Annotated in this window: 98 protein-coding genes and 7 pseudogenes (2 of these 105 running past the window's edge); 44 read left to right on the top strand and 61 right to left on the bottom strand. The window is 64.6% G+C overall.

The window, feature by feature from the left end; all coding sequences use genetic code 11:
• The 4 genes from RD110_RS22525 to RD110_RS22510 all read left to right on the top strand — a co-directional run.
• Positions 1-2,202, top strand: the 3' portion of a protein-coding gene (locus RD110_RS22525; protein WP_076202146.1) for an FAD-dependent oxidoreductase. The gene continues 132 nt to the left of window position 1, outside the view; the window shows 2,202 of its 2,334 coding nt (coding positions 133-2,334); its start codon lies off the left edge, out of view; it ends in the stop codon at positions 2,200-2,202.
• Positions 2,203-2,312: 110 nt separating this feature from the next.
• Positions 2,313-2,846, top strand: coding sequence for a phasin family protein (locus RD110_RS22520; RefSeq protein ID WP_157900302.1), 534 nt, complete (start codon positions 2,313-2,315; stop codon positions 2,844-2,846).
• A gap of 101 nt (positions 2,847-2,947) precedes the next feature.
• On the top strand, positions 2,948-3,376 hold the full coding sequence (locus RD110_RS22515) for a hypothetical protein (protein WP_076202142.1): 429 nt from the start codon (positions 2,948-2,950) through the stop codon (positions 3,374-3,376).
• Positions 3,377-3,484: 108 nt separating this feature from the next.
• Positions 3,485-3,748, top strand: coding sequence for a hypothetical protein (locus RD110_RS22510; protein WP_076205484.1), 264 nt, complete (start codon positions 3,485-3,487; stop codon positions 3,746-3,748).
• Positions 3,749-3,807: 59 nt separating this feature from the next.
• On the opposite strand, the gene RD110_RS22505 is transcribed toward RD110_RS22510, so the two are convergent.
• The 3 genes from RD110_RS22505 to RD110_RS22495 all read right to left on the bottom strand — a co-directional run bounded on the left by RD110_RS22505 (position 3,808) and on the right by RD110_RS22495 (position 7,217).
• The gene (locus tag RD110_RS22505; protein ID WP_076202141.1) at positions 3,808-4,470 is read right to left on the bottom strand and encodes a phosphoribosyltransferase; all 663 of its coding nucleotides are present in this window, start codon (positions 4,468-4,470) and stop codon (positions 3,808-3,810) included.
• A gap of 120 nt (positions 4,471-4,590) precedes the next feature.
• Complete coding sequence (locus RD110_RS22500) at positions 4,591-6,510, bottom strand: acyltransferase family protein (protein WP_157900301.1); 1,920 nt, start codon at positions 6,508-6,510, stop codon at positions 4,591-4,593.
• Positions 6,511-6,527: 17 nt separating this feature from the next.
• Positions 6,528-7,217: a PEP-CTERM sorting domain-containing protein gene (locus tag RD110_RS22495; RefSeq protein ID WP_076202139.1), complete on the bottom strand. Its 690-nt coding sequence runs from the start codon at positions 7,215-7,217 to the stop codon at positions 6,528-6,530.
• Between the two features lie 196 nt (positions 7,218-7,413).
• On the opposite strand from RD110_RS22495, the gene RD110_RS22490 reads away from it, so the two are divergent.
• From RD110_RS22490 to RD110_RS28695, 3 genes and pseudogenes are all read left to right on the top strand, one after another.
• Positions 7,414-7,875 (top strand): GAF domain-containing protein, encoded by a 462-nt coding sequence (locus RD110_RS22490; protein ID WP_076202138.1) that lies wholly within the window; start codon positions 7,414-7,416, stop codon positions 7,873-7,875.
• Positions 7,876-8,035: 160 nt separating this feature from the next.
• A complete protein-coding gene (locus tag RD110_RS22485; RefSeq protein WP_157900300.1) occupies positions 8,036-9,013 on the top strand; it encodes a Bug family tripartite tricarboxylate transporter substrate binding protein in 978 nt (325 codons plus the stop codon).
• Between the two features lie 89 nt (positions 9,014-9,102).
• A pseudogene (locus RD110_RS28695) lies at positions 9,103-10,041 on the top strand (NAD/NADP octopine/nopaline dehydrogenase family protein); the annotation flags it as partial.
• A gap of 68 nt (positions 10,042-10,109) precedes the next feature.
• Here RD110_RS28695 and RD110_RS22475 read toward each other — a convergent pair.
• Together RD110_RS22475 and RD110_RS22470 are read right to left on the bottom strand one after the other, a co-directional pair.
• Positions 10,110-11,126, bottom strand: coding sequence for a LysR family transcriptional regulator (locus RD110_RS22475; protein WP_076202134.1), 1,017 nt, complete (start codon positions 11,124-11,126; stop codon positions 10,110-10,112).
• An 81-nt stretch (positions 11,127-11,207) separates the two neighbouring features.
• Positions 11,208-12,824 (bottom strand): FAD-binding oxidoreductase, encoded by a 1,617-nt coding sequence (locus tag RD110_RS22470; protein ID WP_076202133.1) that lies wholly within the window; start codon positions 12,822-12,824, stop codon positions 11,208-11,210.
• Between the two features lie 270 nt (positions 12,825-13,094).
• Between RD110_RS22470 and RD110_RS22465 the strand changes: the two genes are divergently transcribed.
• The 3 genes from RD110_RS22465 (at position 13,095) to RD110_RS22455 (ending at position 18,156) form a co-directional block, all read left to right on the top strand.
• Positions 13,095-14,741, top strand: a complete 1,647-nt coding sequence (locus RD110_RS22465; protein ID WP_076202131.1) for a GGDEF domain-containing protein — start codon at positions 13,095-13,097, stop codon at positions 14,739-14,741.
• A gap of 321 nt (positions 14,742-15,062) precedes the next feature.
• Complete coding sequence (locus RD110_RS22460) at positions 15,063-16,922, top strand: putative bifunctional diguanylate cyclase/phosphodiesterase (RefSeq protein WP_076202129.1); 1,860 nt, start codon at positions 15,063-15,065, stop codon at positions 16,920-16,922.
• Positions 16,915-18,156: an HD-GYP domain-containing protein gene (locus RD110_RS22455; protein WP_076202127.1), complete on the top strand. Its 1,242-nt coding sequence runs from the start codon at positions 16,915-16,917 to the stop codon at positions 18,154-18,156. Before RD110_RS22460 ends, RD110_RS22455 begins: the two co-directional genes overlap by 8 nt.
• Positions 18,157-18,220: 64 nt before the next feature.
• Here the strand turns inward: RD110_RS22455 and RD110_RS22450 are convergent, their stop codons facing one another.
• Genes RD110_RS22450 through RD110_RS22425 form a run of 6 tightly spaced genes read right to left on the bottom strand, consistent with a single transcriptional unit; the run spans position 18,221 to position 24,416 of the window.
• Positions 18,221-18,982: an SDR family oxidoreductase gene (locus RD110_RS22450; protein WP_076202126.1), complete on the bottom strand. Its 762-nt coding sequence runs from the start codon at positions 18,980-18,982 to the stop codon at positions 18,221-18,223.
• A gap of 11 nt (positions 18,983-18,993) precedes the next feature.
• Positions 18,994-19,932, bottom strand: coding sequence for a dihydrodipicolinate synthase family protein (locus RD110_RS22445; protein ID WP_076202124.1), 939 nt, complete (start codon positions 19,930-19,932; stop codon positions 18,994-18,996).
• Between the two features lie 35 nt (positions 19,933-19,967).
• Entirely contained in the window at positions 19,968-21,002 is a 1,035-nt protein-coding gene (locus RD110_RS22440; protein ID WP_076202123.1) for a TRAP transporter substrate-binding protein, read from the bottom strand.
• A gap of 56 nt (positions 21,003-21,058) precedes the next feature.
• Positions 21,059-22,336, bottom strand: coding sequence for a TRAP transporter large permease (locus RD110_RS22435; protein WP_076202121.1), 1,278 nt, complete (start codon positions 22,334-22,336; stop codon positions 21,059-21,061).
• Positions 22,333-22,935, bottom strand: coding sequence for a TRAP transporter small permease (locus RD110_RS22430; protein WP_204249998.1), 603 nt, complete (start codon positions 22,933-22,935; stop codon positions 22,333-22,335). The genes RD110_RS22435 and RD110_RS22430 overlap by 4 nt, the downstream gene beginning before the upstream one ends.
• A gap of 2 nt (positions 22,936-22,937) precedes the next feature.
• A complete protein-coding gene (locus RD110_RS22425; RefSeq protein WP_083686463.1) occupies positions 22,938-24,416 on the bottom strand; it encodes an FAD-binding oxidoreductase in 1,479 nt (492 codons plus the stop codon).
• Positions 24,417-24,648: 232 nt separating this feature from the next.
• Between RD110_RS22425 and RD110_RS22420 the strand changes: the two genes are divergently transcribed.
• The gene (locus RD110_RS22420) at positions 24,649-25,368 is read left to right on the top strand and encodes a GntR family transcriptional regulator (RefSeq protein WP_076202118.1); all 720 of its coding nucleotides are present in this window, start codon (positions 24,649-24,651) and stop codon (positions 25,366-25,368) included.
• 43 nt (positions 25,369-25,411) lie between these two features.
• Here the strand turns inward: RD110_RS22420 and RD110_RS22415 are convergent, their stop codons facing one another.
• The 3 genes from RD110_RS22415 to RD110_RS22405 are packed head-to-tail and all read right to left on the bottom strand — an operon-like array spanning position 25,412 to position 31,025.
• Positions 25,412-28,465, bottom strand: coding sequence for an efflux RND transporter permease subunit (locus tag RD110_RS22415; protein WP_076202116.1), 3,054 nt, complete (start codon positions 28,463-28,465; stop codon positions 25,412-25,414).
• Positions 28,462-29,580 carry an efflux RND transporter periplasmic adaptor subunit gene (locus tag RD110_RS22410; RefSeq protein ID WP_076202115.1) on the bottom strand — a complete coding sequence of 373 codons (1,119 nt, stop codon included), beginning with the start codon at positions 29,578-29,580 and terminating at the stop codon, positions 28,462-28,464. The genes RD110_RS22415 and RD110_RS22410 overlap by 4 nt, the downstream gene beginning before the upstream one ends.
• Positions 29,577-31,025 (bottom strand): efflux transporter outer membrane subunit, encoded by a 1,449-nt coding sequence (locus tag RD110_RS22405; protein WP_076202113.1) that lies wholly within the window; start codon positions 31,023-31,025, stop codon positions 29,577-29,579. The genes RD110_RS22410 and RD110_RS22405 overlap by 4 nt, the downstream gene beginning before the upstream one ends.
• A 126-nt stretch (positions 31,026-31,151) precedes the next feature.
• Here RD110_RS22405 and RD110_RS22400 point away from each other — a divergent pair, with 126 nt between their 5' ends.
• Both RD110_RS22400 and RD110_RS22395 read left to right on the top strand, forming a co-directional pair.
• The gene (locus tag RD110_RS22400; RefSeq protein WP_076202112.1) at positions 31,152-31,847 is read left to right on the top strand and encodes a response regulator transcription factor; all 696 of its coding nucleotides are present in this window, start codon (positions 31,152-31,154) and stop codon (positions 31,845-31,847) included.
• Positions 31,848-31,854: 7 nt separating this feature from the next.
• Positions 31,855-32,931 (top strand): HAMP domain-containing sensor histidine kinase, encoded by a 1,077-nt coding sequence (locus tag RD110_RS22395; protein ID WP_204249997.1) that lies wholly within the window; start codon positions 31,855-31,857, stop codon positions 32,929-32,931.
• A 38-nt stretch (positions 32,932-32,969) separates the two neighbouring features.
• Here RD110_RS22395 and RD110_RS22390 read toward each other — a convergent pair whose 3' ends face one another.
• Genes RD110_RS22390 through RD110_RS22355 form a run of 8 tightly spaced genes read right to left on the bottom strand, consistent with a single transcriptional unit; the run spans position 32,970 to position 38,952 of the window.
• A complete protein-coding gene (locus tag RD110_RS22390) occupies positions 32,970-33,833 on the bottom strand; it encodes a MurR/RpiR family transcriptional regulator (protein WP_076202110.1) in 864 nt (287 codons plus the stop codon).
• Between the two features lie 39 nt (positions 33,834-33,872).
• Positions 33,873-34,562, bottom strand: coding sequence for a DUF1989 domain-containing protein (locus RD110_RS22385; protein ID WP_076202109.1), 690 nt, complete (start codon positions 34,560-34,562; stop codon positions 33,873-33,875).
• A gap of 37 nt (positions 34,563-34,599) precedes the next feature.
• On the bottom strand, positions 34,600-35,403 hold the full coding sequence (locus tag RD110_RS22380; RefSeq protein ID WP_076202107.1) for an amino acid ABC transporter ATP-binding protein: 804 nt from the start codon (positions 35,401-35,403) through the stop codon (positions 34,600-34,602).
• 10 nt (positions 35,404-35,413) lie between these two features.
• Positions 35,414-36,076: an amino acid ABC transporter permease gene (locus RD110_RS22375; RefSeq protein ID WP_076202106.1), complete on the bottom strand. Its 663-nt coding sequence runs from the start codon at positions 36,074-36,076 to the stop codon at positions 35,414-35,416.
• A complete protein-coding gene (locus tag RD110_RS22370) occupies positions 36,076-36,774 on the bottom strand; it encodes an amino acid ABC transporter permease (protein ID WP_076202104.1) in 699 nt (232 codons plus the stop codon). Before RD110_RS22370 ends, RD110_RS22375 begins: the two co-directional genes overlap by 1 nt.
• A gap of 20 nt (positions 36,775-36,794) precedes the next feature.
• Positions 36,795-37,430, bottom strand: coding sequence for an urea carboxylase-associated family protein (locus tag RD110_RS22365; protein WP_076202103.1), 636 nt, complete (start codon positions 37,428-37,430; stop codon positions 36,795-36,797).
• An 11-nt stretch (positions 37,431-37,441) separates the two neighbouring features.
• Positions 37,442-38,107, bottom strand: a complete 666-nt coding sequence (locus RD110_RS22360; RefSeq protein ID WP_239467099.1) for a DUF1989 domain-containing protein — start codon at positions 38,105-38,107, stop codon at positions 37,442-37,444.
• Complete coding sequence (locus RD110_RS22355; RefSeq protein ID WP_076202101.1) at positions 38,104-38,952, bottom strand: transporter substrate-binding domain-containing protein; 849 nt, start codon at positions 38,950-38,952, stop codon at positions 38,104-38,106. Before RD110_RS22355 ends, RD110_RS22360 begins: the two co-directional genes overlap by 4 nt.
• Before the next feature lie 248 nt (positions 38,953-39,200).
• On the opposite strand from RD110_RS22355, the gene RD110_RS22350 reads away from it, so the two are divergent.
• From RD110_RS22350 to RD110_RS22325, 6 genes are all read left to right on the top strand, one after another.
• Complete coding sequence (locus RD110_RS22350; protein WP_076202099.1) at positions 39,201-40,034, top strand: VOC family protein; 834 nt, start codon at positions 39,201-39,203, stop codon at positions 40,032-40,034.
• Between the two features lie 7 nt (positions 40,035-40,041).
• Positions 40,042-40,824 carry an IclR family transcriptional regulator gene (locus RD110_RS22345; protein ID WP_076202097.1) on the top strand — a complete coding sequence of 261 codons (783 nt, stop codon included), beginning with the start codon at positions 40,042-40,044 and terminating at the stop codon, positions 40,822-40,824.
• Positions 40,821-42,470 carry a bifunctional 3-(3-hydroxy-phenyl)propionate/3-hydroxycinnamic acid hydroxylase gene (locus tag RD110_RS22340; protein WP_076202096.1) on the top strand — a complete coding sequence of 550 codons (1,650 nt, stop codon included), beginning with the start codon at positions 40,821-40,823 and terminating at the stop codon, positions 42,468-42,470. The genes RD110_RS22345 and RD110_RS22340 overlap by 4 nt, the downstream gene beginning before the upstream one ends.
• A 62-nt stretch (positions 42,471-42,532) precedes the next feature.
• Positions 42,533-43,522 carry a Bug family tripartite tricarboxylate transporter substrate binding protein gene (locus RD110_RS22335; RefSeq protein WP_076202094.1) on the top strand — a complete coding sequence of 330 codons (990 nt, stop codon included), beginning with the start codon at positions 42,533-42,535 and terminating at the stop codon, positions 43,520-43,522.
• Positions 43,523-43,555: 33 nt separating this feature from the next.
• Complete coding sequence (locus RD110_RS22330; protein ID WP_076202093.1) at positions 43,556-44,389, top strand: fumarylacetoacetate hydrolase family protein; 834 nt, start codon at positions 43,556-43,558, stop codon at positions 44,387-44,389.
• Between the two features lie 7 nt (positions 44,390-44,396).
• Positions 44,397-44,786, top strand: coding sequence for a nuclear transport factor 2 family protein (locus tag RD110_RS22325; protein WP_076202091.1), 390 nt, complete (start codon positions 44,397-44,399; stop codon positions 44,784-44,786).
• 46 nt (positions 44,787-44,832) lie between these two features.
• Here RD110_RS22325 and RD110_RS22320 read toward each other — a convergent pair whose 3' ends face one another.
• From RD110_RS22320 to RD110_RS22280, 10 genes are all read right to left on the bottom strand, one after another.
• Entirely contained in the window at positions 44,833-46,278 is a 1,446-nt protein-coding gene (locus tag RD110_RS22320) for a carotenoid oxygenase family protein (RefSeq protein WP_076202090.1), read from the bottom strand.
• 25 nt (positions 46,279-46,303) lie between these two features.
• Positions 46,304-47,746, bottom strand: coding sequence for an aldehyde dehydrogenase (locus tag RD110_RS22315; protein WP_076205469.1), 1,443 nt, complete (start codon positions 47,744-47,746; stop codon positions 46,304-46,306).
• A gap of 53 nt (positions 47,747-47,799) precedes the next feature.
• Positions 47,800-49,062: an MFS transporter gene (locus tag RD110_RS22310; RefSeq protein WP_076202088.1), complete on the bottom strand. Its 1,263-nt coding sequence runs from the start codon at positions 49,060-49,062 to the stop codon at positions 47,800-47,802.
• A gap of 26 nt (positions 49,063-49,088) precedes the next feature.
• The gene (locus RD110_RS22305) at positions 49,089-50,081 is read right to left on the bottom strand and encodes a SphA family protein (RefSeq protein WP_076202086.1); all 993 of its coding nucleotides are present in this window, start codon (positions 50,079-50,081) and stop codon (positions 49,089-49,091) included.
• 192 nt (positions 50,082-50,273) lie between these two features.
• The gene (locus RD110_RS22300; protein WP_076202085.1) at positions 50,274-51,254 is read right to left on the bottom strand and encodes a helix-turn-helix domain-containing protein; all 981 of its coding nucleotides are present in this window, start codon (positions 51,252-51,254) and stop codon (positions 50,274-50,276) included.
• Positions 51,255-51,465: 211 nt separating this feature from the next.
• Entirely contained in the window at positions 51,466-51,615 is a 150-nt protein-coding gene (locus RD110_RS28175) for a hypothetical protein (RefSeq protein WP_157900299.1), read from the bottom strand.
• Positions 51,616-51,744: 129 nt separating this feature from the next.
• The gene (locus tag RD110_RS28870) at positions 51,745-53,541 is read right to left on the bottom strand and encodes a methyl-accepting chemotaxis protein (protein WP_076202083.1); all 1,797 of its coding nucleotides are present in this window, start codon (positions 53,539-53,541) and stop codon (positions 51,745-51,747) included.
• A 253-nt stretch (positions 53,542-53,794) separates the two neighbouring features.
• Entirely contained in the window at positions 53,795-55,126 is a 1,332-nt protein-coding gene (locus RD110_RS22290) for a methyl-accepting chemotaxis protein (protein WP_076202082.1), read from the bottom strand.
• A 389-nt stretch (positions 55,127-55,515) separates the two neighbouring features.
• Positions 55,516-55,881 carry a response regulator gene (locus RD110_RS22285; RefSeq protein WP_076202080.1) on the bottom strand — a complete coding sequence of 122 codons (366 nt, stop codon included), beginning with the start codon at positions 55,879-55,881 and terminating at the stop codon, positions 55,516-55,518.
• A 170-nt stretch (positions 55,882-56,051) separates the two neighbouring features.
• A complete protein-coding gene (locus RD110_RS22280) occupies positions 56,052-56,855 on the bottom strand; it encodes an EAL domain-containing protein (RefSeq protein WP_076202078.1) in 804 nt (267 codons plus the stop codon).
• Positions 56,856-57,326: 471 nt separating this feature from the next.
• Here RD110_RS22280 and RD110_RS22275 point away from each other — a divergent pair, with 471 nt between their 5' ends.
• The 3 genes from RD110_RS22275 to RD110_RS22265 are packed head-to-tail and all read left to right on the top strand — an operon-like array spanning position 57,327 to position 59,692.
• Complete coding sequence (locus RD110_RS22275; protein ID WP_076202077.1) at positions 57,327-58,229, top strand: glutamate ABC transporter substrate-binding protein; 903 nt, start codon at positions 57,327-57,329, stop codon at positions 58,227-58,229.
• A 3-nt stretch (positions 58,230-58,232) separates the two neighbouring features.
• Positions 58,233-58,895, top strand: a complete 663-nt coding sequence (locus tag RD110_RS22270; protein ID WP_076202075.1) for an amino acid ABC transporter permease — start codon at positions 58,233-58,235, stop codon at positions 58,893-58,895.
• Entirely contained in the window at positions 58,892-59,692 is an 801-nt protein-coding gene (locus RD110_RS22265) for an amino acid ABC transporter permease (RefSeq protein ID WP_076202073.1), read from the top strand. Before RD110_RS22270 ends, RD110_RS22265 begins: the two co-directional genes overlap by 4 nt.
• A gap of 250 nt (positions 59,693-59,942) precedes the next feature.
• Here RD110_RS22265 and RD110_RS22260 read toward each other — a convergent pair whose 3' ends face one another.
• Positions 59,943-60,506 (bottom strand): DNA-3-methyladenine glycosylase, encoded by a 564-nt coding sequence (locus RD110_RS22260; protein ID WP_076202071.1) that lies wholly within the window; start codon positions 60,504-60,506, stop codon positions 59,943-59,945.
• Positions 60,507-60,805: 299 nt separating this feature from the next.
• Positions 60,806-61,201 (bottom strand): nuclear transport factor 2 family protein, encoded by a 396-nt coding sequence (locus tag RD110_RS22255; protein WP_076202069.1) that lies wholly within the window; start codon positions 61,199-61,201, stop codon positions 60,806-60,808.
• Between the two features lie 229 nt (positions 61,202-61,430).
• Here RD110_RS22255 and RD110_RS22250 point away from each other — a divergent pair, with 229 nt between their 5' ends.
• From RD110_RS22250 to RD110_RS28390, 7 genes and pseudogenes are all read left to right on the top strand, one after another.
• Complete coding sequence (locus RD110_RS22250) at positions 61,431-62,114, top strand: response regulator transcription factor (protein ID WP_083686460.1); 684 nt, start codon at positions 61,431-61,433, stop codon at positions 62,112-62,114.
• Between the two features lie 134 nt (positions 62,115-62,248).
• The gene (locus RD110_RS22245) at positions 62,249-63,619 is read left to right on the top strand and encodes an ice-binding family protein (protein ID WP_076202067.1); all 1,371 of its coding nucleotides are present in this window, start codon (positions 62,249-62,251) and stop codon (positions 63,617-63,619) included.
• Between the two features lie 54 nt (positions 63,620-63,673).
• Positions 63,674-64,336: an outer membrane beta-barrel protein gene (locus RD110_RS22240; protein ID WP_076202066.1), complete on the top strand. Its 663-nt coding sequence runs from the start codon at positions 63,674-63,676 to the stop codon at positions 64,334-64,336.
• 176 nt (positions 64,337-64,512) lie between these two features.
• Positions 64,513-68,643 (top strand): PAS domain-containing protein, encoded by a 4,131-nt coding sequence (locus RD110_RS22235; RefSeq protein WP_083686456.1) that lies wholly within the window; start codon positions 64,513-64,515, stop codon positions 68,641-68,643.
• The gene (locus tag RD110_RS22230) at positions 68,636-69,937 is read left to right on the top strand and encodes an EAL domain-containing response regulator (RefSeq protein ID WP_083686454.1); all 1,302 of its coding nucleotides are present in this window, start codon (positions 68,636-68,638) and stop codon (positions 69,935-69,937) included. The genes RD110_RS22235 and RD110_RS22230 overlap by 8 nt, the downstream gene beginning before the upstream one ends.
• A 425-nt stretch (positions 69,938-70,362) precedes the next feature.
• Positions 70,363-70,638, top strand: a pseudogene (locus tag RD110_RS22225) (LysR substrate-binding domain-containing protein); the annotation flags it as partial.
• 166 nt (positions 70,639-70,804) lie between these two features.
• A complete protein-coding gene (locus RD110_RS28390) occupies positions 70,805-71,170 on the top strand; it encodes a hypothetical protein (protein ID WP_076202062.1) in 366 nt (121 codons plus the stop codon).
• 89 nt (positions 71,171-71,259) lie between these two features.
• On the opposite strand, the gene RD110_RS22215 is transcribed toward RD110_RS28390, so the two are convergent.
• Positions 71,260-71,883 (bottom strand): TetR/AcrR family transcriptional regulator, encoded by a 624-nt coding sequence (locus RD110_RS22215; protein ID WP_076202061.1) that lies wholly within the window; start codon positions 71,881-71,883, stop codon positions 71,260-71,262.
• Between the two features lie 129 nt (positions 71,884-72,012).
• Between RD110_RS22215 and RD110_RS22210 the strand changes: the two genes are divergently transcribed.
• The 7 genes and pseudogenes from RD110_RS22210 to RD110_RS28375 all read left to right on the top strand — a co-directional run bounded on the left by RD110_RS22210 (position 72,013) and on the right by RD110_RS28375 (position 77,716).
• The gene (locus RD110_RS22210) at positions 72,013-73,095 is read left to right on the top strand and encodes an alkene reductase (RefSeq protein ID WP_076202059.1); all 1,083 of its coding nucleotides are present in this window, start codon (positions 72,013-72,015) and stop codon (positions 73,093-73,095) included.
• Between the two features lie 52 nt (positions 73,096-73,147).
• Complete coding sequence (locus RD110_RS22205; protein ID WP_076202057.1) at positions 73,148-73,936, top strand: SDR family NAD(P)-dependent oxidoreductase; 789 nt, start codon at positions 73,148-73,150, stop codon at positions 73,934-73,936.
• A gap of 28 nt (positions 73,937-73,964) precedes the next feature.
• Entirely contained in the window at positions 73,965-74,951 is a 987-nt protein-coding gene (gene acuI, locus RD110_RS22200; protein WP_076202056.1) for an acrylyl-CoA reductase (NADPH), read from the top strand.
• Between the two features lie 22 nt (positions 74,952-74,973).
• Positions 74,974-75,837, top strand: coding sequence for an alpha/beta fold hydrolase (locus tag RD110_RS22195; protein ID WP_076202054.1), 864 nt, complete (start codon positions 74,974-74,976; stop codon positions 75,835-75,837).
• Between the two features lie 77 nt (positions 75,838-75,914).
• Positions 75,915-76,916 (top strand): NADP-dependent oxidoreductase, encoded by a 1,002-nt coding sequence (locus RD110_RS22190; protein WP_076202052.1) that lies wholly within the window; start codon positions 75,915-75,917, stop codon positions 76,914-76,916.
• A 52-nt stretch (positions 76,917-76,968) separates the two neighbouring features.
• A complete protein-coding gene (locus RD110_RS28385) occupies positions 76,969-77,145 on the top strand; it encodes an SDR family NAD(P)-dependent oxidoreductase (protein ID WP_275425855.1) in 177 nt (58 codons plus the stop codon).
• Positions 77,142-77,716 (top strand): annotated as a pseudogene (locus RD110_RS28375) (SDR family NAD(P)-dependent oxidoreductase). The gene RD110_RS28385 and the pseudogene RD110_RS28375 overlap by 4 nt, the downstream one beginning before the upstream one ends.
• Here RD110_RS28375 and RD110_RS22180 read toward each other — a convergent pair.
• From RD110_RS22180 to RD110_RS22160, 5 genes are all read right to left on the bottom strand, one after another.
• Positions 77,606-78,619: a Bug family tripartite tricarboxylate transporter substrate binding protein gene (locus RD110_RS22180; RefSeq protein WP_076205461.1), complete on the bottom strand. Its 1,014-nt coding sequence runs from the start codon at positions 78,617-78,619 to the stop codon at positions 77,606-77,608. The pseudogene RD110_RS28375 and the gene RD110_RS22180 overlap by 111 nt on opposite strands.
• Positions 78,616-80,049: a sensor histidine kinase gene (locus tag RD110_RS22175; RefSeq protein WP_076202051.1), complete on the bottom strand. Its 1,434-nt coding sequence runs from the start codon at positions 80,047-80,049 to the stop codon at positions 78,616-78,618. The genes RD110_RS22180 and RD110_RS22175 overlap by 4 nt, the downstream gene beginning before the upstream one ends.
• Positions 80,030-80,695, bottom strand: coding sequence for a response regulator (locus RD110_RS22170; protein ID WP_076202049.1), 666 nt, complete (start codon positions 80,693-80,695; stop codon positions 80,030-80,032). The genes RD110_RS22175 and RD110_RS22170 overlap by 20 nt, the downstream gene beginning before the upstream one ends.
• 38 nt (positions 80,696-80,733) lie before the next feature.
• Positions 80,734-81,726: a Bug family tripartite tricarboxylate transporter substrate binding protein gene (locus RD110_RS22165; RefSeq protein ID WP_076202047.1), complete on the bottom strand. Its 993-nt coding sequence runs from the start codon at positions 81,724-81,726 to the stop codon at positions 80,734-80,736.
• 93 nt (positions 81,727-81,819) lie between these two features.
• Positions 81,820-82,203, bottom strand: a complete 384-nt coding sequence (locus RD110_RS22160; protein ID WP_076202045.1) for a hypothetical protein — start codon at positions 82,201-82,203, stop codon at positions 81,820-81,822.
• A gap of 226 nt (positions 82,204-82,429) precedes the next feature.
• On the opposite strand from RD110_RS22160, the gene RD110_RS22155 reads away from it, so the two are divergent.
• The gene (locus tag RD110_RS22155; RefSeq protein WP_083686452.1) at positions 82,430-83,515 is read left to right on the top strand and encodes an MBL fold metallo-hydrolase; all 1,086 of its coding nucleotides are present in this window, start codon (positions 82,430-82,432) and stop codon (positions 83,513-83,515) included.
• 588 nt (positions 83,516-84,103) lie between these two features.
• On the opposite strand, the pseudogene RD110_RS22150 reads toward RD110_RS22155, so the two are convergent.
• Positions 84,104-84,442, bottom strand: a pseudogene (locus RD110_RS22150) (IS3 family transposase); the annotation flags it as partial.
• Positions 84,443-84,604: 162 nt separating this feature from the next.
• On the opposite strand from RD110_RS22150, the gene RD110_RS22145 reads away from it, so the two are divergent.
• Complete coding sequence (locus RD110_RS22145; protein WP_076202044.1) at positions 84,605-86,710, top strand: TonB-dependent siderophore receptor; 2,106 nt, start codon at positions 84,605-84,607, stop codon at positions 86,708-86,710.
• Positions 86,711-86,790: 80 nt separating this feature from the next.
• On the opposite strand, the gene RD110_RS22140 is transcribed toward RD110_RS22145, so the two are convergent.
• From RD110_RS22140 to RD110_RS22115, 6 genes are all read right to left on the bottom strand, one after another.
• Complete coding sequence (locus tag RD110_RS22140) at positions 86,791-87,606, bottom strand: ABC transporter ATP-binding protein (protein WP_076202042.1); 816 nt, start codon at positions 87,604-87,606, stop codon at positions 86,791-86,793.
• A 3-nt stretch (positions 87,607-87,609) separates the two neighbouring features.
• Positions 87,610-88,638 (bottom strand): FecCD family ABC transporter permease, encoded by a 1,029-nt coding sequence (locus RD110_RS22135; RefSeq protein ID WP_076202040.1) that lies wholly within the window; start codon positions 88,636-88,638, stop codon positions 87,610-87,612.
• Positions 88,635-89,663, bottom strand: a complete 1,029-nt coding sequence (locus RD110_RS22130) for a FecCD family ABC transporter permease (protein ID WP_076202039.1) — start codon at positions 89,661-89,663, stop codon at positions 88,635-88,637. Before RD110_RS22130 ends, RD110_RS22135 begins: the two co-directional genes overlap by 4 nt.
• On the bottom strand, positions 89,660-90,646 hold the full coding sequence (locus tag RD110_RS22125; RefSeq protein ID WP_157900297.1) for an iron-siderophore ABC transporter substrate-binding protein: 987 nt from the start codon (positions 90,644-90,646) through the stop codon (positions 89,660-89,662). The genes RD110_RS22130 and RD110_RS22125 overlap by 4 nt, the downstream gene beginning before the upstream one ends.
• A gap of 99 nt (positions 90,647-90,745) precedes the next feature.
• Positions 90,746-91,993, bottom strand: a complete 1,248-nt coding sequence (locus tag RD110_RS22120) for an MFS transporter (protein ID WP_076205453.1) — start codon at positions 91,991-91,993, stop codon at positions 90,746-90,748.
• Between the two features lie 132 nt (positions 91,994-92,125).
• Positions 92,126-92,614, bottom strand: coding sequence for an EAL domain-containing protein (locus RD110_RS22115; protein ID WP_076202037.1), 489 nt, complete (start codon positions 92,612-92,614; stop codon positions 92,126-92,128).
• Positions 92,615-92,630: 16 nt separating this feature from the next.
• On the opposite strand from RD110_RS22115, the pseudogene RD110_RS28680 reads away from it, so the two are divergent.
• Positions 92,631-93,253, top strand: a pseudogene (locus RD110_RS28680) (IS3 family transposase); the annotation flags it as partial.
• 179 nt (positions 93,254-93,432) lie between these two features.
• Here RD110_RS28680 and RD110_RS22105 read toward each other — a convergent pair.
• A complete protein-coding gene (locus RD110_RS22105) occupies positions 93,433-94,119 on the bottom strand; it encodes a DUF1349 domain-containing protein (protein ID WP_083686448.1) in 687 nt (228 codons plus the stop codon).
• Positions 94,120-94,495: 376 nt separating this feature from the next.
• A pseudogene (locus tag RD110_RS22100) lies at positions 94,496-95,079 on the bottom strand (IS3 family transposase); the annotation flags it as partial.
• Between the two features lie 323 nt (positions 95,080-95,402).
• Between RD110_RS22100 and RD110_RS22095 the strand changes: the two are divergent.
• Positions 95,403-96,251, top strand: a pseudogene (locus RD110_RS22095) (IS701 family transposase); the annotation flags it as partial.
• A 27-nt stretch (positions 96,252-96,278) separates the two neighbouring features.
• Here the strand turns inward: RD110_RS22095 and RD110_RS22090 are convergent.
• The 7 genes from RD110_RS22090 to RD110_RS22060 all read right to left on the bottom strand — a co-directional run bounded on the left by RD110_RS22090 (position 96,279) and on the right by RD110_RS22060 (position 106,447).
• Entirely contained in the window at positions 96,279-98,516 is a 2,238-nt protein-coding gene (locus RD110_RS22090) for a TonB-dependent receptor (RefSeq protein ID WP_083686447.1), read from the bottom strand.
• A 182-nt stretch (positions 98,517-98,698) separates the two neighbouring features.
• Positions 98,699-99,682, bottom strand: a complete 984-nt coding sequence (locus RD110_RS22085; RefSeq protein WP_083686705.1) for an MBL fold metallo-hydrolase — start codon at positions 99,680-99,682, stop codon at positions 98,699-98,701.
• Positions 99,683-99,821: 139 nt separating this feature from the next.
• On the bottom strand, positions 99,822-102,980 hold the full coding sequence (locus tag RD110_RS22080; protein ID WP_162277373.1) for a sensor histidine kinase: 3,159 nt from the start codon (positions 102,978-102,980) through the stop codon (positions 99,822-99,824).
• Between the two features lie 94 nt (positions 102,981-103,074).
• Positions 103,075-103,476: a nuclear transport factor 2 family protein gene (locus tag RD110_RS22075; RefSeq protein WP_076202032.1), complete on the bottom strand. Its 402-nt coding sequence runs from the start codon at positions 103,474-103,476 to the stop codon at positions 103,075-103,077.
• A 151-nt stretch (positions 103,477-103,627) separates the two neighbouring features.
• Positions 103,628-104,851 carry an MFS transporter gene (locus RD110_RS22070; protein ID WP_083686444.1) on the bottom strand — a complete coding sequence of 408 codons (1,224 nt, stop codon included), beginning with the start codon at positions 104,849-104,851 and terminating at the stop codon, positions 103,628-103,630.
• Positions 104,852-104,863: 12 nt separating this feature from the next.
• On the bottom strand, positions 104,864-105,607 hold the full coding sequence (locus tag RD110_RS22065) for an SDR family oxidoreductase (protein WP_076202031.1): 744 nt from the start codon (positions 105,605-105,607) through the stop codon (positions 104,864-104,866).
• A 27-nt stretch (positions 105,608-105,634) separates the two neighbouring features.
• On the bottom strand, positions 105,635-106,447 hold the full coding sequence (locus RD110_RS22060) for an alpha/beta fold hydrolase (protein ID WP_076202029.1): 813 nt from the start codon (positions 106,445-106,447) through the stop codon (positions 105,635-105,637).
• A 264-nt stretch (positions 106,448-106,711) separates the two neighbouring features.
• Here RD110_RS22060 and RD110_RS22055 point away from each other — a divergent pair, with 264 nt between their 5' ends.
• On the top strand, positions 106,712-107,305 hold the full coding sequence (locus RD110_RS22055; protein ID WP_239467096.1) for a response regulator transcription factor: 594 nt from the start codon (positions 106,712-106,714) through the stop codon (positions 107,303-107,305).
• 121 nt (positions 107,306-107,426) lie between these two features.
• On the top strand, positions 107,427-108,101 hold the full coding sequence (locus RD110_RS22050) for a response regulator transcription factor (RefSeq protein WP_076202028.1): 675 nt from the start codon (positions 107,427-107,429) through the stop codon (positions 108,099-108,101).
• Here RD110_RS22050 and RD110_RS22045 read toward each other — a convergent pair.
• Positions 108,098-108,751 (bottom strand): response regulator, encoded by a 654-nt coding sequence (locus tag RD110_RS22045; RefSeq protein ID WP_239467095.1) that lies wholly within the window; start codon positions 108,749-108,751, stop codon positions 108,098-108,100. The two genes, RD110_RS22050 and RD110_RS22045, sit on opposite strands and share 4 nt — an antisense overlap.
• Positions 108,752-108,921: 170 nt before the next feature.
• On the opposite strand from RD110_RS22045, the gene RD110_RS22040 reads away from it, so the two are divergent.
• Entirely contained in the window at positions 108,922-109,857 is a 936-nt protein-coding gene (locus tag RD110_RS22040) for a helix-turn-helix domain-containing protein (protein ID WP_157900293.1), read from the top strand.
• On the opposite strand, the gene RD110_RS22035 is transcribed toward RD110_RS22040, so the two are convergent.
• Both RD110_RS22035 and RD110_RS22030 read right to left on the bottom strand, forming a co-directional pair.
• On the bottom strand, positions 109,844-110,740 hold the full coding sequence (locus RD110_RS22035) for an EthD domain-containing protein (protein WP_076202024.1): 897 nt from the start codon (positions 110,738-110,740) through the stop codon (positions 109,844-109,846). The genes RD110_RS22040 and RD110_RS22035 overlap by 14 nt on opposite strands.
• Before the next feature lie 24 nt (positions 110,741-110,764).
• On the bottom strand, positions 110,765-111,184 hold the full coding sequence (locus RD110_RS22030; RefSeq protein WP_076202023.1) for a nuclear transport factor 2 family protein: 420 nt from the start codon (positions 111,182-111,184) through the stop codon (positions 110,765-110,767).
• A 338-nt stretch (positions 111,185-111,522) separates the two neighbouring features.
• Here RD110_RS22030 and RD110_RS28160 point away from each other — a divergent pair, with 338 nt between their 5' ends.
• Complete coding sequence (locus tag RD110_RS28160; protein ID WP_157900292.1) at positions 111,523-112,011, top strand: hypothetical protein; 489 nt, start codon at positions 111,523-111,525, stop codon at positions 112,009-112,011.
• 163 nt (positions 112,012-112,174) lie between these two features.
• On the opposite strand, the gene RD110_RS22020 is transcribed toward RD110_RS28160, so the two are convergent.
• Together RD110_RS22020 and RD110_RS22015 are read right to left on the bottom strand one after the other, a co-directional pair.
• Positions 112,175-113,284 carry an alkene reductase gene (locus tag RD110_RS22020; RefSeq protein ID WP_076202020.1) on the bottom strand — a complete coding sequence of 370 codons (1,110 nt, stop codon included), beginning with the start codon at positions 113,282-113,284 and terminating at the stop codon, positions 112,175-112,177.
• A gap of 240 nt (positions 113,285-113,524) precedes the next feature.
• Positions 113,525-114,506: the 3' portion of a Gfo/Idh/MocA family protein gene (locus tag RD110_RS22015; RefSeq protein WP_239467094.1), read on the bottom strand. It continues 53 nt past the right edge of the window; only the last 982 of its 1,035 coding nucleotides appear in the window; the start codon falls outside the window, past its right edge; it ends in the stop codon at positions 113,525-113,527.

Here is a 114,506-nt window from a genome sequence, read left to right as displayed (position 1 = left end):
GGCACCATCGCCATGGTGTGCGCCGAGCCGATCGCGCCCTACCACCGCCCCGCGCTGTCGAAGCGGTTGCTGCTGTCGGCCGAGGCGAGGCCACCGCAGCCGGTGCTGCGTCCGGAGGTCTACGAGCGGCTCGAGGTCGAGTTGCTGCTCGGCACGCGCGCGGTCCATGTCGATGCTGCGGCCAGGCAGGTTCGGCTCGACCGGGGGCCGCCGCTGCGTTACGGTCGTTTGCTCGTGGCCACGGGCGCTCATGCCGTGCGGCTGGCGGTGCCGGGCGCGGACCTGCCAGGCGTGTATTGCCTGCGTCATGCCGGAGATGCCGCCGCCATCCACGCCGCGGCCGCGCGAGCGCGGCGCGTGGTCGTCATCGGCGCCAGCTTCATCGGCATGGAGGTGTCCGCGACGCTGTGCCAGAAGGGGCTGGACGTGACCATGCTGGCGCCGCGACGAGGCCGCTTCGATGTTCTGCGGGCGCCGGGACTAGTGCGTTACTTTGCATCGCTCTATGAGCGGCACGGCGTGCGGCTGGCGATCGGCGAGGCCACCGCCCTGAGCGGGCGCACGCGCGTGGAAGGGGTGGTGCTGGGTGACGGACGGGTGCTGGGCTGCGACCTCGTGATCGTCGGCATCGGCGTGCGGCCCGATGTCGCTTTCCTGGCGGGCAGCGGCATTCCCTGCGAGGATGGCGTGCTGGTGGACGATCGCCTGCAAAGCGGGACGCAGGGCGTCTTCGCCGCGGGCGACGTGGCCAACTTCTTCGACCCGGTGTTCCAAAAGCGGCGCCGCATCGAGCATTGGGACAACGCCGTCAGGCAGGGCCGGCTGGCCGCCAAGAACATGCTGGGCCGCAACCTGCCCTATGACGAGGTCTCCACCTTCTATTGTGAAGTCTTCGACCGTGGATTTCAGTTCCTGGGCGCGGCCGAAGGCGCGACCGAACGCATCGAGATGGGCGCACTGGACAGTGGCGCATGGGCCACGCTGTTCCTGCGGGACCATATTCCGCGGGCGCTGGTCACTACTGGCCGGCCTGCGGCCGAGACCCGTGCCGCACGCGGGCTGATCCGCTATCGGACGCACATCGGCCGGTCCCGTGAAGGTGCGCATTCGGGGTCGTTCTCATTGCTGCGTGTGCCCAGCCAGACGGTGCTGATCCTGCAGGGTGGCGGCGCGCTGGGGGCCTTCGAATGCGGTGTCGTGAAGGCGCTGGAGGAAGCGCAGCTACGGGCCAACGTCGTGGCCGGGGTCTCCATCGGTGCCTTCAACGGCGCCATCATGGCTTCCCACCCGAAGGGTGCGGCCCGTGCGCTGGAGGCCTTCTGGTCGGAGGTGGCGATGAGCACCCCGAGCGTTTCCCACGAGCCGATGCGCCGTTGGCTGGCCAGCCTGCAGGCCATGTGGTGGGGTGTTCCCGCGCTGTTCCGGCCGCGTTGGCTGTCGGCGGCATGGGACGGGCAGCCGGCCATGGCGTGGACGTCGTTCTATGACTTCTCGCCCGCACGCAGCCTGCTCGAGAAATACGTGGACTTCGGGGGTCTGCGTACCAGTCCGGTGCGGCTGCTGGTGAACGCGGTCGAGGTCGAAACGGCCGAGCTGCGGCTGTTCGACAGCTATGTGGACGATATCGGCGTGGACCACATCCTCGCCAGCGGCAGCCTGCCGCCGGGCCTGCCCTGGACCCGCATCGGCGAGCGCCACTACTGGGACGGCGGCATCGTCAGCAACTCGCCGCTGGAACAGGTTGTCGAGCGCTGTGGCGTGGCCGGCAAGCGGGTGGTGGTGGTCGATCTCTTCAGCAGTCAGCGCGAGCTGCCCAAGACGATGGCCGACGTGTGGAGCCGGCGCGACGAAATCATCTATGCGGAGCGTATCCGCCGCACTGGTTCCGAGGATGCCGTGCTCGGTGAATTCCGCAAGCTGGTAGAGGAGTGCCTGTCGCAGATGGAGCCGATGGCCGCCGATCAATTGCGCCAGCGGCCGCGGTACGTCGACTTGATGGGTGACGACCCGCATGTGGACATCACCCGCATCGTGCGCGAGGCATCGCCCGACGAGACGGCATCGCGTGATTTCGATTTTTCGAGCACGACGTTGCGCCTGCACCGATTGGAGGGCTACCGGGCCGGGCTGCTCGCCCTGCAACGTGCCGACCTGGCCAGGAATTTGGCATCGCCACTTTCCTGGAGGCCGGGCTTGACTTAGCGCAACGCAGTCGCCGGTTCACTGCCTAGACTTTGTGAAGGCTGACCCGACACGAGCGATCCAGTGAAGCGTGACGCACGACCGCTGCCACCAGAACCCAAGGAGTTCCCATGGAAAACAACGCACATGCTCAGCGAACCGCACGGCGAATGGCGCGATCCGACGAGGCCGAGATCGAGGACGTCGAGGATGTGACGGCCGCCGAATCCGCGGATCTCCAGACGCATCACCTGATGCTTTACTTCCTGGAGCAGATGCGGCGCGTGCAGTCCGACCTCTGCCGGCAATGGGTTGAGGAGGTGGCCGAGGCGGAACGCGGGCTGGTCCTCAGCCGCCATCCGAAGGATTGGCTGGACATCCAGCGCGAGCTGGTGACGAAGGGCATCGTGCAGACCTTGAGTGGGCAGGCAGAGATGGCGAATGCCTGGGCGGAAATGCAGTCCGCCATTGCGAAGGCCATTCGTGCGAACGGCAAAAGTGCGTCGAAATTGTGTGCGATGCCCTTTTTCGACGGCGGTGCCAGGCGCGTTACCACGCCTGCCATGGCCCCCTGGCTGGACCGCTCGCTGACCACGTGGCAGGCGGTGGCCAAGGCCTGGGTGGCCGCGGTCATGCCGGCAACGGAGCCTCGCGGGCGCAAGTAGGGAGGGGCTGCACGTCACTGGCTTGTTGCTTCGATGGATGCGATGGGCCGATCCTGCGGCGGCGCGAATGACGGAACAAAAGAAAGAACAGGTGAGTTCGAATGGAAGACAGCATCCAGATCCACATGTCGAGTACGCGAGCACCGGTTGGCATCGAAACGGTGGCAAGGGAAGAGGCGGCCAAGCTGCTGAGTGCGGTCCGGTGCGCCATGACCTGCCGGGTTTTCATCGGGCCGGAGAAAGGACAACCCTCCACGCCGCAGCACGACCGGCAGGTTCGTCTGGTCGTGCGGCTGCCTGGTCGTGAACTGCAGGTGCGCGCCGCCGAGTCACCCGATGCACGCACCTCGGTGCGGCAGGTCTTCAGCCGGGCCCGGCGGCAACTGGAAGACAGCATGCGGCCCGTGCGGAGCCTGAACGAAGGCCCAGACGCGGGCGTGCGCGAACATCCGATGTCCTGGCCGGGCCAGGCGCCGGCCCGAGCCGCCCTGCGTTCGGCTGTTGTGCCAATCCATGAAAACAACGTTTGAGAGATGGCAGCCATGGCATTCGACGAGGATTCAGTGGCCATGTTCCAGCGGTGGGCTGGCCGCATGAGGCGAAGCGCCCGGGATGCTGAAACATCGCGGTGTTGTTGCATGGATGCTGCGCAAACTTCCGGCACGTCTGATTTCCTGGCTTTCCCGCCTCAGGTGCGTGCACGCCTCATCCGAGTCGGTGCCCTGTCGCGCAATGCCGCCGACCAGGAGGTTTTGCGAGGGTTGACCGTCGAGGAGTCCGAATTCCTGGCAGGCTGGCACGACACGGGCCTGCGAGGACGCCGAGACGATGAATTCCGTCGCTTCTATGCGCTTTGGCGCAAGCACGAGGAAGCGCGGCTTCAGGAGGCATCGCCGACCTAGGCCACGGGAAGGTGCGGCCGTCGCTGCGGTTGCCGATCGGTCGGCGCGAAAATCGTCCATCAGGCGCCACGCGCATCCTTGCGCGCGGCAGCGGCCGTATTCCTCGCGTTGAGCAAAGCCGCCACCTGGGCATCTTCCACCTGCGGGAATGCGCGGTAGAACTGACCCACAGCACGGAGATTAGCCGACGCCTGGAGGCAGACCGTTTCGTCCGCGAGGACCCGAACCTGCGCAAGAGCGTGTGGGGAGACCACGGGGACCGCGCATACCAGCCGGGCGGGCTTGCGTTCTCGCACGGTATGCAGGGCCGCGATCATCGTGGCGCCCGTGGCCAGGCCGTCGTCCACCACGATCACGGTTCGGCCGGTGGCTTCCACGGGCGGGCGCCCCGGCGTGTAAAGCGCGCGGCGACGGCGTATTTCGCGCAACTGCCCCCGCGTCTCTGCCTCGAGGTAGCCAGGCTGGGCGCCAGCGGCTTGCGCATGCGGCGCAATGTACGTCCAACCGGCCTCATCGACCGCGCCCACGGCGAATTCGGGTGCATCTGGCGCTCGAAGCTTGCGAACCATGATGACGTCCAGTTCGCCGTGCAGGCGGCGCGCCAGCACCGCGCCCATGAACACCGCTCCCCGGGGAATGGCGAGGATCAAAGGTTGTCGATCTCCGTAGTGTTGAAGCGCCTCGGCCAAGCGCTCGGCGGCGTCAAGTCGGTCGGCAAACATGGCATGGGGTCCTTCCGAGTGAGTCCTGGGTGCGGGCAGGCGATGCTGCGAAAACTGGCCTTCCATTGTTCGTCGCACGGCGTGTGCCTGGATTGAGATGGCGCAAGGCGGTGGCCTGCGTCAGCGTAAGGCGGTGAACGCATCGCGCAAGATGGGATATGAAAGCCGGGCGGCTTCCGCCGAAGGATGAGACCAACCGTCCCGGTACAGGACTTCGCCCGATTTCCCTTCGTAGTTGCAAGTCGCGGAAGGGCAGAACACGTCCAGAAGATCCACGATGACAATTTGAGATCCCAGCGATTTCAATGCAATATCCAGTGGCCTTCTTCGTTGAAGGGTGTCTTCCTTCCCATAGAAGTTGCACGGTCTCCCAAAAGGAGAGAACCACTGAGCCAGGGCGATCGCCGGCTCGCACTGCGCCTCTCTGGCGAATGGGTTGCCGTGCAACACAGCGAGCTTCACTCTGCGCCTGCCCAGTTGCTGAGCCATTCCAGACAGTTCACTGCGGTACCTGCCAATCAGATCGCGGGATTCCAGGCTGGCCTTGCTTGGGGAAAAATCATGCAGGTCGCTCATCAGAAATACCCAGTCGCCGCTCTTGAGGGATGAGGCAAGCTCGGGGTAGATCTTGTCCCAGTAGTAGGTGTTGACCGCGCTCCATTCGCTCTTGTTGGGCATGTTGGGCGTGGCTGAGGCACCCCATGAGGAGGTCAGGGTGATGGTGAATCTGTCATTGCGTGCCAGTTCCTCGAGCCCATGGAGAAAGGCGGCAGAGAACGAATTACCAAAAACAATGATGCGTCTGGGGTTCGGAGAAGCGCCGAACGAACACGCCTGCGGATCGATCGTCTTGCCGACGTCCCGGTTGCTCTGCAGGACACATTTTTCTCCCGCCCAGGCAAGGCCGTCGATGGCGGTGTACGGTCTAGCCAGGCTTTCTGCGCCGCGCTCGGCAAGGGCGGGGCGAATGCCGAGATAGAGGCCGTCTGCGATCGGTTTGAGTCCTGCATGCAGAAGGACGGCCGTGATGGAAAGCGCTCCGAGCCCGTAGGACAAGGTTCGAAATTCGGTGGGTCCCCAGCGCGAAAGGCGAAACGGCTGCTCCACATGGCGAAAGCTCATCTCTGCGAACAGTATCACCGTGAGCAACACCGCCAGGGAAGCCAATGGTCCCGCGCCGATGGTCCATTTGCCGACGACCAGCAACGGCCAATGCCAAAGATAAAGGGAGTATGAGACCCTTCCCAGATGCACGGCGACCTTTCCCGAAAGAGCGTCGTACACGTAATGGTCCCGTCGCTCTTGATGAATCATCGCCGCTGTGAAAAGTACCGCCATCGGTATGGACACGGAAAACCATGTGGCGGGTAGCAAACATGTCGAGAACAGACCGGCCATCGCCACAGCGGGCGCGTTGCGGAACCGCCTGCCAGGCCTGGATCGGCTGCGCCGCGTGCCGAGTGCGAGCATTGCGCCGCTGGCCAACTCCCAGAATCTGGTCGGCATGAGGTAGTAGGCGGCCATGGGTTTTAGCTGCGAGTAGACCAGGAATGAGACCACGGAGAGCGTGCATGTGGCAGCCAGGAAGTACGTCAGCAGCCTCGGGCGATGGCCCAGTTTGACAAGGCCAATCCATAGGATCACCGGGAAAACGAAATAGAACTGTTCCTCAACACCCAGCGACCAGGTGTGCGTGAAGGGATTGAGTTGGGTGGCGCCCGAAAAGTAATCGTTGGCCTGGGCCCACAGAAAGATGTTAGATGCGCCGAACAGCGCGGTCCAGCCCGTATTGATGGATCTGTGTGCGTCTGGATTGAAGAGGCTGATCGCCACGCTCGACAGCACCACCATCAGGCACAGTGCGGGAAACAGCCGCTTGATGCGATGCGCGTAGAAGCCGAGACAAAACTCGGCAAAGCGGAGGTGTTGTTTGGACGCCAGATTCAGCGTGATCACGTAGCCGGAGATCACGAAGAAAACATCTACCCCGATGAATCCACTCGGCATCCAATCGGCGTGGAAGTGATTCAGGATCACCATGGACACCGCCAAGGCCCTCAGCCCATCGATGTATGCCTTGTGAATGGGCTCGCGCGGTGCTGCGGATTCCTGAGTTGGAGAACATGCACCACCGACCTGCGGGGGGGGATGGGGCACTTGACGACGCGCCGACGCCGGCTGATCAGGCCGACGAAGGCCAACGCCGAGAGGGTCAACAAGGCGCTGCTTGGCTCAGGGACTGAAGCGCGTGCGGTGATGCCGAGCACGGCGGGCGGAAGTCCGAGAGCGTTGCCCTTGTCAACGATGGCGAAGAGTTCGCCCGGCAGGATATCCCCGCCGGAAAAGTCGAAATTCCATGTGTAGATCCCGGCATTCTGCGAGGGGACCACGTTGTCGGAGACTTGACTGAAGATGTCGCTCGATGGCTGGGAGGGGCCGAATACCTGCCCACCGTTGCATGCGTTGAGATCGGTCTGTACGCAGGTGATGGTCACATGGAAGTCGTCCAGCGTGAAGCCGGTGGCGTTCCTGAAACTGAAGAGCGGAGTTCCTGGCGACACCGATGGCACACCGAGTTCGATCGTCGTTCCCAAGGCGAAGGGATCGAGAGTGGCGATGTCGATGTGGCGTGGGGCGCTGAGCGGCGCGTCGATCTGATCGAGCGAAAAGCTCGTCCAAGACGCATGGGCTAAATGGCTCGACGTCAAAAGGAGCGCGAACAGCAGTTGCGCAAATCTGGTCATCATTTCTTTTCTCCTGGTAGATGTGGGCTTGGAAGCTGCGTGGCGCAGGACCGACTGAATTAGCAACCACGTCGGAGATACGGCACTTGCGAAATCGCAAGGATTCGAACGATGTGGGCCACAGGCTGTTGGGGCGGCACTCACCTACAATGGCCCATCTTGGACGAGGGTTGCCAGGCGCACAGGGATAGGCAATCGCATGGATCACCAATTTTTCGAACTCGAGCGGTTCAAGGACACGCTCAAGACCGGCGGCTTGAAGGCAGGCCTGGCGGCGCTGAACGACCGCGTGGCGCACCGTTACACCGCCGCGTTCCGCTTTACCGGGCAATCCATGCGGGCGGTGGAGTTCCACGACAAGGCGGCCGAACCCAAACCGGACGTGTTCGATGAAGTGCCCATCGGCGACAGCTTCTGCCAGTTTGTCATGCGCAACGGGCAGTTTCGAACCGGAAACAGCGCGTTGGACCACCGGCTGAACGGCCACGCCTACCAGGGCGTACTGCTGTCCTACCACGGCGTCCCGTTGCTGGACAATGCCGGCGAGCTCTTCGGCACTTTGTGCCATTTCGACTTCTCGGCGGAGGGGATGACCGACGACGAATTCCTTTTCTTCCAGAAGGCGGCCCGGCTGCTGCCCCCGCACCTGGTCAGGGATTGAGCCACCGCCCTCCGCACTGCGCGCAGCCTGCGGTGCCGAAGCGTGGAAGGGACGTCGCTCGACGTCTACCGGCGGTTAACAGGGCTTGAAAATTGTTCGCTATCCACCGCGGAAGCTGCGTCCTAGACTGACCGGGCTTGATGTTTCTCAGGAGTCCGGATTGAAAATTGCCCATGCATTGCTGCTCATGGCGAGCGTCGCCTGCGGTGTCGTCGCGTCCCCTGTGGTGGCGCAGCCTTCTCCCTACCCGAGCAGGCCGATCAAATTGATGGTCGCCTGGGCACCCGGTGGCGCCACGGACATCCTCGCCCGCCAGATCGGCGCGGAGATGGCGAAGCATCTGGGGCAGTCTGTCGTGGTGGACAACCGCCCCGGCGCGGTAGGCACCATCGGACAGGCCGAGGTCGCCAAGGCGGCGCCGGATGGCTACACCCTGATCCTGGCCACCAACAGCACCTACGCCATCGCGCCCCATCTGATCAAGAAGCTGCCGTATAGCCAGGATGCGCTGGCGCCCGTCTCGTTGCTGGCCGCGAGCCCGCTGATCCTGACCGTCAAGCCCGCCTCCACGGCCCGCGGGCTCGCGGACCTGCTCGACATGTCCCGTGCGAATCCGGGAAAACTCAACTTCTCCACCGGTGGAAGCGGGTCGACGAGCCACCTGGCGAGCGAGCTTTTCATGGACCTCACCAAGACCTCCATGACCCATATTCCCTACAAAGGCGGTGGCCCCGCCACGATGGCGATTGCCATGGGCGAAGTCGACGTTGGCTTCGTGGATATCGGCGTCGCCCTGCCCCTGATCGCGGGCGGCCGCCTGAAACCCCTGGCCGTGACCGGCTCGGCCCGTTCGCCCATGTTGCCGGACGTGCCCACCGTCGGGGAATCCGGCATTCCGCAGTTCGATGCGACCACCAAATTCGGCCTGTTCGCCCCGGCGGGAACGGCCAAGGAGGTGGTGGACAGGCTGTACGAGTCCGTGCGCGTGGTGCTGGCCGGGCAGGAGTTGCGTGACAAGTTGCGGCGCCAGGGCGTGGAAGTGGTCGCCAGCACGCCGGAAGAGCTCCGCAAGGACATGCTCGAAACCAGCGCGCGGTGGGGCCGCGTGATCACCGAACGCCGCATCGTCCTCGACTGACATGAAACAACCCCCACGCTCATCGCTTCGCGTATCGCTGGCCCCCGAGGGGGCGCGTCAGCGCCTTCGGGCGGCCGGGCGCCATTGACATGACCAATCCAACCACTGTGCCCGCCCGCGCTGCTGCGCCGGTCGACGTGGCCGTCATCGGGGCCGGCGCCATCGGCTGCGCAACGGCGGCGTATCTCATGGCCCGCGGACACCGCGTCCGTCTCTGGGCGCCTCGCGCATCGCACCTGGAGCCCCGCGAGGGCAAAGCCCAACTCTCCTGCGTCGGGGCCATGACCGGCAAATTCGAACTGAGCTTTCTCGCCGAACCCTCGGCGCTCGCCGACTTCGGTGTGGTCATCGTCTGTCTTCCCGGCAATGCCTACGCCGATGTCCTGGCCCCCTTGAACCGGCTCTGGCGCAATGGACAGACCCTGATCGTCAGCGGCTCGCTTTCCTTGTGTCCGTTGTGGATCCAGGAGTCTGCGCAGTCGCACGGGCAGTCCGTCCAGGTCGCGGGCTGGGGAACCACGGTGACCACGGCGCATTTCCTTTCTGCCGGGACGCTGCATGTCAACCCGCTGCGCGAGCGCATCGACCTCGCGGCCAAGGGAGCGGGCCATGCCGCCAGCGCGCTCGCGCTCTGCCAGAGGCTGCTGGGCGACCGGTTCGCACTGGCGGACAACCTGCTCGTGCCCACCCTGGCCAACATCAATCCCATCGCCCACGCCGCCGAAGTCATTCCGAACCTCACGCGCATGGACCTGGGCGAGGCCTGGCCGCTGTTCGGATGCTTCTCGCCGGTGGTGGGGCGTATCGCGGAGGCGCTGGACCGCGAGAGGCTGGCCGTGGCGCAGGCTTTTGCGTTCGAGCTGCCTTCGCTCAAGGAACACTACAGCCGTTCGTACCAGGTCCCGGTCGCTTCGCTGCACACGATGGCGGCGCTGATCCACGCCCGCGGCATGGGACCCCATGGGCCCACCCATCTGGACCACCGCTACGTGCTCGAAGATGGTCCGTTCGGCCTGGCTTTTCTGGAGGCACTCGCCGCTTTGGCGCAGGTCGAGACGCCGATGCTGTCGTCTTGCATCACGTTGCTGGCATTCGCCTACGGGCGGGATTTCCGGGACGAGAATTTCCTGATGTCCGCGCTCTCCTTGCGCACCACCGATGTTGCTTCGTTGCGCAGGCGCTGCGCCGACGCACAGAGCGCCGCCAGGTTCCCTTTGTAAGCCGCCTTGAGCCGGTAGACCAGGACGATGGGCACCGGCGGCGGTGGATCTTCCACTGCAATCTCGACGAGGCTTCCGCTTTGAAGCCGTTCCGCCACGACGCTGCTGGCGGCCAGCGTGATGCCCAGGCCCTGTTGCGCCAACTGCAGATGGGTGATGGCGTTCATCGCTTCCAGGTGCGGGATCACCTGCCGCAAGCCGTGCTGCGCGAAGACGTGGTCGAGCATCATGCGGGAGTTGGTCGGCCGCGGCGGCAGCACCCATTTCTCGCTGGCGAGATCGGCCCAGGTCCTCGTCGGGCCTTGGGGGGCCAATGCCAGGGGATGCGTGGGTGCACAGACCACGGTCCAGCTTTCGAGGCCGATCTGTTCGATCACGAAGCCGTCGGGCTTGAGTCCGCCCAGTTCGGAGGGTGAGTTCATGGTCACGAGCACATCGATCTCGCCGGCTTCGAGCTGGCGACCGATGTCCGCGAGCCGGCCTTCCACGATGCTCACGCGCGGGTTCCGGCCTTCGGCGGCCATGTCGCTGAGCAGCCTCGGGATCAGCGTCCATGCGATGAACGGGGGCGCCCCGATCTTGAGGACGTCGTTCGCACCCGGATCACTGGCTGCGATCTCGTCCGACAGCGCGGCGACTTCGTTCAGCATCACGCGTGCGCGCTGGACAATCAACGCACCGGTGGCGGTGGGCACCACCCCGCGCGGCAGGCGATGGAACATCTCCACGCCGAACAGGGACTCGATTTCATGCAGGCCCTTGCTGACGGCCGCCGTCGTGATGTGCAGCCGCTGTGCCGCCGCACGCATGTTGCCGGTGTCGGACAGCGTGCAGATCAGCTCGAACTGGCGCAGCCTGAGCGCAGCCGTCAGTCTCTGGGAGGCGTTTTTCATCCCATTCTTTCAGCAAAAATCATGCGCGAGCGATGTGCATCGCGCCATGGTGGTCCCGCTGGATGGCGGAAAGGGCGTGGGTCACGCGCCAGGCGGCTGCGCGTAGGCAATCGGCTCGCTCAGCGCGCGCTTCACCCCAGCCGGCATCGTGGCCGGCGCGGTGGTCTGGCCTTCCAACGGGGGCGGCCGTACCTCCTGCGCAAAGGTGAATGCGTGGCTCGGGTCGTACTTGGTCTTGACCGCATACAGGCCGGCCTGCGCGTCGGCCCAATAGCGTGCACCGTAGGCGGGCTCGTCCAGGCGCGGGTAGTTCTGGTAGATCTCGCCGTTCCACATCGGTGCCATGTAGTCCATCCACCCCAGCAGGAAGTTCTCTGCCGCGGGACGGTCGACCTCGTCGAGCCAGAACACGTCCAGCACCGCATTGAATGCCGCATGGCGGTGCACGAAGGCGTTGCCGTCGCGCCGATAGGCGTTGATGGCGCCACCGTAGAACTCCATGTAGAAGTAGGACCAGGTGTTCGGAGACGACACGAAGTAGTCCAGCAGGCCGCGCCACTCGGACGGGGTGAGTGGCCGGCTGACGTAGCGGGACGCCTTGTCCTCGCACGGGGGCGACGTCACCTCCGGCGGGAACCAGGGCATGCTGTACGGGACGTTCAGGAGCTCATCGTTGAGGGTGAAGAAACTGTCCATCTTGGACCACTGCAGGATCACACCCGGCAGATCACACAAGGGCTGGATCGCGGCCTGGCCGTCCGACGCGGAGCCCACATACAGCCCGCGCACCATCAGGTAGGGCTGCAGCGGCGTGTCGGACGGCAGGTTGGCCGTGGTGCCGGGCTGGAAGCACAGGGAGACCTGGATGTTCAACGCGGGGTCGAGGTTCTCGAGCATGTAGCGGGATTGGAGCGTCATCAGTGCGTCGGTCGCATTCTCGAAGTCCGGTTCGGTCTGCAGGGGCCAGATCAGCGCCCATCCGAACACGGCGCCGAGGGGAACCAGGCGATAGCGCACCGTCAGCAGCACGCCGAAGTTACCGCCGGTGCCGCCGCGCACCGCCCACCAGAGGTCGGCGTTCTCCGTTTCGCTGGCGGTGACGATCTGGCCATCGGCCAGCATCATGCGGAAGTCGATCACGTTGTCGCAGTTCATGCCATAGGTCACCGAGGTGAATCCGTATCCGCCGCCCTGCATGAAGCCGCCGATGCACACGTCCTCGCACTCGCCGCCCGGCACGTGCAGCCCGCAGGCCGCCAGGACGCTGTCGAACTTCTTGAACGGGCAGCCGGTGCCCACCGTGGCGATCGCCTGCGCCACGTCGACGGTGGCGTCATCGAGGTGGCTCACGTCGATCAAGGCACCGGCACCGGCAGAGAACCCGGCCGTGCAGTGCCCGCCCGAGCGCACCGTGAACGGTAGCTTCTGCCCGCGCGCGAGCTCCAGCGCGATGGCGACATCGCTTTCCACCTCGCAATAGATGATCACGGTGGGATAGGCATCGAACACCGGGTTGGCCAGCTTGCGGTCGCTGTCGTAGGCGGGGTCGCCGGGGAGCACGATGTAGCCCTGCAGGCGGGCCTGTGCGGCCTTCAGCCGTTCCCTGGGAACGCGGTCGAAGAGGGCGTCGTCGAGCTGGTCCCAATGCGCGAAGAAGGCGAGGTCGCGTCTGTATTTCCGGTTGAATTGAATTGGCATGTGTTTGGATCGATGAAGACGTGAGTGGTAATTCGAAGGCACCGACTGTGAAGCCTTCGGCCCCATTCAATGGCGCAAAAACTTGCCCTTTCCCGGACCTTTTCGGTGTGCGTCCGGTTTGTGCTGCCCTGGCGCGAAAGAACGCACGGACGAATACATCATCCCTCTACAATGCATCTGTAACATAACGTTCTTGGAATTCTTTTGAGGACAAGCTGTGAGAATCAATCCGGCGTTCAAGCCTGACCCTTTGTCTGACGGCGGCCTCCGATGGGGCGCTTTTTGGTGACCGGCCTGGCGCGGGTGAACGCTGGAGAGCCGAGTCTGGACAAGGAAAATGCGCTGTCCGATGCCTACGCCGCGATGGAAGAGGGGCAGCTCGAACGAACCCGGGAGCTTGCGCACTGGGTACTGGCCACGGTGGACGAGGGCGATATCCGCTATGAGGCCCGTGCCTTGGCGTGCCTGGCGCATTGCGACCGCGTCGGCTCGAAACTCAGGCGCGCCAGCGATGCGGCACGCCGCGCGGCCCAACTGTTCGAGCAGCTGGGCGATGAGCACGGCGAGGCCCATGCACTCACGATCTATGCGCACGTAACCATGCTGCTGGGCCGCAACGAGGAAGCGGTCGAGGCTGCCATCCTTGCCACGCGGTTGTGCGATGTGGGGCCACCGCGGCCGCAGACCGTGGCGGCCTACAACTGCCTCGGACTCGCCTATTGCTGGAGCGGGGACCATGCGCGCGCGGATGCCGCCCTCGAGAAGGCGGTGCAGATCGCCCAAAGCTGCCAGCCCGCCCTGAGCATCTACCAACCACGGCTCAACCAGGTCTGGGTCGAGGCTGCCAGGTTGGTGGACGAGAGGTACCAGACCGGGCGGATGCAGGGTCTGGGGAAGCTCGATCGCCTCATGAAGGAATGCCTGGCACTGGAGCGCGCGGGACAGGGGATGCCCATGCAGCCCGGGCTGCGATCGATGGCGCGCACCATTTCGCTCGCGTCGACGAGTTTGGTGGCGATCTGGCAACGTGATTTCTCTGCGGCGCGAGATGTACTCGCCGCGGCCAGCGACTCACTGTCGGACAGCATGACCTGGCTCGACTCCTTCGTGCGCTGGTGCCATGCCGAACTGGCCTGGGTGCAGGAAGACTGGCCCCGCGCCGAGAACGAGCTGAAGGCGATGCGCGAGATGGCATTGACCGTCGAGCACGAACAGCTCGCGTGCATGGCCGACCTGCTGCTCGCGCAAGTCTATGAATGGCAGAACCAGGAAGCCGCCGTCCGCCTGGCCTACCGGAGGCTGCGCCAGCGCGAGCGACGCGTGGTGGCCGAAGGCCTGGGCAGTCGCGAGTCCCTGGTTTCCTGGCGGCTCGGAGCCCGTCAAAGCGAGCGGCACCTGCAACAGGCGCTCATGGTGTCCAAGAAGTTCGAACGGTGGTCCCTCGAGGACGCGTTGACCGGCATTGCCAACCGCAGGTATTTCGAACAATCGCTCGCAGAGCGCATCGCCGCCTCTGTCCAGTCGGGCCGACCGCTTTCGGTGGCGATGGTCGACGTCGACCGGTTCAAGACCGTGAACGATCGGTTTACCCACAGCGTGGGCGACCGTGTCCTCAAGACGGTGGCGGCCATCATCTCGGCCGAAATGCGGCAGGACGACCTTCCGGCGCGCTGGGCCGGTGACGAGTTTGTGGTGCTGTTCAACAACACCACGGAACAGCAGGCCGAGCACATCTGCCTGCGGATCCGGCGGGCCGTCGCCGGCTTTGAATGGGGCTCGGTCGCGCCTGGCCTCAGCATGTCCGTCAGCATCGGGATCAGCCAGGTGCAGCCCGATGACACGGTGGAGTCGGCCTTGCATCGCAGCGACGAGGCGATGTATTCGCGCAAGTCGCCCGATCTCTCGTCGGCGAATTAATGAGGCGAGGTCATGGATAGATCTTGGGCAAAACACGCGTCGGCGCGGGGTGCCGACGTCGGCAAGAAGCTTCGCGAACTATCGCTTCCATAGCAAAAAGTCACAGCGTTCAAAGCAGTGTTGATGGAAAATATACCAACCAGTCACCTTGTGACGAATTGGTATATTTTCCCGCCCAGCGCCGTGTTCGTGTGTGACCTTGATGTCCAGCGAGCTGTCTTGGGCGCGTTGTGTCACCCGATTTGATTTCGCCATGGAAGCCATTTTTTTGCTGCCCCTGCTATTTTCCCGCGTCACCGCTAGCCGCGCGGGCGAGCGAGGATGGAGGGCATCTTGAACGACCAAACCGAACGCGGCGAGGCCGATTGGCTGTTCGCCCTGCAGTCCGAGCGCTTGGCGAATTCGCCCGAAAACGAAGGTTTCGAGCGCATCACCCGGCTTGCCGAGCAGCTCTTCGATGTACCGACGGCATTGGTTTCCCTGGTCACGGCCGACCGGCAGCGGTTCAGGTCGCGCGTCGGCCCGGATTTCATCGAAGCCGACTGGAACACGGCTTTCTGCGCCTTCACCGTGCAGGAGCCATCGGTCCTGGTGGTGGAGGATGCGGCGCTGGACGACAGGTTTCATCGCAATCGCTTCGTCACGGGTTGCCCCGGCATTCGTTTCTACGCTGGCGCTCCCTTGGTCTCGGCGGCAGGGCATGCGCTGGGCAGCCTGTGCGTGATCGACTATCGGCCCCGAAGCTTCACACCGGCGCAGTGCAGGCAACTGGAAGACCTGGCCAGGCTGGTCATGGCACAGATCGACCTCTACCAATCGGCCGGGCGTCTTCACGATGTGACTCGGCTCCCGAACCGCGCGCAATGGGCGGTCGACCTCGAAGAATTGGCGCTGGCAGGCGACACCGGGCAGCACACGCTGGTGCTGGTGGACATCATGAACCATGCGCGGTTGCAGAGCGCGCTGCTCGCGGTCGGTATCACCGCGGTGGAGATCGCGCTCCGGCATATCGCAGCCCGCCTGCAGGAGATTTTGGATGGCCGGTCGCCCCTGTACCACGTGAGCGACACCCGGTTCGCATTCGTGCTGCGAGGGCGCGGGACGGCCGGGCATGCGGCCGCGATCAGCCAGATCCTGATGGCGCTGGCTCGGCCGATTCGGGTTGGCGACCTGGCCATCGAGCTCGAAGTGCAATGCGGCGCGGTGACCTACGAGTCGGGCGAGGCCGACGCCAGCGACGTGTTGCGCAAGGCAACTTCAGCCATGCACCTGGCCGAACGCAGGCAGTTGCCGTTCCTCATGCACCAGCCGGTCTTCGATGAGGTTCACCGCCGCAGCTACGCGATGCTGCGGGCGCTGCCGATCGCTATGAACGGCGGAGAGCTGCGCCTGGTCTACCAGCCCAAGCTCGATTTCAGGTCCAGGCGCTTCAATGCGGTCGAGGCGCTGGTTCGCTGGCGCCATCCAAAATGGGGCGACGTGTCGCCGGCCGAATTCATTCCCGCCATCGAGAACACGTCGACGATCCATCTGCTGACGGAATGGGTGCTGCACGCGGCGCTGGCGCAGACGGCCGCGTGGCAAGCGCAAGGACTGTTCATCTCGATGGCGGTGAACGTTTCGGCACGCAACCTCGAACATCCGAATTTCGTGAAGATCGTGGGCAACGCCTGCGCGTTGCATGGTATCGACCCGCGGCACCTGCACGTCGAGTGCACCGAAAACGCCGTCTTGACCGGAGAGCGCAGTTTCGCGGCACTGGCCGAACTGCGTGAGATGGGCGCGCAGATTTCGCTCGACGACTTCGGGATCGGTTATTCCAACCTGGCTTGTCTTCAGAAGTTGCCGGTCGATCTGATCAAGATCGACCAATCGCTGGTCAAGCCGATCGTCGCAGACGCACGGGCCTGGACGCTGCTGCAGTCGCTGATTGCGTTGGGCCACACCTTGGGTTATCGGGTGCTGGCCGAGGGTGTGGAAACCAAGGGCATTTACGATTTACTATCGCAGACCCCTTGCGATGCCATGCAGGGATACTTCCTGTCCAGGCCAGTGGAGGCCGCAGAGGTATTGACGTTCATGCGTGAGCCGAAGTTGCCGTTCCAGCGGCATGCCCGGCAGGCTGCGGACGCGAGGCTACCGGAGTTTTCAGACAGGCGCCAGAACACCGACCATGCTTAAACGAATCAGCACCCAGCAACTTCGGCTGGGCATGTACATCGAAGAATTCTGCGGAACCTGGATGGAGCACCCGTTCTGGCGTTCGGGCTTCGTTCTGCGCAACGCCAAGGACCTGGAGCGCATTCTGGCGACGAGCGTGCGGGACGTGTGGATCGACGTGTCCAAGGGCACCGATGTGCCGCGCGGTGAGCCTGCCGTGACCCGCGCGGAGGTGCAGTTCCAGGTCGACAGCGAACTCGGCCAGCTTGCCGATCTGGACAAACGCAAGAATGAACCGGTGGCCCTGGCGCGCGAAATCGGCAAGGCGGCGAAGATCTGCGCGCAATCGAAGCAGGCGGTGACCGCCATGTTCCAGGAGGCCCGCATGGGCCATGCCATCGACACGGCCCAGGTTCAGAAGCTGGTCGCCGAGATCTCGGATTCGGTGACGCGCAATGCGTCCGCGATGATCAGCCTGGCGCGTCTCAAGACGGCCGACGACTACACCTACATGCACTCCGTCGCGGTCTGTGCGCTGATGGTGGTGCTGGCGCGCCAACTGGGCCTGAGCGAAGCGCAGGTCCATTCGGCGGGCATGGCAGGCCTTCTGCATGATCTGGGCAAGGTGAAGATGCCGATGAGCGTATTGAACAAGCCCGGCAAGCTGACCGAGGCCGAGTATGTGATCGTCAAGAACCACCCCGCACTTGGCTACGAGATGCTCCAGGGCGTCGCCGGCATGGACCCGGTGGTGCTGGATGTGTGCCTGCACCACCATGAGAAGACCGATGGATCGGGCTACCCCGAGGGCCTTCATACCGGCGAGATCAGCCTGTTCGCCAAGATGGGGGCGGTGTGCGACGTGTACGACGCCATCACTTCCAATCGGCCCTACAAGAGCGGATGGGATCCGGCGGAGTCACTGCGCAAGATGGCCGAGTGGTCGAAGGGCCACTTCGATCTGCCGGTGTTCCATGCCTTCGTGAAGAGTGTCGGCATCTATCCAACCGGCTCTCTGGTCATGCTCGCCTCCGGCTTGCTGGCCATCGTGGTCGAGCAGAGCAAGAAGTCGCTCATGCTGCCCCGCGTGCGGGTGTTTTATTCGACCAAGTCGAACCAGCGCATCGCCCCTGAGTTGATCGACCTTTCCAGCGCAGGCTGCAGCGACAAGATCCTGCACAGGGAAGATCCGGCGAAATGGCAGTTTCCCGACCTGAACGACTTGTGGATGGGCTCGGCGAGCAGTGCCCTCTAGCACCCGAACCGGTTGCTCCTGATCGGTGCGCGGCGACCGGCAGCGCCGTGAAGCCCGGGTCAGTTCACAGCTTCCGGTCTCCGATGTAGGTGCGGTTCCACACCGGGGAGATCACCATTTCATTGATGCAGACATGCGGCGGCATCTCCGCGATGAAGCGGATCGTCCGGCCGAGGTCCGCTTCCTGGAGCATTCTGGCCTTGTCTTCCTCAGATGGTTCGATGGGCCGTTTCTTCAGGATGGGCGTGGCCACCTCGCCGGGGCACAGGGCGGTGGCCCGCAGCCCGTGCAGGCCTTCCTCGATGTTGAACGAATGCGTAAGCGCCATCAAGGCGGCCTTGCTGGCGGTATAGGCGGGACCGGTGAGGTATTCGAAGTGCCAGCCGGCGAACGACGCGACATTGATCACCGTGCCTTCGCGCCGTGCCTGCATGCCCCGCAGTACGGCGAGTGTGCAGTACGCCGCGCCGTTGAGGTTGATGGACATCACGTTGTCGAAGGTGGCGCCATCGGTTTCGCCCCAGTAACGCTTGCGGTGGTTCAGTCCGGCGCTGTTGACCAGGATATCGACACGCCCCAGGCTCGCCTGGATGGATGCTGCGACACGGTCGACCGCGGTGCCGTCGGAGACATCCAGCGGCTCGGCCGTGATCGAGCCCACCGGGGCGCCCCGGCCCTCGGCCTGTGCCACCGCGGCCGCGAGCTTGTCGGCGTCGCGTCCCGAGATCACCACTCGGCAACCGGCCTTGGCCAGTTCCATCGCACCGGCCAGGCCGATGCCGCTGCCGCCGCCCGTGACCCAGGCGACTTTTCCTTCGAGTTGCATGGTTCGTCCGTTCAGTCGCGTTGCGGGTCGATACCGAAGGCCGCCAGTTCGCGGCGCAGGCGCTCCTGTTCCGCGCCATCCAACGGCACCAGGGGCGGGCGCACGCGCACCCAGCCCGGCTCATCGTACAGCTCGGCCAACATGCCCTTGAAGGCGGCCGTCATGCCGTAGCCGCCGAGAATCCTCAGGAAGAGCTGCACGCGCGCCAAGTCATCGGCCGCGCCCGGCAGGGCATGGTCGCGCACGAGGCGCTGCACGAGGCGTGGCAGGATGTTGGCCACGCCGCTCACCGCACCGGTGCTGCCACGCTGGCCCATGACGGGAAGATCGGTTTCGTTGCCCACGTAGACCATCACCTCGCTCATGAACGCATCGGCAAGCGCCAGCGAAGCTTCGCGCTGGCAGCCGCTGTCCTTGATGCCGACGATCGTCTGCGGATACAGATCCTTGAGCGTGCGGATCACATGATGGCTCAGCGGCACCCCCGAGACCTGGGGGATGTGGTACAGGTAGATGCGCAGGCGCTCGTCGGCGACCGTGTCGATGACCCAGCGGTAGGCATCGATCACACCCTGGTCGGGCACGCCTTTCAGGAAGAATGGCGGCAGCATCAGGCAGGCGTGGGCGCCGATCTCCAGCGCATGCTTCGTCAGCGTCACCACGTCGGGCAGCGCCGCGCAGCTGGTGGAGACCAGGATGCGTTCGGCAGGTACGCCACCGGCGACGAGGCCGTTGATGGCGTCGATGCGCTCCTGCACCGTGAAGGATGGCCCCTCGCCGGTGGTGCCGAAAGGCGTCACGCCGACGGCGCCGGCGTCGAGCAGGCGGCGGGCATGGCGGGCGAAGGTGGCGGTGTCGATGTTGAGGTCGGCGTCGAGCGGTGTCAGCAGCGCGGGCCAGATGCCCGTGAAAGGCGTTGTCGAGCGAGGGGCGGAGGTGGTCGTGTTCAAGCGGATGGTCCAGGCAGGTTGTTGAAAATGAAGGGTCAGTTGCCGCGGATGCGTTTGAGTTCGCCGGTGACCATCGTGACGGCCTCTTCGCCAATGGCCTTGGCGTGGCGCTCGTAGATCACCTTGGCGCGGTCGCGCACGCGCTGCATCTCGGCCGGGCTGATCTCGTTGACGATCATGCCTTTGGCGCGCAGGTTGTCGACGCTCATGGCTTCCTGGGCACGGTTGGCACGGCGCTGCTCGGTGCGCCCCACGGCCGCACATTCCTTCAGCACGGTCTGTTCCTGTGGCGACAGCGTGTCCCAGACCTTCTTGGAGAACAGCACCAGCGTCGGGCTGTAGGCATGCTTGGTCAGGGTGAGGTACTTCTGCACCTCATAGAACTTCATGTTCTCGATGTTGGTGAACGGGTTTTCCTGGCCGTCCACGGTGTGCGTTTCCAGGGCGGAGTAGACCTCGGTGAATGCCATGGGCACCGCGTTGCTGCCGAGCGTCTTGAACGTGTCCAGGAAGATGGTGTTCTGCATCACGCGCATCTTCACGCCGTCGAAGTCTTCCACCTTGGTGATCGGCCGCTTGGAATTGGTCGTGTGGCGAAAGCCGTTTTCCCACCAGGCAAGGTTGATGGCGCCCACGGCGGGCATCTTGGCCGAGAACCAGTCGCCCACCTTGCCGTCGAGCAGCTGGTCGGCCTCGGCGGCGTTGTTGAACAGGAAGGGCAGGTCGAACACGCCGAGCACCGGCACGATCGAGACGACCGGGGCGGTGGAAGTGAGCACCATGTCCAGCGAACCCGAGCGCACGCTCTGCGTGGAGGTGAGGTCGCTGCCCAGCGCACCGTCCCAGAACGGCTGGATCTTCATCTTGCCGCCCGTTTTCTCCAGCGTGCACGCGCCCATCTTGGCCAGGCCGTTGCCCATCGGGTGTTCCTTGCTGACGCCGTTGGACACGCGGAAGTTGCGGTCCTGGAACTGCGCCTGGGCGGCGGCTGCGGCAAGGCCGAGCGTGGCGGCTAGGGCGACGGCGCGGGTGAGGGAAGTGGCTTTGGCGGGCCCGGTTGGCTTGGACATGGAAAAGTCTCCGTAGTGGTTTTGTTGGAATGGGCGAAACGATGGATGGCGTGTGGTCAGCTAAGCCACTTCAGCGGCACCGTCACCAACGCCGGGAACAGCACGAGCAGGAGCAGCACGAACAGTTCAGCCCAGAGGAAAGGCCACAGGCCCTTCATGAGCTCGCCCATCGAAATTTTCGAGACACCGCACATCACGTTGAGCACGATGCCCACCGGCGGGGTGATGAGGCCGATGGCGTTGTTCATGATGAACATCACGCCGAAGTACACCGGATCGATGCCGGCCTCGCGCACCACCGGCATCAGCACCGGCGTGAGGATCATCAGCGTCGGCGCGAAGTCGAGCGCGGTGCCGACGATCACCACCAGCAGCATGATCACGAACATCAGCACGATGCGGTTGAACATGAACGGCTTGAGCATCGCCGCCACCTGCTGCGGCACTTCCGAGGTGGTGATGAGCCATGCCGACACCAGCGCGGCGGCGATCAGGAACACCACCACCGCCGTGCTCTTCGCCGCGGACACCAGCAGGCCATAACATTGGCGCAGCGGCAGTTCGCGGTAGATGAAGACGCCGACGGCGAAGGCGTAGACGCAGGCGGCCACACCCGCCTCGGTGGGCGTGAAGATGCCGAACTTCATGCCGCCGATGATCCCCAGCGGCATCAGGAGGGCCCAGATGCCGTCGATGCCGGCCCGCGTGCGTGCCGCCATGGTCTGGCGCGGCAGCACGGACACATTGTCTCGCCGGGCCACCCACTGCCAGGTGAGCAGCAGCGACAGGCCCATCAACAGGCCGGGGAAGATGCCGGCCAGGAACAGTTTGCCGATGGAGACGTTGGCGATCACGCCGAAGACGATGAGCCCGATGGAGGGCGGGATCACGGGGGCGATGACACCGCCGGCGGCGATCAGCCCCGCCGAGCGCGGCACGTTGTAGCCTGCGCGGCGCATCATCGGAATCAGCATGGCGCCGATGGCCGCCGCGTCGGCAGCGGCGCTGCCGGAAATGGCCGCCATCAGCACCGAGGCGAAGATGGCCACCAGGCCCAGCCCGCCACGCAGGTGACCCACCCAGGCCAACGCGAAGTTGACGATGCGCTTGGAGATGCCCCCGGCGTTCATCAGCTCGCCGGCGAGCATGAAGAACGGAATGGCCAACAGCGGAAAGCTGTCCGCGCCCTCGAGCAGCTTCTGCGACAGGATGGTGGTGTCGACCTGGCCCTGGAACACCATCAGCGCCGCGCCGCACACCAGCAGGGCGAAGGCGATCGGCATGCCCAGCGCCATGGCGCCCAGCAGCGAGAAAGTGAAGACGGCGACCGTCATTTGGCGGCTCCGGCGGTGACCATGGGCGCGGGTGGCGTGTTGGGCCCGCCATGGGGCGCGTCGGGCAGTACTTCTTCGCTTTCCTTCACCTCGACGAGCTCCGCGTCGGTCATGCGGCCACTGAGCAGACGCCACAGACGGTGCAGCGCGTGCACGCCCACGCCGATGCTGGTCACGTAGCCCATGCCGAACACCCAGCTCATCGGCATGCCGGTGACCGGCGCCAGCGTGGTGGCGTTGATCTCGTGCTGGCGCAGCGTGCCCCAGAACAACATGCCGCAGCAGAGCAGGATCAACGCCTGGCTCAGCACCCCGCAGACGATCTTGCCCTTGCGCGAGAGCTTGCTCACCACGTTGTCCATGCCCAGGTGCGCCCCTTCGTGCGTGGCCAGCACCGCACCGATGAAGGTCAGCCAGACGAAGAAGATGCGCGACAGCTCTTCTGAGACACCGATGCCGGAGTTGAAGGCATAACGCAGCACCACGTTGCCGAACACCATGACCACCATGCCGAGCAGCAGCACGGCCAGCACGGCCTCCACGCCGAGGAACAGGTAGTCCACCCATGAGCGGGTGGCACGGGATGAAGCGGCTCGCATGTTCACACCACCTTGCCGGGGTTGAGCAGGCCGAGCGGATCGAGCGCCCCCTTGAGCAGGCGCATCAGCGCAATCTCCTCCTCGCTGCGTGCGTGGCCGAGCCATTTCTTCTTGGCGGTGCCGATGCCGTGCTCGGCGGACACGGTGCCGCCGAACTCGCGCACCAGGCCGTAGATGACTTCGTCCATCTGCTCCTTGGGTTGCAGGCCCGGGCCCATGCCGGGCACCCAGGCGACCAGGTGCATGTTGCCGTCACCGATGTGGCCGTAGTAGACGCTGTCGCAGCCGGGGATGCGCTCGGCCAGCGCAGCCTTGCATCGCGCCGCGTAGTCGGCCATGGATTTCACCGGCAGCCCGATGTCGTAGGAGATGTTCTGGCCGAGCACGGAAACGAATTCCGCGCACGCATCGCGCAGCGCCCAAAAGGCCTGCGTATCGGCCACCGACTGCGCCACCGCCGCGTCGGTGAGCGCGCCATCTTCCATGAGTTTTTCGAGCCAGCGCTCGAAGCGCGGGCCGTCGATGGCCTCGTCCGTGCCCTGGGCTTCGACCAGCACATAGACCTCTTTCCCATTGCCGCCGGTTTGCTGCTGCAGCGGGCTGCGCACGCCGACGCGCTTGGTCACCACATCCCAATAGTCGGGCCACATCACCTCGAAGGCCGAGAGCAGCGGACCGAGGCCGCGCCGCGCTTCGCCGAGCAGCCTGACCACGGCCTCGTAATCGGGCAGCGCGCAGAGTGCCGACATCGTGCACTGCGGCTGCGCATGCAGGCGCAGGACGACGCGGGTGATCACGCCGAGCGTGCCTTCGCTGCCGATGAACAGGTGTTTCAGGTCGTAGCCGGCGTTGTTCTTCAGCATCTTGTTGAGGCTGGTCATGACAGTGCCGTCGGGCAGTACGACTTCGATACCGAGCACCAGTTCGCGCGCCATGCCGTAGCGAATCACCCGGTTGCCGCCCGCATTGGTCGAAAGGTTGCCGCCGATGGCGCAGGAGCCGCGCGCGCCCAGGTCCAGCGCGAAATAGAAGCCTGCCTCCGCGGCGGCGCGCTGCACCAGCTCCAGTGGCGTGCCGGCCCAGACCGTCATGGTCGAACTGGCCGGATCGATCTCCTCGATCCCCACCATGCGCTCCATCGACAAGGCCACCCAGCCGTCCTCGGGGCGCGAGCCGCCGCACAAACCGGTGAGACCGCCCTGCGGGACCACCGGGACACCGGCGGCGCGGCAGGCCTTCATGGCCATGGACACGCCGGCCGTATCGACGGGGCGGACGACCGCGATGGGGCGGGCGGGCTGCTGCATGCTCCAGTCGTTGCGGTTGCGTTCGGGCACGTCAGGCCCGATCAACACGGCGGCGGCGCCGAGTGCTTCACGCAAAGCGACCAGAAAGGCAGGCGCGGCGTTGGTGGACGGTGCATCGGCCAGCGTACCGACGCCAGCGGGCGCCGTATCGGGTGCAAAGGGAGATGGAGTCATGGCGCAACAGAACGGGCAGAGGAGCAGAAGGGGAAGTGGCGAAAAACGGCCAGCGAGGGAGGGATCGTCGGGGATTCGAGGGAATTGTCTTGCATGCAAGGTACTAGGGCACTAGTATTTTCCCCAATCGGGTTTCCCAAGGCGGATTGCGCATCCGCCCATGCGTTCTGAGACACTTCAGCCCGAAGTCCCACGGGCATGCTGCCCGGGCTAGACATGAGGTAGACCTGCCGTGCTTTCTGGTTCCAGTTTCCGACTCGACACGCCCAAGTCGCTCGCCATCCGCATTGCCCAACGTCTGCGCGAGGCGATCACGGACGGCCAGTTCCCCCTGGGAAGCATGATTCCCGAAGAGTCGCTGGCCACGTCGTTCGGCGTCAGTCGCACGCCGGTGCGTGAGGCGCTGGGGCAGCTCCAGCTGCAAGGTCTGGTGGTGATCCGCCCGCAGCGCGGCAGCTATGTCTTCGAGCCCAGCGAGGACGACATCGCTGCGTTGTGCGAGTTCAGGTGTGTGCTGGAGCCGCGCGCGGCCGAGCTTTCGCACCGCAACGACAGTGAAGGCACGGTGAAGGCGCTGCGCGCCGCTATCGACGAGATGGCGCAGGCGCGTGCCGCGCGCGATGCCGTGCGTTATGGCCGTGCCGATACCGCGCTGCATGAAGCGTTCTTTACCCATTGCGGCAACCCCTACATGCAGGGCGCGTACGCCACGGCGGCGGCCAAGATCGCGGCCTTGCGCATCTACCTGTCCGCTCCGACGGACGTGTTGAATACGGCAGGCTTCGAGCAGCACTCCGAACTGCTCGCACTGTTCGAGGCGGGTGATTTCACCCGGTTCGAGGCCACGATGCGCATGCATGTGATCGGCACGCGCGACAACTACACCCGCGTGCTCAAGCAGCGCATCGCGGATGCCGCCGAGGCTGGCAAAAGCAGCATCGGCGGCCTTTAGAGGCTGGACAGGTCCGTGTGCGAGGTGGCGCGGGATCCACCGGCTACAGCAGGCGGCGCAACTTCTGCAGCAGATCGTCCACGTAGGTGAACACCACCGGCACGACCAGCAGGCTCAGCACGGTCGAGGTGAGCAGGCCGCCGATCACCACGATCGCCATGGGCTGCCGGAAGCTCGGCTCCGCACCCAGGCCCAGTGCGTTGGGCATCATCCCGGCGGCCATGGCGATGGTCGTCATGACGATAGGACGCGCCCGCTTGTGGCAGGCATCGATCACCGCGTCGAGCCGTGTGATTTCGCGGTCGCGCCGCGCGACGATGGCGTATTCGACCAGCAGGATCGAGTTCTTGGTCACGATGCCCATGAGCATCAGCACGCCGATGACCACCGGCATCGAGAACGCTTGGTTGGTGAGCCAGAGCGCACCGAACGCGCCACCGAAGGCGAGCGGCAGCGCGCACAGGATGGTGGCGGGTTGCAGGAAGTCGTGGAACAGCAGCACCAGCACCGCATAGATGCAGAACACCCCGATCGCCATCGCCGTGCCGAAACTCGTGAACAGCTCCGACATGCGCTGCAGCTCGCCCTGCTCCACGATGCGCACGCCGGCGGGCAGCGACTTGAACGCCGGCAAGGCCATGGCTTCCTTCTGCACTTCGCCGAGCGCACGGCCATTGAGTTCCACGCGCAGTGTCACGTTGCGCGAACGGTCCAGTCGGTCGATCTGCGACGGGCCGCTGCCCATGGCCACGTCGGCCACCGAGCCGAGGCTGACGGCGCCGTTGGTGCCCTTGACGCGCAACCCGGCGATCGCATCCATGTCCTGGCGCACGGAGGCATCCATGCGCACACGAATCGCGATCTGGCGTTCGGGCAGATTGAGCTTGGGCAGCGCGGTCGAGTAGTCGCCGTAGGTCGCGAGCCGGACGGCGTCCGCGAGCGCCTCGGACGTGACGCCCAGGGCCGCGGCACGCGCATAATCCGGGCGCACCTGGACCTCGGGGCGCTGCAGGGCTGCGCTCGAGGTCACCGTGCCGACATTGTTCAGCGAACGCAGCTGTTGCTCGGCCTGGTTCGCCGCCTTGTTCAGTGTGTCGGCGTCGTCGCCGGCCAGCGTGATCTCCAGCGTCGAACCGGTGCTGCCGCCAACAACGGTCACACGGATGCCGGGAAGGGTCTTCAATCGATCCCGGATTTCAGACTCGACCTGCGCCTGCTTGGGCTTGCGGTCGCTGCGGTCCACCAGGTCCACCGTGAGCGTGGCGCTGGTGACATCCGTCGTCGCGCTCGAACTCATGCCGCTGCCGGTGCTGGCCGTGCCGGCGGCAATGAAGACGGACCTCACCTCGGGTATCTGGCTCAGCAACTGCTGCGCCTGCTGGCTGACGGCGGTGGTCTGCGCCAGCGTGGCGTCGGGCCCGAGCTTGAGCGTCACCGTGGCCTGGGCCTTGTCCTGTGCCGGCATGAAGGCGGTTGGAATCGTCAGCGCCAGCGCAACCGACAGCACCAGGAACACCAGCGCGGCCAAGACGGTGGATTTGCGGTGCTGGAGCACACCACGCGCCCAGCCCAGGTAGCGCGTCATCACCGGCCCATCCGTCGATGCGTTGTGCAGGTGCGCCGCCTTGGGCTTGAGCAGGTAGGCCGCCATCATCGGCGTGAGCAGTCGCGCGACCAGCAAGGATGCGAGCACGGCGATCGAGGCGGTCACGCCGAACTGGCGGAAAAACTTGCCGGGAATGCCGCCCATGAACGCCGTCGGCAGGAAGACCGCCACCAACGTGAAGGTCGTAGCGATCACTGCCAGCCCGATCTCGTCGGCGGCCTCCATCGCCGCCTGGTACGGTGTCTTGCCCATCAGCAGGTGGCGCTCGATGTTCTCGATCTCGACGATCGCGTCGTCCACCAGCACGCCGATGACCAATGAAAGCGAGAGCAGCGTGATGGTGTTGAGCGAATAGCCCGCCAGCGCCATGAAGGCGAAGGCCGGCGCGATGGACAGCGGCAGCGCGGCCGCGGCGATGAAGGTGGCGCGCAGGTCGCGCAGGAACCATCCGACCACGAGCACCGCGAGCACGGCGCCTTCGAGCAGGAGTTCCATGGAGCCTTCGTAGTTCTCCTGGATCGGCGTGACGGTGTTGCTGGCCTCGACGATGTTGACCTCGGGATGCGCCGCGGAAAACTTCTCCAGCGACGCGCGGATGTCGTTCGCGACGCCGACGTCCGAGAACCCCTGGGAGCGCTTGATCTCGAAACCGATCACCTTCTTGCCGTCCCGGAATGCCATGGTCGTGCGCGCGGCGTTCGTATCGGTGATGCGCGCGATCTGGTCCAGCCGCACGTAGCGGCCATCGCCCAGCGACAGCGTGATGGCCGCGACCTCGGCGGCCGATCCGACGGTGGCCAGCGTACGGCTCGACTGCTTCTGGCCACCCACGTCGGTTTCGCCGCCCGATGCTTCCTTCTGCGTGGCCTTGAGTTGCGTCGATACGTCCGAAGGCGTGACGCCGAGGCCGGCCATCAGCACCGAATCCAGGTCGATGTGGACTTCGCGGTCGATGCCGCCCACGCGCGACACCGAGCCGACGCCCTTGACGGTCAGCAGGTTCTTCGTGACCTGGTTGTCGACGAACCAGGACAGGTCCTTCTCGTCCATCGCCGTCGAGTCGATGGTGTAGGTCAGCAGCGCGCTGCTGGCCGTGGTCAGCTTGGACACCGTCGGCGATGTGACGCTGGCCGGTAGGTCGGACTTGGCGCTGTCGACCGCATTGCGGACTTCGTTGAGCGCCACTTCCGAGTTCTTGTCGATCTCGAAGCTGACACTGATGCTCACCAGGCCGTCGGTGATGGTGGTGGTGATGTGGTCCAGCCGGCTCAAAGAGGCGAGCTTGTCCTCGATCTTGCGCGCCACCTCCGTCTCCAACTGGGCCGGCGCGGCACCTTCGAGCGTGGCCGAAACCTGGATGGTCGGGAGGTCGGTGTCGGGGAAGTCCTGGATCTGCAGCGTGCGGAAGCCGAGGATCCCGAGGACCGTCAGCAGGATGAAGGTGAGGACCGCCGGAACCGGATTGCGGATCGACCAGGAGGAAACATTCATCGCGCGGTCTCCGCTGGCTTCACCGTCACCAGCACGCCTTCGGACAGGAATGCACCGCCGCTCGCCACGACCCGCGCATCGCTGGCCAGCTTCGACAGCAACTCGACGCGATCGTCCTGGCGACGACCCGTCGTCACGACCTGCGAAGAGACCTTGTTGTTGGCATCCACGAGGTAGACATAGGCGCGCCCATCGCGCATCACGATCGCCGTCTGCGGCAGCGTGAGCGCCGACGTGGTGCCCAGGCGGATCAGGCCGCTGGCGAACATGCCGGCGCGCGCGGTGCTGTTGCCGCTCAGGCTGACATACACCGTGGCGCGCCCGGTGCTCGTCGACAAGGTCGGCGCCGGGATGCGCACGGTGCCGTTGACGCGCTCGCCGCTCGGCAGCGTCAGTTCCGCCTTCTGGCCGGTTTTCACCGAAGCGAGCTCGCGTGCATCGAACTCGGGGCGCCATTCGAGCTTGCCCTGGCGCACCAGGCGGAAGAGTTCGGTGCCCGCGCTCACCACGTTGCCGGCGATACCGGTTTTAGAGGACACCACGCCATCGTCGGGCGCCAGAACGCGCGTCTGCGCCAGCTTGAGCTTCACGCTGTCGAGGTCGGCCTGAGACGATTGAAGGGTCGCACGCGCCGTTGCCTCCGAAATGCGGTATTCCTCGATCTGCTGGTCGGACAGCGAGCCGCTCGTGCCGACCGCGTTGGCCCGTCGTACGTAAGCGCTGGCCTGATCGAGGCTGCTGCGGGACTGGGCGACCGTCGCTTCCTGCTTGCGCATGTCCACCCGCAGGCTGTCGTCGGCCAGGCGCGCGAGCACCTGCCCGCGCTTGACCACGTCACCGACGTCCACCAGCAACTCCGCGACGCGCAGACCGCCGGTCTCGGGGCTGACGATGAGTTCCTGCCATGCCGTGACCGGCCCGCTGCCTTGCAGGGTTTGCGACCAGTCGCGGCGCTCGGGTGCGATGACCTCGACGGTCATCGCGCTCGCCGGTGTGCTGGCCGCCTGCTCCTTGGCGGGCGGTCGCAGCAAGAAGGCTGCGGCGGCGGCCACCAGCAGCAGGATCACGGCGATGACGAGGCCGCGGCGGGACTTGGGTTTCGATGGGATGTTCATGGCTTCTTCGTCTGTTCATCGGCCGCGTTTTCGGGTGCCACGGCCGGCGTGCCGGCCTGCCATCCGCCGCCGACGGCCTTGTAGAGCGCGATCCAGTACTGGACGCGGTTCTGCTGCAGGGTGATTTCGGTGATTTCGGCCGACAGCGCCGAGCGACGGGCTTCCTCCAGGGCGAGCAGGCTGGTGCGGCCCGCGCGCCAGCTGTTCTCGCTCGACAGGAAATAGTTTCGGTACTCGCGCGCAGCCGTTTCCGCCTGCTCCGCGCGGTGCCGGGCGCCATCGAGGTTCAGCAAGGCTTCCTCGACGTCACGTACGACCGTGCGCACACCCTGGCGGTAGCTGGCCATTGCCGACTGGTAGCTGGCCCGGGCGGAGTCGACCGCCGCACGGCGCTGCCCGCCGTCGAACAGCGGGATCGACAGCGAAGGCCCGAACGACCAGAGCGTGGCCGGCGAGGACAGGCTGCTCGCCGACATGCTGACCGATCCGCTGAGCGACAGGCTCGGATAGAGGTCCGCCTGGGCCGCGCCGATCTCGGCCCCGGTGGCCGCCGCTTCGCGCTCGAGCGAGGCCAGATCGGGGCGCTGGCGCAGCACCTGGGCCGGCACCGCCTGCACCTCCAGTGCGGCCGGCCGAGGCACGCGGTTCTCGCCGTCGTCGATCAACCGGCGCAGCGCGGGTTCGTCGGCACCGGTGAGGTAGACCAGCGACTTGACGAGCAGGCCGCACTGCGTGGTCTGCTGCAGCAGGCTCGACTGCGCGCTGGCCAGGCTCGCGCGGGCCAGCGCGCCGTCCGATGGGGCGGTGTAGCCTGCCTGCACGGCGTTCGTCGTGGCCTTCTCGGTCGCGGCCGTCGAGGCGGCCTCGCGCCGGTAGGCGTCTGCCAGCAGGATGCAGGCGCGGTACTGCACATAGGTGTCGGCGACTTCCGCCGCGAGCGACACGCGTGCATCGTGCCAGTCGGCGGTGCGTGCCTCGATGCGCGCCTCGGAGGCCTCGGCGTTGCGGCGCACCTTGCCGAACAGGTCGACTTCCCACGACGCGTCGAAGCCGGCGCTGCGCGACGTGCCCGTCGTCGTGGAGAACCCCGACTGCAACTGATTGCTGCGCGATGCTGACGCACTGCCGCTCAGGCTGGGCAGCGCCTGCGCCCGCGTGCTGCGCAGGGTTGCACGCGCCTTCTCGATGTTGGCCCAGGCCTGCGCCAGCGAAGGGCTGTCGCGTTCGGCCATCTCGACCAGGCGGGCGACCCGCGCATCGTCGAACTGCCGCCACCATTGCTGCAGGTCGCCGACCTGTCCGCCGTGCGGCAGCTCGGCCTGCCAGGACGGCGGGGCCTGCGGTTGCGGCGTCTCTTCGAGGCGGCCGGTGGCGCAGGCCGTCAGGCCCCAGGCCAGGCAGACGGCGAGAGGGGGGACAAACAGGGAGCGTAGCGTTGAGGTCATCAGATCTTTTTTCCTCCAGCGAGGGTAGAAGCGTCCGGTGTTGGCTGCGGTCAGCCAGCGTTAAGCTGGGTAAAAGTCGGCGGTCCGCCGGCAACAAGCGGCCGGATCGGCGCCATACTTGCGCCGATGCACAAGGTCCTGCTTGTCGACGATGACGTCGACCTCACATCGATGCTGTCGCTCTACATCTCCCGCGAAGGCTTCGAGGTGGCCGTGGCGAACGACGGCGAGGCGGGCGTGCACGAGGCGCTGCGCGGCGGCTACGCGCTGGTCGTGCTGGACATCATGATGCCGCGCCTGTCCGGCATGGAGGCGCTTCGCCGCATCCGCACCACGAGCAACGTGCCGGTGCTCATGCTCACGGCGCGCGGCGACAACGTCGACAAGATCGTCGGCCTGAACATGGGGGCCGACGACTACGTTCCCAAACCATGCACGCCCGGCGAACTGGTGGCGCGCATCCACGCCATCCTGCGGCGCACCGAGAGCCGCAGCCAGCCCGAGGGCGCGAAAGCGGCGCAGGCATTGAACGTTGGCGCACTCACGCTCTATCCGGGCACGCGCCAGGCACTCTGGCACGGCACACCGCTGGAGTTGACGGGCACCGAATTCAGCCTGCTTGAGGTGCTGGTCCGCCATGCGGGACAGCTGACCAGCAAACAGGACATCTCCCAGGCGGCCTTCGGCCGGCCGCTCACGCGCTTCGACCGCCGCATCGATGTGCACATCAGCAGCATCCGCCAGAAACTCGGCATGCGCGACGACGGCCGCTCCTGGATCCAGAGCGTGCGCGGCCTGGGCTATCAATTGCTCAAGGACTGAGGCCCCCGTGGCCCGCCCCACGCGCCTGTTCCGCAAGCTGCTGCTCGTGCTGTCGAGCTGCATGGTCTCGAGCATCGGGTTCACGGCCCTGTACCTGTGGCTCATGGGAATCACGCCCCCGCCCGGCGACGCTGTGTTCCGGTTGGGCGGGCTGCCCGTCGTGCCGATCGTGATCGCCGTGATCGCCAGCCTGTTCTTCGGCGGCTTCCTGGCGTGGTATCTCTCCCGGCCGCTCGAGCACCTGCGCTGGGGGCTGCAGCGCATGGCCGAAGGCCAGCTGGACACGCGGGTCGAGCCGCTGATGAACGGGCGCCGCGACGAGATCGCCGACCTCGCCCACGACATCGACGGCATGGCGGCGCAATTGCAGGCCATGGTGGCCGCGCGCGACCGGTTGCTGCACGACATCTCCCACGAGCTGCGCTCGCCGCTGTCGCGCATCCAGGCGGCGATCGGGCTGTTCAAGCAGGGCTCGTCGTCGGCGGACGTGATGGTCGACCGTGCCGAGCGGGAAACCGGCCGGCTGGATGCGCTGATCGACGAAATGCTCACGTTGCACCGGCTCACGGCCCCGGCGCCGATGGCGCGCAGCGCGGTCGACATGGTCGAGATCCTGCACGACATCGCCGCCGACGCGGACTTCGAGGCGCGCGCGAAGAACCGTTCCGTGCGCATCGAGACGCCGGAGCGCTTCGTGGCCCATGTCGATGGCGATCTGGTCTATCGCGCTTTCGAAAACGTGATCCGCAACGCCGTGAAACACACGGCCGAGGCGAGCACCGTGGAGGTGCATGCGCGCCTGGTCGGCCATGGCGAACAGCTCGAAGTCGTCGTCAGCGACCACGGGCCGGGCGTGCCGCCGCACATGCTCGAAGCCATCTTCGAGCCGTTCGTGCGGATCGACCCGCGGGACACGGGCCGCGGTTCCGGCCTCGGCCTGACGATCGCCAGAAGTGCACTGCAGGCCCACGGCGGCACGATCGAGGCCTCGCTCGCCGACAGCGGCGGCCTTCGGGTCAGGATGACCCTGCCCGAAAGAACACCCGGACACGAGGACGGCATACGCCCGGAGCGTCGGGCGTAGCGCGCCGGCATTCGCGGTGCTTCCTGCGGCCCTCGGGGCTATTCAAGCTCACCCAGCACTTCGTGCATCAGCTCCACCTTCTCGAGATGGCTGCTGCGGCTGTCGGCGATTTCCTTGGCCACCATGGAATACAGCAGGTTGGTGATCGCCGAGACGGCCGCATTGCTGTCGAACATCATGAGCCCCTGCGTGTGGCAGCGGATGATCCACTTGGCGAACTTGCCAGGCTTGCCGACCATGACGTCGGAGATGTAGAGCATCGGCACGCCCATGCCCGCCAGCGCTTCCATGGCGGAAGCCAGCTGAGGCACCCGCCGACGCAGGCCGATGCAGACGACCATGTCCTGCGGGCCGTAGTGGCCCAGCCATTCGGCGAGCGTGTCGCCGGGGGCGGGCAGCAGGTGCAGGTCGCCCCGCACCTCGATGAGGTTGCGGTACATGGACGCGGCGATCGGCTGGCTGTGCCGGTAGCCCAGGAAGGCCAGGCGCCGTGCGCCAGCCATCTTCCTGGCGATCACCGGCAAGGCCTTGAGGTCCAGCGCACGGTAGCTGTTGGCGAGGTTGGCGGCCTCGTTTTCCAGGTGCGCCTGCACCAGCTTGTCCATCTCGGTGGCCTTTGGCTGCAGCCGGTGCAGATACAGCGGCGAGCCGGCGCGCTGCGCGTCGCGTGCCTGCCGGCGCGCCATCTCGTGCGAGGTGTAGCCCAGCCGGCGAAAGAAGCGCGTGGTGGTGGCTGGCGAGATGCCGGCCAGCGCCGACAGCTCGGCGGCCGTGTGCGTGGCGACCTCGCCGGGCGCGGCCAGGATCACGTCGGCGAGCCTCGTCTCGTTGTCTGTCAGCGCATCGTAGATTTCACGGATGCGGACTTCCAGGGACGGTGGGTGGGGCGTGGTCGGACTCATGGCTGCCGAGCATACGCGAGGCATTCCAGCCGATGACGCCTAGCCAATGGCGCCCTGCGCGGTGTCCGGCACCCAGGGGCCGCGCACCGGCGCGCGACTCACGCCCGCGCGCACGATCTGCAGCGCCACGTCGCGGGGCGTGTTGTCGTGCTTGCCCTGGATCTTGACGATGTCCTGCGGGCAGGCCGAGAGTGCGACGAAACAGTCCATGTCCGCGCGCAGGGTGATGGCGTCGCCCGGCTTCGATTCGGTGGGCAGCGTGGCCAGCGTGTTGCCGTCGGCCTGCACGCGGATGTTCATGAAGATGTTGAACGACGCCAGGTTGCGCCGCGGCGGCGTGAGGCCGATGTCGAACATGCCCTCCATCATGTTGTCGCAGCAGTTGCGGTGGTAGCCACGCACGCCGAGCAGTTCGTAGCGCCGCAGGTCGCAGGCCGCCATGAAGGTGTCGTGCACGCCGGGAGAGGTGTCATCGACGATGGTCAGGATGGGGTTGCGCCGGTTGGTGACGAAGCTGTCGCCCAGTGCCGGATTGAGGCGCTGGGTCCAGACGCGTGTGGCCTCCATGCACATGTATTCGTCGAGGTCGTAGGCATTCCAGGCCCAGCAGTCGACCACCTGCGTGCCGTGGGTGTTGACGATGCGCAAGGCCTCGGATGCGCGCAGGCGCACGGCCTTGCCGTGCCCGGCCGGCACGACGACGGGGGAGGCGTCGGATGTTGGATGCATGCTGTTTCCTGATGAAGTGGGTGAAGAGTGGGCGGCGTCAACGGGCCGATGTCGTGTCCGCAAAACGGCCCAGGAAACGCTGCGTGCGCTCCTGTTGCGGCGCGCGCAGGACCTGCGCGGGCGGGCCTTGTTCGACGATGCGGCCCTGGTCCATGAACACCACGCGGTCGCACACGCCATCGGCAAAGGCGATTTCGTGGGTGACCACGATCATCGTGGTGTGCCGCAGGGCCAGTTCGCGCATCACGCCGAGCACCTCGCCGACCAGTTCAGGGTCCAGCGCGCTGGTGGGTTCGTCGAACAGGATCACCTCGGGCTGCATGGCGATGGTGCGGGCGATGGCCACGCGTTGCTGCTGCCCGCCGGAGAGCCTTGCGGGATGGCTGTCCAGCTTGTGGCCCAGGCCGACCTCGCGCAGCGCCGCGGCCGCGCGTTCGTGTGCCTCGGCGCGCGCCAGCCGTTTGACCGACAGCAGTCCCTCCATCACATTCTCCAACGCCGTCATGTGCGGCCACAGGTTGAACGACTGGAAGACCATGCCGATGCGGCTGCGTTGCGCGCGCACCGCGGCGTCGGCCAGGGGGCGCTGGCGGCCGTGCCGGTCTGGCTTCACGCCGACTTCCTCGTTGCCGAGCCAGACGCGGCCCGCCGTCGGTGGCGCCAGCCAGTTCAGGCAGCGCAGCAGCGTCGATTTGCCCGAGCCGGAGGGGCCGAGCACACTGACCACCTCGCCTTTGGCCACCGCGAGGTCGATACCCTGCAGCACGCGTTGGCCGCCAAGGTCTTGGCACAGGCCTTCGCAGCGGATCGCCGCGACGGCAGGTTCGAGGGCATGGTTCATCGCAACGTTCTCAGGAGGTGGGTGCCGCATGGGCGGTCAGTCTTCGTTCGAGGCGTTCGGCCAGGGTGGCGCACACCGTGGCGAGGGCCCAGTAGGTGAGCGCGACCGCGACGTAGATCTCGACCGATGCGTAGGTGTCGGACACCGCCTGGCGCGCGTGGAACATGAATTCCGGCACGGACACCACGGCCAGCAATGCACTGTCCTTGAACAGGCCGATCATCAGCCCGGCTCCAGGCGGCAGCATCAGCGGTAAGGCTTGCGGCAGCAGCACACGCCGCAGCGTGCGCCAGCGCGAAAGGCCGATGGCGCTGGCCGCCTCGGACTGGCCCGGCGCGATGGCCTGCATCCCCGCGCGCATCACGCCGGCGAAGTAGGGGCCGTAGTAGATGGACAGCGCCGAAACACCGACGACACGCGGCGAAAGCGTCACGCCATACAGCGGCAGCGCGTAGAACAGGATGTAGATCAGGATCAGCAACGGCAGGCCCAGGCACGCCGCCGTGTAGGCCCCGGCCAGCCAGCGCAGCAGCGGCCCGCCCCTGAGCTGCACGGCCGCGACGCCCGCGCCGATGGCCAGCGCGATGAGCGCGGAGACCGCGCAGAGCCACAGGGTCTGCAGCAGGCCGCTGGCCAGTTCGGGCAGGCGTTCGATGACGACGGACCAGTCCATCAGCGTGCACCCGTGGCCGCTGCGGCATCGATGGCGCCCACGGGACGCCTGCCTGCGTCGCCTCCTGTGGGATCGGCATGCAGACGCCGCTCGAGCCGCCGCGCCAGGGCGATGGTGGGCAGGGTGATGGCGAGGTAACACACGGCCACCACGACCAGCACTTCGTCCTGGCGGAAGGTGCGTGCGCTGACCATCTGGCCCGCATAGGCCAGCTCGGTGACACCGACCACCGACGCCAGTGGCGTGGTCTTGAGCAGGATGGTGAACTCGTTGACCAGCGCGGGCAGGCTGGCGCGCCACACCTGCGGGCCGATGATGCGTTGCCAGGTGTGTCGCGGCGCCATGCCCAGCGCCGCCGCCGCCTCGCGTTGCCCCTGGCTCACCACCGGCAGGTTGGCGCGCAGGATTTCCCCGACGTAGGCGGCGCTGTTGCAGCCGATGGCCAGCACGGCGGCCAGCAGTGGGTGGCCGCCGGCGCCGATCAGCGGCAAGGCGAAGAACAACACGAACAGCTGAACCAGGGCCGGCGTGCCGCGCATCAGGCTCACGTAAGCCCGCGCCAGCCCCCGCGCCACGGCCCAGCGGCTCAACCGCAGAAAGAGCACCGCATGGCCGGCCACGGCACTCACCGCCATGGCCAGCACGCACAGGAGCAGTGTGTTGCCCAGGCCGGCAATCAGCAGAGGCAGGCTTTGCATCACCACGGCGTCACCATGCGTCAGAGTTCGGACAAGTCTTCGGCCGCACTGAGCATCAGCGGTGCGGGCCGGTCGTTGCCGGCGATGCCGGTGCAGCAGGCGGCCACGACGAAGGTGGTGTCCCGCAAGACGCGGCAAACGACGTGATCCCCCGCCACCACCCGGTTGGGCAACGGTTCGAGGCGGCCGTCCTGGTGCAGCCGGACGTGCATGAACAGGTTCACCGGATCGGGCAGGCGAGGCGGCATGATGCCCAGCCGCTGCAGTTCGGCCTGCACCGCCTCGACGCAGCCGGTCTCGGGGCCGAGGCCGATCTCCTGCAGATACCCGCTGGTGGAAGCGGGCATCAGCAGGTCGTGCGTGCCGACGGTGTCCTTGCCCAGCACCATCAGCGCGCGGCGCCGGTTGGTCACCAGGCGCATGCCCGCGCCGAGCACATAGGCGTTGCTGAACACCCGCGTGTGGTGCACCGACAGGAAGGTCGACGGCTCACCATGCACGAAGCCGAACACAGATGCAACGGCGCCCGCGCCGAGCGCGGTGATTTTCAGCAACTGGCCTTGCAGCACCACGATGCTGCCGGCCTGCCCGGGCATCACCTGGATGTCGCGCCGGGCCGTCGGGGCGCGCGAAGGCGGATCGATCGTCAATAACATGGGACTTTCTTTCAGAGTGCCTGTCGCGACGCGGATGGGGCGTCGGCCGGGCCGGCAGGACCGGCAACCTCGATGTCGATCGGGGTCACGCGCAGGCCGTTGCCGGGGATGATGTCCTGCGGACAGGCCGACACGGCGCACACCAGGTCGCAAAGCGCCAGCAGCGTGATGTGGTCGCCCGCCACGCTGGTCGGATCGGTCACACGCATGCGGCCGTCGGGCGTGACGGGGCCGTTCTGGAACAGGTTGAACGGGTCGGGCACGGTGTCGGGCGCGATGCCGTAGAAGGCCATGCCTTCATGCAGGTTGGCGACGCAGTTGCGGTGGCCCTCGACGTTGAAGTCGACGGTGAAGCGGGTGTCGTCGCACGCGGGCACGTTGGCGTCGTGCACGCCGACGGTGTCGGCCAGTACGCGCAGCATGGGCCGGCCATGGTTAGACACCAAGGTGTCGCCCACCTGGAAGAACAGCGACTTCAGCGCCCGGCGGGTGTGCACGGGCGACAGCTTTTCGTGGACGTCGTCTTCGCGCACCGCGACGAAGTCGGCGGCCTGCTGGCCCTCGGCATCGACCACCTTCACGGTCTGGCCGGCTTTGACCACGAAGGTCCGGCCGTGGCCGGCCGGTACGCGCAGGCGGCGTGGCAAGGCATCGCTCATGGCGGCGGCGACACTCATGGCTTGGGCACAAAATCGGTTTCCGGCACGACCATCACCACGCCGAGGTGGGTCTTCTGCAGTGCCGCGAGTTCGCCCGATTTCTGCAGGCCCAGGATCACGTTGCTGATGGCGGCGTTGAGCCGGATGTCGTCGGGGCGGGTGGCCCAGGCCATCCACTGGCTGGCGCCAAGTTCGCCCGCCGCACGCAGCTTGCCGGCGTTTTGCTGCATGGCGCCGCCGAGCACCGTGATGTCGTCGAACACGAAATCGCCGCGCTTGGCCAGCAGTGCGGAAATCGTCTGCTCCACGGTGTCTAGGCTCAGGATGGTGATCGGCTGCAGGCCCTTGCCGACGAGCACGGTGTTGAACTCCTTGAGTTGCTTTTCCGGTGCGGTGGCGGCCTTCACCACGGCGGTGAGGCCGGCGAGCGATTCGATGGTCGCCGGCGTGGGAACGCGGCTGTCGTCGGCGCGGGTCATGACGCCATTGGCGCTCTTGGCGAAGGGCACGGTGAACCTGACGCGTTTGGCGCGCTCGGCCGTCACGTTCAACGACGAGCTTTCCACGTCGAACGATTTGGCCAGCAGGCCGGGGATGATGCCGTTGAAGGCGATCTTCTGGTACTCGATCGCCACGCCCAGCTTCTTGCCCACCGCGTCCATGATGGCAGGGGTGTAGCCGACGATCTTGCCCGTGCTGTCGGTGAACTCGAAAGGCGGAAAGGTGGGGTCGACCGCCACGACCATCTTGCCCCGTGCCTTGACCTCGTCGAGGGTGTCGGCGCTTGCCGAGGAGGGTGCCAGGACCAGGCACAACAGGTAGCCGGCAAGCAGGGCTGCCGCGCGGTTGAATTCAAATTTCATGACGTGCTCCAAGTGGTGATTGCGGACAGCCCGCGACCCGACCGGCCGACCTGCACCAATGCAATGCGGATACGCTGGCCCGGTACTGATGCAATGCAGGTTTCATGCCATGTGTTGATGAAATAGATATTTCATTTGAGGATGCCGCGCAGAATCCGCGATCAGTCTCACGGGGTGAGACTTCGCGTTGACAGGGGTTGGGGGCGAGGCGACAGTCGCGGCACTGTTTCACCACCTCCATTGCCGTCATGCAACACCGTGCCGAACTGCAGGCCGCCCTGCACACCATCCGCCTTCGATCGCCCGATCCGCTGGCCATGGCCCGCTTCTACAGCCGCGCCTATGGCATGTCGCTCGAACCCTTGGAAGGCGGCTACGCCTGCCGGGGGCCGCAGCGCCAGGTGCAGATCGTCGGCGGGCCGGCCCATCAGCTGGGCTTCGCCGAATTCGCGCTGCACGACGATGCCGCGTGGCAAGCCTTTCGCGAGCGTGCCCGCGGTTTGAAGACCGAGGCGGTGCCGGACGTGGACGGCGAGGCCATTGGTTGGCGGGATCCGGACGGCAACCTGGTGGTCTTCAGCCCTCCGCGCCAACCCGGCGACGCCGGCCTGGCCTCTTCCCTGCCGCCGGCAACCTTGCAGCACTTTGCGCTGCGCACACCCAACCTGCCCGACATGCTGGACTTCTACACACGGCAGGTCGGCCTGGTGCTGTCGGACGCGGTGCGCGATCCCGAGGGCCAACTGCGTGCCTGCTTCCTGCGCAGCGATCATTTGCACCATGCGCTGGCACTCTTCTTTGCGCCCGTGGCCTGCTTCGACCACCAGTCCTTCGAGGCGCCCGACTGGGCCGCCATGAAGACCTGGGGCGATCACATGGCCGGCCTGCGCGAGCCCATCGTCTGGGGCCTGGGCCGGCATGGGCCGGGCAACGACGTGTTCTTCATGGTGCGCGATCCGGATGGCAACCTGGCGGAAATCTCGGCCGAGATCGAACACTGTGAAAGCGACCGCCCCGCAGGCGAATGGCCCCACGAGGAGCGCACGCTCAATCTCTGGGGCAAGGCCATCCTGAGAAGCTGAGCGCACGATGGCCAGTACCCATCGCATGCTGCGCATCCTCGGCCTGTTCAGCCTGGAGCGTCCTGTGATCAAGCCCGAATGGCTGATGCAGGAACTCGGCGTCTCGCGCGCCAGCATCTACCGCGACCTCGGCCAGCTGACCCGTGCCGGCCTGCTCGAAAGCGTGGCCGAAAGAGGCTATGTGCTCGGACCGATGGTGATCGAACTCGACCGGCAGATCCGCCTGTCCGACCCGTTGCTCGAGGCTGCGCAGGAGCTGCCGGCCAAGCTGGCCGAAGACACTGGCGGCACCATCCTGCTGTGCCGGCAGCATGGCACCAAGGTGCTGTGCATCCACCAGGTCAATGGCCGCAATCCCGCTCTGTCGGTGAGCTACGAACGCGGCCGCGCGATGCCCCTGTACCGCGGCGCCACCTCCAAGATCATCCTGGCCTGCCTGCCGCCGGCCGAATTGCGGCAACTGTGGACCGCCGAGCGCCAGACCCTGGTGGCCGCCGGGCTGCCCGACGACTATGCGCAGCTCACCCATGCGCTGGCCCAGCTGCGCCAGACCGGCCATTGCGTCACGCAGGGCGAGGTCGATCCCGACGCGGTGGGCTTCGCCGTGCCCTTGCGTGACGGCGAGCACCTGCTCGGCAGCCTGAGCGTGGTCATGCCGGCCGCCATGCTCACCGCGGCGCAACGCCGGTCCACGCTGAGCCGCCTGCAAAGTGCGGCCGGCCGTATCGAAGGCCGGTTGCAGGACCAACGCGACAAGGCCCGCGCCACACGCAAAACGGAGGCCCCATGAACGCCGCACTACCCCTGTCTTCCCTGCCCGCGGCGATGCGCGACGAGCAGCACTTCCCCGTGGTCATCGTTGGCGCCGGCCCCACCGGCCTGATGCTGGCCAACCTGCTCGGCCTGCAAGGCATCAAGACATTGGTCGTCGAGCGCAACACCGACACCGTGGGTGAACCGCGCGCCGTCACCATCGACGACGAAAGCCTGCGCACGGTGCAGGCCGCCGGGCTGCTCGACGAAGTCCTGCCACAGGTGGTGCAGGGCTACGGCGTTCACTACCATTCGTGGCGCGGCAAGGAATTCGCCCGCATCGAGCCAAAGAGCCAGGAATACGGCTTTCCCAAGCGCAACGCCTTTCGCCAGCAGTTGCTGGTCGGCGAGTTGCGCGACGGCCTGCAGCGTTTCGACCACACGGCGATCTGGTTCGGCCATGAGCTGACGGGTTTTCGCGACGAGGGGGAGGCCGGAGGCGGCGAAACCGTCCACCTGGCGCTCAGCCACGATGGCCAGACCAGGCACATCACCTGCCAGTGGCTGGTGGCCAGCGATGGCGGCCGCAGCAAGGTGCGCGAGCAACTCGGCATCGCGCTCAAGGGCAGCACCTATGACGAGAAATGGCTGATCGTCGATCTGCTGGACCGCGTCTCGGCGTTTCGCCACACCAGCACCTATTGCGATCCGGTGCGCCCGGCGATTCGCCTGCCCGGGCCACAAGGCACCTTGCGCTACGAGTTCATGCTGCACGAGGGGGAAGACGCGGAGCAGGTGCTGGACGAGGGCAACGTGCGCGGCTGGATCCGCGCCCGCAATCCTGCCGACGCGCAATTGGCCATCACGCGCAAGGTCGTCTACGCCTTTCACGCGCGGGTGGCCGAACGCTGGCAATCCGGCCGGGTGTTCCTGGCCGGCGACGCGGCCCATCTCACGCCACCGTTCGCAGGGCAGGGCATGAACAGCGGTGTGCGCGATGCCGCCAACCTGGCCTGGAAACTCGCCGCCGTGGTGCGTGGCGAGATGGCGCCCAGCCTACTCGCCACCTACGCGCAGGAGCGCAAGCCCCATGCCTGGTCGCTGATCGAGATGGCCGTGCGCATCGGCCGCTTCATGCAACCCAAGTCGGTGCTGGCGGCGATGCTGGCGCAAGGGGCGCTCAGGCTGTGCAGCCTGTATCCCCCGGCGCGCGACTACGTGCTGCAGCTCAAGTTCAAGCCCCGGCCGCGTTTCGGCGAAGGCTTCTTCCTGCGCGGCGAGCGCCCCGAGGCGCTGGTGCCGGCCGGCCAGTTGCTGCCCCAGCCGCGGGTGGAACTGCCCGGCGGTAGCCAGGTGCCGCTGGACGACGTGCTGGGGCATGGCTTCGCCTGGCTTGGCCTGGCGGACGCCACGCCGCCGACGGACTTGCGCCTGCCCTGCCGGATGGTGCGTGTGGTGGCGCAGCGGGACGATTTCCTGCGGCCGGAGCCGGGCATCGATGCGGCGTTGCGCGACATCGACGGTTCGCTGGAAAGCATTCTCCGCAGCGCCGGTGCCCGCGCCGTGCTGCTGCGCCCCGACCGCTATGTGCTGGCCTACCTCGGGTACGGCGGCGCACGCGACGAACCGGACCTGCATCAGTGGCACGCCGGCTTTGCAGCCCAGCCATCCACGGCCTGTTAGCCAACAGGCTTCTTCCCGCTCGCGGCGACAAGACCGCTTCTTTCATCCATCAGGAGACAACCATGACCCCTCGTTCCTTCCGAATTCTCTGCGCCGCGCTGATCGCCGGTCTGGGCTGTGCCATGCAGCCCGCGCAAGCCCAGTCCCAGCCCTTTCCCAGCAAGCCCGTGCGCGTGGTCACGCCCTTTCCCGCCGGCAGCGGCCCGGAGGTGGCGCTGCGCCTGGTGGCCGACCGCCTGAGCAAACGCTGGGGGCAGCCGGTGATCGTCGACAACCGACCCGGCGCGAGTGGCTTCATCGCCATCGAGGCCGTGAAGCGGGCCGCACCCGACGGCCATGAACTGCTGCAGATGGACAACGCGCAGATGGCGGCCCAGCCCTTTCTCTTCAAGAAGCTGCCCTACGACCTGCTGCGCGACTTCGAGCCGGTGACACCGATCCTGCGCAACTACTTCTTCGTGAACGTGCCCGCGGGCAGCCGCTACAAGACCATGGGCGATCTGCTGGCTGCGGCCAAGGCGGCGCCCAGCCAGATCAACTATGGTTCCTGGTTCGTGGGCAGCCCTGGGCACATCGGCGCGGCCATGCTGGAGACCGCCACCGCCACCCGCATGACGCACGTGCCGTACAAGGAGATGTCGCAGCTCTATGTGGCCGTGGGCAACCGGGAGGTGGACTGGGCCTTCGGCAGCGCGGCCAGTGCGGGCGGCATGCAGCGCGCGGGCAAGACGCGTTATCTCGCCGTGGCCGCGCCGCAGCGTGTGGAAGGCTTTCCCGATGTGCCCACGGTGGCCGAGTCGGGCGGGCCTGCCGGCTTCGAGCTCAGCGCCTGGACCGCGCTGCTGGCGCCCAAGGGCACGCCCAGGGCCGTGGTCGAGAAGATCCAGAAAGACGTGGCCGCCGTGCTGGCCGAGCCCGACGTGAAGGACAAATACGCCACCATGTTCTACGAGCCCTACGCGCTGGACACGGCGCAGTTCCTGCAGCAGCTGCGCAGCGACACGCAGCGTTATGGCGACACCATCAGGCAGCTCAACATCTCCCTCGACTGAAAAGATCCGATCCACCTCTTTAGAAAGCACTTCATGCGATTCATCAGCTACCTTTACCAAGACCAGCCCGGCTGGGGCCTGGCCAACGCCGACAGCGTGGTGCCGTTGCACAGCCCCACTTATCCCACGCTGCTGAGCGCGCTGCGGGCCGGCCAGCTCGCTGCACTCGGCGCGCAGGCTGCCGCACCCGCGCTGGCGCAAGCCGACATCCGCTTCCTTCCCGTGATCCCGGCACCGGGCAAGATTTTCTGCGTGGGCCACAACTACGAGGAACACCGCATCGAGACCGCGCGCGACAAGACCCAGCACCCCCTGCTGTTCATGCGCGTGCCCGATTCGCAGACGGCCCACCTGCAGCCGATCCTGCTGCCCGCCGAATCCAGCCAGCTCGACTACGAAGGTGAGATCGCCGTGGTCATCGGCAAGGCCGGGCGGCGCATCCGCGAGCAGGACGCGTGGGAGCACGTGGCCGGCTACAGCGCCTACAACGATGGCTCGATCCGCGACTGGCAGCGCCACACCCTGCAGTTCACCGCTGGCAAGAACTTCAGCGGCACCGGTGCCTTCGGCCCCTGGCTGGTGACCCGCGACGAGATCGCCGACGGTGCGGAGCTCACGCTGGAAACCCGGTTGAACGGCGAAGTCATGCAACACACCACCACCGCGTCGATGATCTTTCCCATCCCGGTGCTGATCAACTACATCTCCACCTTCACCACGCTGGAGCCCGGCGACGTGATCGTGACCGGCACGCCTGGAGGCGTCGGTGCCAAGCGTAATCCTCCCGTCTGGATGAAGCCGGGCGACCGCGTCGAAGTCGAAGTGAGCCAGGTCGGCATCCTGGCCAACACCATCGCGCCGGACTGAAGAAGCCATGCCGGAAACACCCCAAGCCACGGAAGCGGGCCTGAGGTCCGCTGAAGAAGAGCGCCGCCTGGCCATGCTGGCGGCCGACGTGCAGCGGTTGGAAGACCTGCTGGATGCGTCGCTGCTGTACGTGCACTCCAGCGGCGTCGGTGACACCCGGGAAAGTTACCTGCACAAGCTCTCCAGCGCAGCCCTGCGTTACCAGAGCCTGGTGTTCGCCGATCCCCGCTTCACGCTGGTTGGCAACACCGGGCTGGTGCATGCCCAGATGCGGGCCACGGTGCTGCGCGGCGGCGGCCTGCATCCGGTGGCCAGCAGCTATCTCGCGGTGTGGCACCGCGGCGCGAGCGGCTGGCGTCTGCACGCGGTCCAGGCAACACCCTTGCAGGTCGCATGACCAGGCTGCGTCCGCCCGGTGCAGCCTGGTTCAACCGCCTGTGCGTTCACGCATCGGGGATCCAATTGCCATGGAAACCCAGCGGCACGTGGTGGTCCAGCCTGATGCGTGCCGCCGGCGCCCCGTCGAAGTCCTGCGCTTCGTGGATCACCATCTCGCTAGCGTTGCGCAGCGGATCCCACCACACGGCCATGATCCATCCCTCATCTTCCGCGGTGGCGCCGGCCTTCGGCACGAAGATGGGTTCACCCGGAATCATGTCGTAGCCCACCGACAGGTGCTGGAAGCTGCTGCGTCCGGTCTCGTAGTCATGCTTGACGAGGCAGTTGAAGCCGCGCGTCTGCGGGCCCGGCGAGTGGATGCCGGCCATGTAGCCGTAGCGCTGGGGTGTGCCCATGATGGTTTCGTTGGGGCGGACGAATTCGGCCGCGAAGTCGCCGATACGGCTGGTGCCGACCCGGCCGGTGGACAGGTCGATGGTGATGCGGTGCAATTCGGGCCCCGACACCGGTGACGGTTCGTCGACCAGGGGAAACGGATAGAAGTTCTCGATCTGCCCCTTGAAGCCCGGCAGCACGGTGCGGGTCACCGAGGCATCGACGATGATCTTGTCCGCCGCCTCGTGCGCGTTGAGGAAATGGCCGAGCGTGAACGACGCATCCGTCTCGAGCCAGCGGTCCTGTCCGGTTCGGCGGTTCACCAGCAGCACCCGTGTGGGGGCTTGGTTGTCAAAACTCAGCGAGCTGCGCCCCATGGGAATCAAGTCGGGCGCGTAGGGGCGTGTGCGTATCGGCCCGAAGACGAACACGTAGTACTGCGCGGTGAAGATGAAGTCATGGATCCACGGGGCGAAGGGCAGCCGCACGCGGTGGCGCGACAGCACCTGGCCTTGGGCATCTGTCGCGAAACAGTCGAGCGTGCCGCCTTCGTTGTCCTGCGCATAGAACAGCATCTCGCCGGTGCGCGGGTCGGCGTGCGGATGCGCCGTCAGCATGGCGGGGAACTGCCCGCCGAAATCGAACTTGCCGCGCGTTTGCAGGTTGAGCGGGTCCAGCTCCCAGTAGAAGGGGTCGATCTCGTGCATGGTCAGCACCCGGCCCGCGAGCGAGATGACGTTGATGCCGGCCACCGACTTGATCAGGGGCGCGCCTTCGGGCAGCGGTGGCTGCGGCACGCCGGTGTGGCCGGTGATGCCGTTGTAGAGCGCGCGACCCGCCGCGCGCTCGGCCTTCAGGCCGTCGGTTTCCACCAGGCGGTTGCAGTAGCTGGCACGGCCGTCCTGGAGCCGGAACGCATGCACCATGCCGTCGCCGTCGAACCAGTGAAAGTGGTCCGGATCGTTCGGGCGGAAATGCTGGTTGGAGCCGGTGCGGTACAAGGCGCCGTTCAGTTCGCGGGGGATTTCGCCGTCCACCTGCAGGTCGGAGACGACGTATTCGTTGAGCAGCGGCTCGAAAGGCCCCTGGAGGAAGGGGTTCTTGGTGGACCACATGATGGCTTCTTTCGTTGGAGGGTTGTCAGAACGGATAGTGGCGGGGCGAGGTCTGCAGCGAGACCCAGCGCAGGTCGGTGAAGGCGTCGATGCCCGACTGGCCACCGAAGTGGCCGATGCCGCTGTGCTTGACGCCGCCGAAGTGCATCTGGGGCTCGTCATGTACGGTGGGACCATTGACGTGGCAGATGCCCGATTCGATGCGCTGGGCCACGCGCAGTGCGCGGGCGGTGTCGCGGCTGAACACCGCGGCCGACAGGCCGTAGTCGTTGTCGTTGGCACAGCGCACCGCCTCTTCCTCGCCCTTGACGCGCACGATGCCCTTGACGGGCCCGAAGGACTCGTCGCTGTAGATGGCCATGTCGGGCGTCACATGGTCGAGCAGGGTCGGAACCATCATGGTGTTCGAAGCCTTGCCCCCGCACAGCAGGGTGGCGCCCTTGGCCAGGGCGTCGTCGATCAACGCATTGCAGCGGTGCACGGTGGCCATGTCGATGACCGAAGCGATGGGCGAATCGCCGGTGCCGGGACGAAGCTGTTTCGCCTTGACGACGAGTCGTGCAACAAAGTCGTCGGCCACCGCTTCGTCGACGATGATGCGCTCGGTGGACATGCAGATCTGCCCGGAATGCATGAAGGCGCCGAACACTGCCGCGCCGACGGCCTGGTCGATGTCCGCATCGTCCAGCACCAGAAACGGTGCCTTGCCGCCAAGCTCCAGCAGCGCCGGCTTGAGGTGCTCGGCGCACAGCCGGGCGATGATCTTTCCGACCTTGGTGGAGCCCGTGAAATTGACACGCCGCACCGCCTTGTGGGCCACCATGGCAGCCACCACCGCGCCGGCGTCTTCGGGGGCATGCGCAATGAAGTTCACCACGCCGGGCGGGAAGCCGGCGCGCTCGAACGCATCGACGATCATCCGGTGCGTGGCCGGACAGCATTCGGAGCCTTTCAGGATGACGGTGTTGCCGCAGGCCAGCGGCACGGCGATGGCGCGCATGCCCAGGATGCCCGGGGCGTTCCAGGGGGCGATGCCCAGCACCACGCCGGCGGGCTGGCGCAGCGCCATGGAAATGTTGCCCGGCACATCCGACGGGATGACCTGGCCTGCAATCTGCGTCGTGATGGCGGCGGCCTCGCGCAGGATGCCGACGGCCGTCATCAGGTTGAAGCCCGCCCACAGGCCACTGGCGCCGGTTTCCTCGATCACCGATTGGATGAAGCCGGGCGCTGCGGCCTGCAGTTCGTCCGCGGCTTTGTTCAGCAGCGTGCGGCGCTCGCCGGGCCCGGTCGTGGACCACGCCGCAAAGGCCCGGCTGGCGGCCTCGACGGCCTGAAGGGCATCCCGCGACGAGGCCGCGGCGGCGGTGGACGCGACCTCGTTGCTCACGGGGTTGCGTCGTTGGAAAGTCCGGCGATCCTGGGCAACCAGGTTTTCGCCGTTGATGTGCAATTGAATGGTCATCAGGGGTGGCGCGGGTGGTGATGGAGAGAGAGAGGGAAAGAGATTCGGGTGGTCGTTCAACCCTGCACGGCGGTGCGCTGCACATTGGTGGCGTGCCGCGGACTGCGCAGCAGCAGGGCCAGCAACAGCCCCATCGCCATGCAGCCCAGGGTGAAGGGCAGGATCGCCGTGATGCCGACGGCTTTGGCCAATCCACCGGCCACCGCGGGCGCGAGGGCACCGCCGAAGATTTCACCCGCACCGACGATGAACCCGGTGGCGGTCGAGACATGTTGCGCCGGCACGTTGTCGGCCGTCACCGAATGCACCATGGCGATGACGCCGGAAATGAAGAAGGCCGCCAGGAACATCAGCAGTGCAAGGCGCAAGGGTTCGGCACCGGTGTGCATCAGCAGCCAGGTCGGTGCCATGGCCAGGCCCAGGCAGGCGACCATCATCTTCTTCCGGCCCCAATGGTCCGACAGCGCTGGAAACACCAGCATGCCCGCCGCGCCGCCGATGCCGAGCATGGACATCACCAGCCCCATCTCGCGGAAGGCCAGGTGCAGATGGTCGGACAGATAGCTCGGCATCAGGGAGCCGAACACCACGACGGGCGCCAGCCAGAAGCAGAACCCGGCGCTGCACAGGGCCACGTTGGGATGGGCGAGCACCTGGCGCAGCGGGGTGTGGACAACGGGCGCGGGGGCAGACACCGGCTCGCGCCGCCGGGGTTCGACCAGCCGGCGGTAGATGAGCCATGCGCACAAGAGCCCCGGCAATGCGGTGACGAGGAACACCCAGCGCCAGGACGGAAGGACCTGCAAAAGCGCGATGGCCAGCACCGGCGCCGCGGCACTGCCGACCAGCGGCGCCATCAGCTGTTGCAGACCCGTGTTGCGGCCCACGTGCCGCGCAGGACTCGCATCCACGACGGTCGCGATGCTGACCGGCACGAACGCACCTTCGAACACGCCCATCACCAGCCGGATCAGCAGCAGGCTGCCCAGGCTGGTGGCCAGGCCGGTGGCGCCACACAGCACCGAGAACACCAGCACCGAAGTGATCAGGATGCCGCGCCTGCCGAAGCGGTCCGACAGGCGGCCGAACACCATGGACGAGATGCCCCAGGTCAGGGCGACGGCGGCGGAAATGAGGCCGATGTCCTGGTAATCGAGGCCGAGTTCCGCGGCCATGACCGGAAACAGCGGGTACATGATGAAGCGGTCGAGGTTGACCAGCGCGAAGCCGAAGGCCATGAGGGCCAGTGCGCGCCATTCGTGCGGAAACGAGGCGGCTGGTCCGGTGGATGGCTTTTCCAGGGAAGATCTGATTTTCATGGGGGTCTCTTGGGCACGGCGGGGAGCTAGAAAGCGAAGACGGTGCGCACCTGCAGGTTCAGCGCGGAGGAAGCGCGGTTGCGCACCATGCTCTCGGAGTAGGCGTTGACCCACAGGGCCTTTTCCGGACTGATGCGCCACATCAGGCCCGGCCCGATCCCCAATACCCGCTCCCTCGAGTCGGCGATGCGCGTGCCGTTGGCCCGGCTGTCGGACAGCTGCTGGAAGTAGTAGCCATTGATGCCGAGGCTGACATCGGGTGTCACCGCATACGACGCCGCGAAGTTGACCCAGGCCGCGTCCCCGGCCTGCGTGGTGGTGACCGGCTGGCCATTGAACGGCCGGGGTGCGCTGGAGGCGGGCTTGTCGTTCTTGAAGTTGTAGAGGTAGTGCAGGCGCCAGCTCATTTCCCATCGCGGCGCAGGAAAGAAAGTGGCCGCCCAATAGGGGTTGAACGACGCGTAGCCGGAACCCTGGTTGATGTCCAGGTTCTGCTTGTAGCGGCCGGTGGGGAGGATGGCGGCGGCCGTGAGCCGCTGCACGAACACGGGCGCCCCGCCGGCATTGACGACAGGTTCGGACTGCAGGGACGCTTCCAGCGTCATGTCCGCGAGCCCCGTGCCCCCGTCCTTCAGCGACGGTCCCGGGCCGAAGCTGCTGTCGAGCGAGACGACCGGCAGGATCGCCATGAAGCCCGGGCGCCAGCCCTGGATCGAGGTCGGCATGGCGTGGGACAGCTGATTGACGACCACCGTGCTGTTGATCTTCGGATCCGCGAACACGGGGTTCGCATGGCCGTTGGCGTCCACGATCTTGTTGGCGCTCGAATGCCGCACCGTGGTCTGCCAGGCCCAGCCCGGGGGGCCTGAAAAACCGTCGTAGAAGCTGGTGACGCCCAGGTTCAGGCCGCCAGGCTGGCTGATCGATGGCGATTGCGCGAGCGCATGGCCGCCCAGCAGGGGCAGCAGTGCCATGCAGGCAAGGCGTGGCACGCCACGCAGCGAGGGATATGCAGTCATTCTGTGTTGTCTCCATCGGCTGACTTCACCCGCGAAAGTGCGGTGAAGTCGCTGGCATGGAGCGTAGGGGCTGGGCCGTCCGGAGACTTGCCCGCAAATGCCACGGTTGACTGGATGCGCCGTGGCGTCGTCAACGTTAACCCTAGGCGGCGGGCGCGGCGGCGACGGCCGCTTCGCCCGCGCGCCGGAGCGTTACCGGTCGTGCCGGTAGGTCTTGGGCGAAACCCCGAGGCTGCGCCTGAACAGCCGGCTGAAGTGCGACGAGCTGGTAAAGCCCCAGCCCATGGCGATGTCGGTCACCGACCGGGCGGCATGGGCTGGGTTCCGGAGTTCCCCGGCACACTGCGCTACGCGTCGGTGCCAGATGTAGGCGGAAACCGAACCGAGCGCGTCCTCGGCGAAGGCCCGGTGCACACTGCGCACCGAGCAGCCGCAACCCTGCGCGACGGCCTCCACCGACAGGTCCGTCTCGGCCAGGTGCGTGTCGATGAAGGCCTTGAGGCGGTTGCGCAGCGTGTCGCGCACCGTCTCGCCGGCGGGCGTTTCACAGGCTTCCTGCAAGGCGTACCAGGCCAGCGAGGCGATGGTATCGGCCAGTTGCCCCGCGGTGGACGGCGGCAGGCGGTCGAACTGCCCGTAGGCTTCGCTGAGCAGGGTGTTGACCAGCCGCGAGGCGCCCTGGTGCCCGTTGCAGCGCCGTGCGCGGGCCCGCGCGATCAGGTCGGCCACGCCCGGGTCGGCGGGCCTGGGCGGGGTCAGGATGATCTGGTCGCAGCCCGAAGGATGGTCGATGACGAATGGTCGCGCGGCGTCGACGATGCACCAGTCGCCCGGGGCCAGCGTACCCGCACGCCCGTCCTGCTCGAAAAAGGAACTTGCCTTCTGCTGCACCACCAGCATCAGCGGGCCCGAGGCCACTGGCGAAGGGGCGTCGGCGGAGCGCGTGAAACGGTGCGGCGTGGCGACCAGCCGGCACAGGCCGGTGGCGCCCAGCATGCCGTACTCCAGGCTCGCCAAGAAGGGCTGGCCCGCAAGTGGCTCCCACCGCGCCGGATCTCCCTGCCGAAGGGTTTCAGGTGTGCGGCCGACATGGGCGCTTACCAGATCGTGCCAGGCATGCAGGCGTTGAGCAGGGCTGATGGCATCGACGGAAACGTGGGTGCGGCTCGACATGGAGGCCCTTTCTTCTTCGCCGCCATGGTTCGCGCTCCCGGGACGATTGTCAACCTCTCGTCTCAATAGGTGAGACGAAGGCTCATGTCATGCAAAGTGCGCGGGAAACCAACGGAGGCTCAAGGGGAATCCGCATGCTCGCCGCATCAAGCTCCGCCGCGCCGTTCGCCACTGCCGGAATGTCGCGACCCGGGCGGACGATCACGCACGGTCAGCTCAACTGCGGCAGATGGAACGGGCCCTGGTCGAGCAGGACCAAGGCGCCTGCATGTCCCCAGATCTCGTGAGTCACTTGCGATACGCCATCGAGGACTGCATGCAAGCCGAGGACCACAAAGCGCAGGCCTGCCGCGTCTTCCATGCGGCGACCATCGGCGGGAACCGGCGATTGTCTTGCCGCAGCCTGCGGACCGGCGCACCCGCGAGTTCGCACCGTCGCACTCCAGGGCGGGATTCATCAGGATCATCGCCCGTGGCGGTCGATACCGGGTCAGAAGCTGGTCCAGTCGTCAGTACCGGTGCGCAGTTTGGCGCCCTGGCTAGGGAGCGAAGTGAGAGCCTTGGCTGTCGTGCCGGACTTGGCCGTCGGCTGAAGGCGTGTCACGTTCTTGGCGCGTTGTGGGCTGCGGCGCTCGATGGCTCCGAACGTGGAGTTGTTGCTGGAGAGGCGCGCGTCCCCCTGAGCGGCGACAGGTCGCGACGTGTAACGCGGCGCTGAGTTGACTTCGGCAGAGAGCTGAAAGACGGCCACGGCCTGCACCAGTTGCTCGGCCTGCGTCTTCAGGCTGGACGCCGCAGCGGCGCTTTGCTCCACCAGCGCGGCGTTCTGCTGCGTGGCCTGGTCCATCTGGCTCACGGCCTCGCCGACCTGGCTCACGGCCGTGCTTTGTTCGGCGCTGGCCGCGCTGATTTCAGCCATGATGTCGGAGACCCGCTTCACCGAAACGACGATCTCCTGCATGGTGAGTCCGGCGCGGTCCACGAGGCTAGTGCCCTGGTCCACTTGCTGCACGCTCGTGGTGATCAGCGTCTTGATTTCCTTGGCCGCCTGGGCGCTGCGTTGCGCCAGGCTGCGCACTTCGCTGGCCACCACGGCGAAGCCGCGACCCTGTTCACCGGCACGGGCGGCTTCCACGGCGGCGTTCAGGGCCAGGATGTTGGTCTGGAACGCGATGCCGTCGATCACGCCGATGATGTCTGCGATCTGCCGTGAGCTGTCGTTGATGTCTTTCATGGTCTCCACCACCTGGCCGACCACGTCGCCGCCCTTGACTGCGACGTCGGAAGCCGCAACCGCCAGCCGGCCGGCCTGGCGTGCGTTGTCGGCGTTGGTTGCCACGGTGCTGCCGAGCTCTTCCATCGAAGCCGCGGTCTGCTGCAGGGCCGAGGCCTGTTGTTCGGTGCGCATGCTGAGGTCGCTGTTGCCCTGGGCGATTTCGGAGCTCGCGACGGACACGCTGTCGGCATTGCCCCGCACCGCTCTCACCGTGTCCACCAAGCTTTGCTGCATGCGTTGCAGGCCAGCCAGCAGGCGGCCGGTCTCGTCGCTCGTTGTCGCTTCGATGTTGGCGCTCAGATCGCCGGCGGCGATGCGATCGGTGGCTTCCACGGCAAAGTTCAGCGGACCGGTGATGCTCAGCGTGATGCGCCAGCCGCCCACGATGGCGACGGCCACGGCCAACAGGCACAGGGCCGCGAGCAGGTTGCGTTGCTGCTCAAAGTCGGCCACGGCCTTTTGCCGCAGTTCCTGGGTGCGGCCTTCGGTGAAACGCGCATAGGCGTTGGTGGCCTGTACCAACGCTGCCAGAAGCGGGCGGCAGTCGTCGTTCATGCGGGTCACGGCTTGCTCGCGTTGGCCATTCAGCACCAGGTCGACGATGGCCAGCGCCACCGGACCGTAGGCTTGTTCGACCCTGTCGATGTCGGCCACCAGTTTGCGCGCCTGGTCGGACACGCGGGGGTCGGCGGCGATCATCTCGTTGAGCTTGGCGAGGCTCGTCTGCACGTCCTTGTGGGCGGCGCTCACAGCGGTCTTTTCAAGAGTGAGGTCGGTATCCTTGGTGACCAGCACGAGGTTGCGCGCGGCGATGGCACGATCGTCCACTGCAGCGCGCACATGGGCAGCCACGGTGGCCCGGGCGTTCATGCCGTCGGTGAAGCCGGTGAAGCGGGCGTTGGCCTCGGCCAGCGCGTAAAGCGACAACGCGGCCACCGTCAGCACCAACAGGGCCAGACCACCGAAAGCGAGACTGAGCCTGGTGCGAATGCGTAGATTGCGGAACTTCATTTCGGAACAGCCTTTGTGATGTGCTTTTGGAGCATGGCTGCAGCGGCTTCGGTATCCGGATGGGTCAGAAGGTTTTGCTGCGGTGAAGCAAATGTAGGCAAAGTCGACTGAAAAATTGTGATTGAAGTGTGAACTGGCTGGGGGCGGCTAAAACTTGGATCTGATGCCGGCATCGTGTTTGCTCATCACCTTCGCCGTTCTTCACATCGGGCCCTTGTGCTTTGGCGATTGCTCGCCGTTGTCATGGCTCAAATCAGCTCGCGGCTGCATCGAGTTGCGCCATCGCATGGTTGACTGCACCGAGCCGGATTTCCTGCGTATGCGACGCGTCGACGATGGCGGCCATGATCACCGACGCCTGCTGGGCCGACTGCTGGATCTGCTGCATGACGCGGCCGGACTCCTGCACCTTGGCGTTGCCGATGGCCACGCGCTGCGACGAAGCCGAGATCAGGTCCTTGATTTCCCGGGCGGCGTCGGCGCTGCGCCGGGCCAGGCCGCGCACTTCACCTGCGACCACCGCAAAGCCCCGGCCTTGCTCGCCCGCACGGGCGGCTTCCACGGCTGCGTTCAGCGCCAGAAGATTGGTCTGAAAGGCGATGCCATCGATGAGGCCGACAATTTCCGAGATGCGCTTGGAGTCTTGATGGATGTGCTGCATGGTCGCCACCGCGGCGACCGAAGCATCGGCTCCCTTGCTCGCCACACTGGCAACCTGTTGGGTGTGGGAATGCGCATCGCTGGCCTGGATCGCACTCTGCTTGACCAGTCTCTGCAATTCCTCAAAGGCGCCCTGGACCATGCGCGTGGCCTCGAAGCGCTGCGTGATGTCGGTAGCGTACTTCACCACCTTGAACGGCCGCCCTGCGTGGTCGAGCACGGGGCTGTAGTTCGCCTCGATCCACACGACATTGCCGGCGCGCCCGATGCGGGCGAACTGGCCCTGGTGGAACTGTCCTCGTCCTAGATGCTGCCAGAAGGCACGGTATTCCGCACTCTGGCGTTCCTCGGCGGAAACAAACATGCTGTGGTGCTGACCGACGATGTCGCTTTCCTCGCGATAGCCGAGGGCGTCCAGGAAGTTGCGGTTGGCCCGGAGGATGCGGCCTTGGAGATCGAATTCGATCACGGCCTGGGCTCGGCCCACGGCATCCAGCTGGCTGTCGATCTCCGAATCGCGCAGCACCTGCGCCGAGATATCCATGGCGTACTTGACGATGCGCACGACGCGGCCGGCTCCGTCGAGGATGGGACTGTAATTGGCCTGCAGCCAGACCTCGCGTCCGTCGCCGGTCAGGCGTCGACAGCGGCCCAAGAAGGCCTCGCCACTGCGCAGCCGATTCCAAAAGGCAGCGTAGTCCGGCGAATGATGTTCCTGCCGATCGACAAAGATTCGGTGATGTTGGCCCTTGATCTCATCCAACGAATAACCCATCAGCGCCAGGAACTTCGGATTGGCGTGGACCACCGCCCCGTTGGGCAGGAATTCGATCACAGCCTGATTGCGATACAGGGCTTCGAGTTGCCGGCGAGGCGACGCGCGTTTGAATGTGAACAAAGCTGTCAGGAATTGGCGCAGGTTCATGGCTGAGTCGATGAGAAGTGTTGGCAATTCAGAGATGGGCGTCACACGCATTCATTTGGTTGGCGTTGAGTTGCCAGCAATTCTATTGCGAATGGCTTTATTTGAAAATTTTCGGTCGCAAAGTGACCGATAGGTATTTTCTACTGCGTCACGGCGGCGTGTCTGTGAACTTTGTGTCATAAACACCTCTCAATGCCAGTCCAACCGCCTGATCTGCGGAGATGCCATGGCGCGCTCCTACCGGATGACGCGGTACCCAATGCTTCAACGGCTGTGCAGCATGGCTTCCCTCTACCGGTACGGAGAGGTGACGCCGAAACAGGGTGCAGCGTCCAAAATAAAACCCGCCGAAGCGGGTTGTGGTGCAGCCGTTGTGGCAAGGACCCAGATCAAATCATCAAGTCCTGACTTGGATCAATACGCCTGACCAACTCTTCGATATCCAGGGGTTTTGCGAATACATGGTCGAAAACGCCCGAGAGTGTGGCCAACGGCGCGATGCCGGACATTCCAACCAACAAGGGCGTGTCGCCGGGGAACATGCGGCGAAGCTCCCGGGCAGCCTGGATGCCACCGATCCGTGGCATGTCGATGTCCAGGATGCAGATATCCGGACGGCGGCGGCGGGCCTCTTCCAACACCTCGGCACCATCCTTCATTGCCGCGGCATCCCAATCGGTGCGGCGCTTCAGGAACTCCGCCATCAGGGCCGCGAGGCCGTCGTAGTCGTCGCTGACAAACACAAGTTTTCGCATGCCATTGCCCCTGAGTGTGACCCATCATAGGGCGAATACTTTGAATCGCTGCGCGGGTAAATCCTTTGTCATCGGGTCCAGCAAGCCTGGCCGGGGAATCCTTCGATCGAAGGGTGCATTCTTCACACGTCGGCCGACGGCCGTTGATACACGACCCCGTTGCACCATGTTCAGGCCCGGGACTGCCAGTGAGCCTCCCCGGCTCGCAAACAGCCCTCGAACAAAGGTTTGCTGAACAGATAGCCCTGGAGCAGGTGAATGCCAAGATCCTGCAGGCAAGCGCTTTCTTCGATGGTCTCGACGCCTTCGCCGATGACCTTGATGCCGAGTTCCTCGCAGATGCGCGCCACGCCTCGCACGATGGCCCGCCGGGCCGGACTCTGATCGATATGTCGTACCAAGTCCATGTCCAGCTTCACGATGTCAGGCTGGAAATCCGCGAGCAGGTTCAGGCCTGCAAAGCCGGCACCAAAATCGTCGATGGCCGTCTGGAAGCCAATGCGTTGGTACTCGTGCAAAACCTCGGCGAGCCATTTCGCATCGCTGACGCGCTCGCCTTCGACCGTCTCGAAGATGAGTCGATCGACTGCAAAGCCATGGGTGCGCGCCGCCTCGAGCGTGGCGCGGATGCACACCTCGGGCTTGTAGATCGCATTCGGCATGAAGTTGATGGACAGCATTGTCGGCATCGCCAGCGCGGCGGCCGTTTTGATGGCCTTGACCCGGCACGCTTGGTCGAACCGGTACCGGTTTTCCTTGTTGACACGCGACAGGATGGTCGGCGCGGGCTCACCGGCTGGCCCGCGCACCAAAGCCTCGTGGGCGTAGATGCCGCCGGTGGTGGCGTCGATGATGGGCTGGTAGGCAAAGCTGAAAGAAAAGCCGAGACGCTCACCATGAGCGCAGCCATCGCAGGCCGGCGCAGGTGACGAGGCTTGCAGTTCGATGAAATTTGAGGGTGTGATACCGGGCATGAGATCCCTGGAAAAGGATTGACGCTAAGTTGAAGGCGTAGACGGGAGCCAGCTGGAGCTGCTCGTCGCGGTTGCGCAGAGAAGTGGCACCTCTGGCGTCCCAGGTGGGTTCGAGGAGTTCATGTCGAAGCCATTCAATTGCACAACGGCGCAGTGTCGTCTAAACGGCTGCGAATTCGTGGCAGAAGTGTGTCGGGCTTGTGTCCTGAAGGCCGACACTCCCGGCGTTGCCTGTCGGCCCAAATTGAGCGCACGCATCGGCACAGAGGGGCGGAGTGTAGCCAACTCTGTGCGATGAGGGGGACGCGAAGTCCGCCATGTGCGGGGCTTTTCAATTTCTATCCGCCTGGTCTAGCCGATCTGCATCGCGCCAAAAAACGCGGACGCGTCGGTCAAGCAGTATGTATATTCCCAACTGCTATATCAAGTACCTTATATTGGCGCACTTCACACCCCATCCAAGAGGCATGCATGTCGATCCAAACCATCCTGAAATCCACCGTGGCTGCACTGGCGATCGTGAGTGGTGCACCGCTTTTCGCACAGGGCACACCGATCAACACGGGGGCGTTTGACGCACTGGTCGCGCAGGGCCCCGTCGCCGACGCGGCGACCATCGCGTCGAGCACTTGGGCCACTAGGATCAAGCAGGCCGGCACCCTGCGCCTCGGTAGTACCCAAACCTCTAATCTTTTCTCGTTGCTCAACGAGAAGGATGGCAAGATCCGCGGTTTCGACGCAGGTCTGGCCCAGCTCATCACCCGCTACATCCTGGGCGATGGAGCCAAGTACCAGTTCACACAGGTCACCTCGTCGACACGCGAACAGGTACTCATCAACGACCAGGTGGACGTTGTGATTGCCACCTACTCCATCACCCCTGCCCGTGCCGAGAAGATCTCCTTCGCGGGTCCTTACTATACCTCCCAGGCTGGGGTGCTGGTCAAGTCGAACAACAAGACGATCCAGTCGTACAACGACCTGGCGGGCAAGAAGACCGCCACCCAGGCCGGATCCACCGGGCCAGCGATCCTGGCGCAATTCGCGCCCAAGGCTTCCGTGCAGGAGTTCCAGACGCACCAGGAAGCCCTCGACGCACTGCGCCAGGGGCGCGTGGAAGCCTACGTGACGGATTACACGTTGCTGCTGAACGCGCTGAGCCTGGGGGCGGGTGACGCGCAACTGGCCGGCGCACCCTTTGGTGCGCAGGATCCCTATGGCGTCGGCCTTCCCAAGGGTTCAGACGGCGTGGCCTTCATCAATGCCTTCCTGAAGAAGATTGAAGCCGACGGCACCTGGGCGAAGCTTTGGACCGTGTCCATTGGGCAGCGCACCGGCAGCACGGCCGTTCCAACGCCGCCATCGCTCCCCTGACCAATGGGCAGTGTTTCGCGGCTCCTGGCCGACTACGGGCCTGCCTTTGGGCAGGCCCTTTTGCTCACATGGAAGCTTACGGCGGTGTCATTCGTGGCGGGCTTCGCGCTGGGCCTGGCCGTGACGGTGCTTCGGCTGTTCCCGCTGCGGCCACTGCGCTTCGTCCTGACCGGCTACGTCGAGATCTTCCGCAACATTCCCAGCGCAGCACTCCTGATCTTCATCGTGTTCGCATTGCCCGATCTCCAGGTCCTGATCGACTACGAGCCCAGCGTGATCCTGACATTGACCCTGGTCTGTTCCGCGTTCACAGCGGACTACCTGCGTGCAGGCATCAACACCGTCGATGGGGGCCAAGTGGAAGCGGCACTCAGTCTGGGCATGCGTCCGATGCGCATCATCTCCGCGGTGATATTGCCGCAGGCTCTGCGCGCGGTGGTGCAGCCGATGACTTCGCTGCTCATTGCGCTGATGTTATCGACCTCGCTGGCATCGCAGGTGCCGTTCCCGGGCCGGGAACTTACGGCGCTCGTTGCCAAGATCGCCAACGACTCCGCCGCAGGCATGCCGGCCTTTGCGGTAGCCGCCGCGCTGTACGTGGCCACGGGGCTGCTCATCGCCTGGGCTGGTGCGACGCTGGAAAAGAAGGTGCGGATACTGCGATGAGCCGCCCTCTGGAAGACATCCTGTTTGGTGATCCGGGCCCCGAGGCCCAGACCACCACCAGGGCCGTGAGCATGACTGCCGCGGCCGTGCTGCTCCTGCTGGCCATGGGCGTGGTGATGCGGTTCCATGGCGCAGGGCAGTTCGAGGCGCGCCTCTGGAAATTTTTCGCCTGGCCGACCACCTGGGCCTTCCTGGCCTCGGGCTTGCTCGGCACATTGGCATCGGCGGCGATGGCCGCCGTGATCGCCCTGGCTCTCGGGCTGGTCCTGCTGCTCGGACGCCTGTCTCCGTTGCGGCTCGCGCGTTATCCGAGCATCGCAGTCATCGAGTTCCTGCGTGGCGTGCCCACGCTGCTGCTGATCTACGTGTGTTTTCTGGTGCTTCCGTCGGCGGGGATCAAGCTCAGCACGTACTGGATGTTGACCTTGCCCATCGCCCTGAGCACCGCTGCAGTGGTGGCCGAGGTGTACCGCGCGGGTGTGCTCGCCGTTCCACGCGGGCAGACCGATGCCGCGCGAAGCTTGGGGCTGACCGAAGCCCAGGTCTTCTTCCTGATCGTCTTCCCTCAGGCCTTGCGTTACATTGTGCCGGCCCTGGTCGCGCAACTGGTGATCGTCGTCAAGGACACCACTTTCGGCTACGTCGTGACCTACGGCGAGCTGATGCAGAACGCCAAGGTGCTCATCGCCAACTACCACGCCCTGGTGCCGGTGTACCTCGTTGTAGCCGTGCTGTATTGTCTGGTGAACTACGCCATCTCAAAGGCAAGCCGACGGCTCGGGCGGCCCATGCATTGACCGACAGCCTCGCGTGCCGGTGCGCTCTTGCACGGACCAAGCGGGAATTCAGTTGATCATGAATCACCCAGCCGAGGTGCCGTTGATCCCAACCACGTTGTCGGCATCAACGGTCGTGGGCGCGATTCACTGCCAGCATTCGGCGGATACCTTCAGCGTAGGATCTCGGCGCTGCCGATGCACCCTCTGCGCGCAGCCTCGGTCACTTGGATACCTTCGTGCTGCGCGCTTCCTGGGGGCCGTGCGGCGCTCATACGAACCGCCGGCTGACGAACCGCGAGCCGGACAGCCCGAAGCGCCAGGGCATGTCCCGGGCTTTCGAGATGCCGACGCGAACGCCCACCGACACCTCGGCCGCGCCGGACGCGGGATGCAGCTCGAAGGGCGGCCGGTCCAGCGGCAGGCCGTCGTGCGAACGGTCGATGCCCAAGGCCTGCCCGAGTCGTCCCGGGCCGGAGCACAGCAGCCGCTCGTCGACCAGCCCGCGGCGCGTGCGCATGGCCTCGATGCCCCGCGTGGGCTCCAGCGCACGGATCAACACCCCGGCGCCATGGCCGGTTTCGCCGCAGACGAAGTTGAGGCACCAGTGGATGCCGTAGGAGCGGTACACATAGGCATGGCCGGGTGGGCCGAACAGGCTCGCGTTGCGCAGCGACGGGCCGCGGAAGCTGTGCGAGGCCGGCTCGCTGGCGTCGTAGGCTTCGGTCTCGACGATGCGCCCGCCCACGTCATCGACCAGCAGCACCATGCCGATCAGTGCGCGGGCCACGTCGATCGAGGGCGCGGTGAAGTCGATGGGGAGGATGCACGGCATGGCTGGCATTTTGCGGGCGAAATCCAGAGCAGGGTGTAGTTGTGCAACCCGTGCGCGCGCGAGCCGGGGCCACCCTAAAAAGCCCCACCGGATGTTTCCGGTGGGGTGAACCTGCCCTAGAGGGCCAGGAGACAAGCGGCAGCAGGAAGGCCGCGCGGTGGTGGGAGCAGCGGCGTTGCTTTCACACAGCTTAAGCCACGTGGCGGTGGTCGCCAACGAAGAAAGACGCGCTAGCTCATCCGCTGCCGTCATTTGCGTTGGTCGCAAAGCGGCGTGCGGCCGTCCCCGCCTGCTGCCGCCTACTTCCCCGCCGAGGCCAGCGGCGCCTCGGTATGCAGGGCGCAACGCCACGACGAGCCAACCTGCACCCAGGTCGAGCTGTCGACCATCTCCTGGAAGGTGACCTCGCTCTTGTCTCGCTCTGCGATGCCCTGCCTGACCTTGTAGCTCACGATGGCCGTGGTCTCATTGGGAAACTGTACCTGCATGTCGCTGAACGCGTACGACTTGACCACCATCTTGCCCTGCTCGGCCATCTTGCGGTAGGCCGCGTGGTCGAACTGCATGGCGCCATGCGCACTCACCATCATCGAAGGCTCGGTCAGCAAACCGAGGGCGACGGCGGTTTCGTTGTCGACCATGGACTGCCAGAAACGGGTCTCGAGATCGATCAAACTCTTGCTTGGATCGGGCATGTTCTCTCCTTCATCGCCAGACAGTAATTCTTCGCGACTGGCACGCCTGTGGTGTCGGTGGGATTCAGGGTGTCGTGTAGGGAATTTCCGACGTTGTCCGCGTCCACCCCAGCTTCGGTCGTCTGGCGCTGACGTACCCATCGCCGAAGCGCTGTTCAGCACCTCCATCCCTGTGTAAGCGGCGCGCCATCCTACGCCGCCGGCAGAGTGCCACGATGCATCCTCGAACATGCGCAAAACCATACTCCCATCTGCGCTCCCATCCTGGGCCGGTGCCGACCCCTGCCGTGAGCGTGCACTGGGCGCGGCGCCCCGGGTTCTGGTGGTGGACGACGACGCCGTCATGCGGCTCGTCCTGCACCGGGTGTTGAGCAACGCCGGCTTTCATGTCGAGATGTTCGATTCGGCCAGTGCGCTTTTCGGCGATGCCGACCTGAGTCGGCCGGCTGTGCTGTTGCTCGACGTGCGGATGCCGGCGGTCTCCGGCCTGGAACTGCAGTCGATGCTCAATCTGCGGGGCATCGAACTGCCTGTGGTGTTCCTGTCCGGCACGTCCGACATTCCCGTCGCCGTGGCAGCCCTGCGCGCCGGCGCGGTGGACTTTCTGGAAAAGCCTTTCGTCGCCGCCGAGCTGGTGCAGCGCGTGGAAATGGCTTTCGGTACCGGCGCGGCCGGCTTGCCATCGCCGCCGGACGCGGGCGGCCCGCCGGACGACCATCCTCAACGGCTCGAGACCCTGACCCCGCGTGAGCGGGAAGTGCATGACCTGATGGTCACCGGCATGACCAGCAAGCTGATGGCGATCGAGCTGGGCTGCAGCTTTCGCACCATCGAGATCCACCGCACACGGGTAATGACCAAGATGGCGGCAGCGCACCTGGCCGACCTGGTCCGCATGAACTACGGCGCCTGAAGGCCGGGCAGGCCGCCTGCGTGGCGTGTACGTGCCCGCACGTATTGCCGCGTTGGCGCCCATCATTGAAGCTCGCACCCTCATGTCGGCCGCCCCGGCCGGCCGTCGCGCACCGTTTCACCTGGAAGCAAGTTATGCAAAAACTAAAATGGGCACCGCCGAAGCTGGCGCTGTACGTCACCCTGTCCCTCGCGGTCTCGTTGTCGGGCTGCGGAGGCGGCGGTGGTCAGGCTCCCATTCTGGGTGCCGACGTGAAGCCGGTGCTGGTGGCGCCACCCGGTGCCGTCGCGCCTCCCGTGGTGCCGCCCGTCGTCTTGCCCGGCGGCCCCGCGGTGGTTCCACCCGTGGTGCCCCCGGTCGTTCAGCCCACCGCCTGCCCCGTGACGGTGACCTTCACCGACCCGACCGACGGCAATCAGAATGCGCCCACCAGCACGACGGCCGTCGCCAATGGGGGCAAGCGCGTCACCGCGACGTTAGCCGGCACCGTGGACCCGGCGACGATCAACGCCAGCACCTTCCGGATGGCGCAGACCGGGCAGCCGCCGCTGACACCGGCTTCCGTCAGCTACGACGCCGTTGCCGGCACGGCGGTGCTGGTCACCGCCGCTCCGCTGGCGGCCAACACCAACTACCTCGTGGTGCTCGACACGCCGAGCCCCGCGCCGGCCCTGGTGTGCGCCGTGGCCTGGAACTTCAAGACGGCAGCGCTGCCCATCGTGGTGCCGCCGCCGGTGAATTTCGGCGCGGCCGCCTCGTTCGCCCTTTCCGCGACGGCGGGGGTGGCCAACACCGGCGCCACCTTGATCAACGGCGATGCGGTGCTCAACCCGAACGACACCTGCAACTCGGTTCCCGTGGGCGGCAGCGGCGTCTTCGGCCTCTGCGGCGGCGCGACGCCTGGCATCAACGGCACGGTCGTGACCCCGACCTTTCCGAATACGACACGCGCCCAGCAGGTGACGGACGCGCTGCGCGCCGCTTACCTGGCCATCACCCCGCCGGCGGGTCCGCCGGCGGCGGGCTCCCTTGGCGGCGGCACGCCGCTGGCCACCACCAGCATCGGCGCCCCGTCGGGCAACGTGATGGTCGCCGGGCTGAACTACTTCGTCGCGGGCACCTACACCTCGGGCTCCACCCTCACCGTGGCCGGCGATGTCACGCTGGACGCCCAGGGCAATCCGAATGCCGTGTTCGTGTTCCAGGCCGGCAGCGCCATCACTGCATTGCCGGGTGCGCCATCGCCCGCTCCGCACACCCGCATCGTCCTGGTGAACGGCGCGAAGGCATCGAACGTGTTCTGGCAGGCCGGCTCCTCGGCCACCATAGGCAACTACGCCGAGTGGTACGGCAACGTCCTGGCCGGCGCGGATATCACCCTGCAGACCAGCGCCGTGTCGTGCGGCCGCATGTTCGCCGGTGCCTTCACCTCGGGCGCTCTGGTGTTCGACACCAACACCGTCTCGCTGCCCGGTCATCTCCAGGCCCCCGCAGGCTGCAACTAAGCCCACCCGGGGCTGGCCCGATGGGGCCGGCCCCGATGATCCAAAAGGTCCGAAATGAAATACCACCTTACCGCCAGGGCGCTCGTCGTCCTGGCCCTCGCTGCCAGCGCAGCCCCCTTGTTCGCCCAGGTCGTCGACGGCGCCAGCCCCTGGTACGGCGGTGTCGGCATGGGCCAGGCCCGTGCCACGATTGACGACGAGCGCATCGGCCGCAACCTGTCCGCCAATGGCTTCGCCTCGTCGATCAGCGACCGCGAACATGCCTTCGGCTACAAGATGTTCGGGGGCTACCGGCTCAATGAGAATTTCGCCCTGGAAGGCGGCTACTTCAGCCTGGGCAAGTTCGGCTACACCGCGGCGACCACGCCCACCGGCACCCTGACCGGCGATGCCAGGCTGCGCGGGCTGAATCTGGACCTGGTCGGCACGCTGCCCGTCACCGCCAGGCTGTCGGTGCTCGCACGCAGCGGCCTCACCTATGTCGACACCCGCGACAAGTTCAGCTCGACCGGGCTGGTGGTGGTGAACAACCCCAGCCCGAGCGAGCACTCGGCGAACTGGAAGCTCGGCCTCGGCGTCCAGTACGCCATGACGTCGGCACTTTCGCTGCGCACGGAAATCGAGCGCTACCGCATCCGGGATGCCGTGGGCAACCGTGGCGACGTGGACATGGTGACGGTCGGCCTGGTCTACCGCTTCGGCGCCGGCGGCCGGTAAGCCACTTCGCGATGGGAGGCGCTCCGGGATACGCGTTCCGTCCTACCGTGGATGGCCGCGCCGAGGACTAAGGTTGGGCCTAGTCCCATGCGCCAGGGCTTTGCCTCCGCCGCCGGCCTGCCCCGGCTCCGACACCGCGAAACCCCGCAGGAGCCCATCAGAAAGTCGGCCAAGCCATGAATTCCTCGCTCCCACCAGAAGATCCGGGCCGCTACGCACGCATGCAGGCGCTGATCGAGACGCTGCACCAAGCCGAGCGGCAGATCGCGGCGCTGACCGAGGGTGAGGTCGACACCGTGGCGGACAAATCCGGCCGCGTCTTCGTGCTGCGCGAGGCGCAGGACCAGATGCGGCTGCAGGAGGCCGGCAAACAGAACGCGCTGTTGAACGCGCTGCCCGCCCACATCGCGGTGCTCGACCCGGACGGCACGATCGTCGCCGTGAACGAAGCCTGGCGCAGCTATGGCAGGGAGAACGGCCTGCGTGCCGCGCACGACGGCGTGGGCTGGAACTATCTCGATGTCTGCGGCCTGCCACCCGGGCCGGGCGCCGCCGAGGCCTGGACGGTGGCGGCAGGCCTGCGGGCGGTGCTGGCTGGCGAGAGCCGGTCCTTCTCGCTCGAATACCCCTGCGTCTCGCCGTTCGAGCGACGGCGCTTCGTGATGACGGCGACGCCGCTGGAGCCCGGGCGGCATGCCGGCGCGGTGGTCATGCACGTCGACGTCAGCGCGCGCGCGCAGGCCGAGGAGTCGACACAGCGCAGTACCGAGCTGCTCCAGGCCGTCGCCGACGGCACCCCGGACATCGTCTACGTCAAGGACGGGCTGGGCCGCTATCTGCTGTGCAACAAGGCCCTGGCGGCCTTCACCGGCAGGCCGATCGACGCGATCCTGGGCCACACCGACCACAGCCTGTACGCTGAAAGCGAGGCCGCCGGTCTCATGGATGACCACCGCGTGTTTTCCGCAACCGGCTCGGTGCAGACGACCGAGCGCTGGCTCACCGGGGTGAACGGCCGGCGCCTGTTTTCGGCCTCGCTCGCGCCCTATCGCGATCCGCGGGGCGCGGTGATCGGCGTGATCGGCATCGCCCGCGACATCACCGAAGAGACGCGCTTCCACCAGGCACTGCGCGACAGCGAGGCCATGCTCGACATGGCCGGACGCAGTGCCAAGGTCGGCGGCTGGGTGCTGGACCTGGGCCTGCGGCGCCTGCAGTGGTCGGACTTCGTCGCCAGCCTGCATGACGAGCCGGCCGGCTACTGGCCTTCGCTGGAGGAGGGCCTGGCCTCGTTTGTGTCGGAGCACCGCAACGGCGTGCGCGACGCCGTCGAGCGCTGCATCGCATCGGGGCAGCGCTACGACCTCGAAGCCGAGAAGATCTCCGCCACCGGGCGGCGTTTCTGGGTCCGGGTCATCGGCGAGGCCGTGCGCGACGGGCGGGGGCGGGTGGTGCGGCTGCAGGGCGCACTGCAGGACATCACCGAGCGCAAGCTGGCCACACTGCAGACGCAGAAGCTGGCCGAGCGCCTGAGCGACACCCTCGAGAGCATCACCGACGGCTTCTTCGCCCTGGACCACAACTGGCGCTTCACCTACGTCAACCGAGAGGCCGCGCGGCTTTGGGAACGCACGCGGGAGTCGCTGATGGGATGCGTGCTGTGGGAATGCTTTCCCGATGCGCTGGGCTCCGTCTTCGAGCCCCTGTACCGGCGCGCCATGGGCGGCGAGACCGGCATCCGCTGCGAAGAGCGGTATGTGCCGATGGGGAAGTGGTTCGGTGCCGACTTCCATCCGCTGGAGGACGGTCTGTCGGTGTACTTCCGCGATGTCACCGCCGCCCGCGCCGCGCGCGAGCAGCTGACCCTGCTCGAGGCCAGTGTGGCGCAGTTGAACGAGGTCGTGATCATCATGGAGCCGGCGCAGCTGCCGCAGGGGCTGCGCATCGTCTTCGTCAACGACGCCTTCGTGCGCCTCACAGGCTTCCAGCGCAGCGACGTGATCGGGAAGTCGCCGGTGCTGCGTTATGGCCCGGCGACCGACGCCTCCGTGATCGAGCGCATCGGCGCGGCGATCGCCCTGCTCGAACCGGTGCATGCTGAGATGGTGAAGTACACCAAGAGCGGCCGCCCGCACTGGATCGAGCTCGACATCACACCGGTGGCCGCCACGGGGGAGGGCTGCACGCACTTCGTTTCGATCGAACGCGACATCAGCGAGCGGCGGCGCAACGAGGAGGTGCTGCGCGAGCTCAACGCGGGGCTGGAGGACCGCGTGCGCCACCGCACGCTGGAGCTGGAGCGCGCCCGCGCGCTCGCCGAACAGGCCAACCGAGCCAAGTCGTCCTTCCTTGCGACCATGAGCCACGAGATCCGCACACCGATGAACGGGGTCATCGGGATGATCGATGTGCTGGAGGAAAGCCACTTGCGGCCGAACCAGCGCGACATCGTGAAGACGGTGCGCGAGTCGGCCTATGCGTTGATGGCCATCGTCGACGACGTGCTCGACTTCTCGAAGATCGAGGCCGGCCAGTTCGCGATCGACCACGAACCGATGGACGTGGCCGCCGTGGTCGAAAGCGTCTGCGATGCCTTGCGCGGGCTGTCGGAGACCAAGGGGGTGGCGCTGCACCTGTACGTCGACCCGCGGCTGCCGGCGCGCATGCTGGGTGACCCGGCGCGGCTGCGCCAAGTGCTGATGAACCTGGTGGGCAATGCGATCAAGTTCAGCAGCGGGCAGGTCCGGCCCGGGTCGGTGGCCTTGCGGGCGCGCAGGGCCAGCGGCGCCGGTGGCGGTGCCGACATGCTGGACCTGGTGGTGGCCGACAACGGGGTCGGCATGCGCACCGAGACGGTCGAGCGGCTGTTTTCGCCGTTCACCCAGGCCGATGCAAGCACGACGCGGCGGTTCGGTGGCACGGGGCTCGGCCTCAGCATCTCGCAGCGCCTGGTGATGCTGATGCGCGGCAACATCAGCGTGTGCAGCGAGATCGGGCAAGGCTCCACGTTCACCGCGCGGCTGCCCATGACGGCAGCAGCGGGCGACGCCGGCGCCACGGCCGCGGCCGACGCGGAAAAGCCTTTGGCCGGGCTGACCTGCATCTTGTTCGGTGCCGCCGGCCTGACCGCCGACCTGGCCGACTACCTGACGCATGCGGGCTGCCCGGCCCGCACCATGCCGAGCCTGGCGCAGGGGCTGGACTGGCTGCATGCGGCCGTGCCGGGCCGCTGTGTCGTGGTGATCGCCGACCCCCCGGAGGGCAGCGATCCGGTCCTCGCGGCTTGCCGCGCGGTCGCCCTGCAGCGGCCCGGCATGGTCCTGGCGTTCGTCGTCATCGAGACCGGCCGGCGCCGCCGCCCGCGCCGGCACAAGCCCGACCAGATCGGCCTGGACGCGGAGTGCCTGCACCGCGCCGTCTTCCTGCGCAGCGTCGCGCTGCTGGCGCGGCCGCCGCAGGACGGCGACGACCGCGACGCGTTGGCAGACATCGTCCCCACCGAAGAGGCGCCCCGGCGGCCCACACCCCTGTCGGCAGCCCAACCCCTGATCCTGGTGGCCGAAGACAACGAGATCAACCAGCAGGTGCTCGTGAAGCAGCTGGCGCTGCTCGGCTACCGCGCCGAAATGGCCGGCAATGGCCTGGAGGCGCTCGGCCAGTGGCGCCGGGGCGGCCACGCCTTGCTCCTGACCGACCTGCACATGCCGGAGATGGACGGCTATACGCTGGCGACAGCGATCCGGGCCGAGGAGGGCGACGCTCGGCCGCGCCTGCCCATCATTGCCTTGACCGCCAATGCCTTGCGCGACGAGGAACACCGTTGCACCCAGGCCGGCATGGACGGCTATCTGACCAAGCCGGTGCGCTTGGCGCAGCTGAAGACCGCGCTTGACCGCTGGTTGCGGCCGGTGCCGGCGCGCTTCGGCGCCAGCCTGCCCGTGGTGGAGACCATGGTGGCGGGCCGCCACGTGGACCTCGCGGTGCTGTCTGAGCTCATAGGCCACGACGCGCAGGTCATGCAGGAAGTGCTGGAAGCCTTTCGCACGAACGCGGCGCACTCGGCGCACGCGCTGGCCCGCGCCCAGGCCCATGGCGCCGTCCAGGCCATTGCCGACATCGCCCACAAGCTCAAGTCGGCGGCGCGCACCATCGGTGCCGCCCGACTCGGCGACATCTGTTCGGACCTGGAAGAGGCCGCCACCAGCAGTCCGCGCGGCAGCTCGCTCGAGGCCCTGATGGCGACCTTCCACGGCGAGCTGCGCGCTGTGCACGCTTTCCTCGAGACCCGCCAGGACAGCCATGTCTGATGAGGGTCCCGACATCTGGCCACCCTTTCTCCCGACGCTCCCCCTCGGCCTGGGCCCGGCAGAGGTGCCGCCACGTGCCGCCGCGCCGCGCCGCCAGCCCAGCCTGCTCCTGGTGGACGACGACCCCTTCATGCTCGGCATGCAGTCCCGCATGCTGCGCGGCATGGGCTACATGATGATCGGCACTGCGGCCAGCGCCGATGCGGCGCTGCGGCTTCTCGGCGAGCGGCAGGTGGCCGTGGACGTGGTCATCTGCGACCTGAACATGCCCGAGGTCGACGGTCTCGAATTTCTGCGCCGGCTCGGCGCAAGCGACTTCCGCGGCGGCGTGATCCTTCTCAGCGGCGAAGGCCCGCGCATCATCCATGCCGTGCAGAAGCTGCTCGCCGGCCGCGCGCTGCTGATCCTGGGGGCGCTTGAGAAGCCCGCCAGCCGTGCGGCGCTGCGCACGCTGCTGGACCAATGGCAGCCCGCGGCACTGCCATCGGTGGCCGCAGAGCATCCGGGCTATGGCGCCGACGATCTGCGCGTCGCGCAGGACGGTGCGCAGTGGGTGCTTCACTACCAGCCCAAGGTCGATCTGCGCAGCGGCGGACTGACCGGTGTCGAGGCGCTGGTGCGCTGGAACCACCCGCTCCACGGCCTGGTTTATCCCGACCGCTTCATCGCCCTGGCCGAGGAATGCGGTGCCATCGACGCCCTGACCGAGTGGGTGATGCAGGCGGCGCTGGAGCAGCTCGCGCTGTGGCACCGCAGCGGCCTGCGGATCCAGATGGCCGTGAACGTATCGATGCAGAACCTGTGCGCCCCCGACTTCGCGCCCCGGCTGGGAGCCCTGGTCCGCCACATCGGCCTGTCGCCGCAGGATCTGATGCTGGAGGTGACGGAGAGCCGCGTCATGGCCGTGTCGTCGGCGGCGCTGGAGACGCTGGTGCGGCTGCGCATGCAGCGTTTCGGCCTGTCGATCGACGACTTCGGCACCGGCCACTCCTCGCTGGCGCAACTGCGCGACGTGCCCTTCACCGAGTTGAAGATCGACCGCGGCTTCGTGCACGACGCCCGCGGCAACCAGCTGATCCCTCCGATGCTCGAAGGCAGCATCGGCATGGCCCAGCGACTGGGTCTGCACACCGTGGCCGAAGGCGTGGAAACCGAAGACGACTGGGCCCTGCTGCGGGAAATCGGTTGCGACATCGCGCAGGGCTATTTCATCGGCCGGCCGATGCAGAGCGACCGTCTGCCCGCCTGGCTAGAGGACTGGCAGACCAGGCAGCCGCGGTCGACCGCGCGGTGAGACCGGGCCTCGGTCCTGCGGCGGTCCTGGCCCTCTCGAACCGGGGCCTGCAACGGTTTCACGGGGTCATCGCCTTCACCGCCAGCGGCAGCTGGACGGCCAGGGTGAGCGTCAGGCCATTGCTGGAATCGAAGTTTCGGATGCGCTCGATCAGGTCGTCGTCCAGCCGCTGTTCGGCCTGGTGAACAAAAAAGTTACGGGGGAGCCCGTATTGCTCGACGGCAAAGTCGGTTCAGGTCTGGCCAGCTCTGAATCGCCCCGGATTCCCTAGACTGTTGTTGACGATGCCAATTTGACCAGATGCGCCAGAAATCGGTGATCAGGCCAGACAGCAAGAGTTTTGAGGGTTGGTGAGGGCTGCAGAAGGATGCCTCATGGTCAGCAGAAGTTGGCAGGGGTGGTCAAGTGATCGCTGGCAGCAACACATTCGTCTCTTCGAACGCAGTGCACATGGCGTCCGTATCAGCGTCGCGGGGGAGCTGTTCCTGTCCAGGGTTAGCGGCGCCCTGTCGGCGATTGCCGCGGCAACGGAAGATCTGCGGGAAGGCGTGAGCAACAGCCTCTACGTGCACTCGGCGCCCAGCATCGCCAGTCTCTGGCTGATGTCAAGGCTGCAAGGTTTCGCGAATGCCTATCCCGACATTGCACTCAACCTCTCCGCAGCGCATACGCCCAGCGACTTCGAGCTGGGCCGCGTCGAATGACATGCTGTGTGCAGGAGGTAAACAGGCAAAGGACAGGAAAAGCGTTTAAGGACGAGTTCCAAGGGCAAGCGGTGAAACTGGTCAAGCAGCCCCGGGGCGAGGGTCACGCACGTTGCGACAGGCTTGGACATCGAGCAAGCCTGATGGCACAACTTCGTTTGTTTTGAAAGAAGGTGTTCCCAGCAATGGGCAGGCCGTCGGCACAACCTTCGCCCGCTCGCTCTCGCTGATCATGGTGGCCACGGCCGCAGACCCGGTTTCTCTCGGCTGCTGGGTGGCGCGTTCAACAGCTTGCAAGGCTGGGGGCGACCTTATGGGTGGTGCCCCGCAGGACGTCCGCTACTTCTCGGCGGCACTAACCTTCTTGCTGCTGGAAATGGGATTGATCATTCCGCTTGGCACCGCGATCAAGCTACAGCCGTTCGGAAAGCAGTCGGGCGCCGCCTCGGCCCTGCTTGTTTCCTGCAAATGGGCTGCGCAGCCCTCGCTATTGGCTTTGGCTCCGCGCTCCCAGTGGCCACCTACCTAGCCTTCTGCATCGTCCTGTCGATGAGCCTGACGTTGGCGTTGCTGGTGTTGCTTGCGTTCCGGGGACTGTCGTCCACTGAACTCGCGAGGTCAATCCGTTCTGCGCTTGCGCGACGGTTTGAGCGCCGACGCGGGCGGGCTGACGGGGCGAGTCAGCGAAGCGAAAATCTTATCGCGGCAAGCCGCCAGAAACTCGTCGGCCAAGGGCGAGTCATCGGGGCAGGCGCGCGACATGATGATGGCGCCGACCGCGTGCGCCATGATGTCGAGAGACTTGGCTCGTGCCTGGACCGCCACTGCATCCTCCGGTGCAACGCCCTCGGGCCGCAGTGCCGCCAGCAGGCTCTCGATGCCTACCGCAAACGTCGCCCGGACCGCTTCCGGCTGACGCACAGCGTCTCCTCCGAGCGCGGCCATGGTGCAGCCGGCGGCGCGGTTGTCGCGGTGTTCGCGCGAGAGGTAATGCTGCAGGAACGCCGAGGTGTCGGCACCAGCCGTGAGCGCCACGGTCTGCGCGATGCCGCAGGCTGCCGATTCCGCCATCAAGTCGACCTTGGAGCGGAAGTGCTTGTAGAAGCCGCCGTGCGTAAAGCCAGCGGCGGCCATCAGATCGGCAACGCCGACCCCGTCGTAGCCGTGCTCACGAAACAGCGTGGACGCCGTTGCTACAACGTGTGCCCGGTTGGCTTGCGCCTGTGCCTTGGTGACCTTCATTTCGTTTCCACGATAGGTTGATGCCCGTCTGCGGGACTTTTCTTATTGATGCTAATCATAATCAAAAAAAGAAGAATTGGATTATGATCGTCATCATTGAATTCATCTAGTCCAGGAAACCGAAACAACATGACCGAGAAAACACTCTTCGAACCCCATGCCCTGGGTAGCCTGATGCTGGCCAACCGCATCGTCATGGCGCCGCTGACCCGTAACCGTGCGGGCGCGGGGCTGGTACCCAACGAACTGGCCGCGACCTACTACGCCCAGCGTGCCTCGGCGGGTCTGATCATCACCGAGGCCACGCAGGTGTCGGCCCAGGCGCAGGGTTACCAGGACACCCCCGGCCTGTACACGCCGGCGCAAATCGCCGGCTGGCGCAAGGTCACCGACGCCGTGCATGTCAAGGGTGGGCGCATCTTCGTGCAGCTTTGGCATGTGGGACGCGTCTCACACGTGGACCTGCAGCCTGGCGGCGCCGCACCGGTGGCGCCCTCGGCGATCCGGGCAGCGACCAAGGTCTTCGTCAACAATGGATTTGCCGACGTTTCCGAGCCGCGCGCGCTGGAACAGGGCGAACTGCCGCGTATCGTGGACGACTTCCGTCAGGCCGCGGCCAATGCCATTGCGGCTGGCTTCGATGGTGTGGAGATCCATGGTGCCAACGGCTATCTGCTGGAGCAGTTCGTCAAGGACGGGGCCAACCAGCGCACCGACGCCTACGGCGGCTCGATCGAGAACCGCGCGCGCCTGCTGCTGGAAGTCGCCGCGGCCGTGGTGAAGCAAGTCGGTGCCGAACGCACCGGCGTGCGCATCTCGCCCGTGTCGACCGCGGGTGGCATCACCAGCAGCGATCCGCAGCCGCAGTACGACTACATCGCCGAGCAGCTAAATACGCTGGGCATCGTCTACCTGCACGTGGTCGAAGGTGCGACGGGAGGCCCGCGCGACGCGGCAGCGTTCGACTACGCGTCGCTGCGCCGGCGCTTCAAGCAGACCTATCTGGCGAACAACGGCTACAGCCTGGAGTTGGCTACCGCCGGGCTCAACGAAGGCAAGGCAGACCTGTTCGCCTTCGGCCGACCGTTTATCGGCAACCCCGATCTGGTCGAACGCCTGAAAACCGGCGCTGCGCTGGCGCAGATGAACCCGGCCACGCTCTACGGCGGTGGTGCCGCGGGCTACACCGACTACCCAAGCATCGCCGGTTGAAGCCGGCCTCTGCTTGCCCCCGCCACCACAACTCTCGCAAAGGAAATCACCCATGACCACCCTGCCAACCGTCCTCGTCACCGGCGCCTCCAGCGGCATCGGTGCCACCTATGCCGAGCGCTTCGCGCGCCGTGGCCACGACCTCGTGCTCGTCGCACGTGACAAGACGCGCCTGGAGACCCTGGCCGCGCGACTGCGTGAGGCCAGCGGTGTGACCGTTGACGTGCTGCCGGCCGACCTGACCCAGCCTGCCGACATTGGTGCGGTGGAGACTCGCCTGCGCGACGACGCGCGCATCGGCGTGCTGATCAACAACGCCGGCATGGCCCAGTCGGGTGGCTTCGTGCAGCAGACCGGCGAGAGCATCGAGCGCCTGATCACGCTCAACACCACGGCACTGACGCGGCTCGCGGCCGCGGTGGCGCCGCGGTTCGTGCAATCCGGCACCGGCGCGATCGTCAACATCGGCTCGGTGGTGGGTTTGGCGCCCGAGTTCGGCATGACGGTCTACGGCGCCACCAAGGCTTTCGTGCTGTTCCTGTCGCAAGGCATGCACCTGGAGTTGTCGCCCAAGGGCGTCTACGTGCAGGCCGTGTTGCCTGCCGGAACGCGCACCGAGATCTGGGATCGTGCCGGCATCGACGTCAACACCCTTTCCGACTTGATGGACGTGGAGGAACTGGTCGATGCGGCACTGGTCGGCTTCGACCGCCGCGAACTGGTCACGATCCCGCCGCTGCACGTGGCCGCGCGCTGGGATACGCTGGATGGCGCGCGCCAAGGGCTGCTTTCCGACATTCGCCAGGCACACGCGGCCGAGCGTTATCTCGCGCAGGACTGACCGGTAAAACCCAACAGGAGATACGAGCATGACATTCAAGGCACTGCTGACCACCAAGATGGGCGATGCGATTTCCACCGCGTTGGTCGACTTCGACGAGGGCGACCTGATGCCGGGCAATGTGACCGTCGCGATCGATTATTCGACGCTGAACTACAAGGACGCGATGGCGGTCAGCGGCCACGCGCCCGTGATCCGGCAGTTCCCGCTGATTCCGGGCATCGATTTCGCAGGCGTTGTGCAAGCCTCGTCGCACCCAGGCTTCGCGGTGGGCGAGCGCGTCGTCGCCAACGGCTGGGGTCTGAGCCAGAGCCACCATGGCGGGTTTGCACAGAAGGCGCGTGTGCCTGGCGACTGGTTGGTCAAACTGCCCAACACGTTTTCGACGCGTGATGCCATGGCCATCGGCACCGCGGGATACACCGCCATGCTGTCCGTGCTCGCGCTCGAACATGCGGGCGTGACGCCAGACCAAGGCGAGGTGCTGGTCACCGGGGCCAGTGGTGGCGCAGGCGCCGTCGCGATCGCTCTGTTGTCCAGGCTGGGTTATCGCGTGGTCGCCTCGACCGGGCGACTCGAGGAGACGGGCTACCTGCGTGAACTGGGGGCGGCCGAGGTCATCGACCGCCGCACACTGTCCGAGCCGGGCGCTCCGATCGCCAAGGAGCGCTGGGCCGGCGCGATCGACTCGGTGGGCAGCCACACGCTGGCCAACGTACTGGCGCAGACGCGTTACCGCGGCGCGGTGGCGGCTTTCGGGCTCGCGCAGGGCGCGGACCTGCCCGGTTCGGTGCTGCCCTTCATCCTGCGCAACGTGACCCTGGCCGGCATCGACTCGGTGAATGCACCGCGGGACCTGCGGCTGCAGGCATGGGCACGGCTGGCCACCGATCTGGACCTGGGCAAGCTTGCGCGCGCCACGCAGTTGGTCGGCCTGGCCGAAGTGCCGGGCCTGGCCGGCCAGTTGCTTCAAGGCAAGGTGCGCGGCCGCACGGTGGTGGACGTCAACGCGTGAAGACCAGGTGCAAGGTCACGACATGACCAATGTCAACCTCGATTCCGAATCGGCAAGCGCCTATGTCCGGGCGCAGACCCGCTGGGTCGACGCCGGTGGAACCCGCTTCGCCTACCGCGAACTCGGCCCTGAAGACGGCATCCCTCTGGTCCTGCTCAACCACTGGGGCGCCGTGCTGGACAACTTCGACCCGCGCATCGTCGATGGGCTGGGCCGCCGACATCGTGTCATCGCCATCGACTACCGCGGCATCGGCGCATCCGGCGGCATCGCGCCGGCGACCGTGGAGGAGATGGCGCACGACACCATCGCGTTGATCCGCGCGCTGGGTTTCGATCGGGTCGATCTGCTCGGCTTCTCGCTCGGTGGCTTCGTGGCGCAGGACCTAGCGCTGAAGGCACCAGGGCTGGTGCGCAAGCTCATCCTCACGGGCACCGGCCCGGCGGGTGGCCAGGGCATCGATCGCGTCGGTGCCGTGGCCTGGCCGCTGATGCTCAAGGGCCTGCTGACGCTGCACGACCCCAAGACCTATCTGTTCTTCACCTCGACGAGCAACGGCCGGCAGGCCGCGAGCGCCTTCCTGAAAAGGCTGAAGCAACGCAAGACCGGCCGCGACAACGGGCCGACACCACGCGCGTTCCTGCGCCAACTGGAGGCGATCAAGGCCTGGGGTCGACGGGCGTCGCAGGACCTCGCCAGTCTTCGCATGCCGGTGCTGATCGCCAACGGCGACAACGACATCATGGTGCCCAGTGCGCTCAGCCACGAGATGGCGCGCCGCATCCCCCATGCCCAGCTCGTCATCTACCAAGACGCTGGCCACGGCGGCATCTTCCAGTACCACGCCCACTTCGTGTCCAAGGCGCTGATGTTCTTGGCGGCGTGAGCGATGAAGCCAAGCTTCGATATAACTGCGCCCCTTTTTTACGCTGCCTTCCCGCGGCCCTTTGGAGTTAGAACCACATGAAAGCCTTCATCATCGATCGCTACGGCAAGAAGGAAACCGGCCGGATCGCCGAGGTACCGGAGCCTGAACTGCGGGACGATGAGGTCCTGGTCCAGGTCCACGCGGCAGGCGTCAATCTTCTCGACGCCAAGATCAAGAGCGGGGAGTTCAAGCTCATCCTGCCCTATCACATGCCCCTCGTGCTGGGCCATGATGTCGCGGGCAAGGCGGTCAGGGTCGGTCCGCGTGTGCGACAGTTCAAGCCGGGCGACGAGGTCTATGCACGGCCGGACGATTTCCGGATCGGCAGCTTTGCCGACTACATCGCCGTCAAGGAAGGATCGCTTGCACGCAAGCCCGCCAATCTGAGCATGCAGGAGGCGGCCTCGATCCCGCTGGTCACTTTGACCGCCTGGCAGGCGCTGGTCGAAACCGCCAAGTTGAAGAGGGGGCAGAAGGTATTCATCCAGGCCGGCTCCGGTGGCGTGGGGAGCATCGCCGTCCAGTTGGCCAAACATCTGGGGGCCTTCGTCGCCACCACCACCAGCACGCGCAACGTCGAATGGGTCAAGGCACTCGGCGCGGATGTCGTCATCGACTACAAGACGCACGACTTCGCCACCGAACTGCACGACTACGACGTGGTGCTGAACAGCCTGGGCAGCGACGAACTGAAAAAGTCGCTGCAGGTGCTCAAGCCGGGTGGACACCTTGTCTCCATCTCCGGTCCACCCACGCCGGACTACGGCGCCGAACAGGGGCTTGCCTGGCCATTGCGGCAGGTGCTGCGTCTGTTGAGCCACGGCATCCGGAAGCAGGCCAAGCGGCGTGGCGTCACCTACTCCTTCCTCTTCATGCGCGCCCATGGTGCGCAGTTGCGCGAGATCACTTCACTCATCGAATCGGGCGCCATCCGCCCCGTCGTCGATCGCGTATTTTCGTTCGCTGACACCGGCAACGCCTTGGCCTACGTCGAGAGCGGACGCGCCAAAGGCAAGGTCGTGGTGCAGATGACATAGCGGCCGCGCAAACCTCGGTTTCCTGGCTGCTCCAAAAGGTTAGGAGAACGATTTGAGTATCGACACAACCGCCAACATCGGCAAGCGCGCGCTGGTGACCGGTGCATCCAGCGGCATTGGCGCGGCCATCGCGCGTGAGTTCGCGGCGCTCGGCGTGGATCTCCTGCTGACGGCGCGGCGCGGCGACGCGACGCACTCGACGCAGTCGCCGCGAGTTGCAAAGGCGTGAAAGTAGAGATCGTCACCGCAGATCTCGGCAAGCCCGATGCCGCGCGCGCACTGTGGGACGCCGCGACCGCCAACGGCCCGATCGACATCCTGATCAACAACGCGGGGTTCGGCTACTTGCGCCGGTTCGAAGAGGTCGACGGGCGCGCGACTTGGAGCTCGTCCAACTCAACATGACCTCGCTGGTCGCGCTCGCGCGCTGCTTCGTCGACGCGCGCAAGGCAAACACCGGACCGGCGCCGATGGTGAACATCGCCTCGACCGGTGCGTACGAGTCCGTGCCCAACATGGCGCTGTATGCCGCGTCGAAGTCGTTCGTGCGCAACTTCAGCGAGGCGCCGCATGACGATCTGATGCGAGCGGAGCAGGGCGATAGGCCGTTTCTCGGCATGTTACGCATCCTTTTGAAGAGCCTTGGCACCGGAAGTCAATCAGACCATGCCAAGCGGTGTGCGTTGAGTTCATGTTTTCTGCGGTGGTACTCGCAGCCCGAGGCTTTGCGCAAGGCCGCGGTACTTTACCACTTCCTTGCCGACGAACTCGGTGAGTACCTCGCCCGTCATTGTGAATGACGAAAGTCCATATTGCTGGCGGATTGACGCGTAGTCAGACTGCAACATCGCAGCCTCAAAAAAATCTACCCATCGTCTGTATTCAGCGTCGCTGACAGCCTGCCCGACATACACCCCGCGGATCACGGGCCAAACCAGATTGAAACCTTGCTCAATTCCGACAGCCACGGTCGGTCTTGAAGCCACCCGTTTATCTGACAGTATGGCGATGACCCGGATGTTGGCCCCGGCATCCGCCGCTTGAAACGCCTCCGCTGCATCGCCACAGAAGACCGTGACGTGTCGACCTTCCAGCGCCGAGATAGCCTCTCCACCACCCTCAAACGAAACGAAGCGCATGCCTTTGTGGTCGAGACCGGCCGCCTTGACAATGAGCGCTGCTTTCACCCAGTCCTGACTGCCGACGGTGCCTCCAGCGCCGAAGACCACTCTGGAGAGGTCTCGCTGAAGTTGCAGCTTCAAATCTTGCAGAGTGTGGATCGCCGAGTCCTTAGGCACGGCGATAGCGCCGTAGTCGGTGCCTACCGCAGCCACCCACCGCACATCGGACGTCTGGTGCGGACCAAACTTTCCCTGCGCCAGGTTCAACAAAGAGCCACCCGAGAAAGCGATGAGGGCATGCGGGTTTGGCAGGCGTCCGGTGACCACACGGTCGTAGGCTACCGCGCCGATGCCGCCGGGCAGGTAGTTGACGCGCAACGGGCTGCCCCGCGTGCTGTGCCGGTCGATCAGAGTACCGACCAGTTTGCAGGTCAAATCAAAGCCGCCCCCGACCTTGGCAGGGACGATGCACTCCGGAGCGTCAAGGATGTCCGCCCGAGCCATGCCTTGCAGCGGCAAACCGGCGAATGCGAGGCTGGACTGCAGCGCAAACCGTCGCGTCACACGGAGCGGCCAGTTCATGCGCAGGCCCCCACCGAATGCCATTGGCTCCTGGGCCACCAGATGTGCGCATGCAGGCCTGGTCCACCATCGGCCCGTTGTTCAAGGCGCAAGCCACCACCATGCTTTTCTGCGATGGATCCGACAATGGCCAAGCCAAGGCCGGAACCCGTTGACGGTTTTTGGTTTCCCCGCATGAATCTTTCTCCCAAGCGCGCTCTCTCCAACTCGCTGATACCAGGACCGTTATCCGTCACACCGAGGCTCCAGGTTTCCGAGTCAGTGGCATAAAGCACGGTGATTTCACCGCCGATCTTGCCGTAGTTGATGGCGTTGGAGACCAGGTTCATGAGCGCCTCGCGCAGCAGGTCGCTGTCGCCTAGCGCGGTCATGTCGTGCCCACCCGGCGGCGCCTGGCCTAGGCCGAGATCGATTTGCTTGTGACGGGCTTGCGGCAGGTGCGTGAGCACCACGTCCCTGGCGAGCAGTGCCAAATCAAAAGGTTGCCAGGCCAATGCGACCGCATCGCTGCGAGCCAGGGCCAGCAACTGGTTGGTCGATCGCGTAGCACGGGAAATTTCGGTCTTCAACGCTTCCAGGGTCTGCCGCACGGCCAGCGATTCCGCCTCGCCGATGGCGTGGTCGGCCTGGACGTGCAGCGTGGTGAGGTGCGTGCGCAGTTGGTGCGAGGCGTCGTCCACGAACTGACGCTGGCGTGACGACAGGGCCTGCGTCCGGTCGATCTGCTGGTTCACGGCCGACACCAGCGGCAGCACTTCGGCGGGCAACAGTTCTTCACTGATTGGCGTCAGATCGTCAGCGCGTCGGGCCCGCACCTGTGTGGCCAGCTTCGCCAGCGGCGACAGCGCCGTGGTGACGACGATCAGGACGGTGAACAGCGTCAGGGCAAAGATGGCTCCGTCGCGCAGCGCCGACCGTTGGACAAAACGCTGGGTGAATTCCTGGCGCGACTGCGTACTCTCGGCGACCTGGATCAGTACCTGGCTTTGCGGGTTGCCTGCGGAGGCCGCGTCCAGTGCGGCAAGCAGGGCCACCAGTCGGACGGACTCGCCGAAGTACGCCGCGTCGTAGAACACGGGCACGCCGACCTTCAAAACGCTCGGCGAAGGCGGGAGGTCGGCGCTGCCCAGTTCCACCAGGCCGTCCGAAGTCGACACACGGAAGTACACCTGTCCGCTGGCAGTGAGTTCGAAGAACTCGAACAGCCGGTAGGGCAATTCGACGGAGAGGCCGCCCGAGGCGGTGGAGATGTTGGCCGCGATGGACCTGACGGCACCCAGCAGCGAGCGGTCGTAGGCGGAGTTCGCGGCATCCAGCGCGTCGCGGTCGGTCATCCAGAGCTCGGCGCAGGTGATGGTCAACAGCACCGGCAGCAGCAGCAAGACCAGGCTGTGCCGGAGCGGCGCTTTCCTAAGCTTCTTCCAGAACATAGCCAAGTCCACGGATCGTGCCGATGCGCACGCCTGCCTGATCGAGCCGCTTGCGCAGGCGGTGGATGAGCACCTCGACGGCCTCAGGATGAACGTCCTGGTCATCAGGAAACACCCGGTCGATGATTTGCTGCTTCGACATCGGCTCGCCGCTGTGCTGGATCAACACCTGCAGCACCGCGTACTCGCGCGGCGTCATGGCCACGGGCTCGCCACGGCAGACGAACTGCTTGCGGCCGACGTCCAAGGTCAAGGCCCCGCACGCCAGCCGCGGATGCTCGACGCCGCGCGAGCGCCGCACCAGCGCATGCAGCCGGGCCTCGAGTTCGGCCAGCTCGAAGGGCTTGGCCAGGAAGTCGTCGGCGCCGAGGTTGAGCATCTTCACGCGTTCGATCAGCGAGTCGCGCGCGGTCAGTACCAGGGCGGGCAGACGCTGGTCGCGCGTGCGCAGCCGCCGCAGGACTTCTTCGCCTTCCATGCCGGGCAGTCCCAGGTCGAGGATCAGAACATCGTGCGTGCCACCACGCAGCGCCAGGTCGGCCAGCTTGCCGTTGTTGACCCATTCGACCTGAATGCCGATGCCCTCCAGGGCCTTGCTGAGCCACGTGCCCAGGGTCTGTTCGTCTTCTGCCAGGAGTGCGCGCATGCGGCGATAGTAAACCGGTGCCGAATCGGTGCGCCGGCTCAGTCGGGCTTGATCTTGGCCGCGGTGACCACTTCCTTCCAGCGCTTCTGCTCGGCCGCGATGAACTGGGCGTACTGGGCCGGGGTGTTGCCGACGGCCAGCGCCGCATCGGCCACCAGCCGCTCCGAAACATTCTGCGTCTTGATGGCCTTCATCGTCTCCACGGAGAGGCGCTCCAGGTGAGCCGGCGCCAGGTTGGCCGGGGCCTGCAGGCCGTACCACTGGGTCATCTCGAAGCCGGGGAAACCCTGCTCGGCCACGGTGGGAACGTCGGGCAACAGCGGCAAGCGCTGTGCCGAGCCGGTGGCGATGCAGCGCAGCTTGCCCGCCTTGATGTGCGGTAGCACGGCAGACGCACCGATGGCGGCCGCTTCGAGCCGTCCGCCGAGCAGGTCGGTCAGCTGCGGCCCAGTGCCGCGGTAGGGCACGTGCAGGATGAACATGCCGGTGGTCATTTTCAGGTATTCGAACGCCAGGTGGCCGGCGCTGCCGTTGCCGGCCGAGCCGTAGCTCAGCTTGCCGGGCTGCGCTTTGGCCAGCGCGATGAACTCCTTGAGGTTTTTCGCGGGCACGCTCGGATGCACCACATACAGGCTCGGCACCTTGGCCAGCAGGCTGACCGGCTTGAAGTCCTTGTTGGCGTCGTACGGCAGCTTGTCGAAGATGTAGGGGTTCACCGCCAGGGTGCCGATGTGGCCGAGGATCAGCGTGTGCTGGTCGTCGGAGCGGGCCACCTCGTTCATGGCGATATTGCCTGCGGCACCGGGCTTGTTGTCGACGAACACGCTCTGGCCGAGCAGCTTGGTCAGTTCGGCCGCCGTTGAACGGGCCACGATGTCCGAGCTGCCGCCCGGTGCGAAAGGCACGACGAAGCGGATGGCCTTGCTGGGCCAGACGGTCTCACCGAAGGCACGGCTGGCGGCGAGTTGACCAAGCGCCAGGGCAGCGCCGGTCTTCAGTAGGGTGCGGCGGGGAATGGGAATCGATGCCATGTCTGTCTCCAAAATATTTGCAAAACCGGATGCTGCCGCCTGACAGCTTTCTAAATGCTTTCAGCGCTAGCCTTTCGCCACATGCCCACCAAGCTATCGGGTCAGGAATTCGCCGACGACGATACTGCCGTCCCCCAGCGTCAGCCGCACATACAGCCGATCACCTGCGCGATAGACCGGTTTCGCGCCTCGGACGCGGTTTTGTCCCGAAGGGATCAGCGAGGCGATGCGTTTGCCGGTCTCGCTGCCCAACAGCAACTCGCCGATGGCGCCCTTCGTGGAAACAGGGTTGCCGTGGTCGTCGACGAAGATGGTGATGCCGTCTTTCTGCTGCACCATCTCGAACGTGATCTCGCCACCGTTGTCGACCAGCCCGCCGTGCTGCGGTCGGGCCTGGCCGTGCGCGGCGGCATATCCCGAAACGGCCAGTGCCAAAGCCATCGCGGCCAGCCTGATTCGATCTGTGTTGATCTTCATTTCTGTCTCCTTCATGTGACGCCAACGGAGGGGGCATGCATCCTCCGAGTGAGACCTGCAATGCTGCCAAGACGTGGCTTTCAGGAGGCTTTCAGCCGCTGCCGGCGTCTTGACGCTCAGGTCATCAGGCGAAGATGCGTGTTGAGCTTTGAAAGCCATTTGACAGCTTCGGCTCGTTATCGTCCGGCCCGACAAGCAGCGATGTTGCTGCCACAAGGAGACACAGATGAAAACAAGCCCTTCTATCCTCATGGGCATGGCCGGCGTCACGGCCGTGGTCCTCGCCCTCGGCGCCTGCGGCGGTGGCGACGGCGACAACCTGCCGCCCAACGTGCGCATGACCTGGTTCGGCATCACCAACTGGCACTACCAGATCGGCACCGCGGGCTTGCTACTCGATGGCGAGACCAAGTCGTCGGCGGCCACGCCCGACGTCGCCTCGGTCACCAAGGCCTTCAACACCATCAAGCTGCGCGGCAACATCGACTACATCCTGGTGGGCCACGAACACGTGGACCATGCCGTGCAGGTGCCCGAATGGGCCAAGCAGACCGGCAAGCCGGTGTATGCCCCTACGGCGGTCTGCGCCGCGGTGGTGAAGTACGGCAATCCAGCGTCGCAGTGCACGTCGCTCAAGGGCGGCGAGACTATCAGGGTCAACGAAGACATCACGGTGCGGGTCGTGCGCTGGGTCCACAGCGTGTCCGGTTGCACGGCCTTCGGGAATGGCACCAACGGGCCCGAGACATTCGGCTTCCTGATCAGCGCCAAGACCCGCGACCGCCCCGGCCAGCCACTGCAGCTGTACGTATCGGACAGCGGTGCCGGCGGCAAGGACCTGACCACGCCGCGCGTTGCCGATGGCGTGACCTACGGCTCTCCGATGGACAACTTGAAGGCGGCCATGGCCGCGGCCGGCGCCACCCAGCTCGACCTGTGGCAGGGCGGGCCCGAATCGCGGGTGGTCACCCAGGCCCGGCTGGTGGTGCCCACGTTCAAGGTCAAGACTTTCATGCCGCACCATCTGGGCGTGCGCGGAAATTCCGTGTCGGAGTTCAATCTCGAGTACGGGCTGCATTTTCCGTACTTCCCCGACGAGCAGCCGTTGCTGCGCGACTTCCTGAAGTCTTCCGGCGTGCCGCAGGTGGTGCCGGTCAACTACTGGGACGCCTGGACTTTCGACGCCAGCGGCGTGAAGACCACCGAAAGTACCAACCAGAAGGCGGCCTACGGCATTCCCGCTACCGGTCCCGGCCCTGGCAAGCAGGGCGAAAATCCTCGCGCTGGTGCGTTGGAATGCGCGGGGGATTGAGCGGGTAGTGCGGATGAGGCTGCGCTGGACGAACACCGCAGCCTGCTCGAAGAGAGCGTCCGTCAGCATTTCGCCACGCATCGCATCCGATAAGGCGGCTCAGCGTCAGGGCCTGTCATGGCCTCTCGAAAAAACCGAATGTCGAGGCAACGACACGATCATCTGGTCCTGTTGCCGACCCGGACAGATTTCCTTTGGAGTGGGCTGCCGCTGGCTTCTTGGACACCGGCCTAAGCTTTATGAGCTTTCTCGAGTTCTATCGGACTGTCATGGGGGAGGCGTTCGCGAATGGCTATGCCAAACTTTGCGGTTTCCCTCATGAGCAGTAACCGACCTTGCATTTTCTAGAGACGGGGCTCAGAAATCGCCATAGGTAGCACCCCGAAGTGGCACCCTGCAAATAAAAAAGCCTTTTAAGTCGTTGACTTAGAAGGCTTTTGAGGTCTTGGTGGCGTTTCACGGAGGCGACACGTAAACCCTGTGCAAGTCAAAAAAGCGCAACGAAATCATGGGCTTGAGGCGGCCGGTGCAGGGTTTTCCGGCAGCCCAAGGTGGTACCCCGAAGTGTACCCCGGTACCCTCGTTGGCCACCTTGCCCACAACGGCCCTTCTGGCCTCAGGAATGGCCTCAGGAACCCATGCGGTCAACGTCCCACGAATAGGGGTAGCCCAGGGTCCTCATAGTGGCACCGATGCATCGATCGTGGTTGAGGTGGCGCTCGACAGCCGCCACCTTCTGCGCCTGCGAAATTTCGGCTCCCGGCCTGCATAGACCAGCCGCAAGTCGAGCCGCTGCTGATACTCGCGGTGCCAGCCCTGTAAGGAATTCTCGGTGGGGTAATCCAACTGACGGATGGTTGGCCTGACGCGTTTGCCGAGCTTGACGTGAAGCTCGACGACCCGAATTCTGTCTTTGTAGGAATACATGGACTACCTCCTGATAGTCCGAGTTATCGTCCGCATCCCCCTTTGTGCAGCGCAGCGGAAATCCAACCAAATGCAAATGGTTGTTATTCTCGTTGATACAATCTGGCGTCCAGTTCCCATCGATCTCCGCGCCATCGCACACCGCTTTCCCAATTTTCGACCATGCCTCGCACTTTCCGACTCGGCCAAGTACCTCTTACGCTGTCTTTGGTCTACGGGGCCCATGCTGCCCACGCCCAACAGGCGGATGCACCAACTTTGTCAACGGTGTCGGTACAGGCTGTGAAGGCCCAGGGCTTCGCGCCTGAGACGGTGGAAGCCGGAAGCTTCCGTGGCTCAGACATCATGGATGTGCCTTCCACCGTGAACGTGGTGACGCGTGATGTGCTGGAGCTACAAGGCGCTGCCGGTGTGTACGACGCATTGCGCAACACCGCCGGCGTGACGCGCCAGCAAAATGGTGGCGAGACCTGGGACCAACTGGTGATCCGCGGCATCAGTGTCGAAAACCGCACCAACTACCGCCTCAATGGCGCCATGCCGTTGCTGAACTTCTCCCAGATCCCGATGGAGAACAAGGAGCGCGTGGAAGTGCTCAAGGGTGCGTCTGCGCTGTACTACGGCTTCACCACGCCGGCGGGCATCGTCAACCTTGTGACCAAGCGCGCCGGCGCGCGGCCCGTGACAACGTTCGGCCTGGAGGTCGGTCAGCAAGGGACGGCCCTGGCCACGGTGGACGTGGGCCGCCGCCTGGGCGATGAACAACAGTACGGCCTTCGAGTCAACGCGGCCGGCGGTGTGCTCGGCTCCTACCTGAACGGCGTCGATGATGGCGACCGCGGCTTTGCCTCAGCCGCATTCGACTGGCGCGTGAACAGCCGCCTGACGCTGAAGATGGACCTGGAATACGACCACCGCAAAACCTCCGAACAGATCGGCGTGGCCTTGCCGACCGCGGTGAACGGCGTCATCACGCTGCCGCGTGCGGTCGACCCGAAGCAGTTGTCCGTGCCGGGCTGGTCCACCTTCGAGGCCACCACCCGCAACGCCCAGGTGCGCGCCGACTACGCGTTGAGCGACAACTGGGCCCTGACCCTGGAAGCCGGCCAGTCCGCCGCCGAACGCGACCGCCAGCTGCCCATCTTCACCTTCACCAATGCCGCCGCCGTGGCGAGCGGTAACGGCAGCATCCGCGGCAACATCCAGCACGCCGAATACACCAGCGATCTGCTGCGCGCGGAATTGTTCGGCATCTTCGCCACCGCTGGCTTCCAGCACAACCTGACGCTGGGCGTGGCACGCACGACCTACCGCCAGGATCCGGTGTTCCAGCGCAACTACACCATCGCTTCGAGCAACCTGTACAACCCGCTGCCGATCACCACCGTGAACCTGGGTGCCGTGCCGACCACGGCCAACACGGCAGCACTAGACACGGAAGACACCGGTCTGTATGCGTTGGACCAGGTGAGCTTGTCCTCCCAATGGCAGCTCATGCTCGGCCTGCGCCGCAGCAACCTCAAGAGCGACCAGGGCACGAACCATTACGACGCGAGCAAGACCACGCCGATGGCCGCGCTGGTGTACAAGATCACGCCGTCGATTTCCGCCTACGCGTCGTTCGCGAATGGGATCGAACAGGGCGAGACCGCGCCCAACGGCACCGCCAACCAGGGCGAACGCCTGGCGCCAGGTGTGAGCCGGCAAAAGGAAGTGGGCATGCGCTGGCGCACCGACGGCGGCATGCTGGTCTCTGCGGCATTGTTCGACATCACCCGCCCCGGCTACTACACCAACGCCAGCAATGTGTTCACCGCCAATGGCCAGCAAAGCTACACCGGCGTGGAGTTGGCAGCGCAGGGTCAGCTCACGAAGCAGTTGGCGTGGCAAGCCTCGTGCCAGTGGCTCGATGCCCAGTTCCAGAACATCAACGCGACCTACAACGGCAAGAGCCCGGAGAACACCTCCAAGAAAACGGCCAGCGCCTTTCTGTCCTACGCCTTGACCAGCGTGCCGGGCCTGTCGTTCAATGGTGGCGCCTACTTCACCGGCAGTCGTCCCGTGAACGACCTGAACCAGGCCTTCCTGGGTGGTGTAACCACGTTCAGCGTCGGCACCCGCTACGTCACGCGTTCGTGGGGCAAACAGACCACCTGGCAGTTGAACGTGGACAACGTGGCGAACAAGGAGTACTGGGCCGCGGCCGGTACGCGTCTTGCCGCGGGCGCGCCGCGCACGGCCAAGCTGACGTTCAAGGTCGATCTTTAAGCAAAAACGACCGCTTGCCAAAATTCCACCTGGACTACCAGCTATCGTTGGATAGCATCAGGCGTGGCGACGAGGCCTGATCACGCCTGCCGACGTCCTTCCGGAATCACCAACGGTGTGCGCGACACCGGGTCTTCGATGATGCGGCAGGGCAGGTCGAACACCTGCTCCACCAGCGCCGCGGTGATGATGTTGCCCGGCGCGCCCTGCGCAATCAGTTGGCCCTGACGCAGCACAATCAGGTGGTCGGCGTAACGACAGGCATGGTTCAGGTCGTGCAGCACGGCCACGAGGGTGCGGCCCTGATTGCGGTTCAGGTCGCGGAACAGTTCCAGCAGGTCGATCTGGTGGGCCAAGTCCAGGTAGGTTGTCGGCTCGTCGAGCAGCAACAGTTGCGTATCCTGCGCCAGCACCATCGCCACCCATACGCGCTGGCGTTGGCCGCCCGACAACTCGTCGACGAGCCGGTCGGCCAGGTCATGGGTCTCGGTGGCCTGCAAGGCCTGGCCGACGATGCGGTCGTCTTCGGCAGTCCAACTGCCGAACAGGCTCTGGTGCGGATGCCGGCCCCGTGCCACCAACTCGGCCACGCGGATCCCCTCGGGTGCCGTCGCCGTTTGCGGCAACAGGCAGAGACGGCGTGCCACCTCGCGCGTCGGGTAGCTGCCGATCAGTGCGCCGTCCAGAAAGACCTGGCCCGCCTGCGGCCTGCGCAGCCGCGCCAACGCCTTGAGCAGCGTGGACTTGCCGCAGGCGTTCGGCCCGACGATGACGGTGAACGCGCCGTCGGGGATGTCAACGCTCAAATGTTCGGCCACCCTGGTGTCCCCGTAAGCGAGCGTCAGGTCATGGCCGCGAAGGCGCGAGGTCGGTGATGTGAGGGGCGTGGATGGCATGGTTCAGAGATCCTGGCTTCGCCATTCGCGGGCCAGCAGGTAGACCAGATAGGCCCCGCCCAGCGCGCTGGTGACGAGGCCGACCGGGATTTGAAACGGCGCCAGCATCAGCCGTGCCAGCAGGTCCGCGCTGGCGCACAACACGGCGCCCATCAGGGCCGCACTCCACAGCCCGATGCCGGATGCGCGGCACAACCGGCGCGCGAGTTGTGGCGCCGCAAGGGCGATGAAACCGATCGGGCCGGCGCAGGCGATGGCCAGCGCCGTCAGGCCAACGGCCACCAGGGTCAGATACGCGTGGCTGCGGCCGACGTTCAAGCCTAGGCTGGTGGCGAGTTCGTCACCCATCTCCAGCATGCGCAAGCGTGGGTTCAGCAGCCAGGCCAGCGGCAGCAGCACGGCACAGCCCAGCCCCAGGCGCTGCGCCTGCAACCAGCCGCTGCCCTGCAGGCTGCCGTGCAGCCACATCTTGGCGGCCAGGGCCTGGTCGAGCTCGGCCCGGGTCATCAGGAAATCGTTGACCGAGGCCAGCATGGCCGCAATCGCCAGGCCGATCAGGACCAGTCGCTGGCCATGCATGCCGCGCTGCAGGCTGAACAGATAGACCAGCATCACCGTGGCCAGGCCGCCGACCAGTGCGCCCAGCGGCACGTTCAGCGCCTGGTCGCCGAGCCAAAGGATCGTCACCAAGGCACCCGTGGCCGACCCGGTGGTCAGGCCGATGATGTCCGGGCTCGCCAGCGGATTGCGCGACAGGCTCTGGAAGATGGCCCCGGCCGTGGCCAGCGCTGCGCCTGCGCCCAGCGCCACCAGGGCACGTGGCAGGCGCAAGTCGAAAAGCACCATACGCCCCATGTCTTCGCCGCCGCCCCAGAGTGTCGCGAAAAAGCGGCCCCAGGCCAGGTCGTAACTGCCCAGGCGCAGGCCCATCAGGCTGACGGTGATGCCGGCAACCAGCAGCACACCGAGCACGATGCGCGTGCGCCGGTGCGCGAGTTCGGCCCAGATGCCGCTGCTGAGGTAAAGCTTCATACCGCGCTCCGGCGCCGGCTGCGCTGCACCAGAGCCAGCAACACAGGCGCGCCGATGAAGGCCGTGACGATGCCGACCTCGATCTCGCTGGGCACAGCGATGAGCCGGCCGACGATGTCGCTACCCAGCACCAGCACCGGGCCCGCGAGCAGGCCGTACGGCAATATCCAGCGCCAGTGCGGCCCGACGATCAAGCGTACGGCATGCGGAATCACCAGGCCGACGAAGGCAATGGGGCCGGCGGCCGCCGTGGCCGCGCCGCACAGCAATGCAATCGCCATGAAGCTCCAGATGCGCACCGGTTTGAGCCGCAGGCCGAGCGCCTGGCCGAACTCGTCGCCCAGCGCGATGGCGTCGAGCGCCCGCGCCTGCCACAACGCGATGGCAATGCCCGTCAGCACCAGCGGCAGCATGGGCCACAACACGTCCGCATTGCGACCGTCCAGTGCGCCGACGACCCAGAAGCGGTAGGCATCGAAAGTGTTGCTGTCGAACAAGGTGATGATGCCCGTGCACGAGGCCAGGCAGGCGCTGATGGCCGTGCCTGCAAGGAGCAGTCGCACGCGTTGCGCACTGGGCGCGGCGCCGCTGCTCAGCACGTAGACACCGACGGAGGCCAGCATCGCACCGAGCAAGGCGAAACCCACGTAACCGAGATAGTTGCCGATGCCGAGCACCGACATGGCCAGCACCACGGCCAGTGCCGCACCGGCATTGATGCCGAGCAGACCTGGATCGGCCAGCGGGTTGCGTGTCAGCGCCTGCATGAGGCCGCCGGCCACGCCCAGCGCTGCGCCGACGACCAGACCCAATCCCGTGCGCGGCATGCGCATACGCCAGACGATGGCGGACTCCACGCTCCCATCGGGCTGCCAGAGGATCTGCCACAAATGCGCCACAGGGATCGGCCGCGAGCCGAGCGAGATGCTGGCCAGCACCAGCCCGATCAAGGCCGCCAACAGCAACAGCAAGCCCAGGCCCCGGGCCGCACGGCGGGCCGGGGAGGCGGCTGGAAACACGGTCATCGGGCGGCCAGGGTGTCGGGCGCGGTGCGTGCCAGCGCGCTCAGCACGATGCGCGCGGCCAGCGGGCCGGCGTTCAGATAGAAAGGGTCGAGCCCGACACGCACCGCATGGCTCAGCGCCACGCCACGCAGGCGCGGCCACAGCGGCGATCCGGTCAGTGCGGGTAAGGTCTTGTCGCGCGCGGCGTAGAAAATCCAGTCGGCATCGGCCTGGTCCAGAAGTTCAGCGCTGATGTCCTGCGAATTCCCTGCGAAACGCTGGCTCGGCGGGCGTCGCAGGCCGGCGTCTTCGGCAATGCTGCCGGCGAACGAGCGCACACCCATGACGCGATTGCGCGCCGCATTCGCTTGGACGAAGGACACGCTGGCGGCTTGGCCTTGCGGCCATTGCTGGGCCATCGAAGACGCATCGGCGTGGTAGCTGGCCAGCCAGGCACGGGCTGCACCGGTGCGTCCCAGCGCATCGGCCAACAGCAGGAAATCGATCTTCCAGTTCACGCCGTTGCCGCGCGTGACGACGGTGGGTGCGATGCGTTGGTAAAGGGCCTGCATCTGCGGCGTGAGCATCGCTTTGTTGACGAGGATGAGGTCGGGGCGCAACGCAGCCAGGACCTCCAGGTCAGGAGCGCTGCGCACGCCGAGATCTGCGGTGCGGCGCATCTGCGCCTGCCGACTGGCAAAGCCTTCCACCAGATAGTCGGCATACAGCCGGCCCTGATCGTCGGGGGTCGTGCCCACAGGCACCAGACCGAGGGTCAGCAGACCGTCGTTCTGACCGGTGGACAACACTGCCACGCGCAGCGGGGCTTGCTGAAGAGTCGTCTTGCCGCCGTAATGCGCCACCGTGCGGGGAAACTCGTCGTCGGCCGCGCCGCTGCCCACGTCCGCTGCGAGCTTGCGCGGCGCTGCATGCGTCGGTCCGACCTCCTTGGTCGGGGTAGCCTGCGCGACGGCGGCGCCGCACGCCGATGCCCATAAGAACATGGCCGATATCTGGCGTCGGCGGTGGCTGAAAGTCATCGAGGAAGGTGTCTGCTGCGAATAAGAATTAATTGTAATAAGAAAAAATCGACGCGCGGCCAGTCAGTCCATGTGCACGCGAAGACGGGCGCCTTCCCAGTCGATGCGCAGCTTTCTGTGCTTCGTCAGGTAGCGCACCAGCACCGCAGCGGCAGCGAAACCGGCTGCGGCGCCCACGCCAAGCGCCCAGCGCGGGCCGAACCGGTCCGCCACCCAGCCAACTAGGGGCGCGCCGATGGGCGTGCCACCCAGGGCGATGGACAGGCGAATCGCCGTCACCCGCCCGCGCATGCGGGGCTCGGTCAACAGTTGAACCAGGCTGCTGGTGGAATTGCTGAAGGTCAGCGCGGACACACCGATGACCACCAAGGATGCGGCGAAGGACCAATAACTCGGCATAAGGGCAGCGAGCGTGCAGCCCACACCAAATGCCGCGGCGCCGACGAACAGCAATTCGATACGCGGCGCCGCACGGCGCGCAGCTAACAGCGCGCCGGAAACCGTGCCCACCGCCATGATCGACACCAACAGCCCATAGCCGCTTGCATCGGCATGGAAGACCTTCACCGCCATGGTCGAGATGTAGATCGAAAAGTTCATGCCGAACGTTCCGATCAAAAAGGCCATGACCAGGATCGCCATGAGGTCCGGCCGATGCCAGACATATTTGAAGCCTTCGGCGAAACTGCCACGTGTGCGGATGGCCCGCTCGAAGCGGTGCAGTTCCTGAACACGCAGGAGGCCGAGAGAGCACAGTACCGCGACGAACGATCCCGCGTTGATGACAAAGGCCCAGCCCGTACCTACCGAGGCGATCAGCACACCGGCGATCGCGGGCCCGACCATGCGCGCGGTGTTGAACGACGTCGAGTTCAGCGCCACGGCGTTGGACAGGTCGGCCTCGCCCACCAGTTCGGCCACGAAAGTCTGGCGTGCCGGTGAATCGAACGCCGTCACGCAGCCGAGCAGAAAGGCAAAGACGTAGACGTGCCGGAGCTGGACCTGTCCAAGGACGGTCAGCAGCCCCAGCACCAAGGCCAACGCTCCCATGGAGGCTTGCGTGAACATCAGCAGCTTGCGGCGGTCCAGATGGTCCGCGGCGAAACCGGTCAGTGGCAGCAACAGGATGTGTGGGCCGAACTGCAGTGCCATGACGATACCCAGTGACGTCGCGCTGTGCTGTGTCAGCTCGGTGAGTACGAGCCAGTCCTGTGCGGCCCGCTGCACCCACGTACCGATGTTGGAAACAAAGGCGCCTGTCACCCAGACTCGGTAGTTGAAATTGACCAGGGATCGGAAAATGCGGGTCAGGGTACAAGTCCAGGAGAGCAAATGATGTGCCGATTGTCGGCGCACTGCATAAAAAGCTGGTCGCGATCCAAACATTGACCACCCAATCTGATGGAAGCGCATTTCTGGCTCAAAACTAGTGGGTGATGGCTGCTATCGCTGGCGGATTGAACAGGTCGATGCAACACATTCGCTGAACATCTCAGCAGGCGTATGAAAGCCCAGCGACGAGTATCCAGTGCCGAAGTCGTCCAGAGAAAATGAACGCCAAGGTCCGTGGCAGCGGCGGATGATCTTTTGAACGGAAGCCACGTCGTCCAGAGCGCTGGTTTCTAGGATCTCGAGCTCAAGGTGAGCCGGCAAAATATTTGGATATTGCGATAGAAGAGCAGCCAGGCTGCCAGCGAAACCTTGATCCTGGAACTGACGAGCTGAAACATTGACGCTGACTGGAAGTTGCAGCCCGCTCCGATGCCAAATGTCCATTTGTTCCAGTGCCGCTTCCATGACCCAAGCACCAAGTGCCTCGCTCAAAGGATGCTTTTCGATCAACGGAAGAAACGTGTCCGGGAACAGTAATCCCCGCTCCGGATGCTGCCACCGGATCAACGCTTCTGCACCTAAGACGACCCCGGTCCGCATATTGACCTTGGGCTGGTACCGTCTGTACCGGGAGGAAGGCCTGTCACTGCGCCTCAAGCAGCCCAGGCGCAGCAAGGCGGCACGACTGCGCCAACCCAAGACCTCGGCGCAGCAAGTCAATCAGATCTGGAGCATGGATTTTGTGGCCGACAACCTGTTTGACGGTCGCAAGTTGCGCATGCTCACGGTCGTGGACTGTTGCCCGCGCGAGAGTCTGGCCATTCATGCCGGACAAAGCCGAAAGGCGAAGACGTGGTGCGGGTGTTGAACTTGATCGTGTACGAGCGCGGCCTGCCGCAGACCATCAAGACAGACAACGGCAGCGAGTTCATCAGCAAGGTCATGGACAAGTGGGCCTATGAACGCGGCGTCGAACTGGACTTCAGCAGACCAGGAAAGCCCACCGACAACGCCATGGTGGAGAGCTTCAACGGACGGCTGCGCCAGGAGTGCCTGAACGAACACTGGTTCATGAGTCTGGAAGACGCCCGGGACAAGAATGAGGAGTGGAGACGGTTCTATAACGAGGTCAGACCCCACAGCGCGCTAGACTGGACAACACCCCAGGAGTTCGCCCGGCGTGCGGGGTTTAAACCCCGCACGCCGGGCAACAAAAGAGCCGGAAATCCTAACTTCTGATCGGTAAGGAAATTGGGTCAGGGTCAGTCAGCTCGGAGGCCTTCGCTTGCAACTTGGCGCTGGTCGACGGCCAAGCTTGCGACGCGGCACGATGCAGTGGTTTCCATGCATCACCTTGAGTGCTTGAACGGAAGGGTACTGAATCTAACCAGCCAAATCTTCTGTTTTATTCAGCGTGGTCAGCTCAAATCGTGAAGGTCCTTGCCGAGCGGCGCGGTGATTCGAAGGTCCGAGAACCGGATCCGCAATCCGCTCCGTTCGGGTGTACAGGCCATCGGACCTAGCTGATACGAAGACGCGATCGGAAAAGGCGCAATGCGAACGAGGGGCCAGTTCTGGCCGTCTGCAGACACCTGGAGCCTCAGCACGCCCTGGCTGACGGTCGCGCGTATCCAGAAATCTTCTGCAAGATGCTCATAAGGACTGGTTGCCCAATCGGATTGACCCATGGTCAGCACGCTACTGAGCATGGCCCGTCCGTCCGACAGTTCTATGCCTGCCTTAACCCAGCGATGTTCGTCGACTCGCACCATGATCCCGGCCTGATCGTAGAGCTTTTCATACTGCCCCCGGATGCGAAGCTGTGCGGTGAAGGCGTCCGGGGCGGTGAAGCCGAGGAAGTGACCGGAGTCACGGCTAAATCCGTAGTGCGTCTCACACCAGAAATCTGTTGCTTGATCGGTAACGATCATCAAATCTCCAGTGGCATCGGCGCTCCAACGTTTAGGTTCGTTTAGCCAGCGCCCATCGCTCCGGCCAAGTATTGCTGTCCCGGTTGCTGCTTTTAACAGCGAAGTGGTTGCGGTTGAGTTTGAGAGGTCGGCCGCACAATCGGGAATGAGGGGCGACACATCAGGTTTTGCCATACTTAATATTTATGGTTGCAATTTGGATTTCCGACACCGTTACATCATCGGAGAAGAGAAGGGAATTTGCTAGCAGAGCAGCATGCCGACACTCGCATGATAGGGCTGGCGGGGGGCGCCCGGAGCCGCCACGGTCGGCAGGCTGCCCGAGGACTGAACGTGCGGGCTGAGGGGGCGCTGACTGGCTTGGGCGTGGAGGCGCCACCAATGGGCTTGCAACGCTTCTAGACTTGCCAGAAGTCAAACGCAGAAACACAGCTGCTGAATGGCGATGCTACTCGACAGTTTCATAATTCAGCCGAATAACTATCATCATGAGAGTCCAAGTTCTACGGAACCGCTCAAATGGGGGTGTGGATAAAAACTTGGACTGGTTTTATGCCGTAAGTCCAAGGCTCACCCGGTATTCGGCAGGACTGAGGGAGCCAAGAGAGATCTTGATCCGCTTCTCGTTGTACCAGCGGATGTAGTTGTCGACCACGCCAATGAACTGCTCAATGGTGACGCTCTTCCAGTCCCGAGGATAGAACAGCTCGTTCTTCAGCCTCCCGAAGAATCCCACGCAGGCCGCGGTGTTAGGCGAGCAGGCCTTGCGGGACATGGAGCGGGTAAGGTTCGCCTCGCTCATTCTCGATAGCCAGCCTGGCCAGCGGTAGTGTCCCCGCGGTCTGAGTGAACCACTAGTCGTTCGCTGATCTCCGTCACCGTCTCGATGGCTGCATCCAGCATGGTGTTAACCAGCTCAGCACCCGGGCTCGTGCTAATGGTCCAGCTCATTTCCACCCCGTCTAAGCAGTCAATGATCGGCGACAGGTACACCTTGCCTGCAGGTATCTGGAACTCCGTGATGTCAGTGAGCCAGTTCTCATTGGGGGCTGCAGCCTGGAAGTTGCGGTTGATGATGTTCTCGGGGGCGGGGCTGATCTCGCCAAGGTAGGACGCGTATCGTTTCGGACGGCTGCGAGGTCGTGCGTGGCCGGTACATTGAGCAAAGCGCCAACCGAGTCTGGCTGTTGTCCAAGACGCCTTGGCGGGGGATGTCAGTACCTCTTGACCGGAACGTGATGGAGGACACGCCAACTGAAGCAACACCTGTAGATGTCAGCGCCGGGGGCGTTGCGGCCTCCCTTCGGAGCCGCACCCGGCGGTCGCAAGTCGCCGTAGCGACTGAGACCATCTGGTTCTCCGCGAGTCGTCCAATCCTGCGTATGCCGCAGCACAAACGGCACTCTGCTTTAACCGTGAAACGCGCGATCTATCATATTTGCAGTGCGTTGCAGCAGGTGGCCGATGGCGCCGCGCGCCGCTGCTTGTTGGCCGACGCAGGCTACGGCGTGGACGCCACCTTGGCCAGGCCTTGGGCGACATGGGGCTGACCTACGCGGTGACGTGATCTCGGCAATGGTGGTCTGGGCTCCTGGGGTTGAGCCGCTGCCACCCGTGCCCTACAGCGGCAAAGGGCGGCCGCTGGTGCTGCCGCGCCGTACCCCCGAGTTGCAACCGGTCAGCGTCAAGGCCTTGACCATGTCCTTGCCCGCACGGACATTCAAGACCATCATCCGGCGCGAATGCACCAATGCGCGGCTCAGCGGGCGCTTTGCCGCACTGCGCGTGCGCCATGCAGGCGGCAATGCCGGCAAAGCGAGGCTGCGCCCGCTGCAATGGTTGCTGATCGAATGGCACAAGGATCAGGCCGAACCCTGCAAGTACATCCTGTCCACGCTGCCCGAAGACATGCCTATCGCCGACTTGGCCAGCGCCACCTACCAGCGCTGGCGCATCGAGCGCGACTATCAAGACCTGAAGCAGGACTTCGGGTTGGGCCACTACGAGGGGCGTGGCTGGCGTGGTTTCCACCACCACACTAGCCCGAATATCACGGCCTACGGTTTCTTGATGACTGAGCGACTCATTGCCGAAAAATCGGGGGGCGGAAAAATAAACTTCAGCGAATGCCAAATGCCTACGGTTCCCGACGATTACCGCCCCGAGGCAGTCCTGCGCGCGCAGCGGCACGTGAAGAACTCGATCACGACGCTACGCCATCGCCTGGCTCACAAACTGATCGCCCAGTTCGTGCAGTGCCCTTGCTACGGCAGTGTGGGCACAAGGCTACGCTTGTGACACAGTAAGACTTACGTGGAAAACTTCATTGGCGACTAGAAATCGACACTTGCGCTCAACACGAAACTGCGTGGCGCACCCACCACCAAATAACCCGAGCCCGATGAGCCACCCGCCGAAGCCCAATAATCTCGGTTGGCCACATTGTCTACACGGGCGCGCAGCGTGACCACTCGACCCTGAAGTTCCATCAGGTAGCGTGCGCCCAGGTCGAGTCGGGTCCATCCGGACACCCTTAAGGCATTGGCCGCATCGGCATAGCTGGTGCCGGTGTAGACCAAGCGTGCATCAAGGGCCAGGCCTTGCACCGCCGGCACGGCCCATTCGGCACCGAGATTGGCCTGCAGCCTGGGCACGCCGATCACGCGTTTGTCGTCGGTCGCGGCCGAGCCGGTGCTTTTCTGCTTGGCGTCGAGCCAGGTGATGCCGCCCAGCACCTTCAGGCCGCGCCTGGCTTCGCCGTAAGCCGTGAGTTCCAGGCCGCGATGCTCGTCTTCGCCGGCGGCGCTGAAGACCTGCGCGGCATTGGTGTAGGCGCGTGGCTTGGTCGTCGAGAACAACGAGGCTGCGCCACCGAGGCGGCCGCCATCGTATTTGACGCCGACTTCCTTCTGCTTCGACACGTAAGGCGCGAGCATGTCGCCGCGGTTCGTCACCGGCGCACTGTTTGCCGTGGCCGGCGCCGTGTCGCCCTTGCTCAGGCCTTCGATGTAGTTGCCGTAGAACGACACCTGTTTGTTCAGCTTGTAGACCGCGCCGGCGGCCGGGCTGGTGCGGCTCTGGCTGTACGGCGTGCCGGGAACACCGGTGTTAACCGCAAAACTCTGAGTTTCCAGCGTCTGGTGGCGTGCGCCCAATGTCAGCAGCAGCGTGTTGTCGAGGAAGGACAAGGTATCGCCGAGTGCGAAGCTGCGCAGCTTGGTGCGGGTGTTTAAGGCCGGACCGCCGGCGTTGGCCGTCACCGCCGTGACACTGAACGCCGGCAGCGCATAACTGACAGGGTTGTAGAGGCCGGTCGCGCGCTGGTTGCCGAAGTCGAAGGTAAAGGCGTTCTTCGTCTCGAGTTCGAAGCTCGAGGCCGAGGCCACCCACTCATGGCCGATGGCGCCGATACGCAGCTTGCCACGGATGCCGATCTCGCCGGTGTCCACGGCATCCTTGCGGGTGTTGTCGAAACGGTAGGTCGTGCCGGCGCCGGTGGTTGAATTGGTGACGCTGAGATTGGCCAGCGAGTTCGCCTCGGAACTGCGGCGTAGACCGTAGGCGGCCCAGGCCGTCAGCATGTTGTTGATGTCGAATTCACCACGCAGTGTGCTGAAGGTGTCGCGTTCGTTGGCGTACGACCACGGCTGGGCGAAGTTTGCGCTGGCATCGGGCGCATCGGGCACGCTGGTGACGCCGGACAAGCTGACACTCGGCCGCGTCTCGCGCAGGTTGTTGTTTTGATAACCGATGTCGGCCGACAGGCGCACGTCGCGGCTGTGCCAGTCCAGCCCGACGGCGAGCAAGCCCAGCTTGGCCTTTTCGTGATCGACAGCCGTGCCACCGTCACGCGCCGCCGCATTCACACGGATGCCCGTGCTGTTGTCCGGCCCGAAGCGGCGCGCCACGTCGACCGCCAGGTTGGCCTGGGAGCCACTGCCGGTGCCGGTGGTCACACGGCTCAGCGTTTCGTCGGGCGCGCGTTTGGGCAGCAGGTTGATTGCGCCACCGATGCCGCCGCTGCCCGGATTGGCACCAATCAGGAACGCCGAGGCGCCGCGCAATACTTCGACGCGCTCGAACAACTCGGTGGCGATGTACTGGCGCGGCAGCAGGCTGTACAGACCGTTGTAGGCGACGGCGTCCGAACTCAGGATGAAGCCTCGGATGAAATAGGCCTCCTGGAAATTGCCGAAGCCACGCGCCACGCGCACGCCAGGATCGGTTTGCAGCACGTCACCGACACTTCTGGCCTGGCGGTCCTGGATCAACTCGTTGGTGTAGCTGGTGATCGAGAACGGCGTGTCCATGTTGTCCTGCGTGCCCAGAATCCCGGCGCGTCCGCCGCGTGCGACCTGCCCACCGACATAGGCCGGCGACAGGCCCCCAGCCGAGGCATCGGCGCTGGCGTTCACGGTGACGACGGACAGGCTCTTTATCGCTTGGGTGGCCGGCACGGCCAGAGTCTGAGCGGATGCGGCCTGGGAAACGCACAAGGCCGTGCACAGGGCGACGAACTTGATGTCGAACGGAAAGACGACCCGAGCGGTCAGGTTGAGACATGCGGACATAGTTGGTCTAGACAGAGGGATGGACTGGCTAGACGCAAGGCCGCGGTGTCTGGTCACGCATTATGAACTGCGTTGGTACAAAAGCCAGGCAGCTTACCTGACCCCGCTGGTTAGAGCGATCTGGCCAGTGCCTTCAGGTCTGCTGCGAAGGCTGCAACCAAATGAGGCACGGGTCTTAACAATCAATCGGGAAGACTTCCAATATAAGGAATTGGAACCCAGACATAGCCATCTGCATCCTTGCGAATATGGCCAATGGCAGGAAAGGGCATGTGCGGCCCAGCAATTAGCTTACCGCTGCTGCTTAACGATTGGAATAAGTCTTGGCGGCTTATTCGAGCCGATTCCGAATCGGCGTCAAAAGCAATTGTAATTTCCGGGTGCGGAATTTGTACTGGCTCGGCGTGGACCACGTCACCCCAAATCAACAAGACTTGGCCTTTTGAACTGACCTCGTACCCCGTATGTCCTGGGGTATGACCTGCAATGGGAATCGGCATGATCCCTGGCAACAGTTCGGTGTCTCCATCGAAAGGCAACCATTGTCCGGCTTTGATGTAAGGTGCGGCTGCCTTTTGTGCGATGTCAAAAAACTCTTGTGCTTCTGGAGGCGCTTTTGTCTGGGTAGACTTGGACAACCAAAAATCGCTTTCCGCCCTGGCCATTCGAATTTTTGCGTTGGGGAAGGCGCGATTGCCATCTGGCAGTTCTATTCCAGGTACATGATCAGGATGCAGGTGGGTGATGAGTACGGTATCGACCTGCTCGGGTTGATATCCCGAAGCTTTTAGATTGGCCAACAATTTTCCCAAAGTTGGCGGTCCCCAGTGCCCACCGGAGCCTGCGTCCACGAGAATTAGGCGGCTTCCGGTATTGATAAGAAATCCGCAGACATAGCCTTTATAAAATTTGGTGTCTGAAAAATCGGCTTTGAGCAAAGGTGCCAACAGTTGCTCATTCGCTTGCATCAAATGCATGTCTAGATTGACGTCACCGTCATACAGCGTGGTGATCTCAAAATCACCCAGCATCATCCTAAAAAATCCAGGAGCTTGGAGATGTTGGAATGGCGCCGCCGCATCAACTTTTGGTGAAACGAAAACAACGACTGCTAGCGCGAATGCCGCAAGCAGATTCGGTACAGGAATGCGCAGAGAGCACTTCATCATGTTCCTAAAAGTTTTTGACTGGAGACGTTCAGTGTCAGGCTCCCGCCCCAAAATGGCATCGTGCCGAAGTACCCTTGCAGATGACTCAAACGAGTCAGGTCTACTGCTGATGCTCGCCGCGCCAGCGATCACGCGCTCAGGCTCGGAATGACGCTTTGGCTAGTGCTGTGTACGCTTCTGATGCGGGAATGGTCAGCCGCATTTCTGTCCCACCTTCGGTATCGGCAAGCAATTGAAAGCTTGCACCGATCCGATCTGCTCGTTCGCGCATGCCCTGTATACCCCAGTGGCCGGGTATACGAGATGCGTATCGCATCTCCACTGGCAGGCCAATCCCATCATCCTTGACCGACAGCGACAGATTGTCCTTGCCATACTCGATTTGCACACGAATCAAAGTAGCGCGGGAATGCCGAAAGGCATTGATCAGGGCTTCTCGGCCGATGCGGCAAACAGCCTCATAGACGCTCGCCTCGATCTTTTGCACGGTGCCTTTTACCGCAGCGTCGAACTGCGTTCCCCGTCCTTCGCCGACTTCGCTGGCGATTTCTTCAAAAGCGCGAGCAAGATCCGGGGCAAAGTTCACGGGCAAGCGCAAGTCTTCGATCATGTCGCGGCCTTCAATGGCCACCTCGTTGGCGCGCACCAGGGCGTTGTCCAGTTTGATGCGCGTACCTTCGTCCGTTACGACGCGGTCAGCCAAACCCTGGAAGATGTAGATGAGTCCCTGGGTGCTCTGGATCAGCGTATCGTGGAGATCGCGTGCGATGCGATCGCGCTCGTCCTGGCGCGCGCGCGCGATTCGTTCTTGTTCAGCGACCTGGGAACTTAACTTTTTCTGGAGTTGGCTCGTAACGTGACGCATGCGTAAGCGAAAGAGCGATCCAATGATGAGTACCATCAGTATGACCGCCGCCACCTTGGACCAAAATGTTTCGAACCAGGCCGGCATCGCTCGAATTTCCACGCTAGCATGGTCTGCGGGGTCCTCATGCCAACGGCCCGTCCGGTCGGTCGACATAAAGCGGAAATGGTAATTTCCCGGTGGTAGGTCGTTGTAGTAGGCAATCCGTCGGCCGGCCGCAGATTGCCACTCGCGATCGAATCCTTCAAGCTTGAACTTGAACTCGATGCGTTCCGGGTAGCCCAACTCCAAGGCGGTGTAAGCAATTTCCAACCGATGACTCAGCGGTGGCAATACGATCGGCTCCTTGGCCGACCGCATCGTTCCATCTACCGTCACGTATTTGACGCGCAAGCGGGGCGCCACCGTTGGACGAGCAAGCTGCTTGGGGTCGATCCAAGCCAGTCCTTGCCGCGTGCCAAACCAGATCGTGCCATCGCCAGCTTGTGCAAGCATCGATTTCGTTCGCAATCCAGCGCTGGCAAGACCATCAAGTGCATCGAAGTGTTCGACCTCGAGCGCGAGGTGTTTGTCGACCAACACGCGCCTCAACTCCTCCCGGTTCACTAGCCAGGCGTCATCGGCGCCGCGCACCCACAGATCCCCCTCTCTTGTCTCCAGCACGGCGCTGATTTGGCTGAATGGCGGCCCCGTCGCTACCTTGAGGTTGAGGACCTCGTTTCCGAGCATGAGTGCGACGCCGTTGAGGCCGGCGATCCACAGGTGCCCGTTGCGTTGTGCAAAGGACTGTATGGCTCCCACCTGAACCCGCTTGGACAGGGCAACCATGTCGCGAGGCACCCCATCCTCGATCCGAATGATGTCGCTGCCCCGGCTCAACCAGGTGCCGCCAGCAGGGTCGGCCAACATGGCACGGGGAGCCGATCGGTCCCCAAAACCATTGTCGCGCGGCAGACTGCTCCATTCACCTGTGCCCGATCGCCGTACCAGCGTATTGGACGACAACCAAATGTCACCTGCGGTGTCCATGGCCATGTTCGAAACCCAGGGTTGTAGCAGGCGTGGCGGGACCGGAACGGTTTTAAAGTCGCCGTACGCATCGGAATGCCACAGCTTCGATGGTGAAGCCGCCCAAACAGAGCCAGATGGGTCGGTGTAGAGCGCGCTGATTTGCGGACCGACGTTTTCAACCGTCGTCACACGGGAATGTCCCTCAATCTTCAACAGGCCAGAGTTCCAGTTGGCGGCAAGTATCGAATTACCCGGACCCGCCGCAACGCTGTAAGTGAACGATGTGTCCGGCCCACGCACCGGCGTGAACTTGCTATCCCTGAAGCGGTCAAGTCCAGCAGACGAGCCGATCCAGATATTACCGTCATGGTCCTCCAGCATGGTGTACGCGACTCCCATGGTTGGCGACTCCCCGACAGTCGCCATCAGCGAGTTGGACATGAGTTCGCGTTCACCATCCGGCTCAAGCAGGCGAAGTGCGTCGCCGATGCGCGCCAAGCCCCTCGTGGTGCTTGCCAGCAGGCCTCCGTCACGATCTATGAGGACACGACCGAAGGCCTGACGGGAAATGTAAACCACGCGTGTGGGGCGACCCGTGCGGTCCCGTACGATTGCGCGCAATCCACGTGGACCGGACGCGAAAATCGTGCCGTCTGGCCCGGCTGCAAGCAAGCCAGAGCCAACGAATTCGCCAACAGGTAAAAATCGTGTTGCGCCTTTAGGCAAGTAAAGGACATCGTCGTGCCCCGTCATCGAGACCCAGACTGTTCCGGATCGATCAAGGATGACTTCTCGCACGGGACCATCCGGTACTTCCCATTCCGGACCAAGGTTATGTTGAACCTGGTTCTCGATCCGTACCAGTCGTCGACCGACAACTGCCCAGACGACACCCGTTTGATCCACGGCCGTCGAGACCATGCTGTCCCATCCCTTTTCTGGATCAAACGCTGTGTAGCGGCCATCTCTGTAATAGCCGACACCTGCCCCCCCACCGTAGGCGATCCAGATGCCGCCGTCAGGATCAGACGTCAACTGAAACACAGGCAGCCGGGCAATACTGTGTCCACCAAGCGACGAGACAAGTTCGAACGTTACCCCATCGAACCGATACAGACCCGAGGTGGTGCCTACCCATAGATAACCATCAGCCGTTTGCGTAAGTGCCGCTACTTCGCTTGCAGCGTTGGGTCGCAGCGAAAACTTCTGGTGATGAATCTGCGAGAGCTGCCGTTCTGGATCAAGCGCGAATGCGCTGGCGCAAGCCAAAGCCAAAAGAAGGGCAGGCGCGGACCGGCGACAGCGGATTGCCAGAGCCAGCATCTTCTGAAACGCGCTCAGCCACTTCAAGTTTTCACCTCGGTCGATCACCAACAAGCCGCTGCAGACAAGGCGGTCGATTTGCAACTGATTGTGCACCAGGTGCCAAGCTTGCTTCGCGCTTCCTGCCGTTCACGTCAACGGGCGACATGCCGACGAAGGAGAACGGCCTGCAAATGGCGACGTGCCAGAGTCAAGAAGGAAATCGATCGCCGAACATCGGCAAGCCGCTGGCCGACCCTGCCTGGGTGGCCTCGTCCTGCAGCACGTCCCAGTGTTCGGCGAGTTTGCCGTTCTCTAGGCGGATGATGTCCGCTGCAATCCAGGCAGCGGGGCGGCCGTGGCCGGAGAACCGTCCGTGTGCGATGACAAAATCACCCTCGGCCATGATTAAATTGTTTTCGTACACCAGGGTTTGCGGCAGCAAGCGCACGAGGTCGAACAGGCCCGCCCGGCCGGCCGGGATATGCGCGCTATGCTGGATGTAGCTGTCCGACCAGAACCGCTCTGCCGCTGTGTAATCGCGCTTGTTGAATAGCAAGTCGAAGGCTTCCAGCACCGCTGCTTTGTTCTGTTCGTGGGTTGTGGACCGCATGTATTTCTCCTGTTCGGATCGTTGACTGATGGCTGAAGCTTTGCTTCAACTGCGTTTTTGCCGGGTTGAGCCAGCTCGTGACCTGGATTTGCAAGTCCATGGGACTTCACCGGGTGGACTTGAAAAAACTGGGAGCCTCCTCGCCGCGCGGCTAGGCGACACGTGCGTTGACCGGACCTGGTGCGGGACAAAGCGAGATGGCCCAAGAAAGAAGCAGCGCTGCCAATTCGCACAGGGCAGCCACCCAACCAAGATCGGCACTCGTTCCGCGGCTTAACGTAACGGCGCCAAGCATGGCTCCGAGAGAGAAACCCAGAAACATGAACGACGCATTGAGCGACAGCGCTACCGGCGCGACAGGTGCGCCCGCTATGCCGATCAGGCGCGCCTGTTGCGCCGGGAAGAACGACCATGCGCTCATCCCCCAAAGAACGACGAGCGCAGCCACCGGGACGAGTGCCGCGCTCGGCGTGATCCAGCGGGCAACCAACCAGAGGCCGACGAAGGCCGTGGCAAGCAGCACAAGGGCCGGCCCGATGACTCGAGCGGCCCCGATCTTGTCTGTGAGCCGGCCGCCAACGAAGACACCACAGGCGGCGGAAAGACCCCATGCGAACAGCATCACGCTCAACTGTGCTCCATCGAGGCCGACGGCCGCGGCCATGTAGCTTCCGACATAGGTATAGAACGTGTAGGCACCAGTTGCCCACAAAGTGGTGACGAGCAGGGCAAGCAGAACGCGGGGGTTGCGTGCAACCGCCAAACGGGCGTCGAGTGAAGCGACTGCGATGTCGTCGCCGAACCCTCGGGGCAAGCCCGAGGCGAGCCCCAGAGTGGCAATGCTTGCCAGGATCGCGACAGCTCCGAAGGTCGTGCGCCACCCCGACATGTGGCCAACGATCGCTCCCAAGGGGACCCCCAAGGCGATGGCAAGGCTGGTGCCACCGGTGACGATGGACAGTGCGGTCCCCCGGCGAGTCGGCGCCACCAGTGCGGTAGCGACCGCATTCGCACTGGGCACGTACAGGCCCGCAGTGAAGGCGAGCAGCAAGCGTGCTCCCATGAGTTGCCAGTAGCCCTGCGACAGCACGGCAACGAGATTCGCAGCGGCAAAGGCCGCCAGACATGCGATCAGCAGTCGTCGCCGGTTGACGTTTCCGGTGACCACGGCCAGGACCGGCGAACTCAGCGCGTAGGCTAGAGCAAATGCCGTCACCAACTGGCCGGCGGCCGCGATGGTCACGCCGAGGTCGGAAGCGATCCCGGACAGCAACGGCGCGATCATGAAGCCCTCCGTGCCGATCGCAAAGGCTCCAAAGGACAGCCAGTAAAGCGGCTTCGGAATGCTTCCCGAGGGCACAAAGTTCGCCGTCATTGTCGGTTCCTTCTATACCACGTAGGCGTCATTGAACTGCAGGGCAAACGTGCCGTTATCCGGGCCGACTGCAGCGCGAATGGGCTTGGCAATCTCTACGACGAGCTCGTTCTCATCCGTCGCGATCAGGGTCATCAGCTCGGCGATGAACGGGGCCAAAGGCATGGCCCGAGGTTCGTTGTTGCTGCCGAGAAGGTCGGTTTGCACCCAAGGCGGCGCGATCTCCCGCACTTTCACCGAGGTGCCCTGCAGGCGCCATCTCAATGATTGGCTGTAGGAGTGCATGGCCGATTTTGTCGATGAATACACCGCGGTGATCGCGAGTGGCACAAACGCTAGAACCGAAGAAACGTTGTAAATCGTTGCGTCGGGTTGCTGCTTCAGGTGCTCGATGAATGCAGCGGTCACTCTGATAGGCCCGAGCAGGTTGGTCGTGACCGTGGATAGCAAAAGCGTCTCGTCGATAGCCGTCGACGCGTCGTCGATCAGCATGATGCCTGCGTTGTTGATGACAACGTTCAACTTTGGAAAGTCGCGGATGAGTTGGGCGGACACCGTGCTGATGCTGACGGGGTCGGATACGTCCATCTCGACCGATGCCATGCCTGGGTTCGCAGCGGTCGTCGCGTCTAACCAGGCCTTGCGCCGGCCGGAAATGATGACCTGGTTACCGGCCTTGTGCAGCGCCTCGGCCAAGCCTCGGCCGATGCCGGACCCGCCACCTGTGATGAAGATCGTGTTGTTGCTGATTTGCATGAGGCTCTCCGGCGACGTACGGTCGGACTACTTGGCGCCGGCCGTTTGAGCAGCCTCGACGATGAGCTTGGCCACCTCTGCTGGATGCGAAAGCATGGGCACATGGCTGGACGCCAGCGTGATCGTTCTTGCGTTCATGCGCTTGGCGAATTGCCGTTCGGTGTCCGGTTGAATCATCCGGTCGTTCGATGCCACGACGTACCAGCTGGGCTTGGTTTTCCAGGCCGGGACGCTGACTTTTCCGCCAAGGGCTGCGCCGTTGGTTGGGCCTTGGGTGGCAAACATCAGTTTGCGCTCCGCCAGCGGCAGGTCCTGCGCAAAGTCTTCGAGCATTCCCTTCGATGTGAGCAGAAAGAACCCGCCTGCATCGGGCCGAAGCTCCGCTAGGCCTGGGGGCACGGGAGCCGACTTGCCAAGCTCCGCTACTTCTTCGCCGGCGTCAGGTCCGAATGCAGCCACGTACACCAGTCCGGCCACCTTCGGGTCGACCCCCGCCTCCGTGATCACTGCACCGCCGTATGAGTGGCCAACGAGGATCACCGGGCCGTCTTGAAGTGCGATGGCGCGCTTGGTGGCCGCGGTGTCGTCCGCGAAGGAGGTCAGTGGGTTTTGAACTGCCACCACATGCAGACCGCTGGCTTCAAGCAAGGGGATCACCTTCGCCCAGCTCGAACCGTCTGCCCACGCGCCGTGGACAAGCACAACATTGCGGACGCCTGACGTTGTGCTGCCGGCGGCGATGGCATCTTTGGGGGTCGAAATCATAAGAACTCCTGTGAAGGCAGCGACTGCGAGTGCGCTGAGGTTGAAGAATCGGGCAAGGCGGTGTTTGCTTGTCATGGTTTTTCCTGGTGGGCGGCGAAGAGGACCTAGTGTTCCGCCATCCGTCAACCGCGGTAACGCACACAGGTGCGGAGATTCATGACTCGATGGAGGCAGGTGGAACATTGGGAGGCATCGCAGCTATGCCAAAGGAAAGAGTGCCCATGGATCATTCGAGGCTTAAGCGTCGCAAAGCCATGCCGACCCTCGCCACGATGCCCGCAATGCTCTACGCTCGCGGCTCGATGCAAAAGGAGGCTCGTGACTATCCAAAGGATCAAGGTGCTGGTCGTAGACGACCACCCACTGCTAATGCAAGGCATCGAGGACATCCTCGCGCTTGCGCCAGATATTCAGCTCGTCGGACACGCTGGTAGCGGTCTCGACGCAATTTCCCAGTTCACTCTTGTTCGCCCGGATGTAACTCTCATGGATATCCAGATGCCCGGCATGAATGGGATCGAAGCCATGGCAACGATTTTGGTCATGGCACCGGATGCGCGCGTGTTGATCCTGACCTTGCATCGTCACGAATCGCAGATGCGCGAAGCCTTCGCTGCAGGTGCGGCAGGCTACTTACAGAAATCCCACGCTGCAACCCATTTGCTCGATGCGGTGCGGACCGTTCATGCCGGATCGATCTATCGAGTGGTACCTGTTGCACAACAGGCCGCAAGGTCCCTTTCCGTCGCCGAGATCGAGGTACTGAAGCTTGCCGCCTTGGGCTACTCCAACCGCCGCATCGGCGAATCTCTGGATATTCCCGAGGAAACGGTGAAATCGCGTATGAAGAGCATCCTGGCCAAACTCTCAGCGAACGATCGAACCCACGCGGTAACGCTGGCGCTGCAGCGCGGGATCATCGCGATGCTTTGATGCGAGACTCTAAAGAGTCATTTTTTTCGCCCCGAATCAGTCTTATAGCGTTCAATTGCAGTGATATCGTTAACAACATCGGAGATTTCCTCCGAACTTGCAATCACCGTGATGAGGCTATATGACTTCAAATCTACCGATTCGGATTTTCGTGAGCCACACAGATGCGATCGCCCAGGCGGGACTGTCGTCAGCATGCCGGAATATTGACGACTTCGAGGTCGTTGAACATTGCGTCAGCTCCTCTGCTTACCCCGTTGACATCGTCGCCACGGATTTTGAGAGCGGTCTGGCCTTGCTCTCGTCTCCGATGGACAGCGACTACGGCAAGGTGCTCATCATCACCACGAACGACCGTGAGAGTGACATCCGTCTTGCGTTAAAAAAGGGCGCCAAGGGCTATCTTCTGCAAGGCTGTTCGCTTGAGGAGCTTGCCACAGCGATCCGCCAGGCTTCCGCAGGAAGCGTGTACGTGGGAACACACATCGCCCACCGGCTGGCTGAAAGCATTTTCGAGGAATCGCTAACGCTGCGTGAAGAAGAGGTCTTGCAGTTTGTCGTGGAGGGATTTTGCAACAAGGAGATCGCAAGGGAGTTGGGCCTCGCCGTCGGCACCATCAAATCGCATCTTCGAACCGTTTTCGGAAAGCTCAACGTAAAAAGCCGGACACATGCGGTGGCAGTTGCGGAGCGACGTGGGCTTGTGAGCCGAGGCCGACGTCTCGGTGGGCCCGGAGGGCGTGTTCGCGGCAGTACCTTAGACAAAATCCCGACCGCCCGCGTGTTTTCGCCCTAACTCACATCGATGATTCCGCGCTTGAGGGCAAGGATCACGGCATGCGTTCTGTCATTTGCCGAGAGCTTTGACAAGATGCTCTTCATCCGTGATTTGACGGTTTCTTCGGGAATCGAGAGCGCGGCGGCGACGCGCTTGTTTGAAAAGCCAGACGCTACCAGCTGCAGCACTTCGATCTCGGCCGGCGACAAATCTTCGTACGCCATGCTGTTGGCCAGCTGAGCCGCAATTTCTGCGGGGATGTAGCGTTGCCCGCCATGCACCAGCCGGATGGCATCGCGCAATTCCTTCTGGACCATGCTTTTCAGCAGGTAGCCCGAGGCGCCAGCCTTGATCGCGTCCCGGGCCTGTGTTTCTCCGCGGTAAACCGTGAGCATGATCAGCCGTGCTTTCGGAAATTCCCTGCGGATCTCAATCAGCGTCTCAATGCCGCTCATGCCTGGCATCTGGATGTCCATCAGCGTGACGTCCGGCCGATGGAGCCTGTACAACTCGATCGCTTCGTGGCCGTTGGCTGCCTGGGCCACCAGGTGAATGTCCCCTGCCTCCCCAAGCATGCTGGCGATGCCTTCTCTGAGCAGGGGATGGTCGTCGACGGCCAGCACAGAAATGCGGGAGGCTTGCAATATCGGACTTTCGGTAGGAAGCAAGGACGGCAAGCTTAGTCGATTTGAAAACACCCGTTGGAGAAGGAGGCAATGTGCGGTGAAGTCACGAAGGCATCTCCGACCTAGGGCGTACCCAGGCCTGTCCCAAGGAGGCTGGTGGCTCAGGGAGACGGCTGCTAACTTGACCGAAGACTACGAGCAGGAACACGACCGTGCGCACAGAACTTTATGCAGGCAACCTCGGGCAATGCTTTCGACTGAAGAACCCGGCCACCCTGGTGGGGCCAACCTCGTCCGGCAGCAGCCTGGCGTTGACAGAACTGCGATACGACGCCAACGGGTTCGGATTCAGCAAACGGATGCCTCGCCACGATGGGTACCTCATCACCCTGAGCATGACCGATGTGCAGCGCTACGAGACCTGGATCGACGGCCGCCAGGCGTTCACCGCGTCTTTGTCGCCTGGCGACGTGTGCGTGCATGACCTGCGGCGAGGACCCGCGATGTTCTTTGCAGATCCATTCCATCTGTTGGCCTTCTTGGTTCCTGAAGGCGCACTCAGAGAAGCAGGAGGAAGTACCCTGCAGGTCCGGGACCTGGCCAAGGATGCCGTCGTCCACAGCTTGGGACGGTTGTTGTTGCCGTACCTCGGCGCCGGCGCCGGCGAAAACCGGTCCTACATCAACCATCTTTTCTTGGCGCTGCGCAGCCACCTCGCCCATGCCTACTCGGCACAGGAAGAAGGGGGTCATCGAGCCGGACTTGCGCCATGGCAGCACTGTCGTTTGCATGAGCTTTTTGACCGACAGCCCGGCGAGAGCATCAGCCTGGAAAAAATGGCTCGTGTCTGCGGTCTTTCGCCAAGCGGTTTCCTGCGCGCGTTCAAAAACGCGATGGGTATGCCTCCGCAAAGATGGCTGCGTCAACGCAGGGTAGCGCAGGCGCAGGCGCTGCTGCGGCAAGGAGGCACGGCGCTTGCAGACATTGCCTTATGCACCGGCTTTTCAGATCAAAGCCACTTCACCCGCGTTTTTTCCCAACAAACGGGAGTCAGTCCCGGAGCATGGCGCCGTGCTCAGGCGATGGCAGCGGAATCTGGCGTTGCGCGACCAGCCTGCGTCCCCGCATACGACGTCACGACCTGGTGAAAAGGCGGGTCACATCGCCGAGCAGATGGTTCGTGGCGCCGACTGCCTCGATGATCTCCGCTACACGGCTTCCACGCAGCCCGGCTGTCGTAGGTATGCTGTCTCGTACAAAGGTGTAGACCCCGGTGACGAAGTGTGCGGCCATGGCTTCGATGTGGGCCGACTGACCCGTCTTCGTTGCACTGAAACGCTCGCTTTCAAAAAACCGGCGCGCGGTGAGGGCGGTTTCGAAGCCGATCTCCATGACAGCCAGTTCCAGCATGTCCTTGCGGACCTCATGGTCCACCGGAGATGGGGGCTGGGGGTTTGTATTGTCATAAGGCTCGGGAAGGTGCAACCGCAGCTTCAACACAGCCTGGTCGGCGGCCAGGGTTTCGGCAAAGCCGGTCACCCACGCCTTCATGTCTACGCCTGTCTTCGCATGCATATAGACATGTAGCCTATGGAGCCTGTCGGGCCCGTTGGGGATGCCGTCGGCCTGCTTGTCCACGAAGGTACGCGAACCGTTAGGCAGGAAATAGGCGGCATCCCAGCCGAAGACGTTCACCTCGTCGCCGAAGAGTAGGGGGCTTGCCTTGCCAAACCGTTCCATTGCATCGGCGTCCGGAAAGCCGATCTCGACGGCTCCGTCGAGCGGAAAGTCGATGCGTCGTACGCCAGGCGCCAGCGGCCAGAGGTTTGCGTAAATCGTGCGAGAAAAATGATGCTGGACATAGAAGCCGAGGCCTGGCAATCGAGAGCACAACGGGCCGTGAACGTCCCGCCAGTAGGCAGCGAACGTCTCGCGGGGTACGCCTGGGTGCATCTGCACCGGCGAATATGTTTGGCAGCGAATGGCAGAGTCGCGTGCGCCAAAGTCGGCTTGGGCTAGGGATGTGTTCATTTGGTGATCCTTCAGAAAGCGCGCTCAGCGCGAAGACGCGGTTCGCGCGATGCGCTCCAACAGCGCGGCAGGCTCGTAGTACGCAACCCAGATCGAACGTGCCTTGCCGTTCTCGAGCGACCAATGTTCGGAGATCTTGATCATTGCGTCGGTGTCACTGACGCCAACGTTGATGAGTGCGACGACGTGATCACCTTCGGCCGTCATGCTGTCGTACGAGAAGCGGCTGAAGTCGAGGACTTTGGCAACTTGGGGTAACACCACGTTGAGGTAGCCATATGCGCTCGGTGTATTGCCACCCCACGGCAAATAGTTGGGCGCGCTACAAACGAATTTGTCGTGCAGGTGGGACGCGATGGCCGTGATGTCACCTCGCACACCACCCTCGTAAAACGATTTGACCACGGATCTGTTGAGTTCCACGGTGCGGTCGGTAACTGGCATATTGACCCTCTCATAATAAGTAAGAGAGCTTATGGTCGTGCACTGTCTCCCGCGAAGATTGCATGTGCTGGGCGTCTTTGCCTAATAGCGGCGTCATTCGACAAATGCCGTGGGTATAACACTGCAGATAGCTGAGTCTGCGGCCATCGACGACCCCGGAGACTGCCGCTGTCCCGTCAAAGGACGGTGGGCCAAAAACGCATTGGTCACCCGTATCTCAGGCCTCGCGAACGCCTGCCGACGACCCACCAAAGACAGAGACGTCAAGGCCAAATTGGAGGGTTCTCAAAAAGCTGAACGTGCACTGAAATGATCGCCTCACCCTTAACGGAGTTGCCATGCGTACAGCGATTCCCGCGCCTGCGGGCGAACCTCCGGTCTGTGACGGTTGCAATGCGAAGGTGTGGCACGAGTTGTTGTTGGCACCGTGCAGCGAGCGAGGGCTCCAAGCGTTGGAACTGGCGTTCAGCTTCACTGGAGGAATTCTTTCCGAGCGCCAACTTCTACAGCGACTGCAGATGTTTTGCGATCAACCGATCTCGAGACTTGCCCGCTGGATCGTCGATCGAAAAATTGTCCACCTGACGTGGCAGAGCCAGGTGCTTGTTCCAGGCTTTCAATTCCTGCCGCAGACCGCTTGTGTGCGTCCGGTTGTCCAGGACCTCATCGGGGAGCTTGGATCAATCATGGACGACTGGGAGCTCACGACCTGGTTCGCACTGCCGAACGCGTGGCTTGGGGGGAGGGCTCCTGTGGATGTCCTCGACTGTGAAAGCCACAGGGTGATTCAAGCAGCACGCACGGCGTGGTTCATTGCGCGAGGGTAAAGGTCGCTCCGGCGCCGTCGAACCGCATTCACCCTTGCATTCTCGGGAAAGTGCCCGCAACGGCAGCCTTTTTTTGGCAGCCGCACGTGATCACTCACCGCATTCTCCGCCGGATCCGCATGTGCTCCGACCAGACTGCGGATCGGAGAAATCGCGCGGAAGCTTATGCGGCCACCGTCTCGTCCGCATAGACCGGGTAGTCGACATATCCCAGTTCGCTGCCTCCATAGAAAGTATCGCGGTCATAGGCATTGAGCGATAGATTCCGGCGCAAACGGTCCGGCAAATCCGGGTTCGCAATGAAGTCTCGTCCAAAAGCCACAAGGTCTGCTGTGCCCTCTTCGATAATCGCCTGCGCAGACTCCCGGGTAAAGCCGCCTGCTGCGATGATCGTGCCGCTGAAATGACGACGCATGAGACGTGCGGCTACTGGCGCCTGATCGCGTGTGTCATCGATGGCGTTGCCTTTGACTCGCGGTTCGATCAGATGCAGATAGGCCAGGTTCAGTGCATCGAGCTGGGCAGCAACATAAGTGAACAGCGCTTCCGGATTGCTGTCCTTCATCTCGCCAAAGTGACCGTTGGGGCCGAGACGTACAGCGACGCGCTGGCTGCCCCAGACTTCGATCGTCGCCCGGACGATCTCCATCAGGAAACGCGCGCGCTTCTCGACGGAGCCGCCGTAGCCATCGCTGCGTTTGTTGCTCCCGTCCTGAAGGAACTGGTCGATCAGATAGCCGTTGGCACCGTGGATCTCGATGCCGTCAAAGCCCGCAGCCAGACCACGTTGTGCCGCGCGACGGAACTCCAGCACCAATTCCGATACCTCCGCCTCGGTCAAAGCGCGGTGCGGCGAGCTCGGAACCCAGCCCTTGGACGTGTAGGCCACCCCCTCGTATTCCACCTCGGATGGGGCGACCGGCGCAGCGCCGCCAGGCTGCATGTCCGCATGCGATTGCCGTCCAGCGTGGAACAGTTGAAGAAAGATGCGCCCGCCCTTTGCGTGCACCGCGTCTGTGACGGTGCGCCAGCCCGCAATTTGATCGTCGGCATAGAGGCCCGGCGAGCCGAGATAGCCGTTGCCATTTGCTGAAGCGACGGTCGCTTCCGACACGATAAATCCGCCATCGGATGTCCGTTGTGCATAGTACTGCGCCATCAGGGCGCCGGGCCTGTCTCCGGCCTCTGAACGCATGCGGGTCAGAGGTGCCATGGCGACGCGATGCGTCAGCTTATAAGGGCCGAGGGCCACAGGGGTGAAAAGTTTTGACATGGTGAAAAGACCTCGTGGAAAGTTCTGGTTGGTTGAATATGGGGTTGCCCCGGTGATAGAAATGGGTCTTGTGATCCGAAGTCTGTTGACCTGCTCGCCCTGAATGGATCTGCGCTCTTTCACTCCATCCAGTCAAGCAGGGCTGGTCTGATGACAGTACCGTTGGCAAGGCATCATCCTCACCATCGAGGTATTGCTCCATCACCAAAGGATTGCATGCGTACCCGCTGCGACGTGCCTTCAGGCTTCGAGGTTGATCCGTTGCCCCGTATCCGACGACAGCTTCGCCGCATCGAGCAGGCGATGCATGCGTACGGCGTCATCGAACGTGGAAGCGTGATGGGTGCCGTGATCCACATCGTGGGCGAAGGCTGCGTAGAGTTGCGCCAGCTCCAGCACGGCCGAGGGCAGCGCAGAGGGCGGCAAAGTGTCATAAGACTGTGGGATCGGCATCGAACGCAAAGGCAGGTCGTCGCCGTGGGCGCCTTGGATCACGTAGTCGTCGCCCACGTCGCCGAAGGCCGAGCGATTGGTGATCCTCAGGTCGCCCGCATCGCCCGTGATATCGATCTGTACCCCGGAGCCATTTCGCTTACCACCTTCGATGTGCACGGTAAGAACCGCACCGCCGTCCAGCGCCCCCGAGAGAACGAGCTGGTCGGGTGTGGTGGTAGGGATGACTTCTCCGGTTTCACGAATGGAAACTTCGGGGAACTGATTGACCAGCAGCGCGCTGATGCTGGTTGGCCAGCCGGTTGCGTCGAGCAACATATCGAGGAAGTGCCCGGCGTAGATCGCGATGACGCTGGAGAAATTCTCCGGCGGCGCCGTCCAGCGCAACGCCTGGGAGCGCATGGCTTGGAAGTAGTTCATGCTGACGTGCATGCGTACCGACCGCAGCTTTCCCACATGACCGTTGTTCAGCAAATCCCGCAGATAGCGGTTGTGGGGGGAGAGGCGCCGCTGAAGGCCGACGACCGTACGCACGCCAGCCGCCTTGGCAAGGCGGACCATCTCGAGCGAAGTTTGCGTGCTGGGTGTCAGGGGCCATTCGCAATAGACGTCCTTCTTCGCAGCAATGGCGGCGCGGATGGACTCTTCATGTTGAGGAGCGGTGGTCAGCACAACCACCAAATCGACGTCGGGGTGGTTGACCAACGCGGTGACCGAATCAACAACATTTGGAATCCCGTAGCGCTGCGCGGCAGCATGCGCCGCTTCT

Source organism: Rhodoferax koreense, from assembly GCF_001955695.1.
GTDB lineage: Bacteria > Pseudomonadota > Gammaproteobacteria > Burkholderiales > Burkholderiaceae_C > Rhodoferax_B > Rhodoferax_B koreensis.
The sequence above is the reverse complement of the archived record's forward strand: the minus strand, read 5'-3'. Positions and strand labels throughout refer to the sequence as shown.

Excerpts from the sequence above, each read along its gene's own strand:
- RD110_RS22520 (WP_157900302.1), top strand. The coding sequence starts at position 2,313 with ATGGAAAACAACGCACATGCTCAGCGAACCGCACGGCGAATGGCGCGA.
- RD110_RS22515 (WP_076202142.1), top strand. The coding sequence starts at position 2,948 with ATGGAAGACAGCATCCAGATCCACATGTCGAGTACGCGAGCACCGGTT.
- RD110_RS22510 (WP_076205484.1), top strand. The coding sequence starts at position 3,485 with ATGGATGCTGCGCAAACTTCCGGCACGTCTGATTTCCTGGCTTTCCCG.
- RD110_RS22505 (WP_076202141.1), bottom strand. The coding sequence starts at position 4,470 with ATGTTTGCCGACCGACTTGACGCCGCCGAGCGCTTGGCCGAGGCGCTT.
- RD110_RS22500 (WP_157900301.1), bottom strand. The coding sequence starts at position 6,510 with ATGGTGATCCTGAATCACTTCCACGCCGATTGGATGCCGAGTGGATTC.
- RD110_RS22495 (WP_076202139.1), bottom strand. The coding sequence starts at position 7,217 with ATGATGACCAGATTTGCGCAACTGCTGTTCGCGCTCCTTTTGACGTCG.
- RD110_RS22490 (WP_076202138.1), top strand. The coding sequence starts at position 7,414 with ATGGATCACCAATTTTTCGAACTCGAGCGGTTCAAGGACACGCTCAAG.
- RD110_RS22475 (WP_076202134.1), bottom strand. The coding sequence starts at position 11,126 with ATGAAAAACGCCTCCCAGAGACTGACGGCTGCGCTCAGGCTGCGCCAG.
- RD110_RS22470 (WP_076202133.1), bottom strand. The coding sequence starts at position 12,824 with ATGCCAATTCAATTCAACCGGAAATACAGACGCGACCTCGCCTTCTTC.
- RD110_RS22465 (WP_076202131.1), top strand. The coding sequence starts at position 13,095 with ATGGGGCGCTTTTTGGTGACCGGCCTGGCGCGGGTGAACGCTGGAGAG.
- RD110_RS22460 (WP_076202129.1), top strand. The coding sequence starts at position 15,063 with ATGGAGGGCATCTTGAACGACCAAACCGAACGCGGCGAGGCCGATTGG.
- RD110_RS22455 (WP_076202127.1), top strand. The coding sequence starts at position 16,915 with ATGCTTAAACGAATCAGCACCCAGCAACTTCGGCTGGGCATGTACATC.
- RD110_RS22450 (WP_076202126.1), bottom strand. The coding sequence starts at position 18,982 with ATGCAACTCGAAGGAAAAGTCGCCTGGGTCACGGGCGGCGGCAGCGGC.
- RD110_RS22440 (WP_076202123.1), bottom strand. The coding sequence starts at position 21,002 with ATGTCCAAGCCAACCGGGCCCGCCAAAGCCACTTCCCTCACCCGCGCC.
- RD110_RS22435 (WP_076202121.1), bottom strand. The coding sequence starts at position 22,336 with ATGACGGTCGCCGTCTTCACTTTCTCGCTGCTGGGCGCCATGGCGCTG.
- RD110_RS22430 (WP_204249998.1), bottom strand. The coding sequence starts at position 22,935 with ATGCGAGCCGCTTCATCCCGTGCCACCCGCTCATGGGTGGACTACCTG.
- RD110_RS22425 (WP_083686463.1), bottom strand. The coding sequence starts at position 24,416 with ATGACTCCATCTCCCTTTGCACCCGATACGGCGCCCGCTGGCGTCGGT.
- RD110_RS22415 (WP_076202116.1), bottom strand. The coding sequence starts at position 28,465 with ATGAATGTTTCCTCCTGGTCGATCCGCAATCCGGTTCCGGCGGTCCTC.
- RD110_RS22410 (WP_076202115.1), bottom strand. The coding sequence starts at position 29,580 with ATGAACATCCCATCGAAACCCAAGTCCCGCCGCGGCCTCGTCATCGCC.
- RD110_RS22405 (WP_076202113.1), bottom strand. The coding sequence starts at position 31,025 with ATGACCTCAACGCTACGCTCCCTGTTTGTCCCCCCTCTCGCCGTCTGC.
- RD110_RS22400 (WP_076202112.1), top strand. The coding sequence starts at position 31,152 with ATGCACAAGGTCCTGCTTGTCGACGATGACGTCGACCTCACATCGATG.
- RD110_RS22390 (WP_076202110.1), bottom strand. The coding sequence starts at position 33,833 with ATGAGTCCGACCACGCCCCACCCACCGTCCCTGGAAGTCCGCATCCGT.
- RD110_RS22385 (WP_076202109.1), bottom strand. The coding sequence starts at position 34,562 with ATGCATCCAACATCCGACGCCTCCCCCGTCGTCGTGCCGGCCGGGCAC.
- RD110_RS22380 (WP_076202107.1), bottom strand. The coding sequence starts at position 35,403 with ATGAACCATGCCCTCGAACCTGCCGTCGCGGCGATCCGCTGCGAAGGC.
- RD110_RS22375 (WP_076202106.1), bottom strand. The coding sequence starts at position 36,076 with ATGGACTGGTCCGTCGTCATCGAACGCCTGCCCGAACTGGCCAGCGGC.
- RD110_RS22370 (WP_076202104.1), bottom strand. The coding sequence starts at position 36,774 with ATGCAAAGCCTGCCTCTGCTGATTGCCGGCCTGGGCAACACACTGCTC.
- RD110_RS22365 (WP_076202103.1), bottom strand. The coding sequence starts at position 37,430 with ATGTTATTGACGATCGATCCGCCTTCGCGCGCCCCGACGGCCCGGCGC.
- RD110_RS22360 (WP_239467099.1), bottom strand. The coding sequence starts at position 38,107 with ATGAGTGTCGCCGCCGCCATGAGCGATGCCTTGCCACGCCGCCTGCGC.
- RD110_RS22355 (WP_076202101.1), bottom strand. The coding sequence starts at position 38,952 with ATGAAATTTGAATTCAACCGCGCGGCAGCCCTGCTTGCCGGCTACCTG.
- RD110_RS22350 (WP_076202099.1), top strand. The coding sequence starts at position 39,201 with ATGCAACACCGTGCCGAACTGCAGGCCGCCCTGCACACCATCCGCCTT.
- RD110_RS22345 (WP_076202097.1), top strand. The coding sequence starts at position 40,042 with ATGGCCAGTACCCATCGCATGCTGCGCATCCTCGGCCTGTTCAGCCTG.
- RD110_RS22340 (WP_076202096.1), top strand. The coding sequence starts at position 40,821 with ATGAACGCCGCACTACCCCTGTCTTCCCTGCCCGCGGCGATGCGCGAC.
- RD110_RS22335 (WP_076202094.1), top strand. The coding sequence starts at position 42,533 with ATGACCCCTCGTTCCTTCCGAATTCTCTGCGCCGCGCTGATCGCCGGT.
- RD110_RS22330 (WP_076202093.1), top strand. The coding sequence starts at position 43,556 with ATGCGATTCATCAGCTACCTTTACCAAGACCAGCCCGGCTGGGGCCTG.
- RD110_RS22325 (WP_076202091.1), top strand. The coding sequence starts at position 44,397 with ATGCCGGAAACACCCCAAGCCACGGAAGCGGGCCTGAGGTCCGCTGAA.
- RD110_RS22320 (WP_076202090.1), bottom strand. The coding sequence starts at position 46,278 with ATGTGGTCCACCAAGAACCCCTTCCTCCAGGGGCCTTTCGAGCCGCTG.
- RD110_RS22310 (WP_076202088.1), bottom strand. The coding sequence starts at position 49,062 with ATGAAAATCAGATCTTCCCTGGAAAAGCCATCCACCGGACCAGCCGCC.
- RD110_RS22305 (WP_076202086.1), bottom strand. The coding sequence starts at position 50,081 with ATGACTGCATATCCCTCGCTGCGTGGCGTGCCACGCCTTGCCTGCATG.
- RD110_RS22300 (WP_076202085.1), bottom strand. The coding sequence starts at position 51,254 with ATGTCGAGCCGCACCCACGTTTCCGTCGATGCCATCAGCCCTGCTCAA.
- RD110_RS28175 (WP_157900299.1), bottom strand. The coding sequence starts at position 51,615 with ATGGAAGACGCGGCAGGCCTGCGCTTTGTGGTCCTCGGCTTGCATGCA.
- RD110_RS28870 (WP_076202083.1), bottom strand. The coding sequence starts at position 53,541 with ATGAAGTTCCGCAATCTACGCATTCGCACCAGGCTCAGTCTCGCTTTC.
- RD110_RS22290 (WP_076202082.1), bottom strand. The coding sequence starts at position 55,126 with ATGAACCTGCGCCAATTCCTGACAGCTTTGTTCACATTCAAACGCGCG.
- RD110_RS22285 (WP_076202080.1), bottom strand. The coding sequence starts at position 55,881 with ATGCGAAAACTTGTGTTTGTCAGCGACGACTACGACGGCCTCGCGGCC.
- RD110_RS22280 (WP_076202078.1), bottom strand. The coding sequence starts at position 56,855 with ATGCCCGGTATCACACCCTCAAATTTCATCGAACTGCAAGCCTCGTCA.
- RD110_RS22275 (WP_076202077.1), top strand. The coding sequence starts at position 57,327 with ATGTCGATCCAAACCATCCTGAAATCCACCGTGGCTGCACTGGCGATC.
- RD110_RS22270 (WP_076202075.1), top strand. The coding sequence starts at position 58,233 with ATGGGCAGTGTTTCGCGGCTCCTGGCCGACTACGGGCCTGCCTTTGGG.
- RD110_RS22265 (WP_076202073.1), top strand. The coding sequence starts at position 58,892 with ATGAGCCGCCCTCTGGAAGACATCCTGTTTGGTGATCCGGGCCCCGAG.
- RD110_RS22260 (WP_076202071.1), bottom strand. The coding sequence starts at position 60,506 with ATGCCGTGCATCCTCCCCATCGACTTCACCGCGCCCTCGATCGACGTG.
- RD110_RS22255 (WP_076202069.1), bottom strand. The coding sequence starts at position 61,201 with ATGCCCGATCCAAGCAAGAGTTTGATCGATCTCGAGACCCGTTTCTGG.
- RD110_RS22250 (WP_083686460.1), top strand. The coding sequence starts at position 61,431 with ATGCGCAAAACCATACTCCCATCTGCGCTCCCATCCTGGGCCGGTGCC.
- RD110_RS22245 (WP_076202067.1), top strand. The coding sequence starts at position 62,249 with ATGCAAAAACTAAAATGGGCACCGCCGAAGCTGGCGCTGTACGTCACC.
- RD110_RS22240 (WP_076202066.1), top strand. The coding sequence starts at position 63,674 with ATGAAATACCACCTTACCGCCAGGGCGCTCGTCGTCCTGGCCCTCGCT.
- RD110_RS22235 (WP_083686456.1), top strand. The coding sequence starts at position 64,513 with ATGAATTCCTCGCTCCCACCAGAAGATCCGGGCCGCTACGCACGCATG.
- RD110_RS22230 (WP_083686454.1), top strand. The coding sequence starts at position 68,636 with ATGTCTGATGAGGGTCCCGACATCTGGCCACCCTTTCTCCCGACGCTC.
- RD110_RS22215 (WP_076202061.1), bottom strand. The coding sequence starts at position 71,883 with ATGAAGGTCACCAAGGCACAGGCGCAAGCCAACCGGGCACACGTTGTA.
- RD110_RS22210 (WP_076202059.1), top strand. The coding sequence starts at position 72,013 with ATGACCGAGAAAACACTCTTCGAACCCCATGCCCTGGGTAGCCTGATG.
- RD110_RS22205 (WP_076202057.1), top strand. The coding sequence starts at position 73,148 with ATGACCACCCTGCCAACCGTCCTCGTCACCGGCGCCTCCAGCGGCATC.
- acuI (WP_076202056.1), top strand. The coding sequence starts at position 73,965 with ATGACATTCAAGGCACTGCTGACCACCAAGATGGGCGATGCGATTTCC.
- RD110_RS22195 (WP_076202054.1), top strand. The coding sequence starts at position 74,974 with ATGACCAATGTCAACCTCGATTCCGAATCGGCAAGCGCCTATGTCCGG.
- RD110_RS22190 (WP_076202052.1), top strand. The coding sequence starts at position 75,915 with ATGAAAGCCTTCATCATCGATCGCTACGGCAAGAAGGAAACCGGCCGG.
- RD110_RS22180 (WP_076205461.1), bottom strand. The coding sequence starts at position 78,619 with ATGAACTGGCCGCTCCGTGTGACGCGACGGTTTGCGCTGCAGTCCAGC.
- RD110_RS22175 (WP_076202051.1), bottom strand. The coding sequence starts at position 80,049 with ATGTTCTGGAAGAAGCTTAGGAAAGCGCCGCTCCGGCACAGCCTGGTC.
- RD110_RS22170 (WP_076202049.1), bottom strand. The coding sequence starts at position 80,695 with ATGCGCGCACTCCTGGCAGAAGACGAACAGACCCTGGGCACGTGGCTC.
- RD110_RS22165 (WP_076202047.1), bottom strand. The coding sequence starts at position 81,726 with ATGGCATCGATTCCCATTCCCCGCCGCACCCTACTGAAGACCGGCGCT.
- RD110_RS22160 (WP_076202045.1), bottom strand. The coding sequence starts at position 82,203 with ATGAAGATCAACACAGATCGAATCAGGCTGGCCGCGATGGCTTTGGCA.
- RD110_RS22155 (WP_083686452.1), top strand. The coding sequence starts at position 82,430 with ATGAAAACAAGCCCTTCTATCCTCATGGGCATGGCCGGCGTCACGGCC.
- RD110_RS22145 (WP_076202044.1), top strand. The coding sequence starts at position 84,605 with ATGCCTCGCACTTTCCGACTCGGCCAAGTACCTCTTACGCTGTCTTTG.
- RD110_RS22140 (WP_076202042.1), bottom strand. The coding sequence starts at position 87,606 with ATGCCATCCACGCCCCTCACATCACCGACCTCGCGCCTTCGCGGCCAT.
- RD110_RS22135 (WP_076202040.1), bottom strand. The coding sequence starts at position 88,638 with ATGAAGCTTTACCTCAGCAGCGGCATCTGGGCCGAACTCGCGCACCGG.
- RD110_RS22130 (WP_076202039.1), bottom strand. The coding sequence starts at position 89,663 with ATGACCGTGTTTCCAGCCGCCTCCCCGGCCCGCCGTGCGGCCCGGGGC.
- RD110_RS22125 (WP_157900297.1), bottom strand. The coding sequence starts at position 90,646 with ATGTTCTTATGGGCATCGGCGTGCGGCGCCGCCGTCGCGCAGGCTACC.
- RD110_RS22115 (WP_076202037.1), bottom strand. The coding sequence starts at position 92,614 with ATGCGGACCGGGGTCGTCTTAGGTGCAGAAGCGTTGATCCGGTGGCAG.
- RD110_RS22105 (WP_083686448.1), bottom strand. The coding sequence starts at position 94,119 with ATGGCAAAACCTGATGTGTCGCCCCTCATTCCCGATTGTGCGGCCGAC.
- RD110_RS22090 (WP_083686447.1), bottom strand. The coding sequence starts at position 98,516 with ATGTCCGCATGTCTCAACCTGACCGCTCGGGTCGTCTTTCCGTTCGAC.
- RD110_RS22085 (WP_083686705.1), bottom strand. The coding sequence starts at position 99,682 with ATGAAGTGCTCTCTGCGCATTCCTGTACCGAATCTGCTTGCGGCATTC.
- RD110_RS22075 (WP_076202032.1), bottom strand. The coding sequence starts at position 103,476 with ATGCGGTCCACAACCCACGAACAGAACAAAGCAGCGGTGCTGGAAGCC.
- RD110_RS22070 (WP_083686444.1), bottom strand. The coding sequence starts at position 104,851 with ATGACGGCGAACTTTGTGCCCTCGGGAAGCATTCCGAAGCCGCTTTAC.
- RD110_RS22065 (WP_076202031.1), bottom strand. The coding sequence starts at position 105,607 with ATGCAAATCAGCAACAACACGATCTTCATCACAGGTGGCGGGTCCGGC.
- RD110_RS22060 (WP_076202029.1), bottom strand. The coding sequence starts at position 106,447 with ATGACAAGCAAACACCGCCTTGCCCGATTCTTCAACCTCAGCGCACTC.
- RD110_RS22050 (WP_076202028.1), top strand. The coding sequence starts at position 107,427 with ATGACTTCAAATCTACCGATTCGGATTTTCGTGAGCCACACAGATGCG.
- RD110_RS22035 (WP_076202024.1), bottom strand. The coding sequence starts at position 110,740 with ATGAACACATCCCTAGCCCAAGCCGACTTTGGCGCACGCGACTCTGCC.
- RD110_RS22030 (WP_076202023.1), bottom strand. The coding sequence starts at position 111,184 with ATGCCAGTTACCGACCGCACCGTGGAACTCAACAGATCCGTGGTCAAA.
- RD110_RS28160 (WP_157900292.1), top strand. The coding sequence starts at position 111,523 with ATGCGTACAGCGATTCCCGCGCCTGCGGGCGAACCTCCGGTCTGTGAC.
- RD110_RS22020 (WP_076202020.1), bottom strand. The coding sequence starts at position 113,284 with ATGTCAAAACTTTTCACCCCTGTGGCCCTCGGCCCTTATAAGCTGACG.